General features: G+C 34.2%; 119 protein-coding genes, 5 tRNA genes, 2 pseudogenes and 1 other annotated feature (2 of these 127 only partly in view). Of the genes and pseudogenes, 99 read left to right on the top strand and 27 right to left on the bottom strand.

Annotated elements, in window-relative coordinates; all coding sequences use genetic code 11:
- The 29 genes from dnaJ to MHI02_RS12170 form a co-directional block, all read left to right on the top strand.
- Positions 1 to 366, top strand: the final stretch of a protein-coding gene (gene dnaJ, locus MHI02_RS12310; RefSeq protein ID WP_341165937.1) for a molecular chaperone DnaJ. Its footprint begins 753 nt before the window's first position; only the last 366 of its 1,119 coding nucleotides appear in the window; the start codon falls outside the window, past its left edge; the stop codon is at positions 364 to 366.
- A 56-nt stretch (positions 367 to 422) separates the two neighbouring features.
- Positions 423 to 1,364, top strand: a complete 942-nt coding sequence (prmA, locus tag MHI02_RS12305; RefSeq protein WP_341165936.1) for a 50S ribosomal protein L11 methyltransferase — start codon at positions 423 to 425, stop codon at positions 1,362 to 1,364.
- A gap of 191 nt (positions 1,365 to 1,555) precedes the next feature.
- Positions 1,556 to 2,305: a 16S rRNA (uracil(1498)-N(3))-methyltransferase gene (locus tag MHI02_RS12300; protein WP_341165935.1), complete on the top strand. Its 750-nt coding sequence runs from the start codon at positions 1,556 to 1,558 to the stop codon at positions 2,303 to 2,305.
- A 22-nt stretch (positions 2,306 to 2,327) separates the two neighbouring features.
- On the top strand, positions 2,328 to 2,999 hold the full coding sequence (gene deoC, locus MHI02_RS12295) for a deoxyribose-phosphate aldolase (RefSeq protein WP_060668334.1): 672 nt from the start codon (positions 2,328 to 2,330) through the stop codon (positions 2,997 to 2,999).
- Between the two features lie 154 nt (positions 3,000 to 3,153).
- On the top strand, positions 3,154 to 3,330 hold the full coding sequence (gene rpsU, locus MHI02_RS12290) for a 30S ribosomal protein S21 (RefSeq protein ID WP_047183793.1): 177 nt from the start codon (positions 3,154 to 3,156) through the stop codon (positions 3,328 to 3,330).
- Between the two features lie 15 nt (positions 3,331 to 3,345).
- A complete protein-coding gene (locus tag MHI02_RS12285; protein WP_047183794.1) occupies positions 3,346 to 3,792 on the top strand; it encodes a GatB/YqeY domain-containing protein in 447 nt (148 codons plus the stop codon).
- 301 nt (positions 3,793 to 4,093) lie between these two features.
- Positions 4,094 to 5,437 carry an NfeD family protein gene (locus tag MHI02_RS12280; protein ID WP_244986878.1) on the top strand — a complete coding sequence of 448 codons (1,344 nt, stop codon included), beginning with the start codon at positions 4,094 to 4,096 and terminating at the stop codon, positions 5,435 to 5,437.
- An 11-nt stretch (positions 5,438 to 5,448) separates the two neighbouring features.
- A complete protein-coding gene (gene floA, locus MHI02_RS12275; protein ID WP_047183795.1) occupies positions 5,449 to 6,444 on the top strand; it encodes a flotillin-like protein FloA in 996 nt (331 codons plus the stop codon).
- Positions 6,445 to 6,471: 27 nt separating this feature from the next.
- The gene (locus MHI02_RS12270; RefSeq protein WP_047183796.1) at positions 6,472 to 6,978 is read left to right on the top strand and encodes a hypothetical protein; all 507 of its coding nucleotides are present in this window, start codon (positions 6,472 to 6,474) and stop codon (positions 6,976 to 6,978) included.
- Between the two features lie 132 nt (positions 6,979 to 7,110).
- Positions 7,111 to 7,392, top strand: a complete 282-nt coding sequence (yqfC, locus tag MHI02_RS12265; protein WP_047183797.1) for a sporulation protein YqfC — start codon at positions 7,111 to 7,113, stop codon at positions 7,390 to 7,392.
- A gap of 26 nt (positions 7,393 to 7,418) precedes the next feature.
- On the top strand, positions 7,419 to 8,630 hold the full coding sequence (gene yqfD / locus MHI02_RS12260; protein ID WP_060668335.1) for a sporulation protein YqfD: 1,212 nt from the start codon (positions 7,419 to 7,421) through the stop codon (positions 8,628 to 8,630).
- 128 nt (positions 8,631 to 8,758) lie between these two features.
- Positions 8,759 to 9,730, top strand: a complete 972-nt coding sequence (locus MHI02_RS12255; RefSeq protein WP_047183799.1) for a PhoH family protein — start codon at positions 8,759 to 8,761, stop codon at positions 9,728 to 9,730.
- A gap of 44 nt (positions 9,731 to 9,774) precedes the next feature.
- Positions 9,775 to 11,910: an HD family phosphohydrolase gene (locus MHI02_RS12250; RefSeq protein ID WP_084823998.1), complete on the top strand. Its 2,136-nt coding sequence runs from the start codon at positions 9,775 to 9,777 to the stop codon at positions 11,908 to 11,910.
- Complete coding sequence (gene ybeY / locus MHI02_RS12245; protein ID WP_047183800.1) at positions 11,910 to 12,380, top strand: rRNA maturation RNase YbeY; 471 nt, start codon at positions 11,910 to 11,912, stop codon at positions 12,378 to 12,380. The genes MHI02_RS12250 and ybeY overlap by 1 nt, the downstream gene beginning before the upstream one ends.
- Entirely contained in the window at positions 12,370 to 12,732 is a 363-nt protein-coding gene (locus MHI02_RS12240; RefSeq protein WP_257455848.1) for a diacylglycerol kinase family protein, read from the top strand. The genes ybeY and MHI02_RS12240 overlap by 11 nt, the downstream gene beginning before the upstream one ends.
- Positions 12,733 to 13,058: 326 nt before the next feature.
- Complete coding sequence (gene era / locus MHI02_RS12235; protein WP_047183802.1) at positions 13,059 to 13,964, top strand: GTPase Era; 906 nt, start codon at positions 13,059 to 13,061, stop codon at positions 13,962 to 13,964.
- A gap of 248 nt (positions 13,965 to 14,212) precedes the next feature.
- A complete protein-coding gene (locus MHI02_RS12230; RefSeq protein WP_083452541.1) occupies positions 14,213 to 14,362 on the top strand; it encodes a YqzL family protein in 150 nt (49 codons plus the stop codon).
- A gap of 57 nt (positions 14,363 to 14,419) precedes the next feature.
- Positions 14,420 to 15,163: a DNA repair protein RecO gene (gene recO, locus MHI02_RS12225; RefSeq protein ID WP_047183803.1), complete on the top strand. Its 744-nt coding sequence runs from the start codon at positions 14,420 to 14,422 to the stop codon at positions 15,161 to 15,163.
- Between the two features lie 65 nt (positions 15,164 to 15,228).
- Positions 15,229 to 15,397: a binding site (T-box leader), on the top strand.
- Positions 15,398 to 15,459: 62 nt separating this feature from the next.
- A complete protein-coding gene (glyQ, locus tag MHI02_RS12220) occupies positions 15,460 to 16,338 on the top strand; it encodes a glycine--tRNA ligase subunit alpha (protein WP_060668337.1) in 879 nt (292 codons plus the stop codon).
- Positions 16,339 to 18,423: a glycine--tRNA ligase subunit beta gene (gene glyS, locus MHI02_RS12215; RefSeq protein ID WP_257455842.1), complete on the top strand. Its 2,085-nt coding sequence runs from the start codon at positions 16,339 to 16,341 to the stop codon at positions 18,421 to 18,423.
- 176 nt (positions 18,424 to 18,599) lie between these two features.
- Positions 18,600 to 19,229, top strand: a complete 630-nt coding sequence (locus MHI02_RS12210) for a helix-turn-helix transcriptional regulator (RefSeq protein WP_047183806.1) — start codon at positions 18,600 to 18,602, stop codon at positions 19,227 to 19,229.
- A gap of 23 nt (positions 19,230 to 19,252) precedes the next feature.
- The gene (locus MHI02_RS12205) at positions 19,253 to 20,056 is read left to right on the top strand and encodes a pyruvate, water dikinase regulatory protein (protein ID WP_047183807.1); all 804 of its coding nucleotides are present in this window, start codon (positions 19,253 to 19,255) and stop codon (positions 20,054 to 20,056) included.
- A 382-nt stretch (positions 20,057 to 20,438) separates the two neighbouring features.
- A complete protein-coding gene (dnaG, locus tag MHI02_RS12200; RefSeq protein WP_047183808.1) occupies positions 20,439 to 22,262 on the top strand; it encodes a DNA primase in 1,824 nt (607 codons plus the stop codon).
- A 32-nt stretch (positions 22,263 to 22,294) separates the two neighbouring features.
- Positions 22,295 to 23,413: an RNA polymerase sigma factor RpoD gene (gene rpoD / locus MHI02_RS12195; protein ID WP_047183809.1), complete on the top strand. Its 1,119-nt coding sequence runs from the start codon at positions 22,295 to 22,297 to the stop codon at positions 23,411 to 23,413.
- Between the two features lie 804 nt (positions 23,414 to 24,217).
- Positions 24,218 to 24,595, top strand: coding sequence for a cytochrome c550 (gene cccA / locus MHI02_RS12190; protein WP_047183810.1), 378 nt, complete (start codon positions 24,218 to 24,220; stop codon positions 24,593 to 24,595).
- 110 nt (positions 24,596 to 24,705) lie between these two features.
- Positions 24,706 to 25,407: a tRNA (adenine(22)-N(1))-methyltransferase gene (locus MHI02_RS12185; RefSeq protein ID WP_052771611.1), complete on the top strand. Its 702-nt coding sequence runs from the start codon at positions 24,706 to 24,708 to the stop codon at positions 25,405 to 25,407.
- A 1-nt stretch (position 25,408) separates the two neighbouring features.
- Complete coding sequence (locus MHI02_RS12180) at positions 25,409 to 26,530, top strand: Nif3-like dinuclear metal center hexameric protein (RefSeq protein ID WP_047183811.1); 1,122 nt, start codon at positions 25,409 to 25,411, stop codon at positions 26,528 to 26,530.
- An 84-nt stretch (positions 26,531 to 26,614) separates the two neighbouring features.
- The gene (locus tag MHI02_RS12175) at positions 26,615 to 27,928 is read left to right on the top strand and encodes a DEAD/DEAH box helicase (protein WP_341165934.1); all 1,314 of its coding nucleotides are present in this window, start codon (positions 26,615 to 26,617) and stop codon (positions 27,926 to 27,928) included.
- Between the two features lie 41 nt (positions 27,929 to 27,969).
- Positions 27,970 to 28,863 (top strand): deoxyribonuclease IV, encoded by an 894-nt coding sequence (locus MHI02_RS12170; protein ID WP_047183813.1) that lies wholly within the window; start codon positions 27,970 to 27,972, stop codon positions 28,861 to 28,863.
- Positions 28,864 to 29,228: 365 nt separating this feature from the next.
- Here the strand turns inward: MHI02_RS12170 and MHI02_RS12165 are convergent, their stop codons facing one another.
- Entirely contained in the window at positions 29,229 to 29,513 is a 285-nt protein-coding gene (locus tag MHI02_RS12165) for a DUF2624 domain-containing protein (RefSeq protein WP_047183814.1), read from the bottom strand.
- 178 nt (positions 29,514 to 29,691) lie between these two features.
- On the opposite strand from MHI02_RS12165, the gene MHI02_RS12160 reads away from it, so the two are divergent.
- Positions 29,692 to 30,048, top strand: coding sequence for a hypothetical protein (locus MHI02_RS12160; protein ID WP_047183815.1), 357 nt, complete (start codon positions 29,692 to 29,694; stop codon positions 30,046 to 30,048).
- Positions 30,049 to 30,081: 33 nt separating this feature from the next.
- Here the strand turns inward: MHI02_RS12160 and MHI02_RS12155 are convergent, their stop codons facing one another.
- Together MHI02_RS12155 and MHI02_RS12150 are read right to left on the bottom strand one after the other, a co-directional pair.
- The gene (locus MHI02_RS12155; protein ID WP_047183816.1) at positions 30,082 to 30,405 is read right to left on the bottom strand and encodes a hypothetical protein; all 324 of its coding nucleotides are present in this window, start codon (positions 30,403 to 30,405) and stop codon (positions 30,082 to 30,084) included.
- A gap of 29 nt (positions 30,406 to 30,434) precedes the next feature.
- Positions 30,435 to 31,796, bottom strand: a complete 1,362-nt coding sequence (locus MHI02_RS12150) for an IS4 family transposase (protein WP_341165933.1) — start codon at positions 31,794 to 31,796, stop codon at positions 30,435 to 30,437.
- 274 nt (positions 31,797 to 32,070) lie between these two features.
- Between MHI02_RS12150 and MHI02_RS12145 the strand changes: the two genes are divergently transcribed.
- From MHI02_RS12145 to MHI02_RS12100, 10 genes are all read left to right on the top strand, one after another.
- Positions 32,071 to 32,706, top strand: coding sequence for an NfeD family protein (locus MHI02_RS12145; protein WP_047183817.1), 636 nt, complete (start codon positions 32,071 to 32,073; stop codon positions 32,704 to 32,706).
- A 230-nt stretch (positions 32,707 to 32,936) separates the two neighbouring features.
- Positions 32,937 to 34,568 carry a Na/Pi cotransporter family protein gene (locus tag MHI02_RS12140; protein WP_341165932.1) on the top strand — a complete coding sequence of 544 codons (1,632 nt, stop codon included), beginning with the start codon at positions 32,937 to 32,939 and terminating at the stop codon, positions 34,566 to 34,568.
- Between the two features lie 167 nt (positions 34,569 to 34,735).
- Positions 34,736 to 34,810, top strand: a tRNA-Asn gene (locus MHI02_RS12135).
- 4 nt (positions 34,811 to 34,814) lie between these two features.
- A tRNA-Met gene (locus MHI02_RS12130) sits at positions 34,815 to 34,891 on the top strand.
- A 20-nt stretch (positions 34,892 to 34,911) separates the two neighbouring features.
- Positions 34,912 to 34,984, top strand: a tRNA-His gene (locus MHI02_RS12125).
- Positions 34,985 to 34,996: 12 nt separating this feature from the next.
- Positions 34,997 to 35,073 (top strand) — tRNA-Ile (locus tag MHI02_RS12120).
- Between the two features lie 16 nt (positions 35,074 to 35,089).
- Positions 35,090 to 35,179: transfer RNA gene (locus MHI02_RS12115), tRNA-Ser, on the top strand.
- 299 nt (positions 35,180 to 35,478) lie between these two features.
- Positions 35,479 to 36,084, top strand: coding sequence for a superoxide dismutase (locus tag MHI02_RS12110; RefSeq protein WP_047183819.1), 606 nt, complete (start codon positions 35,479 to 35,481; stop codon positions 36,082 to 36,084).
- 98 nt (positions 36,085 to 36,182) lie between these two features.
- On the top strand, positions 36,183 to 37,454 hold the full coding sequence (locus MHI02_RS12105; RefSeq protein ID WP_060668998.1) for an MFS transporter: 1,272 nt from the start codon (positions 36,183 to 36,185) through the stop codon (positions 37,452 to 37,454).
- 52 nt (positions 37,455 to 37,506) lie between these two features.
- On the top strand, positions 37,507 to 39,642 hold the full coding sequence (locus MHI02_RS12100; RefSeq protein WP_341165931.1) for a peptidoglycan D,D-transpeptidase FtsI family protein: 2,136 nt from the start codon (positions 37,507 to 37,509) through the stop codon (positions 39,640 to 39,642).
- A 165-nt stretch (positions 39,643 to 39,807) separates the two neighbouring features.
- On the opposite strand, the gene MHI02_RS12095 is transcribed toward MHI02_RS12100, so the two are convergent.
- Both MHI02_RS12095 and MHI02_RS12090 read right to left on the bottom strand, forming a co-directional pair.
- The gene (locus MHI02_RS12095) at positions 39,808 to 40,368 is read right to left on the bottom strand and encodes a hypothetical protein (RefSeq protein ID WP_047183822.1); all 561 of its coding nucleotides are present in this window, start codon (positions 40,366 to 40,368) and stop codon (positions 39,808 to 39,810) included.
- Positions 40,369 to 40,394: 26 nt separating this feature from the next.
- Positions 40,395 to 40,595, bottom strand: a complete 201-nt coding sequence (locus MHI02_RS12090; protein ID WP_047183823.1) for a hypothetical protein — start codon at positions 40,593 to 40,595, stop codon at positions 40,395 to 40,397.
- A gap of 263 nt (positions 40,596 to 40,858) precedes the next feature.
- Here MHI02_RS12090 and MHI02_RS12085 point away from each other — a divergent pair, with 263 nt between their 5' ends.
- The 7 genes from MHI02_RS12085 (at position 40,859) to MHI02_RS12055 (ending at position 48,217) form a co-directional block, all read left to right on the top strand.
- Positions 40,859 to 42,268 (top strand): ISLre2 family transposase, encoded by a 1,410-nt coding sequence (locus MHI02_RS12085; protein WP_047184960.1) that lies wholly within the window; start codon positions 40,859 to 40,861, stop codon positions 42,266 to 42,268.
- Between the two features lie 261 nt (positions 42,269 to 42,529).
- The gene (gene rpmG, locus MHI02_RS12080) at positions 42,530 to 42,679 is read left to right on the top strand and encodes a 50S ribosomal protein L33 (protein WP_026681152.1); all 150 of its coding nucleotides are present in this window, start codon (positions 42,530 to 42,532) and stop codon (positions 42,677 to 42,679) included.
- Positions 42,680 to 42,820: 141 nt separating this feature from the next.
- Positions 42,821 to 43,009: a hypothetical protein gene (locus MHI02_RS12075; protein WP_047183824.1), complete on the top strand. Its 189-nt coding sequence runs from the start codon at positions 42,821 to 42,823 to the stop codon at positions 43,007 to 43,009.
- Positions 43,010 to 43,132: 123 nt separating this feature from the next.
- Entirely contained in the window at positions 43,133 to 44,671 is a 1,539-nt protein-coding gene (locus MHI02_RS12070; RefSeq protein ID WP_047183825.1) for a rhomboid family protein, read from the top strand.
- Positions 44,672 to 44,900: 229 nt separating this feature from the next.
- Entirely contained in the window at positions 44,901 to 45,092 is a 192-nt protein-coding gene (locus MHI02_RS12065; RefSeq protein WP_047183826.1) for a YqgQ family protein, read from the top strand.
- A 15-nt stretch (positions 45,093 to 45,107) separates the two neighbouring features.
- Positions 45,108 to 46,073 carry an ROK family glucokinase gene (locus tag MHI02_RS12060; RefSeq protein ID WP_047183827.1) on the top strand — a complete coding sequence of 322 codons (966 nt, stop codon included), beginning with the start codon at positions 45,108 to 45,110 and terminating at the stop codon, positions 46,071 to 46,073.
- A gap of 254 nt (positions 46,074 to 46,327) precedes the next feature.
- Positions 46,328 to 48,217, top strand: coding sequence for an LTA synthase family protein (locus tag MHI02_RS12055; RefSeq protein WP_047183828.1), 1,890 nt, complete (start codon positions 46,328 to 46,330; stop codon positions 48,215 to 48,217).
- A 295-nt stretch (positions 48,218 to 48,512) separates the two neighbouring features.
- On the opposite strand, the gene MHI02_RS12050 is transcribed toward MHI02_RS12055, so the two are convergent.
- Positions 48,513 to 48,686, bottom strand: a complete 174-nt coding sequence (locus MHI02_RS12050) for a DUF2759 family protein (protein ID WP_083452615.1) — start codon at positions 48,684 to 48,686, stop codon at positions 48,513 to 48,515.
- Positions 48,687 to 48,861: 175 nt separating this feature from the next.
- On the opposite strand from MHI02_RS12050, the gene MHI02_RS12045 reads away from it, so the two are divergent.
- Complete coding sequence (locus tag MHI02_RS12045) at positions 48,862 to 49,491, top strand: MBL fold metallo-hydrolase (RefSeq protein ID WP_060669004.1); 630 nt, start codon at positions 48,862 to 48,864, stop codon at positions 49,489 to 49,491.
- Positions 49,492 to 49,831: 340 nt separating this feature from the next.
- Here the strand turns inward: MHI02_RS12045 and MHI02_RS12040 are convergent, their stop codons facing one another.
- From MHI02_RS12040 to comGA, 9 genes are all read right to left on the bottom strand, one after another.
- Complete coding sequence (locus MHI02_RS12040) at positions 49,832 to 50,074, bottom strand: DUF2626 domain-containing protein (RefSeq protein WP_047183830.1); 243 nt, start codon at positions 50,072 to 50,074, stop codon at positions 49,832 to 49,834.
- A gap of 75 nt (positions 50,075 to 50,149) precedes the next feature.
- Entirely contained in the window at positions 50,150 to 50,842 is a 693-nt protein-coding gene (locus MHI02_RS12035) for a helix-turn-helix transcriptional regulator (protein ID WP_047183831.1), read from the bottom strand.
- Between the two features lie 112 nt (positions 50,843 to 50,954).
- The gene (locus MHI02_RS12030) at positions 50,955 to 51,257 is read right to left on the bottom strand and encodes a hypothetical protein (RefSeq protein WP_128715724.1); all 303 of its coding nucleotides are present in this window, start codon (positions 51,255 to 51,257) and stop codon (positions 50,955 to 50,957) included.
- Positions 51,244 to 51,762, bottom strand: a complete 519-nt coding sequence (comGF, locus tag MHI02_RS12025; protein WP_052771612.1) for a competence type IV pilus minor pilin ComGF — start codon at positions 51,760 to 51,762, stop codon at positions 51,244 to 51,246. The genes MHI02_RS12030 and comGF overlap by 14 nt, the downstream gene beginning before the upstream one ends.
- Positions 51,710 to 52,051: a type II secretion system protein gene (locus MHI02_RS12020; RefSeq protein ID WP_047183832.1), complete on the bottom strand. Its 342-nt coding sequence runs from the start codon at positions 52,049 to 52,051 to the stop codon at positions 51,710 to 51,712. Before MHI02_RS12020 ends, comGF begins: the two co-directional genes overlap by 53 nt.
- Positions 52,038 to 52,484 carry a competence type IV pilus minor pilin ComGD gene (gene comGD, locus MHI02_RS12015; protein ID WP_047183833.1) on the bottom strand — a complete coding sequence of 149 codons (447 nt, stop codon included), beginning with the start codon at positions 52,482 to 52,484 and terminating at the stop codon, positions 52,038 to 52,040. The genes MHI02_RS12020 and comGD overlap by 14 nt, the downstream gene beginning before the upstream one ends.
- On the bottom strand, positions 52,465 to 52,773 hold the full coding sequence (gene comGC / locus MHI02_RS12010; protein ID WP_047183834.1) for a competence type IV pilus major pilin ComGC: 309 nt from the start codon (positions 52,771 to 52,773) through the stop codon (positions 52,465 to 52,467). The genes comGD and comGC overlap by 20 nt, the downstream gene beginning before the upstream one ends.
- Before the next feature lie 13 nt (positions 52,774 to 52,786).
- Complete coding sequence (gene comGB / locus MHI02_RS12005) at positions 52,787 to 53,839, bottom strand: competence type IV pilus assembly protein ComGB (RefSeq protein ID WP_047183835.1); 1,053 nt, start codon at positions 53,837 to 53,839, stop codon at positions 52,787 to 52,789.
- Complete coding sequence (gene comGA, locus MHI02_RS12000) at positions 53,787 to 54,812, bottom strand: competence type IV pilus ATPase ComGA (protein ID WP_047183836.1); 1,026 nt, start codon at positions 54,810 to 54,812, stop codon at positions 53,787 to 53,789. Before comGA ends, comGB begins: the two co-directional genes overlap by 53 nt.
- 146 nt (positions 54,813 to 54,958) lie before the next feature.
- On the opposite strand from comGA, the gene MHI02_RS11995 reads away from it, so the two are divergent.
- A complete protein-coding gene (locus MHI02_RS11995; RefSeq protein WP_047183837.1) occupies positions 54,959 to 55,138 on the top strand; it encodes a YqzE family protein in 180 nt (59 codons plus the stop codon).
- Between the two features lie 63 nt (positions 55,139 to 55,201).
- On the opposite strand, the gene MHI02_RS11990 is transcribed toward MHI02_RS11995, so the two are convergent.
- Positions 55,202 to 55,975, bottom strand: coding sequence for a YqhG family protein (locus MHI02_RS11990; protein ID WP_047183838.1), 774 nt, complete (start codon positions 55,973 to 55,975; stop codon positions 55,202 to 55,204).
- A complete protein-coding gene (locus MHI02_RS11985) occupies positions 55,962 to 57,614 on the bottom strand; it encodes a DEAD/DEAH box helicase (protein ID WP_047183839.1) in 1,653 nt (550 codons plus the stop codon). The genes MHI02_RS11990 and MHI02_RS11985 overlap by 14 nt, the downstream gene beginning before the upstream one ends.
- A gap of 245 nt (positions 57,615 to 57,859) precedes the next feature.
- Here MHI02_RS11985 and gcvT point away from each other — a divergent pair, with 245 nt between their 5' ends.
- The 3 genes from gcvT (at position 57,860) to gcvPB (ending at position 61,937) form a co-directional block, all read left to right on the top strand.
- The gene (gene gcvT / locus MHI02_RS11980) at positions 57,860 to 58,969 is read left to right on the top strand and encodes a glycine cleavage system aminomethyltransferase GcvT (RefSeq protein WP_047183840.1); all 1,110 of its coding nucleotides are present in this window, start codon (positions 57,860 to 57,862) and stop codon (positions 58,967 to 58,969) included.
- A 165-nt stretch (positions 58,970 to 59,134) separates the two neighbouring features.
- A complete protein-coding gene (gene gcvPA, locus MHI02_RS11975) occupies positions 59,135 to 60,484 on the top strand; it encodes an aminomethyl-transferring glycine dehydrogenase subunit GcvPA (protein WP_204798574.1) in 1,350 nt (449 codons plus the stop codon).
- Complete coding sequence (gene gcvPB, locus MHI02_RS11970; RefSeq protein ID WP_257456625.1) at positions 60,477 to 61,937, top strand: aminomethyl-transferring glycine dehydrogenase subunit GcvPB; 1,461 nt, start codon at positions 60,477 to 60,479, stop codon at positions 61,935 to 61,937. Before gcvPA ends, gcvPB begins: the two co-directional genes overlap by 8 nt.
- Before the next feature lie 54 nt (positions 61,938 to 61,991).
- On the opposite strand, the gene MHI02_RS11965 is transcribed toward gcvPB, so the two are convergent.
- Complete coding sequence (locus tag MHI02_RS11965) at positions 61,992 to 62,363, bottom strand: rhodanese-like domain-containing protein (protein ID WP_047183843.1); 372 nt, start codon at positions 62,361 to 62,363, stop codon at positions 61,992 to 61,994.
- 388 nt (positions 62,364 to 62,751) lie between these two features.
- Between MHI02_RS11965 and MHI02_RS11960 the strand changes: the two are divergent.
- From MHI02_RS11960 to MHI02_RS11945, 4 genes and pseudogenes are all read left to right on the top strand, one after another.
- Positions 62,752 to 64,197, top strand: a pseudogene (locus MHI02_RS11960) (vitamin B12-dependent ribonucleotide reductase); the annotation flags it as partial.
- A 300-nt stretch (positions 64,198 to 64,497) separates the two neighbouring features.
- Positions 64,498 to 65,616, top strand: a pseudogene (locus MHI02_RS11955) (vitamin B12-dependent ribonucleotide reductase); the annotation flags it as partial.
- 166 nt (positions 65,617 to 65,782) lie between these two features.
- A complete protein-coding gene (mntR, locus tag MHI02_RS11950; RefSeq protein ID WP_047183844.1) occupies positions 65,783 to 66,199 on the top strand; it encodes a transcriptional regulator MntR in 417 nt (138 codons plus the stop codon).
- A 118-nt stretch (positions 66,200 to 66,317) separates the two neighbouring features.
- Positions 66,318 to 67,211 (top strand): patatin-like phospholipase family protein, encoded by an 894-nt coding sequence (locus MHI02_RS11945; protein ID WP_047183845.1) that lies wholly within the window; start codon positions 66,318 to 66,320, stop codon positions 67,209 to 67,211.
- 16 nt (positions 67,212 to 67,227) lie between these two features.
- On the opposite strand, the gene MHI02_RS11940 is transcribed toward MHI02_RS11945, so the two are convergent.
- A complete protein-coding gene (locus MHI02_RS11940; protein WP_060668136.1) occupies positions 67,228 to 67,614 on the bottom strand; it encodes an SA1362 family protein in 387 nt (128 codons plus the stop codon).
- 444 nt (positions 67,615 to 68,058) lie between these two features.
- Here MHI02_RS11940 and MHI02_RS11935 point away from each other — a divergent pair, with 444 nt between their 5' ends.
- From MHI02_RS11935 to spo0A, 25 genes are all read left to right on the top strand, one after another.
- The gene (locus MHI02_RS11935) at positions 68,059 to 68,553 is read left to right on the top strand and encodes a YqhR family membrane protein (protein ID WP_047183847.1); all 495 of its coding nucleotides are present in this window, start codon (positions 68,059 to 68,061) and stop codon (positions 68,551 to 68,553) included.
- A 129-nt stretch (positions 68,554 to 68,682) separates the two neighbouring features.
- Positions 68,683 to 69,744, top strand: a complete 1,062-nt coding sequence (locus MHI02_RS11930) for a M24 family metallopeptidase (RefSeq protein ID WP_047183848.1) — start codon at positions 68,683 to 68,685, stop codon at positions 69,742 to 69,744.
- Between the two features lie 23 nt (positions 69,745 to 69,767).
- Entirely contained in the window at positions 69,768 to 70,331 is a 564-nt protein-coding gene (gene efp / locus MHI02_RS11925; RefSeq protein WP_047183849.1) for an elongation factor P, read from the top strand.
- A 329-nt stretch (positions 70,332 to 70,660) separates the two neighbouring features.
- The gene (gene spoIIIAA, locus MHI02_RS11920; RefSeq protein WP_047183850.1) at positions 70,661 to 71,587 is read left to right on the top strand and encodes a stage III sporulation protein AA; all 927 of its coding nucleotides are present in this window, start codon (positions 70,661 to 70,663) and stop codon (positions 71,585 to 71,587) included.
- Complete coding sequence (gene spoIIIAB, locus MHI02_RS11915) at positions 71,584 to 72,096, top strand: stage III sporulation protein SpoIIIAB (protein ID WP_047183851.1); 513 nt, start codon at positions 71,584 to 71,586, stop codon at positions 72,094 to 72,096. Before spoIIIAA ends, spoIIIAB begins: the two co-directional genes overlap by 4 nt.
- 17 nt (positions 72,097 to 72,113) lie before the next feature.
- Positions 72,114 to 72,314, top strand: coding sequence for a stage III sporulation protein AC (gene spoIIIAC, locus MHI02_RS11910; protein WP_047183852.1), 201 nt, complete (start codon positions 72,114 to 72,116; stop codon positions 72,312 to 72,314).
- A 12-nt stretch (positions 72,315 to 72,326) separates the two neighbouring features.
- Complete coding sequence (gene spoIIIAD, locus MHI02_RS11905) at positions 72,327 to 72,719, top strand: stage III sporulation protein AD (protein WP_047183853.1); 393 nt, start codon at positions 72,327 to 72,329, stop codon at positions 72,717 to 72,719.
- Positions 72,720 to 72,842: 123 nt separating this feature from the next.
- Complete coding sequence (gene spoIIIAE, locus MHI02_RS11900) at positions 72,843 to 74,024, top strand: stage III sporulation protein AE (protein ID WP_052771613.1); 1,182 nt, start codon at positions 72,843 to 72,845, stop codon at positions 74,022 to 74,024.
- Positions 74,025 to 74,035: 11 nt separating this feature from the next.
- Entirely contained in the window at positions 74,036 to 74,659 is a 624-nt protein-coding gene (gene spoIIIAF, locus MHI02_RS11895; RefSeq protein WP_047183854.1) for a stage III sporulation protein AF, read from the top strand.
- The gene (gene spoIIIAG, locus MHI02_RS11890) at positions 74,656 to 75,294 is read left to right on the top strand and encodes a stage III sporulation protein AG (RefSeq protein WP_047183855.1); all 639 of its coding nucleotides are present in this window, start codon (positions 74,656 to 74,658) and stop codon (positions 75,292 to 75,294) included. The genes spoIIIAF and spoIIIAG overlap by 4 nt, the downstream gene beginning before the upstream one ends.
- 14 nt (positions 75,295 to 75,308) lie before the next feature.
- Complete coding sequence (locus MHI02_RS11885) at positions 75,309 to 75,977, top strand: SpoIIIAH-like family protein (RefSeq protein WP_341165930.1); 669 nt, start codon at positions 75,309 to 75,311, stop codon at positions 75,975 to 75,977.
- Positions 75,978 to 76,279: 302 nt separating this feature from the next.
- Positions 76,280 to 76,792, top strand: a complete 513-nt coding sequence (gene accB / locus MHI02_RS11880) for an acetyl-CoA carboxylase biotin carboxyl carrier protein (RefSeq protein WP_047183856.1) — start codon at positions 76,280 to 76,282, stop codon at positions 76,790 to 76,792.
- A 13-nt stretch (positions 76,793 to 76,805) separates the two neighbouring features.
- Positions 76,806 to 78,164, top strand: coding sequence for an acetyl-CoA carboxylase biotin carboxylase subunit (gene accC, locus MHI02_RS11875; protein ID WP_216883522.1), 1,359 nt, complete (start codon positions 76,806 to 76,808; stop codon positions 78,162 to 78,164).
- Positions 78,165 to 78,197: 33 nt separating this feature from the next.
- On the top strand, positions 78,198 to 78,590 hold the full coding sequence (locus MHI02_RS11870) for an Asp23/Gls24 family envelope stress response protein (RefSeq protein ID WP_216883521.1): 393 nt from the start codon (positions 78,198 to 78,200) through the stop codon (positions 78,588 to 78,590).
- A 118-nt stretch (positions 78,591 to 78,708) separates the two neighbouring features.
- Complete coding sequence (gene nusB / locus MHI02_RS11865; RefSeq protein ID WP_216883520.1) at positions 78,709 to 79,089, top strand: transcription antitermination factor NusB; 381 nt, start codon at positions 78,709 to 78,711, stop codon at positions 79,087 to 79,089.
- Between the two features lie 18 nt (positions 79,090 to 79,107).
- A complete protein-coding gene (gene folD / locus MHI02_RS11860; RefSeq protein WP_216883519.1) occupies positions 79,108 to 79,962 on the top strand; it encodes a bifunctional methylenetetrahydrofolate dehydrogenase/methenyltetrahydrofolate cyclohydrolase FolD in 855 nt (284 codons plus the stop codon).
- Entirely contained in the window at positions 79,959 to 81,308 is a 1,350-nt protein-coding gene (xseA, locus tag MHI02_RS11855) for an exodeoxyribonuclease VII large subunit (protein ID WP_204798787.1), read from the top strand. The genes folD and xseA overlap by 4 nt, the downstream gene beginning before the upstream one ends.
- A complete protein-coding gene (locus MHI02_RS11850; protein ID WP_047183862.1) occupies positions 81,301 to 81,531 on the top strand; it encodes an exodeoxyribonuclease VII small subunit in 231 nt (76 codons plus the stop codon). The genes xseA and MHI02_RS11850 overlap by 8 nt, the downstream gene beginning before the upstream one ends.
- 2 nt (positions 81,532 to 81,533) lie before the next feature.
- Positions 81,534 to 82,418, top strand: coding sequence for a polyprenyl synthetase family protein (locus MHI02_RS11845; protein ID WP_047183863.1), 885 nt, complete (start codon positions 81,534 to 81,536; stop codon positions 82,416 to 82,418).
- Between the two features lie 683 nt (positions 82,419 to 83,101).
- Complete coding sequence (locus tag MHI02_RS11840) at positions 83,102 to 83,683, top strand: hypothetical protein (RefSeq protein WP_145523218.1); 582 nt, start codon at positions 83,102 to 83,104, stop codon at positions 83,681 to 83,683.
- 12 nt (positions 83,684 to 83,695) lie between these two features.
- Positions 83,696 to 84,508 carry a TlyA family RNA methyltransferase gene (locus MHI02_RS11835; RefSeq protein ID WP_216883518.1) on the top strand — a complete coding sequence of 271 codons (813 nt, stop codon included), beginning with the start codon at positions 83,696 to 83,698 and terminating at the stop codon, positions 84,506 to 84,508.
- 32 nt (positions 84,509 to 84,540) lie between these two features.
- Positions 84,541 to 84,990, top strand: a complete 450-nt coding sequence (gene ahrC / locus MHI02_RS11830) for a transcriptional regulator AhrC/ArgR (RefSeq protein WP_216883517.1) — start codon at positions 84,541 to 84,543, stop codon at positions 84,988 to 84,990.
- A gap of 21 nt (positions 84,991 to 85,011) precedes the next feature.
- Positions 85,012 to 86,721 carry a DNA repair protein RecN gene (gene recN / locus MHI02_RS11825; RefSeq protein WP_341165929.1) on the top strand — a complete coding sequence of 570 codons (1,710 nt, stop codon included), beginning with the start codon at positions 85,012 to 85,014 and terminating at the stop codon, positions 86,719 to 86,721.
- A 443-nt stretch (positions 86,722 to 87,164) separates the two neighbouring features.
- Complete coding sequence (gene spoIVB / locus MHI02_RS11820; protein ID WP_060668129.1) at positions 87,165 to 88,451, top strand: SpoIVB peptidase; 1,287 nt, start codon at positions 87,165 to 87,167, stop codon at positions 88,449 to 88,451.
- A 212-nt stretch (positions 88,452 to 88,663) separates the two neighbouring features.
- Positions 88,664 to 89,434, top strand: coding sequence for a sporulation transcription factor Spo0A (spo0A, locus tag MHI02_RS11815; protein WP_047183869.1), 771 nt, complete (start codon positions 88,664 to 88,666; stop codon positions 89,432 to 89,434).
- Between the two features lie 107 nt (positions 89,435 to 89,541).
- Here spo0A and MHI02_RS11810 read toward each other — a convergent pair whose 3' ends face one another.
- Both MHI02_RS11810 and MHI02_RS11805 read right to left on the bottom strand, forming a co-directional pair.
- Complete coding sequence (locus tag MHI02_RS11810) at positions 89,542 to 90,888, bottom strand: aspartate kinase (RefSeq protein ID WP_204798784.1); 1,347 nt, start codon at positions 90,886 to 90,888, stop codon at positions 89,542 to 89,544.
- 88 nt (positions 90,889 to 90,976) lie between these two features.
- Complete coding sequence (locus tag MHI02_RS11805) at positions 90,977 to 91,216, bottom strand: DUF2627 family protein (RefSeq protein ID WP_047183871.1); 240 nt, start codon at positions 91,214 to 91,216, stop codon at positions 90,977 to 90,979.
- 381 nt (positions 91,217 to 91,597) lie between these two features.
- On the opposite strand from MHI02_RS11805, the gene MHI02_RS11800 reads away from it, so the two are divergent.
- The 6 genes from MHI02_RS11800 to MHI02_RS11775 all read left to right on the top strand — a co-directional run bounded on the left by MHI02_RS11800 (position 91,598) and on the right by MHI02_RS11775 (position 98,056).
- Positions 91,598 to 92,695, top strand: a complete 1,098-nt coding sequence (locus tag MHI02_RS11800) for a Glu/Leu/Phe/Val family dehydrogenase (RefSeq protein ID WP_047183872.1) — start codon at positions 91,598 to 91,600, stop codon at positions 92,693 to 92,695.
- Positions 92,696 to 92,797: 102 nt separating this feature from the next.
- The gene (gene lpdA, locus MHI02_RS11795) at positions 92,798 to 94,222 is read left to right on the top strand and encodes a dihydrolipoyl dehydrogenase (RefSeq protein WP_047183873.1); all 1,425 of its coding nucleotides are present in this window, start codon (positions 92,798 to 92,800) and stop codon (positions 94,220 to 94,222) included.
- A gap of 53 nt (positions 94,223 to 94,275) precedes the next feature.
- The gene (locus tag MHI02_RS11790; RefSeq protein ID WP_047183874.1) at positions 94,276 to 95,262 is read left to right on the top strand and encodes a thiamine pyrophosphate-dependent dehydrogenase E1 component subunit alpha; all 987 of its coding nucleotides are present in this window, start codon (positions 94,276 to 94,278) and stop codon (positions 95,260 to 95,262) included.
- A 12-nt stretch (positions 95,263 to 95,274) separates the two neighbouring features.
- Positions 95,275 to 96,258: an alpha-ketoacid dehydrogenase subunit beta gene (locus MHI02_RS11785; RefSeq protein WP_047183875.1), complete on the top strand. Its 984-nt coding sequence runs from the start codon at positions 95,275 to 95,277 to the stop codon at positions 96,256 to 96,258.
- Positions 96,259 to 96,274: 16 nt separating this feature from the next.
- Entirely contained in the window at positions 96,275 to 97,516 is a 1,242-nt protein-coding gene (locus tag MHI02_RS11780) for a dihydrolipoamide acetyltransferase family protein (RefSeq protein WP_341165928.1), read from the top strand.
- Between the two features lie 108 nt (positions 97,517 to 97,624).
- Entirely contained in the window at positions 97,625 to 98,056 is a 432-nt protein-coding gene (locus tag MHI02_RS11775; RefSeq protein ID WP_047183877.1) for a BrxA/BrxB family bacilliredoxin, read from the top strand.
- Positions 98,057 to 98,132: 76 nt separating this feature from the next.
- On the opposite strand, the gene prli42 is transcribed toward MHI02_RS11775, so the two are convergent.
- A complete protein-coding gene (gene prli42, locus MHI02_RS11770) occupies positions 98,133 to 98,273 on the bottom strand; it encodes a stressosome-associated protein Prli42 (RefSeq protein WP_225344083.1) in 141 nt (46 codons plus the stop codon).
- A 158-nt stretch (positions 98,274 to 98,431) separates the two neighbouring features.
- Here prli42 and MHI02_RS11765 point away from each other — a divergent pair, with 158 nt between their 5' ends.
- The 5 genes from MHI02_RS11765 to MHI02_RS11745 all read left to right on the top strand — a co-directional run bounded on the left by MHI02_RS11765 (position 98,432) and on the right by MHI02_RS11745 (position 105,408).
- Positions 98,432 to 100,084, top strand: a complete 1,653-nt coding sequence (locus MHI02_RS11765; RefSeq protein ID WP_047183878.1) for an acyl-CoA mutase large subunit family protein — start codon at positions 98,432 to 98,434, stop codon at positions 100,082 to 100,084.
- A gap of 16 nt (positions 100,085 to 100,100) precedes the next feature.
- On the top strand, positions 100,101 to 100,928 hold the full coding sequence (gene mce, locus MHI02_RS11760; protein ID WP_047183879.1) for a methylmalonyl-CoA epimerase: 828 nt from the start codon (positions 100,101 to 100,103) through the stop codon (positions 100,926 to 100,928).
- Positions 100,928 to 102,478: an acyl-CoA carboxylase subunit beta gene (locus MHI02_RS11755; RefSeq protein ID WP_047183880.1), complete on the top strand. Its 1,551-nt coding sequence runs from the start codon at positions 100,928 to 100,930 to the stop codon at positions 102,476 to 102,478. The genes mce and MHI02_RS11755 overlap by 1 nt, the downstream gene beginning before the upstream one ends.
- 278 nt (positions 102,479 to 102,756) lie before the next feature.
- On the top strand, positions 102,757 to 103,878 hold the full coding sequence (locus MHI02_RS11750; protein WP_047183916.1) for a M20/M25/M40 family metallo-hydrolase: 1,122 nt from the start codon (positions 102,757 to 102,759) through the stop codon (positions 103,876 to 103,878).
- 273 nt (positions 103,879 to 104,151) lie between these two features.
- Entirely contained in the window at positions 104,152 to 105,408 is a 1,257-nt protein-coding gene (locus MHI02_RS11745; protein ID WP_047183881.1) for a DNA polymerase IV, read from the top strand.
- 179 nt (positions 105,409 to 105,587) lie between these two features.
- On the opposite strand, the gene MHI02_RS11740 is transcribed toward MHI02_RS11745, so the two are convergent.
- The 4 genes from MHI02_RS11740 to MHI02_RS11725 form a co-directional block, all read right to left on the bottom strand.
- A complete protein-coding gene (locus MHI02_RS11740; protein WP_204798093.1) occupies positions 105,588 to 106,949 on the bottom strand; it encodes an aldehyde dehydrogenase in 1,362 nt (453 codons plus the stop codon).
- A 15-nt stretch (positions 106,950 to 106,964) separates the two neighbouring features.
- A complete protein-coding gene (rnz, locus tag MHI02_RS11735) occupies positions 106,965 to 107,885 on the bottom strand; it encodes a ribonuclease Z (RefSeq protein ID WP_047183883.1) in 921 nt (306 codons plus the stop codon).
- Between the two features lie 227 nt (positions 107,886 to 108,112).
- Complete coding sequence (gene namA, locus MHI02_RS11730; RefSeq protein ID WP_047183884.1) at positions 108,113 to 109,132, bottom strand: NADPH dehydrogenase NamA; 1,020 nt, start codon at positions 109,130 to 109,132, stop codon at positions 108,113 to 108,115.
- A gap of 3 nt (positions 109,133 to 109,135) precedes the next feature.
- A complete protein-coding gene (locus MHI02_RS11725) occupies positions 109,136 to 109,870 on the bottom strand; it encodes a glycerophosphodiester phosphodiesterase (protein WP_047183885.1) in 735 nt (244 codons plus the stop codon).
- Positions 109,871 to 110,136: 266 nt separating this feature from the next.
- On the opposite strand from MHI02_RS11725, the gene MHI02_RS11720 reads away from it, so the two are divergent.
- Positions 110,137 to 110,472, top strand: coding sequence for an iron-sulfur cluster biosynthesis family protein (locus MHI02_RS11720; RefSeq protein WP_047183886.1), 336 nt, complete (start codon positions 110,137 to 110,139; stop codon positions 110,470 to 110,472).
- 115 nt (positions 110,473 to 110,587) lie between these two features.
- Here MHI02_RS11720 and MHI02_RS11715 read toward each other — a convergent pair whose 3' ends face one another.
- A complete protein-coding gene (locus MHI02_RS11715; RefSeq protein WP_047183887.1) occupies positions 110,588 to 111,508 on the bottom strand; it encodes an aldo/keto reductase in 921 nt (306 codons plus the stop codon).
- Between the two features lie 149 nt (positions 111,509 to 111,657).
- Here MHI02_RS11715 and MHI02_RS11710 point away from each other — a divergent pair, with 149 nt between their 5' ends.
- The 6 genes from MHI02_RS11710 to xerD all read left to right on the top strand — a co-directional run.
- Positions 111,658 to 112,203 (top strand): NUDIX hydrolase, encoded by a 546-nt coding sequence (locus tag MHI02_RS11710; RefSeq protein ID WP_047183888.1) that lies wholly within the window; start codon positions 111,658 to 111,660, stop codon positions 112,201 to 112,203.
- A 1-nt stretch (position 112,204) separates the two neighbouring features.
- Positions 112,205 to 113,374, top strand: coding sequence for an endonuclease Q family protein (locus tag MHI02_RS11705; RefSeq protein ID WP_047183889.1), 1,170 nt, complete (start codon positions 112,205 to 112,207; stop codon positions 113,372 to 113,374).
- A gap of 98 nt (positions 113,375 to 113,472) precedes the next feature.
- Positions 113,473 to 114,111, top strand: coding sequence for a stage II sporulation protein M (gene spoIIM / locus MHI02_RS11700; protein ID WP_047183890.1), 639 nt, complete (start codon positions 113,473 to 113,475; stop codon positions 114,109 to 114,111).
- Between the two features lie 105 nt (positions 114,112 to 114,216).
- Positions 114,217 to 114,675, top strand: coding sequence for a ferric iron uptake transcriptional regulator (gene fur / locus MHI02_RS11695; RefSeq protein WP_047183891.1), 459 nt, complete (start codon positions 114,217 to 114,219; stop codon positions 114,673 to 114,675).
- Between the two features lie 211 nt (positions 114,676 to 114,886).
- Positions 114,887 to 115,093: a YqzK family protein gene (locus tag MHI02_RS11690; RefSeq protein WP_047183892.1), complete on the top strand. Its 207-nt coding sequence runs from the start codon at positions 114,887 to 114,889 to the stop codon at positions 115,091 to 115,093.
- Positions 115,094 to 115,097: 4 nt separating this feature from the next.
- On the top strand, positions 115,098 to 115,343 hold the 5' end (the start) of the coding sequence (gene xerD, locus MHI02_RS11685) for a site-specific tyrosine recombinase XerD (protein WP_047183893.1). The gene runs 645 nt beyond the window's last position; the window shows 246 of its 891 coding nt (coding positions 1-246); it begins with the start codon at positions 115,098 to 115,100; the stop codon falls past the right edge of the window.

Below are 115,343 nucleotides of genomic sequence, written 5' to 3'. Positions count from 1 at the left end.
GTTAGGGATCATGACTTCTTTGTACGTGAAGGGGATGACATCCATTGTGAACTACCAATAAATTTTGCTCAAGCAGCGTTAGGCGATGAGTTAGAGGTACCAACTGTACATGGAAAAGTGAAATTAAAAGTACCTGCTGGAACCCAGACAGGAAAGATGTTTCGCCTAAAAGGAAAAGGGGCGCCAAATGTACGTGGACGCGGCCAAGGAGATCAAATTATCAAAGTTCGGGTAGTAACTCCAATGAATTTAACGGAAAAGCAAAAAGACTTAATCAGAGAATTTAATGAATTAGGTGGGAACGATTCAACAGAAGAACAGGATAATTCCATTTTTAAACGTTTTAGAAATGCTTTTAAAAACTAGTTCAATCTATAATGGATTGAATAAGTTTCACTTTATAGAATGGGTGCGTGATCCGTATGAAATGGTCTGAAATAAGTATTCATACAACCAATGAAGCAATAGAACCAATCTCTAATATATTACACGAAACTGGTGCAAGTGGATTAGTCATTGAAGATTCTCAGGATTTTGATGCAATTAGAAATGCGCCATTTGGTGAAGTGTATGAGTTAAATCCAGATGACTATCCAGATGAAGGTGTACGGATTAAAGCTTATTTACCACTAAATAGTTTTTTAATAGAAACAGTTGAGGAAATCAAACAGGCCATTAATAACTTATTAGTTTATGATATTGATATTGGTCCCAATAAAGTAACTATTAGTGAAGTTAAAGAAGAGGACTGGGCTCACGCCTGGAAAAAATATTATCATCCAGTCAAAATCTCTCAAAAAGTCACCATTAAACCAACTTGGGAAGAATATACACCAGTTTCTAGTGATGAGGTCATAATTGAATTGGATCCTGGTATGGCTTTCGGTACAGGAACCCATCCAACAACGGTATTAAGCATTCAGTCTTTGGAGCAGTATGTTAATAAAGGTGATACTGTAATTGATGTAGGTAGTGGTTCCGGTGTATTAAGCATAGCCTCTGCTTTATTGGGTGCGAAAGAAGTTTTCGCGTATGATTTAGATGATGTTGCAGTTAAAAGTACAGAAGAAAACGTAAAGTTAAATGGGTTGGAAAATAAAATTACAGCCAAACAAAATAATTTATTAGATAATGTTGATATGAAAGTTGATGTTGTTGTATCTAATATTTTGGCTGAAATTATAGTTCGATTTGTAGAAGAAGCATGGAATAATTTAAAAGAAGGCGGATTTTTTATTACCTCAGGTATTATTCAAAATAAGAAAGAACTGGTTAAAGACAAATTAAAGGAAAAAGGTTTTGAAATTATTGCAATGAATGAAATGGAAGGCTGGATTTCTATTGTTGCTAAAAAGAATAGTTAGCGTTTCTAGGCGGGAAAAGAAAGCTTAAACTTTCTTTCCTGTATAAAGAAGACTTCCATCAATGAGGGAGGGGGTCCCACACCCCCCGCTGATGGTTAGTCGCATTGCTCATTTAGGTGGGATAAATGAATGAAAGTATTTTTCCGGGCCAATAGGCAGATGCCGAGTTTTCTAATAAAGTAGGTGTATAAATGCAACGGTATTTTATTCCGAAAAAAGCATGGTATGACGATAGAATTAGGATTACTGGTGACGATGTACACCATATAACAAGAGTAATGCGTTTTACAGTTGGCAAAAAAATCATTTGTAATGATGAAAATGGCGTAGCTGCCCAATGTGAAATTTTGGAAATCGATAAAGACTTTGTCGTTGTTGCTATACTTCATTGGTTAGAAGAAAATAATGAATTACCAATTGAAGTGACAATTGTTCACGGTATACCAAAAGCTGATAAATTTGAGATTGTGTTACAAAAAGGTACTGAACTTGGCGCGCATAAGTATATACCTTTTCAATCGGAAAGATCTATTGTCATATGGGATAAGAAAAAATGGGCTAAAAAGTTACAACGTTTTAATAAAATAGTGAAAGAGGCTAGTGAACAAAGTCACCGTTCCTATGTGCCAACCATAAGTAACCCAATGTCAATAACAGAATTAATTGAGGAAAGTTCGCAATATGATTTAAAAATATTTGCCTATGAGGAAGAAGCTAAAGTAAATAACTATCATACGTTTGGTTCCATTTTGAAACAAATAAATTCGAATCAAAAATTATTGGTTTGTATTGGTCCAGAGGGTGGCTTTTCAGAGGAAGAAGCTAATATATTAAAAGTGAACGATTTTCATCCAATACGATTAGGGCCAAGGATATTACGTACGGAGACGGCACCATTGTATGCGTTATCCGCCATTTCCTACCATTTTGAAGAACAATAAAAAGTCGAAAAGGACGGTAAATATGAATACAAATCTTGCAAAATATATTGATCATACCCTATTAAAACCAGAATCAACAAAAAAACAAATTGATAAAATTATCGAAGAAGCAATACAATATGAGTTTGCTTCTGTATGTATTAATCCTACATGGGTTGCTCATTGTTATGAACGATTAAAAAATACTTCGGTAAAGGTTTGTACAGTTATAGGTTTTCCTCTAGGTGCAACATCTACAGAAACGAAAGTATTTGAAACAATGCAAGCAATTAAAGATGGTGCTACAGAAGTGGATATGGTCATAAACATTGGTGAATTAAAATCGGGAAATTTAGAAAAGGTAAAAAATGATATAGTAGCTGTAGTTCAAGCGACTAAAGGGGATGCTTTGACGAAAGTGATTATCGAAACATCGCTTTTAACGGATGAGGAAAAAATAACGGCATGTAAACTTGCAAAAGAAGCCGGTGCTAACTACGTTAAAACTTCAACGGGTTTTTCGAATGGTGGGGCAACGATTGAGGATATTAGGTTAATGCGTGAAACAGTTGGCCCAGATATGGGGGTAAAAGCATCTGGCGGCGTTCGAGATTTACAAACGATGAAAGCGATGATAGAAGCTGGTGCAACCCGCATTGGTGCTAGCGCCGGTGTGGAGATTTTAAAGGGGAATGAAGGAATGGATGGATATTAATAAGATTGCCCATCTTACTTAATATTACATTCATACACATGTGAATAATCAGTTGACCTATTAATATTATTATATTATACTTTATAGTGGCATATATGAAATAATACATGTCATTAAATTTTTGGTTCTTTGCTTCGGAGGGAGGGAAATTAGCATGTCAAATACAACTCGCGTTCGTAAAAACGAGTCTCTTGAAGATGCTCTTCGTCGCTTTAAACGTAGTGTGTCAAAAAGTGGTACACTATCAGAATATCGTAAGCGTGAATACTATGAAAAACCTAGCGTTCGCCGTAAGAAAAAATCTGAAGCTGCTAGAAAGCGTAAATATTAAAGAGGGTGCAGACTCATGTCATTACTCGAAAAATTAAACGAAGATATGAAGCAAGCGATGAAGAATAGAGATAAAGAAACGCTAGGCGTCATTCGCATGATAAAAGCTTCAATACAGAATGAATCGATTAAACTTGGAAAAGATACACTAACAGAAGATGAAGATTTAACCATCTTGTCTAGAGAGGTAAAACAAAGAAAAGATTCCCTCCAAGAATTTAAATCTGCTGGACGCGATGATCTTGTTAAAAAAATGGAAACAGAGATTTCTATCGTTCAAAGATATATGCCTGAACAACTTTCTGAGGGAGAGCTCTCAGAAATAATTCAGCAAACGATTCAGGAAGTAAATGCAACAACTAAGAAAGATATGGGGAAAGTAATGAGCGCAGTAATGCCGAAAGTGAAAGGTAAAGCTGACGGTTCCCAGATAAAAGATATTGTTTTAAAATATTTAAATTAAGAAAAAGGTTCTTATCTTTAGATAGGAACCTTTTTTGCCAGTTAAGAAAGAATCAAAATCTTTCTCGTCTACAAAAGTGCAACTATAGTATTCATCTAACCTAATAGCTGATGCCACGATTTCCAATTATATGGATAAACCCTATATATTCCACCTAAATGGGCAACAAGACTCTCTTCTTAAGCTTCTAGGAAAGAAGGTAAGGTGGTGGATGAAGGAAAACCCCTACTGATGAAAATTTACTTTATATGAAACTTTTTGAAATAGTTTCCGTATTACTTATTAAAGGAGGTGATAATATTTGCGGAATAACTTCATAAAATTATACATAGTTCTGATAGGGATTGTTTTTTCTTTTTCTTTCTTCAACGTACAAGAAGTAGTTCATGCGAATAAAGATGATGGAAGTGGTAAAACAGTTTATGTCATTCCAATCGAACGAGAGGTAGAACGTGGTTTAGAAGCTTTTCTAAAAAGAACAACCAATGAGGCAATGGAATCGGGTGCAGATCATATTATTTTTGAAATTGATACACCTGGTGGAAGAGTTGATTCAGCTGGTCAAATTGGTACAATACTACAGGATTTAAAGGTTCCTACCACTTCGTTTATTATTAATGAAGCATTATCCGCGGGGTCTTACATTGCATTAAATACAGATAAAATTTATTTTGTACCACATGCGACAATGGGAGCGAGTGGGGTAATAAATGGAGATGGTACTGCTGCTGATGAAAAGGCACAGTCAGCTTGGAAAAAAAGAATGGCAGCAGCAGCGGAATCAAAAGGTAGGGATCCAATCTATGCAGAAGCTATGGCCGATTCTAGTATAGATTTGCCAGAGTACGGTGCTCCTGAAGGTTCATTTTTAACGTTGGGGCCAACGGATGCATTGGAAGTAGGTTATGCGGAAGGAATAGTAAACGATAGGGTGGAACTACTCCATCATTTAGGTTTGGATAACGCTACAATTATTGAAACAAATCCTACATTAGCGGAAGAAGTAGCAAGGTTTTTAACGAATCCTATTGTATACTCCATATTACTATCAATAGCAAGTCTTGGTCTTATTGTTGAATTATATTCACCGGGTTTTGGTATTCCTGGTATTATGGGCTTAACAGCATTACTTCTCTTTTTCTATGGTCATATCGTTGCTGGGTTAGCAGGAATGGAAGCAATTATATTATTGTTATTAGGTATTGCTCTTATTGTTGCAGAGCTTTTCGTTCCCGGTGGTATACTTGGAATACTTGGTATAGGAGCTATTCTTGTTTCCTTATTCATGTCTGGTTATGATATTGGTCAAATGTCTATAAGTGTTGGAATTGCGTTCTTGGTAGCCGTTATTGCAAGTATCATTTTACTTAGAAGAATAGGTATGGATAAGGGGGTTTTTAGACATATCATTCTTAAGGATAGTACATCCACTGAATTAGGGTATGTTTCCTATTCCAACCGATTGGAGCTTGTAGATAAAGAAGGTATAGCCGTAACTTCCTTAAGACCCTCAGGAATAGCTGATATTGAAGATGAGCGTGTTGATGTTGTTTCAGATGGTAGCTTTATTGACAAAGGAAGTCAAATAAAAGTAGTGAAGGTAGAAGGTGTAAGAGTTGTTGTAAGAGAAAAAAACAATTATTAGGAGGAAATTAGATGTTGATTTACGATTTAATGCCGCTTATAATCATTGCAATTATTATCATTGCGGTAGTTATATTATTTACATTTATTCCAGTAGCACTTTGGATTAGCGCATTAGCAGCTGGGGTAAAAGTTAGTATTTTCACGTTAGTTGGTATGCGTTTACGTCGAGTAGTGCCGAACAGGGTTATTAACCCATTAATTAAAGCTCATAAGGCAGGATTAAATGTGAAAATTAACCAACTAGAGAGTCATTATTTAGCAGGTGGGAATGTTGACCGTGTTGTTAATGCGTTAATTGCTGCACACCGAGCGAATATTGAGCTTAGCTTTGAAAGGGCAGCAGCAATTGATTTAGCAGGTCGTGATGTTCTTGAAGCGGTACAAATGAGTGTTAACCCAGAAGTGATTGAAACTCCTTTTATTTCTGGTATTGCTATTGATGGTATAGAAGTGAAGGCAAAAGCAAGAATAACTGTTCGTGCCAATATTGATCGTTTAGTCGGTGGTGCCGGCGAAGAAACCATCATTGCTCGTGTAGGTGAAGGGGTTGTTAGTACAATCGGTGGTTCTGAAACACATGCAAAAGTACTAGAAAATCCTGACTCTATTTCTCATACTGTATTAGAAAAGGGACTTGATGCTGGAACAGCGTTTGAAATCCTATCCATTGATATTGCAGATGTGGACATCGGTAAAAACATTGGAGCTATTTTACAAACTGACCAGGCTGAGGCAGATAAAAATATTGCACAGGCTAAAGCAGAGGAACGTCGTGCAATGGCAGTAGCTCAAGAACAAGAAATGGTGGCCCGTGTTCAAGAAATGCGTGCTAGAGTAGTAGAAGCGGAAGCAGATGTACCGCTAGCATTAGCAGAAGCACTTCGCTCTGGAAAAATGGGTGTCATGGACTATCTAAATTACCAAAATATCAATGCAGATACTGATATGCGCGATTCTATTGGTAAATTGTCTAAAGAAAATGATGACGATCATGAAAATAATTAATCACTTCCATGTGAAAGGAAGGGTAACATGGATGCAATATTAGATGCGATTTTTAGTAACTTCTTTTTAATTCTAGTTATCCTCTCAGGAATATTTAGTTTTTTTAAAAAGAATGCTGAAGAACAAAAGAAAAATAAAAAGCCTAATAAGCCAAAAACTATACCGAAAACAGTCCAAACTTCTTCAAGGAAGACACAAACAACGAATAAAAGACCTGTTTACACTTCCAAAATGGAAGATACAATGGAAGAATCCGTACAACAGCCTTCTATTGGGGAACAACAAAAAGCCCAAATGGAACGTTTAGCCAAAAAAATTAATACAAATAAAGAAATTGGTCGAACAATAGAACAAGGTCCGAGCTTCTCAAATTCTGAAATATTGAAAACCAAGAAGATCAAGAAACGTTCAGATTTTAATATGCAATTAAAAAGCAATGACCTAGTTCAGGGTATTATTTTGTCCGAAGTATTAGGTTCACCGCGTTCAAAGAAACCTTACCGTTCTGTTATAAAGGAAAGAAAAGTAAAATAAAATAATGAAGAATGCCACCAGCGAAGAAATTATTTATAGCTGGTGGCTTTTTTAATTTCTTGATTAATGGATTAGTTAAGTTCTTAACTATTTATTTGATACATAAGATGGAAATGAGAGGGGGATGCATACGTGAAAAAATTCAGGCAACGTGTCCAATCATTATTAATTAATTCTTTTGCACTTCCTTCTGATGTGATCCTTGAGTTACCTCGGATTACAGTAATTGGACAGATTCACGTGTATATAGAAAATCACCAAGGGTTGGTAACGTATTCTGACACGGAATTAAAATTAAAAGTGAATAAAGGATATGTTCAGATTAAAGGGAATTCATTTGTTTTAAAAATGATGCTACCCGAAGAAATCTTATTAGAAGGCACCATAACGGATATTAAATTTTTATCCAATTAATTTTGTTGTAGCAATAGGAGGAGGAAATGAGACAGGTACAGGGGACTTTTTTTAGCGGGTATGTCACGATTCTAGTTAAAGGAAATTATCCTGAATTATTTTTCCAAGAATGTACAAAAAAAGGGATAACCGTTTGGAATATAAGAAAAGTTGAACAAGATGCTTGTGAAGGTAATGTTAGATTGAAAGATATTAGTCATTTAAGATTAATTATTAGGGGCACACATTATAAATTAACTTTTATTAATAAGAAAGGTTACCCTTTTATCTTCAATAGATTTATTAAGAAAAGACCCCTCTTATTAGCAATCTTTTTAAGTGTCTTATTAGCTTTTTTCTTATCTAATATTCTTTGGAAAGTGGAGATTACCGGTGTACCTAAAGATATTGAAGAAAAAATAATTAAACAATTAGATGAATATGGAATTCATCGAGGTGCTTGGATGTTCTCCATAGACCAACCTAATTTAATTCAGCAAAAATTAGTTGAAGATGTTCCTGAACTCTTATGGGTTGGTGTAAATCAAAGAGGGACAACCTATTCCCTTGAAGGAGTAGAAAAACTAATTGTTAAGGAAGAGGAAAAACAAGGGCCTCGAAATCTTATAGCTACAAAAAAGGGTGTAATAAAAAAAATGTATGTAGCTAAAGGACTTCCGATGGTTCAAGTAAATGATTATGTTGAACCGGGAGATTTACTAGTATCGGGCAAAATTAGTTCGAATGATCAAGAGGAAGAAAGTGAGAAAGAGAAGGAGAAAAAAGTTAATTATGTTGCCGCAGAAGGAGAAATTACTGCTGAGACTTGGTATGAAGTAAAAGTTGCATCCCCCATAGAATATAGTTATGAAGAACTGACAGGCAATAAAGAAACCAAATATTATATTCAAATTGCGGATTTTAAATTTCCGGTTTGGGGTTTCGGAGATCCAGAATATGAACAAATTCATTATGATACGAAAGTAAGTTCGATTAATTTTTTGAAGTGGGAATTGCCGATAAAAATTGTAGATACCGTTCTAAGTGAGAAGGTATACTATAAAGGAGAAAGAACAAAAGAAGAAGCAATCCAAACAGGAATGGAACAAGCTAGGTCAGAATTATTGTTAAAGTTAGGAAAAGATGCCAAAATAATGTCAGAAAAAGTTTTGCATGAACGTATGGAGAATGGTAAAGTTAAAATGAATATAATATTTACAGTTGAGGAAAATATTGCACGTGTACAACCTATAAAGTGAAACACACTCAGGTGGGGATCTTATCCTGACTGAATGTTAGTTGAACTTATCAGGGCTCTACTGGCTGCCTGTCCCGATAAATGGGGTATTGCGGACAGTTAAGACGTGATAAATCAAGGAGATTAGCTATGGCTGAACATTTAACAGAAATTAATTTGCATGTTGCAGATCCTAATGAAGCATTGGCTTTATTTGGTACTAATGACAAACACTTGAAATTAATAGAAAAGAAACTACAGGTCTCTATTGTATCAAGAGGTGAACTTGTTAGGGTTTCAGGTGATGATTACGCAATTAAGCTTGTGCAAGAAATTTTAACAAGCCTATTAACCATTGTCAGGAAAGGAATTACTATTTCTGAACGTGACATCGTTTATGCTGTTGATTTAGCTAAGGTAGGGAAAATTAATCAATTAGAAACGCTTTTTGAAGATGAAATCACAAAAAATGCAAACGGTAAATCGATTAGAGTTAAAACCCTTGGTCAGAAGAATTACATTTCAGCAATTAAATCTAAAGATTTGGTATTTGGAATTGGTCCAGCTGGAACTGGTAAAACTTATTTAGCTGTTGTTATGGCTGTACATGCATTAAAAAAAGGAGAAGTAAAACGAATTATCCTTACTCGTCCAGCAGTTGAAGCTGGCGAAAGCCTTGGTTTTTTACCAGGGGATTTGAAAGAAAAAGTTGATCCTTATTTACGTCCTTTATATGATGCATTACATGATGTTTTAGGGGCAGAACATACTTTGCGCCTAGTCGAAAGGGAAACGATTGAAATTGCTCCATTAGCGTATATGCGAGGAAGAACATTGGATGATGCATTTGTAATATTAGATGAAGCACAAAATACAACAACGGCACAAATGAAAATGTTCTTAACGAGGTTAGGGTTTGGTTCCAAAATGGTTATTACAGGAGATATCACACAAATTGATTTACCTAAAGGGGCCACATCTGGATTAAAAGTTGCTAAAGACTTATTAACAGATGTCAAAGATATTTCGTTTGTATATTTACAACAATCAGATGTAGTTAGACATCCTTTGGTACAGAAAATAATTGAAGCCTATGAAAAAGCGATTCATGATATACAATAAGATGTAAGACCCTCGCATCCATGGGTCTTATTTCTGTATCATGAATGAATTTAGGGGTGATACAATTGAAAAAGAAATGGTTTCGTTCACTATTTAAAAAGCACACCTCTGGACTTTTCATTATTCCATCGGTAGTCTTGTTAGGTATTTTCTTCTTTTTTATTACATTAGATAATGTAAACACTAAGACATACGATATTACTCGCTTTAGTACAGCAAAAGAAACGATTCGTTCCCCAATTACGATAGAGGATGAAAAAGAAACAGAACGAAAAACAAGGGAGACGGTTCAATCTGTTTCCGATCGATATCTTGTATCTGATGAAGTAACGAAAGAAAGAATTAGTTTTGCAGAAGAAATAAGAGAAGCGATACATACGCTTCATGAAGAAGGCAAAGAAGTTACAGATAATAAACCAATGACAGGACAAGAAAAGGTTCAAAAATTAAATCAATTGTTATCAGAAGATATTTCTATGTCGGTAAAGGACCAAACTTTTTTACAATTAATTGAGGCTTCTAAAGAAGACCGGGAAAAAGGTTTTACATTATTAATCCAAGCTCTCCGTGAAACGTTGAATGATGGAGTGAGAACTGAGAATTTACAAACCGCCATTGCTAATGTTCAGGATAAAATTAAATATTCTACCCTAAACGATAATATTAAAAAACCACTGACGGAACTAACTAAATTTCTTGTAGTGGAAAATTCATTCTTTGACGTGGAACAAACGATGGAAGCAAGGAAGGAAGCTGCAGGAAGTGTTGATCCAGTTATGATTAGGGCTGGAGAAGTTATTGTACGTGAGGGACAAACTATTACTAATCAAATCTATGAGAATCTTGAATTAGTTGGTGTTCTTGACAGTCAGAGGAATATTTTCCCTCTATTAGGTATGTTGTTATTAATTGTTCTTATTTCACTAGTAATCGGTTTTGAAATGTATCGAATGAACAAAGATAATAATTTGGATAATAATAAAATAATTACGATTGTTATCGTTACCGTTATTGGGATTGCCCTAATGAAAATAGTTAGTCTATATACGGAGGAGTATAATGAAATTTTTTATATCGTACCGATTGCGACTAGTGCTTTATTATTAAAACTTTTAATAAATGAACGAATGGCATTTGTAATGGCTATTATTTATGCGATTTTAGCTGGCTTTATTTTCAATGGGAAAATCACGGGATATTTAAATGCGGAAGCGGGTCTTTACATATTAATTTCACAGGTCGCGGGTTTATACTTTCTGATGAATGTGAAAGATAGAACTGCAATTCTAAAGTCTGGGCTAGGGATTATGGTTGTAAATACGATGACCGTACTTCTATTTATATTTTTGTCTTTTGAAAAATATTCCATACAAGATCTTTTTATTCAATTAGGGTTTGCTATGTTTGCTGCATTCTTATCGGCTGTGCTTACGATTGGATTACTTCCATTCTTTGAAGCGGGATTAAATATGCTATCTGATGTGAAATTACTACAACTGTCTAATCCTAATCAACCATTATTAAAAAAGTTATTGACTGAGGCACCAGGTACGTACCATCATTCAGTTATGGTTGCTAATTTAAGTGAAACAGCTTGTGAAGCTATAGGGGCGAATGGTTTATTGGCAAGAGTCGGTGCATACTATCACGATATTGGCAAAACCGTGAAACCTCATTATTTTGTAGAAAATCAATTATCCATTCAAAATCCACATGATTTTATTAGTCCAAAGCAGAGTGCAGAAATCATAATTCGTCATCCGTATGACGGTGCAAACTATTTAAAAAAATATAAAATGCCTAAAGAGATCATAGACATTGCACTACAGCATCATGGAACATCTTTATTAAAATACTTTTATTTTAAAGAAAAGGAAAAAAATAATCATGTGAAAGAACTGGACTTTAGGTACCCTGGTCCAAAACCACAAACGAAAGAAGCAGCGATAATCAATATATGTGATTCAGTGGAGGCAGCAGTCCGTTCATTAAAAGAACCAACGGAAGAAAAAATAGAGGATATTATCACGTCTATTATTCATGATCGTATGTCTGATGGGCAACTAGATGAAAGTCCTCTTACACTAAAGGAACTAAAAATTATTCAACAAACGTTATTCGATACATTAAAAGGAATATTTCATTCCAGAATTCAATATCCAAAAGAGGAGGAAAAATAATGAATATAGATTTTCAAGATAATACGCAGAATATGGACAAAGAGATTATTGATTTACTAGAACGTTTACTTCAATTTGCAGCAGAAAAGGAAAATATAAACGAAGAGGCCGAGATTTCGATTAATTTTGTTACTAATAAAGAAATTCAAGAAATTAATAGAGATTATCGAGGTAAGGATACTCCAACTGATGTTATTTCATTTGCAATGCAGGAGTCCGTTGAAGGCGAATTAGAGATTATCGATGAAGATATGGATATCCCAGAAACGCTTGGTGATATCATTATCTCTATTGAGAAAGCGAAAGAGCAAGCAGAAGAATATAATCATTCTTATGAAAGAGAATTAGGTTTTCTCGCAGTACATGGACTTCTTCATTTACTCGGTTATGATCACATGAATGAACAAGATGAAAAGAAAATGTTTGCAAGGCAAGAAGAAATCCTAGGTGAATTTGGTCTTGAAAGATAAGAAAAAAAAGATTGGTTTTTCGCATGCGTGGAATGGGATTAAGGAAACCGTAAAAAATGAATACAATTTTCGTATTCATTTGGCGGCTACCCTTGTTGTTGTCGTTTGCGGATTTATATTTGAAATTTCATTGTTAGAATGGATGTTTGTGTTTTTCGCGATTGGTTTGGTATTAGTTACGGAAATGATTAACAGCGTAACGGAAGCTATAGTTGATTACATAAAACCAGAATATCACCCGCAAGCCAAATATATAAAAGATGCTGCAGCGGGTGCAGTTCTTATTTCTGCAATTATTGCGGTCATCATTGGTACAATTATTTTTATTCCAAGTTTATATAAGTTATTATAATAATAAGCCCTTTTCTATAGGGCTTATTTTTTAGCGATTAAAAACTAGAAAATTATCCCACCTCAAGCTAAGAAGGTTGGTTGGAGACCAACTGCCCGTAAAGGTCCGAAAAGTACGACTAACCATCAGAGAGGATGAAGAACCCCCACTGATGGAAGTTTTCTTTAGCAGGTAGGAAAGTATAAAAATCTTTCCCGTCTACATAAGTGCAACTAAGGCATTCGCCCAACCTAATAGCGAATGCCAAGTTTTCTAATATAAAGTATGAAAGATTGCACAAGTTATAGTATGATATGTATAAATCTGACGTTCGTGGAGGTTGCAACATGGAAAATAATAATTACAAATCGGGGTTTATTGCTATAATAGGTCGACCAAATGTTGGAAAATCAACATTTTTAAATAAAGTCATTGGACAAAAAATTGCTATTATGAGTGATAAACCGCAAACAACACGAAATAAAATTCAAGGTGTTTTAACTACGAATGATGCACAAATGGTTTTTATTGATACACCGGGAATTCACAAACCAAAACATCGTTTAGGCGACTTTATGGTTCAAGTAGCTGAGAACACACTAAATGAAGTAGATGCAGTTATCTTTATGATTAACGCGAAAGAAGGGTACGGAAGAGGAGATCAATTTATTATGGATTTGCTACAAAAGGCAAAAACTCCCGTGTTTCTAGTTATTAATAAAATTGATTTAATTCATCCAGATGATTTATTCCCTTTAATCGATGAATATAAGGATAAAGTCGACTTTGATGAAATTATTCCCATCTCGGCTTTACAAGGAAATAATGTTACACATCTACTAGATGTATTAAAAGGCCATTTACCTGAGGGACCACAATATTATCCTGAAGAGCAAATTACTGACCATCCAGAAAGGTTTATTATAACGGAATTAATAAGAGAAAAAGTGTTGGAATTAACAAGAGAAGAAATACCTCATTCTATCGCAGTTGTATTGGAAAACCTGGAACAAAGGGAATCAAACGCTGTTTTTATACAAGCAACTATTGTTACGGAAAGGAAAACACAAAAAGGAATCCTTATCGGTAAACAAGGAAGTATGCTAAAAGAAATTGGGAAGAAAGCTCGGAAAGATATCGAAGCCCTACTAGGATCAAAAGTATATCTTGAATTATGGGTGAAAGTTAAGAAGGATTGGCGAAATAAACAAAGTCAATTATATGAATTTGGATTCCGTAAAGATGAGTACTAATTGAATTGGTAAACGCGCGTTCAAAAAGGGCCGAGATCGGCAAAATGCGCAACATGCTATTGCAACGCTAGCCCTACACATAGCGATGAGTCTTGCCAATGAGTATCGTTAGTACCGAAGTGTCATTTTCACCGGTCTTTTTGAACGACCTTATACATGGTAAATTTTAATACTTATGATTGTTTGAGTCTGGGTCAACCTAAGTATACGTTACATTATCACAAACTTACTGAAAGGTGGTTTTTTTCGTGATTGACCTTACATGGAAACTCTTTAAAGAAACTGGGAGTATTGAATCGTATTTATTGTTTAAGGAGCTAGAAAACGACCAGCATGATTCTAATGAATTCGGTCAAATGGAAAACGATAAAGAATCATCGTTAGAATCGAATTTATAATGTAACCTTAGTTTTAGATCCGTTCTCGGCATATCTATTTGGAGATGGTGAATTGATATGCTTGAAAAAATTAATGGAATTATAATGAAATCCAAAGATTATGGCGAAACACATAGAATAGTAACCATTTTTAGTAAGAAGTTTGGAAAAATTACTGCATTGGCCAGAGGTGCAAAAAAGCCAAAAAGTAGAATGGCTGCGGTGACCCAGCCATTCATATTTGCCCAATTTTTTATTTACGTTAACAAAGGTTTAAGTACCATTCAACAGGGCGAAATTATTAATTCTAATCGTTCCATTCGTGAAGATATTATAAAGACGGCCTATACTGCTTATGTTATGGAGTTAACAGATAAAATATTGGAAGATCGACAAGGTGAGCCCTATATTTTTGAGCAATTACAACATACAATGGATTATATTGCAGAAAATGAGGCTTGTGAGATACCTGTTATTATGTATGAAATGAAATTATATAAAAAAGGTGGATTTGCACCAAAGGTAGACAGTTGTGTCAATTGCGGCAGAAAAGAGGAACTTGTTGCTTTTTCTATAAACGAAGGAGGTCTATTATGTTCTCGTTGCAGACATATAGATCCAGAATCAACTTTTCTACCCAAACCATTGCCTAAACTACTATACATTTTTTCCGAAATCGGGTTGGAAAGAGTGAATAATATCTCAGTTAAGGATGAAAATAAAAATATAATGAGACAAATTCTAGATAATTACTATGATCGTTATGGTGGATACTATATCAAGGCAAGAAAATTTTTAAACCAATTGGATTTGTTGAAATAATTCGGTGAAAGTTGACAAGTTTATCATGATACAGTATGATTTGTACATAATTCGATAAAAAAGTGAATCGTGCAGAGATGGAGAGGAGTATCTGTTATCGCCTATTTTAAGCGAGTCCAGGTTGGTGTAAGCTGGATAATAGGGGTACAGAGAAAGGCGCTCCGGAGCATTTTTATAAAGTGGCTCAAACGTTTGAGCAAATAGGGTGGAACCGCGGTGAAAGCCGTCCCTATGTCTTATGAATAAGGCATAGGGACGGCTTTTAATTTTACTAATTTTAGGAGGAATGAATCGATATGAATATCCAGAATATGATATTAACGCTTCAAAAATATTGGTCGAATCAGAATTGTATTTTAATGCAGGCTTATGATGTAGAAAAAGGTGCAGGAACCATGTCTCCAATGACTTTACTTAGAAGTTTAGGGCCAGAGCCTTGGAACGTAGCTTATGTGGAACCATCCAGGAGACCCGATGATGGTCGCTATGGTGAAAATCCAAATAGATTGTACCAACACCATCAATTCCAAGTCATTATGAAACCATCTCCCGATAATATCCAAGAGTTATATTTAGACTCTTTAAAAGCATTAGGTATTAATCCATTAGAACATGATATTCGTTTCGTTGAAGATAATTGGGAAAATCCTACATTAGGTGCTGCTGGTTTAGGATGGGAAGTATGGCTTGATGGAATGGAGATTACCCAGTTCACTTATTTTCAGCAAATTGGCGGTTTAGAAGCAAATCCAGTTGCTGTAGAGTTAACCTATGGGATAGAAAGATTAGCTTCTTACATTCAAAATAAAGAAAACGTATTTGAACTCGAATGGAATAATGGTGTTACGGTTCACGATATTTTTTATCAGCCTGAGTTCGAACATTCTAAATATACGTTTGAAGAATCCAATACAGAAATGTTATTCGATTTGTTTACGATGTATGAGAAAGAAGCAAAAGCAACAATGGAAAAAGGACTTGTCTTTCCAGCTTACGACTATGTACTAAAATGTTCCCATACGTTTAATTTATTAGATGCAAAAGGGGTCATTTCTGTAACGGAACGTACAGGTTATATTTCACGAATTCGTAATTTGGCACGAAAAATTGCGAAAGCATATGTTGCTGAACGTGAACGTCTTGGATTTCCTATGCTAAAGAAGGAGGAGAAATAAATGGCGAAAAATGTATTATTTGAAATTGGTTTAGAGGAATTACCCGCTCGCTTTATTGATGATGCTGAAAAGCAATTATATGAAAAAACAGCAAAATGGTTAACGGATTTACGCATCTCCTCAGACAATATTAAAACATATTCTACCCCAAGAAGATTAGCTGTTTTAGTTCAAAACATGGAAGAATTTCAAGAAAGTGTTGAAGAAGAAGTGAAAGGTCCATCCGAAAGTATCGCAAAAGATTCTGAAGGCAATTGGACGAAAGCAGCTATTGGCTTTACAAAAGGTCAAGGAAAAACGGTAGATGATATTTATTTTAAAGAAGTTAAGGGTATCTCTTATATCTACGTGAAAAAACATATTGAAGGTCAAAAAACCTTCGAATTACTTCCAGAATTTAAAAATATAATCACGTCCATTCAGTTTGGAAAGAATATGCGATGGTCTACGCAAACAATGAGATATGCTCGTCCTATTCGTTGGCTTGTTGCACTTTACGGTGAGGAAGTGGTTCCGTTTGAGGTGGCGACAGTTAAAACAGGTAATAAAACATTTGGTCACAGGTTCCTAGGAAATGAAATAACTATCCAAGAACCACAACAATATAAATCTTTATTACGTGAAGAATATGTGATTGTGGATTCAAATGAACGTGAACAAATGATATTAGATCAAATAAAGAACATGGAAGAAAAAGAGAATGTTATGATTCCTGTTGATAAAGACCTTTTAAATGAGGTACGTAATTTAGTAGAGTATCCTACCGTGTTTGTAGGATCATTTGAGGAAGAATACTTAAAATTGCCGTCTGAAGTATTAATTACTTCCATGAAAGAACATCAAAGATATTTTCCTGTCATGTCTAATGAGAATGAATTATTAGCAAAATTCATAGGTGTTCGAAACGGGGATAATCAATCCATTTCCACAGTAGTTAAAGGAAATGAAAAGGTACTGCGTGCTAGATTATCAGATGCTGAATTTTTCTATGAAGAAGACCAAAAACAATCTATTGATTTCTATTTAGAGAAATTACAACGTGTTGTTTTCCAAGAAAAATTAGGAACCTATTCGGATAAAGTTAATCGTGTTGTTTCCCTTACAAAAGAGATTTGTAATGAATTGCATCTGGATGAAATAACGATGAATAAAGCAATCAGGGTAGCTGAGATTAGCAAGTTTGATTTAATGACGAATATGGTAGATGAATTTACAGAACTTCAAGGAATTATTGGAGAAAAATATGCCACTATTTTTGGTGAAGATGAAGAAATAGCTAAGGCGATAAGAGAACATTATTTACCAAAACAGGCTAACGGAAATTTACCAGAAACTCAAATAGGATCCATTGTTAGTATAGCTGATAAATTAGATACCATTGTAGGTTGTATTTTAATTGGTTTAGTACCAACTGGTTCTCAAGATCCTTATGGTTTACGTCGACAAGCTACAGGAATATTACGGATTTTAAGCGATAAAAAATGGAACATTTCTTTAGAATCTCTTCTAGAAATAGCTAAATCTACCTATAAAAATACTGAAATTGAAATTCATGATAAAGCAGAAGTTACACACACATTAAAAGAGTTTTTCCAACATCGTGCTTCTTATCTATTAAAAGAAAACAATGTTGAGTCTGATGTCATTCAAGCTGTAACGGATAATGGAATTGGTGTTTATGTATTTACAGAGAAAAAAGCAAGAGTACTATCCGAAAAACGAAATGATCCAAACTTCAAATCGATTGAAGAAGCATTAGTGCGAGTACTAAACTTAGCTGGCAAAACGGAAAATATGAATATTGATACAAAGTTGTTTGAAACAGAGTCTGAAAAAGTTTTATTTGAAACGTACCAAAATATTGTTACAGATTACAATCACGCTTTAAACAACTTTGATGCGGATGGGGCGTTATTACAATTAAGTCATTTATCCAATCCAATACATGATTTCTTCGATAACAATATGGTAATGGCTGATGATGACAATGTCCGAAATAATCGTTTGGCATTAGTGAATCATATTGCAAATATGATTAAAAATTACGCTGAATTAACATTAATTGAGTGGAAACAACATCAATAAATAAAGGCGGCAGTGCTCTTACAGGCTAAGAACGCAACGCCTGCCTGTCTTTCTTAAGAAAATATTTAATTTAGACTTTCTTAGTGAATTAATGATAACCTAAATTCCCTTTCTATTTTAAATAGTATATAATTATTCTTATTAGTGTGTTTTTTTATTAGTAAGGTGGTGAAAGGGTGGAATTATCGAAAAGGCAAGAGGAGATTATTGAGATAGTTAAAGAAAATGGCCCAATAACCGGAGAAAATATTGCGGAAAAGTTAAGCTTAACTCGCGCAACATTACGTCCAGACTTAGCCATTTTAACAATGTCCGGATTTCTCGATGCAAGACCGAGAGTAGGTTATTTTTACACAGGCAAAACTGGATTTGAATTATTATCAGAGAAAATAAAGAAATATAAAGTAGCTGAATTTCTACAAATTCCTATTGTCGTAAAAGAAGATGTTTCTGTTTATGATGCAATTTCTACGATGTTTCTAGAAGATGTCGGAACCCTATTTGTACTAAATGAAAAAGGTTGCTTATCTGGTGTTTTGTCTCGAAAGGATTTATTACGCGCAAGCATTGGACAACAAGATCTTAACAGTGTAGCTGTCCACATAATTATGACGAGGATGCCTAACATTACGGTTTGTCGAAAAGATGATTCTTTAATCGATGTTGCGCAGAAACTAATCAATAAACAAATTGATGGAATGCCAGTAGTAAAAGACGATGAAAAAGGCTTAACAGTTGTTGGAAGAGTAACAAAAACAACGATTACAAGAGTTTTTGTTGAGCTCGCTTCAGCAAAAATTGTTTAATTTGTATGAATGGAGAGGTAGTTATGAGTTCCGAACGACTTGTTTATGTTATATCGGATTCTGTTGGGGAAACTGCTGAATTAGTAGTGAAAGCAGGTTTAAGTCAATTTAATAGTCAAGATTATAAAATTTCACGGATTCCGTACGTAGAAGATCAACAAACCATTGACGAAACGTTACAATTAGCCATAGAAAATAATGGCTTAATCGGTTTTACTTTGGTTAATCCAACATTAAGAAATTATTTAAATGATCAAGCAAGAAAGCTAAAAATAGAAGCAATTGATATTATGGGACCCATGATTAGCGCGATGGAACGTGTTTTTAAAAAAGAGCCTAGACTAGAAGCTGGATTAGTTCATAAACTTGATGAAGATTATTTTAAACGAGTAGAGGCAATAGAGTTCGCTGTGAAATATGATGATGGTAGAGATCCACGAGGGATTGCAAGAGCTGACATTATACTCATCGGGGTTTCACGTACTTCCAAAACTCCACTGTCACAATATTTGGCTCATAAAAGATTAAAGGTTGCCAATGTACCAATTGTACCTGAGGTAGATCCGCCAGAAGAATTGTTCGAGGTGGATCCAGCCAAATGCATCGGTTTAAGAATCCGACCAGAAAAACTTAATGAAATTAGAAAAGAACGTTTAAAAGCATTAGGTTTGGGAAATCAAGCAACATATGCAAATATTGATAGAATTTCTCAAGAACTTGACTATTTTAATAAAATAGTGGAAAGAATAGGTTGTAACGTAATAGACGTCTCTAATAAAGCAGTTGAAGAAACTGCAAATGTGATTTTACAAAAGATCCACAAGTAATGATAATAAATAATTGATGAAAAACATTCTACTCACATGGCGGTTGTAGAATGTTTTTCTTCTGATTTAAAAAAAGTTAAAGATTTTTATAGAAATTCTATTGAAATTGTATTATAATAATAATTTGTGTAAAGATATATAGTAATGTTAGTTTACTTAGACATATTCTGAAAAATAAAACATCTATGATAAAGAAGGAATCTTACAATATTATGTAGAAATATATTATAAGTCAATTAAAGGGATTCCTTATAGATTATTTACTATCCTTTCATTATTCACTCAACTAGGGTAGAAATTTTTTTCTAGTTTTAAGAAAAAAATGTCGAAATATGAAGGGATATTATAATTTTTGTCGAATACTTAAAGTATGGTGGTTCAAATGGCCTATCAAATCCCAGAGGAAATGATTGAGGAAGTTCGTAAGTCTAATGATATTGTGGATGTTATAGGAGAGTATGTACAGTTAAAAAAACAAGGTAAAAACTTTGTTGGTCTCTGTCCATTCCATGGTGAGAAGACACCTTCTTTTTCCGTGACACAAGATAAACAAATTTTCCATTGTTTTGGTTGTGGAAAAGGTGGAAACGTCGTTACGTTTATGATGGAAATGGAGAAGTTTTCCTTTATTGAAGCAATCACCCATTTGGCCGAGCGTTGTGGGATAAATCTTCCTATTACAAGCAGTCAAAACGAGTTTACTATATCCCAAGAAAGTCAAAATATATTAACCGCTTATGATTGGTTAACGAAACTATATCATCATTTATTGAGATATACAAGGGATGGTAAAGAAGGGTATCAATATTTAATTGAAAGAGGAATAAATGATCACGCAATTGATGAATTTCAGTTAGGTTTTGCTACGACTGCAAAAAGTTTTACCGCAGAGTTTTTGAAGAAAAAGGGATTCAATCAAGCTTTACTGGTAAAAGAAGGTTTACTTTCTTTACAAAATGACAATAGTGTAACTGACCGATTTAGAGGAAGAATTATATTTCCTATTCGCAATCACCTAGGCAAAACCGTAGCATTCGGAGGAAGATTACTAGCAGACGGTGGACCAAAATATTTGAACAGTCCGGAAAGTGAGTTATTCCAAAAAGGAAAAATTTTATATAATTTTGATTTAGCAAAGAAACATATTCGTAAGGAAAATGAAGTAATATTATTTGAAGGGTATATGGATGTTATTGCTGCTTATCAGGCAGGAATTAAAAATGTAGTTGCTACATTAGGTACCGCATTAACGGAAACACAGGCTAAATTATTAAAACGATATGTTGATACGGTAGTTGTTTGTTATGACGGGGATAAAGCTGGACTTGAAGCGACATATAAAGCAGTTCGATTACTTCAAAGTGTAGGATGCCAAGTCAAAATAGCTAATTTAAAAGAAGGCTTAGACCCAGATAGTTATATAAAACTTAATGGGGGAGAGGCTTTCCAAAACAAAGTATTGGATACGAGTGAAACCTACTTAAGTTTTTACATGCGATATCTGAAGAAAGATTATAATCTTCATGTGGAAGGAGATCGCATTGATTATATAGAAAAAGTAATAAGGGAAATTTCAACCGTTAATAGTTTGGTCGAAAGAGAATATTATTTAAAGGACCTTCATAATGAATTTAATATCTCTATGGAATCACTTACAGAAGAAGTGGAAATCCAGAGAAGGAGATATAAAGACCAATCTCGAAATAAGGATAATTCATCTGGATACAGTCATAATAATAGAGCAAATATTCAACATAACAACAAGAAACTATTACCGGCATATCAAAATGCCGAAAGAAAGTTATTGGCCTACATGCTCCAAGACGAATTAATTGCTGAAAAAGTTCAGGAAGATTTAGGGGCAAGATTTAATTTAGATATGCATAAAATCATTGCCACTCATTTATATGCTTTTTATGAAGAGGGTCATAAGGCAGATGTTAGTTTATTTATAGAAAGATTGAAAGAACCTGAATTACAAAAGTTAGCATCAGAGATAGCCATGTATCCTACATTGGAGAACATAAGTGATCAAGAAATTAGTGATTATATACGAATTATTAAGGTTCAAAATGATGATTATGTTCATATTCAAACATTAAAAGAGGAACAAAGATTAGCTGAACAACAAAGTGATCCATTAAAAGCTGCCCAAATTGCAATGCAAATTATTGAAATTAAAAAGCAATTGAAACGCACAAATTAATTTTTTCTATGGAATTGGAAGGAGGGGGACTCATGGCTGATAAAGAACAATCACAACAAATTAAAGAAACTGAACAAACTCTTGAGCAAATTAAAGAGGGTTTAATGGAATTAGGAAAAAAACGGGGAACTTTAGCATATGAAGAGGTTGCGGACCGTTTATCTAATTTTGAGATTGAATCAGATCAAATGGATGAGTTCTATGAACAATTGGAAGAACAAGGTGTCGAAGTAATAGGTGAATCTGAAGATGATCCTAATATGAAGGAAATTGCTAAAGAAGAAGAATTCAATGTAGAGGATTTAAGTGTACCTCTTGGAATAAAAATAAATGATCCCGTAAGAATGTATTTGAAAGAAATTGGCCGTGTTAATTTACTTTCCGCAGCAGAAGAGATTGAACTTGCAAACCGCATAGAAGAGGGCGATGAGGAAGCAAAAAGAAGACTAGCTGAAGCTAACTTAAGACTGGTTGTAAGTATCGCTAAGAGATATGTTGGACGTGGAATGTTATTTCTCGATTTAATTCAAGAAGGTAACATGGGTCTGATGAAAGCTGTTGAAAAGTTTGATTATCGAAAAGGTTTTAAATTTAGTACGTATGCTACTTGGTGGATACGTCAGGCCATTACTAGAGCAATTGCGGATCAAGCTAGAACCATTCGTATTCCAGTTCACATGGTTGAAACGATTAATAAATTAATTCGAGTGCAACGTTCGCTTTTACAAGATCTTGGTAGGGAACCAACTCCAGAAGAAATCGGCGAAGAAATGGAACTAGCACCTGATAAAGTCCGAGAGATTCTAAAGATTGCTCAGGAACCTGTTTCATTAGAAACTCCTATTGGAGAAGAAGATGATTCCCATTTAGGTGATTTTATTGAAGATCAGGAAGCTATTTCGCCATCAGATCATGCTGCATATGAACTTCTTAAAGAACAATTAGAAGATGTTCTTGATACGCTTACGGATAGAGAAGAGAATGTTTTACGACTTCGTTTTGGTCTTGATGATGGACGTACTCGAACACTTGAAGAAGTAGGCAAAGTTTTTGGTGTTACTCGAGAACGTATCCGTCAAATTGAGGCTAAGGCTTTACGTAAACTTAGACACCCTAGCCGCAGTAAGCGACTAAAAGACTTTATGGACTAAATAGTTGTAGTCATTGGAAACGACTTTAGTTTTCAATGGCTCTTCTCTTTGTTAATTTTGTTTTTTCAGGGAAGGACTTTATATGCCTGACAACAATCGTATCAATATCATTGTTAATGAAATAAATTATTGGAAGCGTAATAAATTGCTGCCCGATACATACTGCGATTACCTTTTAGCATTGTATACGAAGGGAGAGAGCGATGATTTTTCTAAATCAAGCTCGTTCCAAACGGTGATTCCAATTTTGCAACTCGTACTATGTACGTTACTGTTACCGTTTTCTTTTCTTGTGATATATTTTACGAGATTTGAAGATGTTTTGCAACTCACGATTTTATTTCTTTTTCTTATTTACGCAATATGGTGTTTTAAATCCTTAAAGAAACATACAAACAATTTGTCTCATGTAGCTCTCGTAAACGCTTTATTTATTATGCTTTTGTTTAGTATTCATTTAGGAAAAACTTTGGCAAGTGGTAATTTTTTTGTCTATATTACAATTTTATTAAATTTTATTTGTTGGTTCTTTTTGGGTTATATAAAACAGTTAAAGTATTTAAAATATGCAAGTATTATTGGCCTGATTTTTGCCATTTTATATTATTTTATAAAATTTATTATCTAAATTCTTTAAACTTAGATGATTTTCGAGTAAACTATATATAGCCTTAATAAAAACCATTAAAAACTTGGCATTCGCCAAGTATTTGGTGAATGTCATAGTTGCACTTATGTAGATAGGAGTTTTTTTAACTTTCTGTTTACTAAAGAAAAAAGGGGATTACATAAGGAGGAAACGTAATGAAAAAGAACCCAGTCATACCATACGCAATTATTGCTGTAGTAGGGGTACTAGCTATCATTATTATTTCATTTATTGGGGTGAATCAACGAGAAGCGATTCAACAGGCAGAAGAAGGCGGAGAACAAGCTGTTGAAGAAGGAGAAGCATCAACTGATCCTGAAGAAATCTTTTCTGCTAACTGTTCTTCATGCCACGGTGCAGATTTATCCGGTGGAGCAGGTCCGGAGTTAACGACAATTGGGTCTAAATACAGTGCTGATGAAATTTCAGAAATTATCCAAAATGGTACAGATGGAGGAATGCCTCCATTTGGTGGATCACTTGCCCCAGAGGAAATAGAATTACTATCTGATTGGCTTAGTGAAAAACAATAATAATAAAGTTAAGCTTTCTGTTATAATCAGAAAGCTTTTCTTTTTGCTTGTTTGGAAAGTATAATAATGATTAAATTTAAAAGTCTGGACTAGCTTGGAAGGAGAGAACCATGACAATTACGATAAATTTATCCAGTCGATTAACTGAAGTAGCAAACTTTATTAATAAAGGTGCAAAATTTGCAGATATTGGTTCAGATCATGCTTATTTACCTTGTTATATATGCCTAAAAGACAAAACAGCTCGTGCCATTGCTGGAGAAATAAATGAAGGACCTTTTAATAGTGCGAAGAATATGGTAAGTGCTACTAAACTCAATGATGTTATTGAAGTGCGATTAGGGAATGGTTTGGAGATCATAACACAAGATGATAACATTGATCATGTTGTTATTGCTGGAATGGGTGGATCCTTAATTAAAACGATTTTAGAAGAAGGTAAGAAAAAACTTACTGATGTTAAACGTATCATTGCCCAGCCCAATATCGATGCTAGAAATGTACGGCGATGGTTTGTAAGTAATAATTTTAAAATTATAAATGAATCCATTATAGAAGAAAACGGCCATATTTATGAAATAATTGTTGCTGAACAAACAAAATCTTTACAAATGGACATACTTAATGAAAAAGAACTATTATTTGGTCCAATATTATTAAGAAACAAAAAAAGTGAATTTTATAAGAAGTGGCAGCATGAATATGAAAAAATGCAACAAGTTGTAGCACAAATGAAAAGTGCAAAGGTACGTAACACTGAAAAAATAGTACAGTTTGAAAAAGAATTAGTATGGATGGAGGAGGAACTATAAGATGAAAAAGCATCCAATTAATAATTCTAATGTATTTCAATTAATGGAGAAATGGGCACCCAAACATTTAGCATATGATTGGGACAATGTTGGATTACAGGTAGGTTCGTATCATCAAAATGTGAATAAAATAATGGTTACATTAGATGTATTAGAAACAGTTGTTGATGAGGCGATCCAGAAAGGGGTAAATTTAATTATTGCCCATCATCCCTTACTATTTAAACCTATCAAGCAAATTAACTTTGACTCCCCACAAGGAAGATTGATCAGAAAATTGATTGATCATCAAATTACGGTATACGCGGCTCACACTAATCTAGATGCTGCTATTGGTGGTGTAAATGATATGCTTTGCCAATCCATTGGAATACAATCCACAAGTAATTTGATAGATACATTCACACAGCGTTTACTTAAGATAGTTGTATATGTTCCAAAGACCCATGAAGAGGAAATTAGAAATGCCCTATCTGATAGTGGTGCTGGACATATTGGAAATTATAGTCATTGTACTTTCCAAACAAAAGGTGAAGGAACATTTAAACCATTGGAGGGGACAAATCCTTATATTGGCACAACTAATCAATTAGAGTTAGTAGATGAAGTTCGAATCGAAACTATTCTACCCGAAGAGAAACTTAATAAAGTCATTTCGTCCATATTAAAGGCTCATCCATATGAGGAGCCAGCATACGATATATATCCTCTAAAAAACAGTGGAAAACGTTTTGGGATTGGTCGCGTTGGTCTGTTACCTCAAAAAATAACCCTTGAAAAGTTATGTTCTCAAATTAAAAAATCTCTTAATATCTCAGGATTAAGGGTTACTGGTGATTTACAGAAAGAAGTTAAGAAGGTTGCAGTGTTAGGTGGAAGTGGAGAGAAATATATCCATACAGCTAAACAAAAAGGTGCGGATGTTTATATTACTGGAGATATGTCTTTTCATACAGCACAGGATGCTTGGCAAATGGGGTTATCTGTCATTGATGCTGGCCATTATATAGAAAATATTATGAAAAAACATACTGTGGAATATTTAAAAAATGAATTAAAACATCATCCTTCTGTAGAAATTCTTATGTCTGAAATAAACACCGATCCCTTTCAGTTTGTTTAGGAAGATAAAAACTTTCTTATCCGGTAATAGTACAACTAAGGCATTTGCTAATAGCAAAGTATTTAAAAAAGGAGCATTTATTATATGACAGAAAATCAATTTGAACAATTAGATTTAAAACCTAATATACTTGAAGTCATTCATCATTTAAAATTTAAGAAGCCTACTGAAATTCAGGAGAAAATTATTCCAAACATTATAAAAGGAAATAGTGTTATAGGTCAATCGAGAACAGGATCTGGTAAGACCCATGCCTATTTACTACCCCTATTTAATCAATTAGATAGTACAAAAAGGGAAGTACAATTTGTCATTACTGCCCCTACTAGAGAATTGGCAATGCAAATCTATGATGAAGTGAAGAAAATCATCCAACTTTCTAATAAAGAAGGAGAATGGGTAGCTAAGTTATTAGTAGGTGGAACAGACAAACAAAAAATGATGGAAAAATTAAAGCAGCCTCCACATATTATCGTAGGAACGCCTGGGAGAATTTTAGATTTAGTTAAAGAAGAGGCGCTTTCGATATATTCCGCAAAATCCTTCGTTATAGATGAGGCGGATTTAATGCTAGATCTAGGGTTTATTAACGATGTAGACCAACTTTTGGTACGAGCAAAAAGGGATATTCAATTATTGGTATTTTCAGCTACAATCCCTGTACGATTACAGAATTTTTTTAAAAAGTATTTAGAAAATCCGATTTATGTCAAAGTAAATGATCATTTTTCACCGGAAACAATGGAGCATTTATTAATTGCGGTTAAGCATAAAGAAAAAGCGGATATTATTTTGGAAATTTCAAAAGCAATCAATCCTTATATTAGCATTATTTTTACGAATGGTAAGAAACAAGCAGATGAACTTGCATCTGAACTGCAAGAAAAAGGTATAGACGTAGGGATTATTCATGGTGGTTTAACACCTAGAGAAAGAAAACGAGTACTTAAAGATATCCAAAATCTTCGGTACCAATACATTGTTGCCACTGATCTGGCTGCAAGAGGAATTGATATTAAGGGTGTTAGTCATGTTATTAACGCAGACCTACCGAAAGAAGAAGAATTTTATATTCATAGGGTTGGAAGAACCGCAAGAGCAGGTATGGAAGGTACGGCTATAAGTTTATACCAAGAAGCCGACTTAAAACTAATCCAAAAACTTGAAGATAAAGGTCTTTCATTCCAATATGTGGATGTTAAAAATGGCGAATGGACGAAAGCTAAATCATGGAATGACCGTCAATTAAGAAAGAATACAACCACTGATCTTGAAAAAGAAGCTTGGAAAAGGGTTCCGAAAGTTAAAAAAGTAAAACCCGGCTATAAGAAAAAACTAAAAAAGCAGCAAGTCTCTATAAAAAAACAATTGCAAAAAAATACGAAGCATAAAAAATAGAAATAAACAGAGATGAAATGAAGAGGGAGAGTGTATCAATATTGTTAAAAATTGGATCACATGTATCAATGAATGGTAAAAAAATGTTATTAGGTTCAAGTGAAGAAGCTACATCCTATGGAGCAAATACCTTTATGATTTATACAGGTGCACCCCAAAATACGCGAAGGAAACCAATAGAAGAGTTGAATATTGAGGCTGGTCGAGAACATATGGAAAAGAATGGTCTCACGGATATCATCGTACATGCGCCTTATATTATAAATATTGGAAATACGACAAAACCAGCAACTTTTGAACTTGGTGTTAACTTCTTAAGAAGTGAAATCGAACGTACAGAGGCTATTGGAGCGAAACAAATTGTTCTACACCCCGGTGCACATGTTGGAGCAGGGGTTGATAATGGAGTTAAAAAGATCATTGAAGGGTTAAATGAAGTTCTTGAAAAAAATAATGATGTACAGATTGCTTTAGAAACTATGGCCGGTAAAGGAACTGAAATTGGACGTACATTCGATGAAATTGCTCAAATTATCGATGGGGTTACCTTGAATGAAAAATTATCCGTTTGTATGGATACTTGTCATATTCACGACGCCGGATATGATATTGTAAATGATTTTGATGGGGTTTTAAATGAATTTGATAAAATCATTGGTGTGGAAAAAATAAAAGTTGTACATGTAAATGATAGTAAAAATGAGAAAGGAGCTCATAAAGACCGCCATGAAAATATTGGTTTCGGCCATATTGGATTTAAAGCGTTACATTATATTATCCACCACCCTCAGTTTCAAGAGTTGCCTAAAATATTAGAAACTCCGTATGTTGGTGAAGACAAGAAAAATAAAAAGGCTCCATATCGATTTGAAATTGAAATGATTAAAAATGGCCAATTTGAAGAAAACTTAAAGGAAAAAATACAAAATAGTTAATAACAAAGGCGCAAGCGCGCTTACAGGCTAAAACGCGACGTCCTGTGCTTCGTAGCGACGTACAAACTGGAGCACTCCGCAATGAGATAAAGGAAACACGGTGAGGTACGAACCGATGTTGACTTTCATCACAAGGGTATAAGTGCGACTAAGCCTCTGGTTTCACCAATCGGCAAGTCTTCTTTATCGTAGTGGAGGAGTGTGAAGTTTGGGACTGCGCTAACGCTCGTCCCACCAAAAAAATCTGCTAGTCGCTGGGCGCTGTAGCCGGACGTGGTCTTTCTTAAGACAAGATTTAATAAACTGCATTATTATGCTTTCTTATTTAAATTAAAAATAGGGGTAACCTAAGGTTAGCCCTATTTTTATTCAAATAAATATTCTAATCCATAAGACTTAATAAGTTCATTAAGTAATTTTCTTGCTGCCCTTGCTGTTTCTAAATCAGTAATATTTGCTAATTCCCTAAACATCGCTTCTCGATCATCGTGTTTAAATGGATCACCATTATAATGTTTTAAATAGTGGGATATCTGCTTAGCCTGTTCCTTTGAAATAGAGAAACCGTACTGATGAGAGTGATCTAATAAATCGTTATAACTTATTTGTTTAAGCTTCCTCCGTACTAATTCTTTGATGATAATGGACATTTTCGTACCTCCTTTAAAAAGAACCTGTTGTACTATATATGCATTCATTAAGATAAAATAAACTTGTATTATGAAATAAAACTACCTTTTAACTATGTTTCCACAAACTAACATTATAAACTTGAGGGGATTCCATACACTATAAATGCACCTCGACTAAAAAAGGAGGTCATTACCCATGGCGGATTATAAAGATATAGAAAATGCTCCAAGACGCGGTGAAGAGGCTAAAAATCAGGATTTTGTTGAAATAGAACCTGATAGCTCTAGAAATGAGGAATTTGCTGCAGAGTTTACAGCCGATGATTATGCTGTAAATGATAATGACGATGCTGATGTAAATAGTATGTATGGATGGATTGGTCTAGCTTTATCGATTATTTCCTTCTTTGTTTGGCCAATCGTTCTAGGTGCAGCAGGTATCATTTTAGGGTTTGTCTCTAGAGCCCGTGGTGCTGATACTTTAGGAAATATTGCAATTGCTGCAGGAGCAATTTCTATATTAGTAACCTTATTTATATTGCCTTTCGTTTAGATTAAAAATGGAGACTAAATACAGTCTCCATTTTTATTTATATAGCGGAAAATAATAGTAATTCTCTGGCTCCATGGAATTTGGATCTATATTGGGATTCAATTCTTGAAAATCATTTATAATTTTTTCAAAAGGTACTTTTATTTTTCCTTCATTTAAATCTTTAATAATAGATAATACAGTGTCCCCCCATTCAACTTTTACTTTTATTATCGTGTATTGACTATCCTTTGTTATAAAAGTTTCTATATCTTGGTACGGATTAATCATATCATCTCCTAATGATAAATCTTTATATATACTTGCTACTAGCAGTATAATGAACATATATAGAATTAATCGTTTGGAAAAGGACATATTTAATTTCTCCTTTTTTAATACCTAACTCAACTTTCGCAGCCCAAACTAGGCAGGTATACCTTGATATAGTTAGGTAATCCCGCAAACCAATACTGTAGTTGACTTTTGATTAACTTTTTGAATTTCTTGTTCGTTTTATTCAAAGCATCTTCAAGAAGCTCGATTAGTTGTTGTAATGCAACTGCCCAATCCAGTTCATTTACTTCGTCACAAAGTTCATAAAACATCCCGCCAAGTGTGCGGTCATCTGTACTACAGCGGTTTTGCCAAGACAAAAGGATATATCTTGAAAAGACAATCGTCGTGTGGCTGATTAGTGAATCATAGGATCTACCTTGAAATTCCTTTTGTAATTTCAACAGAGATTTTGTCGCCTTGAAAAAGACTTCAATGTCCCAGCGCATTCCGTAAATTCGAATAATCTCTGTTTCTGTTAACGTACAATCCGTACTTAAGATAGCTAACCATTCACTTCTTTTATTGCGATTTCGAACGAATACAACTTTTACTGGTACTCCGTTTGCCATCGTTGTATGAATAGAGTGCAAGATACTTTTGTTTCCCGATGCTGGTTTCGCTAGACGATAAAGTTCTTTTAAATTAACCCGTTTTTCATCAACTAAATAACGTTGATTGGTAGCTTTCACCATACCAATCACGTCTATACCTTGTTCCACAATCGATTGAATCAGTGGCTGCTGGGTAAACCAACTATCCATTAACACATAAGATGCGTCTATTCCTGCAGAAAGTGCCCGTGAAATCATAGATGGTAGTTGTTCTGGAGCTGTTTGTAGGGCTTCTTCCCGTCTTTTATAACCAGAAGTGCGTTTGTCTACTTTATTCGAAATATCATTGATTTTTGACTTCTTTGAGCTTAATAAGGAGAAGTCGACTGGCATGAAAGTGGCACCATCCGACCAACCAAGCGTAAGCATACGAAAACCTTTGTAAAAACGCATTTTTTGAGATGCGTGATCAAAACAGCGAGCCAGTAATTCTACTTTCTTACTCCGGTTCCGTTCATAGGCAGAGTCATCAACGATTAACACTTTTGGACGATCATTTTTGGTCAACCGACTTACTTTAGAAATGGTTGAAGCACTTAGTGAAAGTAAAAAACGGTGCCAATTATACTTGGAATAGTTTAAAAAGCGATAGATGGTGTCTTTCCCTGGCAGACTTTCTGATTTTTTGCTTTCAAGCAATCGAAACCAATTTTTCTGTTCGAAAATCAAACAAAATAGGAGCTGAAATAAATAAGCACAAGAAAACCCAAATCCTTTGGTGATACCGGCTTTCCGCAAATGTTTAAGCATCTCTAATTCATTAAAACCAGATTTTAATTCGGTTGGCATTTGATTATTTTGGTCATTATTCGCTATCATAGTAGGAGGCACCTCTTCTATTTGGGAGTTTTTTTCTAGACAATTAAACTATACCAAAAGTGGAGGTGTTTTTCTTTTTTATAGTAGGCAGATGTCAAGGTCCATAATGAATTTCCAAAAGTACTTTACCAGATAAAGGTTAGATGTCATTTTTACTCTGCGAAAGTTGAGTACCTAAGAAAACTGTTTTTCGTTGTCTGCCTGAGAGCTTGGATTTTTAAAATGAAACTTAATCTCAATTTTTTCGTATAATACATATAAAGGAGGGGTGTAATTGGAAATTTTTGAATTAGTATGGATTGGCTTTGTTTTAACAGGTTTAGGGTCATTGTTTTTAATCGGTGAAGTGTTAGTAAATGCTAGAGGAATTTTTGGTTTATTGGGAATTGGTTTTATTACCATTTATTTTGGTGCGTATGTTGTAGAAGCAAGTTTCTTTATAATTATGCTTATTTTATACTTTTTAGGACTAATACTAATCATTATTGATGGAAAAATTCTAAATGATGGTACATTAGCGACTATTGGTGTAGCCATTATGCTAGTTTCCGTTGCTTTAGTAGCACCTTCATTTACCTCGGGGTTGTACGCTGTACTTGGAGTAATTTTAGGTACTGCAGGCTCTTTTTTATTCTTAAAAGTCTTTAAGAAGCGGGAAATGTGGACAAAAATAGCTTTAAAGGATCAATTAACAAGTGAGGCAGGATATAACTCCTTGAACAAGGAATATGAAAAACTTTTAGGTCAAAGTGGAATCACCAAAACAGATTTACGCCCTGTTGGAACAATCGAAGTAAATAAAAAGGATTATAGCGCGGTATCTAACGGACAATGGATCGAGAAAAATACCCATATACAAGTAATTCAGGTTGATGGGACAAAAATATTAGTTGAAAAAATCAAATCGTAACAACGTAAAAGACTGTAAGTTAAGAGTCCTAAAGAGAAGTGTATTTGGGATCTTGACATAACAGTCTTTTTTATTGTTATTTTTGAAGGTAGAGTAATAATTAGTTTTTGTTGATGATTGTAAATTTAATGTAAAATTATGACGAAATATCTTTACAAGGAATTAACCTAACCTTAAGATAGAGTAGGGTTTTTTAATTAATGATAATCGGATGAAAGGATGTAATATCATTGGGTGTAGATATTCAGACACTACTCTTTGAATTTTTTGGTGGACTTGGGATCTTCCTTTTAGGTATTAAATTTATGGGAGATGGTTTACAAAAGTCTGCAGGTGACCGATTAAGAGATATACTTGATCGATTTACAAGTAATCCTTTCCTTGGCGTGCTTGCCGGAATGGTTGTAACGATGTTAATTCAAAGTAGTTCAGGTACGACCGTATTAACAGTAGGGCTTGTTAATGCAGGTTTTATGACATTAAGACAAGCAATTGGTGTTATTATGGGAGCGAATATTGGAACAACTATTACCGCTTTTATTATTGGTATTGATATTGGTGAATATGCTTTACCAATTCTTGCAGTAGGTGCATTTTTAATCTTTTTCTTTAAGAAACCAATTATTACTGCACTAGGACAAGCTCTTTTTGGTTTTGGTGCTTTGTTTTATGGCTTAGAGTTAATGAGTAGTGGTATGAAACCCTTACGTTCACTTGAGGCTTTTCATGAATTAACAGTAAGTATGAGTGATAATCCAATTCTTGGTGTTATCATCGGAACAGTCTTTACATTAATCGTACAAAGCTCAAGTGCAACGGTTGGTATTTTACAAGGACTATTTTCTGAAGGAGCTATAGCTTTAGACGCAGCTATTCCTGTTTTATTTGGTGATAATATTGGAACAACAATTACTGCGGTGTTAGCAGCAATCGGCGCTTCTGTTGCGGCAAGACGAGCAGCGTTGACTCACGTAATTTTTAATGTGATGGGTTCTATTATTTTTCTTATATTATTAATTCCATTTGTAGCTTTTGTATCATTCTTACAGACAAAATTAAATTTGAATCCAGAAATGACGATTGCATTTGCACACGGAAGCTTTAATGTTATGAACACGATTATACAATTTCCGTTTATAGCTGGATTGGCATGGATTGTTACGAAAATAATCCCAGGTAAAGATACGACTATTGAATATAAACCAAAATTCTTGGATCCGATTTTCATTGAGAGATCTTCTGCTTTAGCTTTAGATCAAGCGAAAAAGGAAATAGCCCGAATGGGAGAATATGCTTGTAAAGGTCTAGAAGAATCCAATCGATATTTAACTACAAGTTCTCAAAAACATTCAGATATGGCTATGCAAATTGAGGGAGCCATAAATAACCTAGATCGTAATATTACAGAATATTTAGTGACGGTATCAGGAAGATCTCTATCTGAACAGGAAAGTGAAAAACATACAGCATTAATGAACTCCGTCCGTGATATTGAACGAATAGGGGATCACTTTGAAAATTTAATTGAGTTGGTGGATTACAAAATTTCTAATAAAGTCCAAATTTCAGATAAGGCGATGGGTGAGTTAAACACTATGTTTGACTTAACTAATATGACTGTTAAACAAGCTGTAGATGCTTTAAGTGAGTCTGATAGAGAGAAAGCCTTAGAAGTTGTTCAACGAGAAGAAGAAATTGATAAGATGGAAAGAGATTATCGTAAGCGACATATTATTCGTATGAATAAAGGGCTTTGCAGTGGTTCAGCAGGTATAGTATTTGTTGATATCATAAGTAATTTAGAGCGTATTGGTGACCACGCAGTGAACATTGCTGAGTATGTTTTAGGTCATCATGATTAAAATAAAAGAGAAGGGATAAAACCTTCTCTTTTTTAATTGCAAATAAGAATAAAAGGTGATATTATAATAGACGTTGTTTATGTTTGTCGAGATTAATAAATAGTGTTGACAAACGAAAAAATACATGGTAAATTTTATATCGTTGTTAAATATTAACATTTCACTATTCCACAGTAGCTCAGTGGTAGAGCAATCGGCTGTTAACCGATCGGTCGTAGGTTCGAATCCTACCTGTGGAGCCAAAGTGGCGGCGTAGCTCAGATGGCGAGAGCGTACGGTTCATACCCGTGAGGTCGTGGGTTCGATCCCCTCCGCCGCTACCATTTTATTATTTAGTCACATGGCGGTCGTGGCGAAGTGGTTAACGCACCGGATTGTGGCTCCGGCATTCGTGGGTTCGATTCCCACCGATCGCCCGTTTATAAACTGGACCCTTAGCTCAGTTGGTTAGAGCTATCGGCTCATAACCGATCGGTCGCAGGTTCGAGTCCTGCAGGGTCCACCATATAATATCATATCACGGAGGTATACCCAAGTCTGGCTGAAGGGATCGGTCTTGAAAACCGACAGGCGGGTCAAACCGCGCGGGGGTTCGAATCCCTCTACCTCCTTTTTGCGAGAAAACAAGTATATAATATACTTGTTTTTTATTTGCGTAAATTTTTATCCCTCTTAATCGGGCAGTAAAACTAGTTGGGAGATCAACTGCCCGTAAAGGTCCGATAAGTATGACTAACCATAAGTGGGAGATGAAAGAAAACCCCGCTTATGGAAGTCTTCTTGATTTAACTATTTTTCATCTTTGTAAGGCAAAATATTTGCAACTATGTGATAGCAATGATAATCTTCTAGTTAAAGGGTGATAAACCTGAATTATCCATTTTAAATTTATTAAGGGAGGAAGATTTTTATGGCTAAATTTGAATTACCAGAATTACCATATGCATATGATGCATTAGAACCAACAATTGACAAGGAAACAATGAATATTCATCATACGAAACACCATAACACTTATGTAACAAATCTAAATGCAGCTGTTGAAGGAATTTCCGAATTAGAAGGAAAATCAGTTGAAGAATTAATCAGTAATTTAGATGCTGTTCCAGAAGCAAAACGTACAGCGGTACGCAATAATGGTGGTGGACATGCTAACCATAGTTTATTCTGGAAAGTTTTATCACCAAATGGTGGTGGTGAACCAACTGGTGAACTAGCTGAAAAGATTAATGCTAAATTTGGTAGCTTCGACAAATTCAAAGAAGAGTTTGAAAATGCTGCTAAAACACGTTTTGGTTCTGGTTGGGCTTGGCTAGTATCCAATAACGGTGAATTAGAAGTTATGAGCACTCCAAACCAAGATTCTCCACTTATGGAAGGTAAAACTCCTTTATTAGGTGTAGACGTTTGGGAACATGCATACTACCTAAAATATCAAAACAGACGCCCTGAATACTTAGCAGCATTTTGGAATGTTGTTAACTGGGATGAAGTAGCTAAAAACTACAAAGGTTAATAGCAAGTAATTTAAAAACACGTGGTATTTTACCACGTGTTTTTTTGCATATCTGACAATTATTCGCCAAGACTAACTTATTAAAGGAGTAGTTAGATATGGCGAAATTCATTCAAGCATTTGAAAACAAAATGGACGTTAATCGTGATTTATTATTACTATTACTAATAGGTGGCCTTTATTCCTTAGGTATTTTTCTTTCCAATACGTTTGTCAATATCTATTTATGGAGACAATCCGGAGATTATATTACGATTGCAGTTTATAATCTAGGAATTAATCTATTTCAAGCTCTAACCTTTATATTAGCAGGAAGGTTAGCTAAAAAAGTTGATCGGATTATAGTCCTAAGATTAGGTGTTATATTTTTGTCTGTGTTTTTCCTAAGTGTATTAATTATTGGAGAGAAAGCTTCTTATTTTAATTTTTTATTAGGTTGTTTATTAGGGATAGGTTATGGTTTTTATTGGTTAGCTTTTAATGTATTAACTTTTGAAATTACGGAACCGGATACAAGAGACTTTTTTAATGGGTTTTTAGGAGTTCTTCAATCTTTAGGTGGGATGATTGGTCCACTATTTGCAGGATTAATTATCGCGAAGTTAGACGGTAATGTAGGTTATACAACTATTTTTACTATTTCGTTTATATTATTTATTTTTGCAGTTATATCCAGTTTCTTTTTGAAACGAAGAAGTGCAAAAGGGGACTTTTACTTTAGAAGAATTCTATATGAGAGGAAAAATAATAAAAACTGGAGCAGAATATTATACGCTCATTTTTTTCAAGGTATACGAGAAGGAGTATTTGTTTTTGTTATATCTATTTGGGTGTTTATTGTAACAAAAAGTGAGTTTGCTTTGGGTACCTTCAACTTAGTTCTATCCGGGTTATCGGCCGTATTATATTTTATTGTGACTAAATATATAAAACCGGCGAGGAGAAAAAAAGCTATCCTAATCGGTGCTCTTCTTTTGTATATCTCGATTTTTATTATTTTATTTAATGTAAATTATTTATTACTTATTTTATATGCCATAGTCATAGGTATTGCTTATCCGATTATAAATGTACCCTATGTTTCTCTGACATATGATGTTATTGGAAAGGCCTGGAAAGCTGGAGAACTAAGAATAGAATATATCGTTGTTCGTGAGTTATTTTTAAATGTGGGAAGGATTGTTTCTGTACTGATTTTCTTACTGGGTGTTTCTCTTTTTGATGCAGAAAAAATCATTCCTATTCTTTTGGTAGTTTTTGGGGCCGGTCATTTAATTATTTATCTATATGTAAGGAATATATCAATGGGTAGTTCTTCTCGAAAGGAAATATTAATGAAAGAGCAATTAACTGACGAAAAAGATCGGTAAATATGATAAAATGTCTATGATTGATTGCATTTTAAATTTTGGGGGAGAACATATGTCAAAAATACGGAAGAAAAAGAAAAAGGCACAATTACCCTTCCGAATAAATATATTGTTCTTTGTTATCTTCTTGTTGTTCTCTGTTTTGATTTTGCAACTTGGTGTAGTTCAAATTTTAAATGGAGAAGCTTTTCAAAAAGAAATAGAAAGAACAATTCAAGATACAACGAAAATTCCTGTACCAAGAGGGAAAATCTATGACCGTAACCATAACCTTATCGTGGATAATGAGCCAGTCTACTCTATTACGTATACACCAGAAAAAGGAGTTCAAGCTGAAGATCGACTCAAAGTAGCAAAGCGATTAGCCGATTTTATTACGCTTGTACCTAAGGATGAAAATCCAGAAAAATATTTGGACAAAAAATTAACAGAAAGAGATTTAAAAGAATACTGGTATTTGTTAAATAAAAAAGAGGCAGATAGCAGACTTTCTGAAAAAGATATAGAAGAGTTGAGTAATGCAGAGGCTTATAATAAAACGTTAGATTTAATTACGGAAGAAGAAATAAGTAATTTTTCTCTTCATGATAAAGAGATTATCGCTATTAAAAAAGAGATAGACAAAGCTTATTCCTTAAGTCCACAAATTGTTAAAAATGAAGGAGTAACAGCAGAAGAATATGCTTTAGTTTCTGAACACTTATCTGAACTTCCAGGAATTAATGCTACAACGGATTGGAATCGTAATTATCCTTATGGTGAAACATTACAGAGTTTGTTAGGTGCTGTCACGACACAGGAAGAAGGTATCCCTGCTGAGAAAAAAGACTATTTCTTAACGCGAGGTTACAGTAGGAATGATCGTGTTGGAAAAAGTGGATTGGAACAATATTATGAAGATGTATTAAGGGGAAGAAAAGAGCAAATTGAATATACAACAACAAAAAATGGTGTTATTGTTGGTTCTGATACAGTTGTAGAGGGACAGCGCGGTAAAGATTTAGTATTAACGATTGACATGGATTTTCAGAAAGAAGTAGATAAAATTGTACAAGAGGAATTATTGGCCGCAATAAGAAAACATCCTGGTGCAAATAGACATTTAGACCAAGCTCTTGCGGTTGTGATGAATCCGAAGACTGGTGAATTACTAGCTGTATCTGGTCAACGTTATGATCGTTCTGAAGGGAAATTTCATAATGAATCATTCAGGACTTTATATGATTCACACCGTCCTGGATCAACTGTAAAGGGAGCAACGGTATTATCTGGTTATGAATCAGGTGTTATTAAACCCGGACAGACTTTTTACGATAGTCCAATTAAAATAGCGGGTACACAAAAGAAATCATCTTGGAAAAATTTAGGTACGGTAAGTGACTTAGATGCGTTAAAGTTTTCTTCAAACGTATATATGTTCTATATTGCTTTAAGAATGGGTGGGGATTATCGTTACCCATTTCCAAATAACAAAACTGCTTCAATAGATACCAATGCATTTCAGCAATTTCGCCATTATTTTGCGCAATTTGGTCTAGGATCTAGTACAGGAATTGATTATCCGTATGAAGCTACAGGATATGTTGGAACTGAGCTCATAGGAGGAAAACTGTTAGACTTTGCGATTGGTCAGTTTGATACGTATACTACTATGCAATTAGCTCAATATGTTTCCACTATTGCTAATGACGGGTATCGTGTTAAACCACATTTCTTAAAAGAAATACGAGAGTCAAATGGTACAGATGAAACATTAGGTTCCGTCTATCGTGTTGAAAATTCAACAGTACTTAATCGAATAGAAATGGATCATATTGACCGAGTGCAGGAAGGGTTTAGAAGAGTTTTTCAAGTGCCTGGAGGAACAGCATACTCTTACTTTGCGGGTAAAAGCTATAACCCGGCTGGTAAGACTGGAACAGCTCAAAGTGATTATTATGATCCTAAAACAGAAACATTATATACAACGGAGAATCGTTCCTTAGTTGGATATGCTCCATTTGATAATCCTGAAATTGCCTTCGCAATCATTGTACCTAACTTAGGGCCGAATGTTAGTGGACAATATCCTGTTAATAATGTAATTGGTGAACGGATTTTGGACACTTATTTTGAAATGAAACAAAAAGAAGACAAATTAGGCGATAAGATTAAAGACGAAAATCATGAGGAAGAAAATAATCAATAAAAAACCATAAACCTCTTTGAGGTTTATGGTTTTTTAGCAAGAAGAAAATTTATCCACGGACAGTAAGACTCCTGCCTGGGGAACAAGGTAGGTAGGTGGGAAATTAACTGCCGGTAAAGGTCTAATAAAGAAAAGGAAGCGTGGATTTTCCATGCTTCCTTTTCTTTAATAATTCATTAATGCTTGTGCTAATTCATAGTAGCTCATGTCACTAGTTACTTTTGTTTCTTTAGCTTTTACTTTTAAGCTATAATCATGTTTTTCAAGGTATTTTGTGAAATCGGAAGCCTTATCGATAATTCCATTTTCCTCAAGAAGGTTGCTAATAGAAGAAGTTGGCATTCCAGATTCGACATTTAAAACATAAGATTTATTTTCATCTTCTTTTTTATCTTCTTTTTCATCTTTTTTTGCTTGTTCATCGTCAGTTTCTTTTACTTCTTTCTCTTTATCCTTGCTTTCATCTTTCTTTTCGGATTTCTCTTTGTCAGAATTCTTATCCGCCTCATCAGAATTTTGCTCTGGTTTATTCTCATTTGGATTAACAGTCATAGCAATATATTCATCATTTGAAACCACATGATAGCCTTCCTCTTCTATAATAGGAATTAATTCTTCAGCTGATAGGTTGTTTTCCTTATTATTATCGGAAATGAGAACTACACCTAACATAATAATTCCTGCTGTTAACAATCCAAGTGAGAAAAATCTCACAAGTTGCTTCATTTAAATCACCTTTAATTCCTTATTATTTATATCTTTTCTATACCATCAGACAGTAATTCTTCTTCCAATATCTTAACTTTTTTCTTCATTTGATATGTATCCTGCATTGTTGTAATGGAAAGTTGTTCCACCTGACTTTCTAGTTCTTCTATTCTATCATTCATGAAAAATGATAATACAAAAAGAACAACCGCCACAGCTAAAATAGAAACTACTGCATAAATCATCTGTATTCCTCCTTTACCATTATTAGTTATAACATAGAATGATACTGGATACCAATGGTAATTATAGGTTTAGCTAAAATTCATTCTTAAACTCAAATAAAATATTCGAAATATAGTTCGCTTTTTTGGTGGTTTGTTAAATATTTTAAATCTATGTGTAAAATAGTTCTCGGGGATTTGAAACAAAATTCTAGAAAAAAAAGAAAAGGCGCTCTATCATAAATGTATGCTTCCCGGCAAATACATTAGAAAGAGGCCTTTTCATGAATACAATTATATCAAAAATTAGCGAATTATTAAAGGATACAAATGACTTAATTGAGTTTGAAGAACAAATTCAAATTAGTATATATGATCTACTTACTACACTAATGGGGAGCGTATTTACACAACTTAATCAAACGATTAAAAGAAGAATGCAAAGTAAAGGTTGGACGGTTGAACGAGAAGATGAAAAAACGATTCAGTTTATTTTTGGGGCGGTTCGCTTTACTCATACCTTGATGCGCGATGTGAATGGAAAGGCGCATTATCCTTTTGATGAATGGATTGGATTTAGAAAATATCAACGACATAGTCCTTTAGTTGAAGTAAAAGTGGCAGAGTTGGCTAGTGAGAGTACGTACCGAGAAACGGCACGCATATTAGGTGAATGGACCGCAGTAACTCTTAGTCATACAACTGTGGGAAGTATTGTGAAACGTGTTGGGAAGGCACAAGCGCGAGCTGATGAAGAAATGTTAGCGGAATTAGAGGAAGCTGCTTATTTACCAAAGGGAGATGAGTTGGATTTTTTATTTGCCGAGGCAGATGGTGTATTTGTGCGTGGAACAAAGAAAAAGACAAGTCATGAAGTCCATCATGCGATCATTCATGAAGGTTGGAGTAAAAATGGGAAGCGTATTTCCCTAAAGAATCCACAGGTCATCATGACAACCAAACCAACGAATGATTTTTGGAAAGAAGTCCAGGCGTATACAGCTAATCATTATTCCTTAGAAAACACTCAAGTTGTCACCAATAGTGATGGTGGTCCCGGTTATACGGCAGAACGTTTTCAAGAGGCTTTCTCACAGTCTAGTTATCCTGTTTTAAATCAATTGGATTCCTTTCACATTTCTAAAGCACTGAATCGAACTTTTGGAGTTAAAAAGAGCGAGTTTAAAGAAGGTGTACAAAAGGCAATCAAAGAACACGAACTGGATGATTTCATACGTTGGATGGATACATTGGAGAGCACTTTAGAAACGGATAAGCAGTTAGAAAAGGCCGAGGATTTTCGTAGATATATTGGCGGTAATTGGGATCGAATTTTTGATTGGAGAGAAAAAGTTGAGAATCCACCAAAAGAGGCAAGGGGCATGGGTGCAATGGAATCCAACCAACGACATATTTCATTCCGAATGAAAAAGCGTGGAATGCATTGGAGTTTAGAAGGTAGTGAGGCAATGGTGAAGATCAAACAAGGGATTCTAAATAAAACATTACGATCCGTCTATTTGAGAGACCAAAGGCGAAGTGTAAGAAAACAACGAGACGTGAAAAAAGTGGTTCGTATGACTGAATTTCTACGCCAGGAAACCCAGCCGTCAATTGGAGCAAAACAAGGTAAAATAAGCCTAAATACAGCTCATTCATCAGCTATTGGACAGTTAATAAAAAGTTTTAGATAACACCCTGATTTTTAGGTAAGGTTCTTGGTTTTTAGAACGTTACCTAAAAATTGGGGACAGCAAGCGACAAGGGTCGCGCGGTAGCCGAAAAAGTGTACAAAAATAGAGTGCCGGAAATATTGGTGTGAAAGACACACCGAGAAAAACTTGACACATACATTTTAAATTTCATTCTTGATTGTAAGCAGAAACTCTGATATTATTATTAAAGTCTAAACGAAATGTTCATTTTTCTAGTTTTTATAGTTTGGAGGGAAAAACATGCGCGTAAACATTACTTTAGCTTGTACTGAAACAGGTGATCGTAATTATATTACAACAAAAAACAAACGTACAAATCCTGAGCGTATTGAGCTTATGAAATATTGTCCACGTCTTAAAAAACACACTTTACATCGTGAAACAAAATAATGGATAAAAATCCCTTGTCTATACGGACAGGGGATTTTTAATTTATTCCACCGAAACGGGCAAGTCCTCTTTATATGATAATGTATAAATACCTTCTCATTTCAAAAACTAATCAAAATATGAGTAAAAGAAGGTGTGAATATGAAAGGAATAACCTCGCTAGTTTCTTTATTTATCGCGATCTATTATGTTTATAAAAATCGATATCGAATTTTTAATTTTATTATGAAAGTGAACTTCTTACGTAAATATGCAGTACGAATCTCCATGAGTATTCCAAATTTACGTTATAAACTTTTGCCAAGTATATTTGATATGGAAAGCGAATAATAAAAAAAACGTTTGGGAAAAGAAGTTGCTTTTTGTTGCAACTTCTTTTTTTGCAGAAAAAAAGGCAAAGTTTTCTAATCGTAAATACAACTGTTATGATATAAGGGAAAGGAAGGTGAATAAATGGACACGAATGATTCGTACATAATGCATACTATCGCATCCAAGTTAGTTAATCGAGAAGGTTATGAAGTAATACATATTAACCCAAAGGAAATTTGGTTAGAACAATATAAAAATAAACATTCCAATATCGTTAGACTAACTTTAAATGGATACGATTGGAAAAATCATTTAAAAAAGGATATTTTTATTGTCTTACAAAAAGTTAGTAAAATGAAACGTCCCTTTAAAAGTAGGAAAATGACATTATTTAATGTATATATTTCTTCTCAGTATCCAATAGATAGTTGGGAATATCTAAAAAAGCCAATTCAGCTAAAAGATAAAAACTTCATACAACATAAGATGTTTTACATACATAAAGAAGATAAGGAACAAGAAATATTAAGACTCCAACATTCTATTGATACGGATTCTTTTGAAATAAATGATAAACTACCGGATTCAGAGAAAGAAAAGCAAATTCATATTAATCGAGAACAACTAATAAATAAACGGAAAAGTAAACAAGAAACGGTTGAAAAAGTTTTTTCTTATGGAAAGCCATTTTTCACATATGTTTTCATTATCATTAATTTATTGATGTTCTTTCTCCTTGAAGTAAAAGGAGGGAGCACTAATACGGATACTTTATTACAATACGGTGCTAAATATAATCCGGGTATGATAGAAGATAATCAATGGTGGCGTATACTTAGTTCGATGTTCATTCACATTGGCTTCTTCCATTTATTAATGAATGTAATGGCCATTTATTATTTAGGAATATTAGTAGAGAAAATGTATGGACGTTGGCGATTTTTATTTATATACTTACTATCGGGAATTGGAGGGGGACTTGCAAGCTTTGCATTTTCTGTCAACATTTCTGCAGGAGCCTCAGGAGCGATATTTGGATTATTTGGGGCGCTATTATTTTTCGGTTTCATTTATAGGGAAATATTTTTTCAAACATTAGGATCGAATGTGCTGCTAATTCTAGCCATTAATCTTATACTTGGCTTTGTTGTCCAACAAATTGACATGGCCGCTCACATAGGTGGGCTAGTTGCTGGATTCATTGCATCTGCTATTATATTTCTTCCAAAAAAGAAAAAAATAGTTATTCAATTATTTGCTGCCCTTGTTTTTGCAGTAAGTTTATTATACTTGGTTAATTTCGGGATTCACAATAACCTTAATAAACAAGAGTATCATTTAATGATGCTGGAAGAATCCCTTTCGGATAAAGAATATGAAAAGGTTGTAAAAATTGCTAATGATGCATTACATGCAAAAGGAAATTCAGAAGCGATTATTTATTTTCAAAGATCTTACGCCTTTATTAAACTTAACCAAACAAATGAGGCAATTGCAGATCTTGAAAAAAGTATTCGTTATGAACCCTTATCTGAAGCCTATTATAATTTAGCATACCTATATTATGAAATAGGTGATGAAGAGAGAGCAAAGGAGAATGTTATTGAAGCCTACACAAGAAATCCGGAAAATAAGGATTTTATAAAATTATATGAAGAAATAACGGGGGAATCTTTGTAAACACACTATTCATTTAAGTATAGAAAATGATAATAAGTTTAAACTAAATCTATCATTATTCATATGCTAGGTGTGATCCTATAACGAAAATGTAAATTATACTAATAAAAGATTAGCAGTAGGTGAGTGTGACTAACCATCAGTGGGGGATGAAGAAAAACCCCCACAGATGGAAGTCTTCTTTATATTACTTATTAAATTTGATATAATTAAAAATGGTGATTAATAAGTGAAAACAGTATTTGATGTCCAACAATTATTGAAGAGATTCCACACTTTCATTTATACTGGCGACCGTATAGGTGATTTAGAACTAATGGAAATGGAAGTTGTAGATCTCCATAAATTGGAATTTATTTCTAACGAAGATTATATACAAGCAAGGCTTATTTTGAAAAAAGAGAAGTCAAGACTTACTTAGATAAAGGAGAAACAAATGGGGAAAATTTTGGTCGGGGTAGATATCGGTGGTACTACTATTAAGTTAGGTTTTATAAATTTAAAAGGTACGATTATAGAAAAATGGGAAATACCAACAAATACCGCTAACAATGGTAGTGCGATTGTAGATGATATTTGGAAATCCATTCATGATAAGGTTGAAAATAATGGTAATGGAATATATGGAATTGGAGTAGGTGCTCCAGGTTTTATTGATGTGAAGTCAGGATATGTTTCGGAAGCGGTTAATATTGGTTGGAAAGGAATGGATTTAAAACAGCAATTAGAAAAGAGATCTAATTTACCTGTATTTGTTCAAAATGATGCAAATATTGCAGCTTTAGGGGAATATTGGATTGGGGCAGGGCAAGGTTCTTTAAATATGATTGCAGTTACACTTGGCACTGGAGTCGGCGGCGGAATTATTGTAAATGGTTCAATTTTAAATGGAGAAAATGGAATGGCTGGAGAAATTGGTCATATAAAAGTTGAACCAGAAGGTGTTCATTGTAATTGCGGTGGTAACGGATGTTTGGAAACTATTTGTTCTGCTACAGGAATAAAAAGACAAGGGATGGATTCCATTTTAACCAATCCCAATTCTAATGTGGCTCAGTATTACAGAGACAAGGGAGTAATCACTGCAAAAGATGTTATCGATTTTGCCAAGTCGGGCGATGAAACATGTGTTGAAATAATTGATTACACCTGTGACGTTTTAGGTAAAGCTTTAGCAAACATCGGAACAGTAATTAATCCTTCTAAGATAATTTTTGGTGGTGGTGTTTCAAAAGCAGGGGAGTTCTTATTGGGAAAAATAGACAAGGCTTTTCGAAAATATGCAATTCCGAAGTTACATCAAATTTGTGAATTAAAAATAGCCCATCTTGGAAATGATGCCGGTATTCTCGGTGGAGCATTTTTAGTTAAACAAAGTTTAGAAGAGGAAAAATTCAACTAGTAGTGCCTTAAACCTCTAAAATAATTGTTTACATACAACCTTCCATATCGTTACATATAAATATTAAGAAATTGTAAAATTACTGAAACCTTTTTTAATTTTTATCGTCATATAATATAACGATAATTAGAAAATTAGGCATACCATTAGGTCGGGTTATACCTAAATTGGACTCAACCTGAAAAAGAGTTTTATCCTTTTCTAATTGTTTAAAATGACGAATTTAATGTGGAATGGTCTAGGGGGTAATATCTTTGAATGAAAAAAGACCGAGAATACCGTTATATATAACTGCTAGTTTATTATTTGGTATAAAAACATATATTGTTTACCGATTTATGTTTAATATTGAACTCGATAATTCAATGCAGGAATTTATATTATTTATCAATCCGTTTGTTTCTGCATTTGTAATGTTTGCCATTTCTGTTTGGTTTAATAAACCATCTAGACAAATGAAATATATTCGGTATACAGGATTTATAGCGTCTTTTATTGTTTTCGCAAATCTTGTATTCTATCGACAATTCACAGATTTTATAACAATTCCGCAATTATTTATGGGAAGTAATATGGCCGATTTAGGTTCTAGTATTTTAACATTAATAAAACCGTACGATTTCTTATTATTTATTGACACAGTTCTAATTTGGGTGTGGAGTAAACGAAAAGAAGAGTTCGTTAAAGTCTCTTATCAAAAAAGATGGAAAGTATTTGTGCTATCTTTGTCCTTGCTGTTATTAGCGGGAAACTTCCTACTTGCAGAAATGGAAAGACCACAATTATTTACTCGAGGCTTTGACCGTGAATATTTGGTTAAAAACATTGGATTGTTTAACTACCATATTTATGATATTGTGCAGCATTCCAAAGCAGAATCCCAAAGGGTTTTCGCTGATGGTAATGAGTTAAATGATATCAAGTCTTTTATAGATGATAATGTGCGAATAAACGAGAAATCGAATATGTTTGGAGCGGCAGAAGGGAAAAATGTCATTTGGATTAATGCTGAATCTCTTCAATCTTTTGTAATTAAAAATGAACTGAACGGAGAAGAAGTTACGCCGTTTCTAAATAGTTTAATAGAAGATGAAGATACGTATTATTTCGAAAACTTTTACGAGCAAACAGGACAAGGAAAAACCTCGGATTCTGAATTCTTAGTAGAAAATTCTATGTACCCTCTATCTAGAGGGGCTGTATTCTTTACACACAGTACTAACGAATATCATGCTACTCCTGAAATTATTAAAGATGAAGGTTATAATTCAGCTGTATTACATGCCAATAGTGGAAGCTTCTGGAATAGATTTCAAATGTACGACAGTATAGGTTTTGATCATTTTTATGATGAAAACTCTTATGAAATTAATCCGGATAACTCAGTTGGATGGGGACTAAAAGATAAACCATTCTTTGAGCAATCCATTAAACATTTACAATCCATGGATAAACCATTTTATGCTAAATTAATTACATTAACAAACCATTTTCCTTTTGAATTAGGTGAAGAGGATCGTTCGATTGAACCATATCATTCTAATTCAAATACACTTAATAACTATTTTCCGGCCGTTAGGTATATGGATGAAGCAATTGAGGAATTTTTTACACTGCTTGAGTCTACCGATCTCTACGAAAATTCAATAATAGTCATTATGGGGGATCACATAGGAATAAGTGCAAACCATAATAAAGCAATGAGTATGTATTTAGACAAGGAAGAAATAACCCCGTATGATCAAGTTCAATTACAAAGAGTTCCACTACTTATCCATATTCCGGGGGATGGAAACGGAAAAACGATATCAACCGTGTCTGGACAAATTGATATTAAACCAACGATTTTAAGTCTTCTTGGAATAGATACAAAAAATGATATTTATTTCGGAAATGACTTATTTGCTAAAAATAGGAAGAGTTACATTGCTTTACGCAACGGTGATTTTATAAGCAATGAATTTATTTTTACTGCAGGTACTTGTTACAATCGTGAAACGGGTGAGATAATAGAAGAAGATACGAATAAAGGTATAGAAAAAGTAAGTAGTTGTAACGAAATTAGAAATAATGTTGAAACAGAGTTACAGCATTCAGATGATTTGATTTATGGAGATCTACTTCGATTTTATGATTTTGACTGATTTTATCCCACCTAAGCAGGCAGTAGGACTCCCATTTCAGGCTTCAGAAACAAAGAAGGTGGGAGGGAGATCAACTACCCGTAAAGGTCTGATATGAACGACTAACCATCAGTGGGGATGAAGGAAAACCTCTACTGATGGAGGTCTTCTTTATGAAAATACGTGTAGAAAAAAGCTGCTTTATAAAAAGCAGCTTTTTTCAATGAATAAGAAGGTTATTAAATTTCAGCCTATTATACTTTTCTTTGGAAAGGACACGTCCGCGAAGCGCTAGAGGGCGCTTACACCTCTGTTCTTACCCGGCTAATTCGGAGATAATCGTTGCGATAGAAAAGAAACCAAATACTAACGCAGCAAGAGCGGAAAAGATTAGCGCGAACGCATTTTTATATTTCAGTTGGCGTACAACTGAGACTACCGCTAATAAGGCAACTAGAAGACATATTATTCCAAATACAATGTGTGACATTTTTTAAATACCCCCTTTTGCTAATTCTCCCTAATAGATAACCTTTGATTTGGGAATTACATTTATATTATTATGTAATTAAATATACATATTCATTTTATAGTAATATATGGATTTTGTCGAGGTATATACATGTTTTTACATATATATAAATTTATTTATTTGGAGGTATATCATGGAGGTTTTAACTTTATCTCTTGGACCTTTAGGAACAAATTGTTACATTATCATCTCTGCGGGAGAAGCACTTATTATTGATCCGGGTGGAGAAGCAAGTAAAGTAATAGAGATGTTAACAAGTAAAAATGCAACACCTAAAGCAATCCTATTAACTCATGCACATTTTGATCACATTGGTGCAGTGGAAGATTTAAGAAACCATTATAACATTGAAGTGTACTTACATGAAAATGAAAGGGATTGGTTACTAGATCCTCAATTAAATGGTTCATTTAAATTTGTTGGAAATGAGATTAAAACAGAAAAACCAGAACATTATTTATCTGAAGGGAATTTAACTATTTCGTCATTTATTTTTGAAGTAAGACATACACCAGGACATTCACCGGGAAGTGTAAGTTTTGTATTTGAAAAGGAACAATGGGTTTTCGGTGGAGACGTGTTATTCTACGGTGGTGTTGGACGAACTGATCTTTTAGGAGGGGACATGTCACAACTTATTCAATCGATTCAAAATAAATTTTATAGCCTTCCTGATGACTTTACTGTTTATCCAGGTCATGGACCTAAAACTTCTATTTTATTCGAGAAGAGTAATAATCCTTTTGTTCCATACCGCGTGTAAAGAGGATGTTTAAAAGGTCCGGTAAAAGTGATATTTCAAATATTTTCGTTCGTGCTAGCGGAACTTCCTAAAGCCGCCTGCGTCCTGTGGGTAACGTAGAAGTCAGCACATCCTGTACAGGTCCGTTCCTCATGTATTAACTGCATATGTTTCAGTACCGGAAGCATCGTCGCTTCGAGCTACCATGCGAAGGAAACGAATTAAAGGAAGGTCGACTAAAAATAGACTTTACGATCTTAGCCGACCTCAGTTCTTTTTATTCGGCTTTTTGAACACGCACATAAATGGAAAAATAAAAATCCTACACGAATAAAGTGTAGGATTTTTTCTGGCGCTCATTCTAGTGTCCGAACCCTGGTACTAGTATAAATTCGGAATACCACGTAAAGCCAATCATAAATACGGTACAATACGCTCCGAATAGGTACATATACATTCTTTCAGACAATCTTAAATAACCCAATGTAAGGAAAAACACCGTTTGAACGAGGAATAATAGCGCCGTTCCAACCATATCACCAACATAGAACATGACTGTGAATATACCTGTCCAAAAGGCAAGAACACGGAACATACGATCCATGCGATTTCCCCCCTTTTAAGATAACGTTATCAAACAATATTATAAACAAGATTTTCCATCTTGTAAATGAATCTGTTAATAATTTGCTAGTAAATTTGCAGAATAGGAACAACTATCACAACGATGGGCGAACATGTTTTCTTCCTCTATCAACTCAACTTCCGTAAATAATACTTCTAACATTCCTTTTATGAAGGCATAATGCATATCACAAATTAAAGGTTGATTTTTTGCTGCTAATTCTCCAAAAGGGCAGTTATTTACTTGAAATTTTATCGTATGCTTTTCTTCGTTGCAAAAGAAATTGGAATAGAGTCCCATCATAGTGGAGGCTTCTTCAAGAATGTTCAACTTTTGTTCCGTAGATAAATTTTTTGCATGAACACCATCCATAATATTCTTTCCATATTTTTCACCGATCGTATATAAGGTTTTTCTACCGATATCTCCCATTTCTGCTAAAGAATCGATAAGAATGGAGGAGAGGAGTTTATAGTCACGGTATGGAAAATTTAATTCAATAACTTTATTTGATAAGAAATAAACTTTATTTGGTCTACCACCTTTTCCAGTTTTTTTGGAATAGGATGTTACTAATTGAATGTCTTCTAATTTCGAAAGGTGTAGTCTGGCCACATTTGGATGAATATCGAATTCACCTGCAATTTCCGCAACGTTGACTTCCTTATGTTTTTTAAGCATATATTGATAAATATTGTAACGAGTCGGATCACTAAGTATACTTGTTACCTTTAGTGTTTGGTTCATGTTAAACACCTCACAATTTTTATATACTATTATTATAGTTGAAATATTATTATAGATGGGTAAACTAAATAAAATGTAATAAAATATACATAAGTAAAGAAAAAAAGGTCCTTTACGATTGAGTATCTACTATATTGGCAGTATAAGAAAAGGTGTATTTAAATTCTAATTCTTTAGTTGTGATGATGTATACAAAATCATATAGGTTTTCGGATTCTTCTGTTATGTGAATAATCACCTTTCCATCAGGGAAATCATATTGAACAGTTGAGGGAATAGTCGAATTTGTTGACAATATTTCTTGATTGAATTTCATTTGACTCATTTGAAATAATGTTTCGATACGAATATGTTCTAGATAATGGTCAGTGAGATATAGATCATTGCGATAAAGCAGAATACTAGATGTAATCATTATAAAAACTAGACTTACCACAAATAGTACGTAAGGTAACATGAACCCGTTTTGGTTTCTGGTAAAAGACAATAACCTTTTCATAAGTCTCTCCTAATGTATTTCTTATCCTTAATCGAATTCCATAGGGATTTGAATCCATTGATAATTTCTCAATATTTTGTAACAATATTTCATGCCCTTTTCTGTCAACTTGCCTGCGGATGAGGCTACCGTATTGTTCAATAAGAATTTCGGAATCATGTTGAATTAGTTTTAATTTATTTCCTTCTATCTTGATATCATTAGAAGAGATTACTTCATCTCTTATGAACTGAAAAAACTGTTGTGTTGATAGTTCGTTATGATTGGATGATAAGTGACTTGTTGATTGAAGTAAATAAGCGAACATCGGTAAGGTCATACTTACTATAGCTAGTGCAAAAAACATCGAAATATATGAGAATCCTTTTTCACTTTTTAGCCAGTCCTTCCAAACAAAACGTTTCATTTGTTTTTCTTGCATTTTCCCATTGTGCACATCCTTTAATGAACTTATTTTCTTCTGTGAAAGTGTATTGGACTATTCTTCCATTATAATTTCGTTTTGAAAAAGTGTTTGGTAACGATTTATTGTTCCAAATAAAGGGCTGTAATTCATCATGTAATTCGTATGCAATCGACCGTCGATCACTTAGAACTGTTTCTTCTTTTTTAATTTGTGTAATGATTGGCACAAATACCATTACTAAAATCATAAAAATTCCTGTTGCGATTAAAATTTCAATTAATGTAAATCCGTTAATTTTCGACAATATTCATTCTCCCTTTTCCTAGTGGAAAGACTAAATGATAAGTTGATTGATTTGTTCTTATTACTATTATTTTTCTGTTCACAATCGTTCCTGATGTTTTAAAAATAATATTATTATTTTCCCTAGTATCGATAGTAACCCCTTCAGGATAATATCGATTCAATATAACTTCTTCACCTTTTCTTAAGTTATAATGATCTTTAAAAAAGGTAATACGAACAAAATCTTCCGTAGTGGTTGAAAGATTTTGTAAATATAAAACATCTGATTCAAGAACCGTTAAAAATTGTTGATCTTGAATATTTTTTAAGCTAGGTACCTTGATGATTGGGCTAATTAGAACCATTATGGAAACTATTGCTAACACAAAAAGAAGCTCGATTAAAGTAAAACCATTCTTTTTAGTCTTTTGATCAATTACCGATTTTAACATTATTATTTCCATCTAATACTAGACTTTTTCCGTTTGGACATTTGGTTTGATCATTCGTTATATACCCTTTACTTTTTAAATCATTAATACTAGTCGGATAATCATTATTCTCTAGATAGTACGCATCTACTTGTCCTTGTACTAATGATTTTAAAGCGTCACATCCTTTTTCGTTTACTTCTGCACTTCTTCCACCTAAATTGGGAACGATAAGAATGATCAACACAGAAATTATCAACAAAACAATTAGCATTTCTACTAGTGTAAATCCACGATTATTATTAAACATTTGAAACCACTCCTTAAACCGTTTTAATTAATTGAAACATTGGCCACATTAATGAGATATAAATAAAGATAATAAGCCCTCCAATAATGATTAAAAAGATAGGTTGTACCCATGTTAAAATTTTTAATGTCTTTGCTTCTATATCTTCCATTAATAGCTCGGCATACACAGAAAGATCCATTTCTAATGCTTCCATATCTGTATCTTGTTGAAAGATAGAAATCAAGTGTTTGTCTAATAAGTGCAATTGAGACAAAACAAAACTTAAATGAATTCCTTGACTTAATTCATTGGTTAATAATGTGGAATAGTAAGAAATGATAGGGAGTTTTGGTTGGTTCGCCATATGTTGTAGAATTTCTTTAAAAGACATGCCGGTTTTAAGAAGGGAAGAGAAATGAGAAGCAAAAAAATAGGAGGTTTGCATCTTTAAGTAGTATCTATACAATGGGATTTTTAAATAAATTTTTAGTTGTTTTTGTATACTTAGTTTTTGTTGAATAAAATACCATAAAATAAAACAGAAACTGAACACTAAAATAGAAATGATGATGAAGGTTGTGACAAAATCGATTAACGTGACTGTATAATGGATAGATGAATTGGAATGGTAGTTACTATCAAAAATTTCAACAAAGGTTGGTAATACAGATTCTTTAATAAAGAATAGCAATGTAGAAAAGATAAAGATTAAAATTAATGGATACCGAATAATTTGTTTAAACTTTTTTGTATGCGTTATACGTTGCTGAAACATTTGTATTGCTTTTTCTAAGTTACCTTCTAGATCATTATTTGCTCTTACAAAAAATAAATATGATGTTATGGTCGGATGGAAATGGACATTTTCGAAAGCTTGATCAATGGTTTCCCCGTTTTTAAGGGAATCAATGATTTTAGTTGCATAAGTAGAGAGATGACTGTCCCATTTTATCTTTTCTAATGCAGTTAAGATTGGATAACCATTTTTTAATAAGCGTGACAATCGTTTTAGAAATCTAAGTTGTAGTTCATTATTCGGTCTCAACCTGTAATTCAAATAAAGTTTCTTTAGAGATAAATCCATATGCGTACGCCTTCTTTCTTAAGTGTTGAAATGAATGATAGTTTTTAATCTTTTTTACATCACCTCCTTTTAGCACATAATCGAGTATTTCTCCATCTAAAATTTCTAGAATTGCAGCACGTCTCATGACTTTTTTATTTATTTGTATTGGAACTAATTGGATAGAAGCCACTGCAATAAGAGTGTGTTGTAAGTCAATCTCCTTAATGTCTAAATCCCTTAAACGATGAATAGTACCGATTGAATTCTTCGCATGTAATGTGCTCATTACGAGATGACCAGTTAAAGCAGCTTCAAAAGCAAATTTTGCCGTATATTCGTCACGGATTTCACCAACCATGAGAATATCTGGGTCATGCCTAAGTGCAGCTTTTAGCCCTGTTTGATAAGTAATACCCGCTTTTTCATTGATTTGGACTTGGATAATATCTTGCATTTCTTTTTCGATGGGATCTTCTAATGATATGGTTTGATAGGAATCTTCCTGAAGAAGGGAATGAACTAAAGAATATAAGGTTGTGGTCTTCCCACTTCCAGTCGGCCCGGTAATCAGGATTATGCCTGATCGACGCTTTACCCATTTTTTTATTTGTTTGTACTGACTAGGAAATAAGAAAAGTTCGTTAAGGCTATGTGTTTGTTTTTGTGGGAGTACTCGAACAGCTAAGCTTTCTAATTGGTTGGTAGGGAGTGTTGAAAATCGAAGGGAGTATATCATGGAAGTATCGTGATGTTGGATTGTTCCGTTTTGTGGTTTTCGTGTTTCACCAATATCCATTCCGGAGCTAAATTTATAATAGGTAAGAAGTAGTTGATAATGATTCGTGGAAATCTTTTTATAGAAGACTCTTTTACCATTAATCCGGAAAAAAATATCGGTTTCCGTATTAAACGGGTAAAAATGAATATCAGATGCATGTTGTTCAATTGCCGCTGTTAATATGTTTCTTGAAAGTGTTATAGCAGAACTCAAATTTATTTCATCTCCTTTTATTTAATTGCTAATAGTCCTATTCGACATTATTTTTCAAATTCCTTCTTTTTTTTAATAAATATTTCAAAAACTTTTTGAATAGGTTTTCACCGATTAGTTAAATCTAAGGATATGGAGGTGAAGTTTTGAAAGGAAATGATTATATTAAATTTGTGACAGAGCAAGTTGTTTCTTATTTGGATTTACCAGCCGAAGAAAGACAAAAGCGTAAATTAGACCGTAAAAATACTAATTCCAACTTTTCCAATCATTGGTTTGGTGTGTTGCCATTTGCAATTAAATCGTTAAGAAAAAAGGCAGAATAGCATGACATATAGCTGTTCTGCCTTTTCCCGATAGCTCACTGTATAAGGGAATTTTTCTAATACCTATTCCGTTAAATAAAATATTCCGCCGTTAATAACTTCTTGGGAAATTACTGGATGATATCTCTCTTTAATTTCTTCTATCTCCTTTTCCATTTGTTCTAATTCCTCTGTCCTACCTTCATAAAAGTGTTGTACCGTTTTGATTTCTTCTTCTAATTCTTGTAATGACTCTAGAGCCCATTCATGTGTTTGATTTTCGATATAGGAGGATATTACCGATTCAATTCGTTTAAATCCACTTTGTAATTTAATTATTGGTGATATGGTATAACAATAATCAGAAATAGCCATTTGTAAAGGTAATTTCTGTAGATGGTCCATCATCTCTAATCGCATATTTCCGTTTACGAGTTGTAAACCAATAGAAATCATTTCATCTTTTTTCTGCTTTCCCTTATAACTCATTTTTAAATTTACTACTAACCAAGGGAATAGGGGGGTGTTTTGGTTTGACACTACTTTTTGAAAAAGCTTTGTATATTTTTCCTTTTCTTTAAGGTGATTAATAATTTGTTGTAATCTGGGACTTCCAAAGTGAATCCATTCCCCTTTTTCGTTCTTCTTATTCGGGTTTGTGATTAAGGTAAGGTCCATAGGCTGCCCTTGCTGTCCGATTTTTTTTATATAATGCCAATAAAAAGGGCGATTCATTAACGCTTGATCCATTTCTTCTGTTAATTGGATTTTTAGAATCCCATCTTTGTTTTCTAGTATTTGGCATCGATGTGACACAAAATAATCTTCTAAAAATTGATTTAAATTAGTGATAGCCATAATTTTGCCCCTCTTGTGATTGTTCCATTGAGCTTTTAATGATACTTGTTAGGTTATCCAATTTAATTTTTACTTCACCAATAGTTGACGATTCATTATAGATAGACTCTATTTCTGATTCCATATTTGAAATATTTAGTTCCTCTAAAATGGCATCAAGATTTCCGATTACTTGTTCAAATAAATTAATTTTCTCATATAGTAAAGTCATAATATGTTCTTCAATCGTACCTTTCGTAGCAAAATTATAAATTTGCACATCTTTTTCTTGCCCATAACGATGGATACGGCCGATTCGTTGTTCCAGGCGCATCGGATTCCAAGGTAAATCATAATTAATTAAGTGATTACAAAATTGCAAATTAATTCCTTCTCCGCCAGCTTCCGTTGCAATTAGAACTTGTGCATGATCTTGGAATAATTGTTTCATCCAATCTTTTTTTCCGCGTTTAAATCCACCTCGGAAAGGAACTGATGTAATTCCATGCTGCTTCAAAATCCATTGAAGATATATTTGGCTAGCACGATATTCTGTAAAAACAATAACCTTTTCATCACCGAACTGTTTGATTAGTTCCACTAATTTTTCTGCTTTTGAATGATGTGGAAGTTTTTCAATTTTCGAATTAACTTGTTCGATGAAGGGGTTTGGATTTGTTTCATTCAATTTTTTCAAGGAAAGATAACAAGCTTCTCGAGATGAGCAAATTTCTCGTAGAAAAGTAATCTTCGAGAAACTTGAAAACCCAGCAAAGGCTGATTCCAGTTCGCTATATACTTCCTTTTCTTCTTGCTTAAAATCAATCCAAACGGTTTGAATATTTCTTTTCGTGCTACTTAGCGTTGTATTTTGTCTTGTATTACGAATCATTACTTTTTGTATGAGTTGTTTCAAATAAGCATCCTGTTTGATTTTATTCCGATCTTTACCATAGTTTTCCAAAAAGGATTCATAATTGCCTAAATGACCAGGTTTTAAAATCGAAATTAAGTTAAAAATTTCTATTAATTGATTTTGAACTGGGGTTGCTGTCAATAGTAGACAATATTTCTTTTTTAACGATCGAACAAATTCATAGTTTTTTGTTTTATGGTTTTTAAGTTTATGCGCCTCATCGATTAGAATAAAATCATAATCAATATCTAAAATCTTTTCCCTATGGGGAGAACGTTTTGCTGTATCAAGTGAGGATATGATAATATTTTGGTCCCAACTATAATTCTTTCGATGTGCTACAGCTGGAATATAAAATTTTTCATTGAGCTCTTTGACCCATTGACTTACCAAAGAAGCAGGAACTAAAATAAGTGCATTTTTTACTAATCCACGAATCATGTATTCTTTTAAAATAAGTCCAGCTTCAATCGTTTTTCCGAGACCTACTTCATCTGCTAATATCGCTCTTCCATTCATTGTTTCAATTACTTGTTCTGCTGCTTCAACTTGATGATCTAAAAACTTGACATGAGGTAGATATTCAAAAGCTCTTAACCCTTTAAATTCGGGAGTAATAGTAGTTAACTCAGCATGGTACGCCATAGAAAAAAGTTCCCAACTAGAATATGGTCCGTCATTTTCCAAAATTGATTCTAATTCGGTTATAAATGTTGTATCTTTATTAACTTGAATAGAATCCATAAAATACTCCTTTTATTTAATGAATTTATAATTTTAGTTTTCAAAGTAATTGTAAGAAGTAATATAAAAATCGTTTTTACATATATTTTAGTATAACCAATAATATTTTTAATATGAGGACATGATAGCGAAGAATGAAGGTATTCTGGTAACAAGAAGTGTTGTAAAAAGGACAGATATTCTTTTTTAAGGAATTTCTGTCTTTTTTGGTATAGTGAACATTTTTAATGAGGGAGTGAGATTAAATCGAGAAGCTAAAACAAACGGTCATATACCCAGAATATAAACAGAATGGAGCTAGGACAATTGATTTTGAAGGATGGGAATTACCTGTTCGTTTTTCGACTATAAACGATGAACATGAAGCAACTAGATTACGAGCGGGACTATTTGATGTTTCTCATATGGGAAAAATAAAAATATCAGGTCCCAAGAGTTTAGAATTTTTACAACAGATGACAACGAATGATCTATCTAAGTTAACACAATCAAAGGCTCAGTATACGGTTATGTGTTATGAGAATGGTGGAACGGTTGACGACCTTATTATCTACATGGTAGCAGATTTTGAATATGTATTAGTCGTTAATGCGGCTAACACAATAAAAGATTATAAATGGCTGAATCAAAATAATAAATATGATTTTCAGCAGGTTCAAATTGAAATTGTTACACATCATTATGTTCAATTAGCTTTACAGGGGCCAAACGCTGAACGGATTTTACAAAAATTAACCAAAACGAACCTTCAGGAATTACGTTTCTTTGAATGTAAGCATGGAATTGACTTTTTAGGAATGGGAACACCAGCAATGATTTCCAGAACGGGTTATACAGGGGAAGACGGATTTGAAATTTATATTCACCCACAAGAGGGAAGAAACCTTTGGAAAAAGCTTTTACAACTTGGTATGGAAGAAGGGATACAACCAATAGGTCTAGGAGCAAGAGATACGCTTCGATTAGAGGCAGGATTACCTCTTTATGGTCAGGAGCTATCAAAAGAAATAACCCCTATGGAAGCAAATTTGAATTTTGTAGTGAAGCTAGATAAAGGTGTCGATTTTATTGGAAGGAAAACTTTAACAGAACAAAAGATGCAAGGACCCCAAAGGAAGATAGTTGGAATTGAAATGATAGAGAAGGGCATTCCACGGCACGGGTGTAACGTGTTGATAGACAATTCAATAATTGGTTATGTAACTTCTGGAACACATTCTCCTACTCTTAAAAAAAGTATCGGCATGGCTTTACTTGATTCCCAATATTCTTCTACTGGGATGGAAGTTAAAGTTCAAATACGGAATCGAGTATGTAATGCAATCGTTGTCCCTTTACCTTTTTATCCCATCTAAACGGGCAGTAAGACTCCCACCTCAAGCTTCCGGGGAAGTGAAGAAGGTGAGAGGGAGATCAACTGCCCATAAAAGCCCGATAAGTGCGACTAACCATCAGTGGGTGGATGAAGGAAATCCCCGCTGATGGAAGTCTTCTTTATTCACGGAGAAGGAGGCATTCCAATGAATTTTCGGTATTTACCTATGACGGAATCAGATAAAAATGAAATGTTAAAAGCAATAGGGATTCAGTCAGCGGAAGAATTATTTTCGGATATACCCCAATCCATCCGATTAAACAGGACTTTAAATTTAAAAGAACCAACAAGTGAATATCAATTGATCAAGGAGTTAAATGATATTTCTAGAAAAAATGCAAATTTAAAGGATTATGTATCATTTCTTGGTGCGGGCGTGTATGATCACTTTATCCCATCTGTCGTTGATCATGTCATATCTAGATCGGAATTCTATACTGCCTATACTCCCTATCAAGCCGAAATTTCTCAGGGGGAGTTACAAGCTATTTTTGAATTTCAAACGATGGTTTCAGAAATTACAGGTATGCCGATTGCTAACTCATCAATGTATGATGGTGGTACAGCTCTTGCAGAAGCAGTTAATTTAAGTGCAGCACATACGAAGAAAAAGAAAATCCTTGTTTCCCAATTAGTTCATCCAGAGTCAAGGGAGATTATCAAAGCCTATGCAAAAGGTCATAACTTAGAAATTATCGAGATTGAGGAGAAACAGGGGAGGACAAATCTTCAAGAGTTAGAAAAGATGGTTGATCATGAAACGGCAAGTGTTGTCATTCAATATCCAAACTTTTTTGGACAAATAGAACCTTTAGCGGAAATCAATAAGGTAATCAAGAAAGAAAAAGACATTATGTTCATTGTTTCAAGTAATCCCCTTGCATTAGGTTACTTCACTCCTCCTAGTGAATTTGGGGCAGATATGGTAGTCGGAGACATGCAAGTATTAGGTATAAAATCACAATATGGTGGACCGCATTGCGGATATTTTGCTACAACTAAGAAACTAATGAGAAAAATTCCCGGTCGTCTTGTAGGACAAACGAAAGATGAGAACGGGGTAAGAGGTTTTGTTTTAACTTTACAAGCAAGGGAGCAACACATTCGCAGAGAAAAAGCAACTTCCAACATTTGTTCTAATCAGGCGTTAAATGCTTTAGCTAGTTCTGTTGCACTAAGCTCCTTGGGGAAACACGGTTTATATAAAATGGCAAAGCTAAATATTCAAAAAGGAAGATATATGCTGCAGCAACTCGAAAATAACAATATAGAAGTAGTTTTTAAAACACCTTTCTTCAATGAAATAGTAATACAACTTAAAAAATCTGTTAAATGTGTAAACCGGATTCTTTTACAAAAAGGAATAATTGGTGGATACGATTTGTCGGATGAATATCCAGATTATCCAAATCATATGTTGATTGCCATTACAGAGACTCGCACAAAAGAAGAAATTGATCAATTTACAAAAGAATTGGGGGATATCAATGGTTAATAAAGATTACCCATTAATTTTTGAAAGGAGTCAGGAGGGAAGAACTGGTTGTAGTCTCCCAGAATTAGATGTACCAGAAACGGAAATAGAAGGCGATATCAATCCTGTTTATATTCGAAAAGAATTAGCTGAACTTCCAGAGGTCAATGAATTAGAATTAATTCGACACTATACTGGTTTATCTACACGTAATTATGGAGTGGATTCGGGATTTTATCCCCTTGGATCATGTACGATGAAATATAATCCGAAAATAAATGAAGAAATTGTAAAGCTGGATGGTTTTTCATATCTCCATCCCTATCAATTATTGGAAACTGTTCAAGGGGCATTGGAAATCATGTACGATTTACAATATGCTTTAAAAGAAATCACGGGGATGTATGAGTTCACTTTACAATCGGCAGCTGGAGCTCATGGAGAGTGGACCGCTTTAATGATGATAAAAGCATACCATGAACAAAACGGGGATTACGGTCGGACAAAAGTTATTATTCCTGATTCAGCCCATGGAACAAATCCGGCATCGGTAACAGTGGCAGGTCTTGAAGTAATAACCGTTCAATCTAATGAAGAAGGGTTAGTTGACTTAGAGCACTTAAAACAAGTAGTTGGAGATGATACAGCTGCTTTAATGTTGACAAATCCTAACACATTAGGATTATTTGAAACTGAAATTATAGAAATAGCCGAAATTATTCACGATGCCGGTGGAAAACTATATTATGACGGTGCCAATTTGAATGCCATTATGGGTTATACTAGACCGGGAGATATGGGATTTGATGCGGTTCACTTAAATCTTCATAAAACGTTTACAGGACCTCACGGTGGGGGTGGACCTGGATCAGGGCCAGTGGGTGTTTCAAAAGAGTTAGAGCCGTTTTTACCAAAACCTGTATTAAGAAAAGAAGGAAATGATTTTGTTTTTGACTATAATCGACCGAAATCAATTGGAAAGGTTAAGTCATATTATGGTAATTTTGGAATTAATCTTCGGGCATACACGTACATTAGAACAATGGGAGCGGAAGGATTAAAGAAAGTTAGTGAATATGCAGTGATAAATGCTAATTATATGATGAGGAAATTAAAAAAGGCTTTTGAACTACCATTTGACAGACATTGCAAGCATGAATTTGTCTTATCAGGTATAAAACAAAAGAAATTAGGGGTACGGACTTTAGATATAGCGAAGCGGCTCTTAGATTTTGGTTACCATCCACCTACAATATATTTTCCATTAATAATAGAAGAGGCAATGATGATTGAGCCTACCGAAACAGAATCGAAAGAAACATTGGATCAATTTATTGATACAATGTTGTCAATTGCCAAAGAAGTAGAAGAAACACCTAATATAGTACTGGAAGCACCTCATCATACAGTAGTAAAACGAGTGGATGAAACTACTGCTGCACGAAAACCAATATTAAGATATGATTGGGATTAACATAAACAAGAGGACAAAGGTTTGGAATCTTTGTCCTCTTTTTCATGGTATTTACTATTTGGTTTTTATTTTTCCAGTCCATTTTTTAAATCCGCCTTTAAGCTGGGAAATATCCTCATAGCCTTTTTTGTGGAGGATTTGTGCTGCTCTGGCGGATCTTGAACCACTTTGGCAATAAAGATAGACTGGTTTATCTTTTCTTAATTCAATTAATCGTTGTTTCAATTGTGTAACTGGAATATTTCTTGCTCCTAGAATATGACCACGATCAAATTCTTGAGGTTCACGTACATCTATTAGTTGAGCCTTACGATACCCTTTAATAAATTCTTCCTCTGTTAAGGTTTTTAGATAAGATCGTTGTCTGTAAAAGCGAAAAATTCCAAACGCAAGAATAACTAATAAAGCAATAATTAATAATTTCATTTTTTTCCCCCGTTTATTCTCGAATGTATAGTATTTATTATATGTTTAATTTGCTATTTTTTAAAGTTTTTTATATGATGTCTATTTGTAATGCCTATTAAAAATAGGTGGGTGAGTGTTTTAAATAGAATATATAAAAGCAAATAGGAAAAAAGTTTATTCCTTTGACTTTTCCTTCCAATTATATTGTTTTTCTCTATTTTTTAACAAATTTCATAGTTTTTCTAAGTTGACAAAAAGTACATATTTACTACAAAATACAATATATTGTGTTAGTTTTTAGATTAAGTACGATATATTGTATTAATATCATTTCAATGGTATTGTAAAATAGTATCATAAAAAACTACCTTCTTGGTAGTATAATTTTTTTAAGGGAGAAGATTCAATGACTACTTTTGTCGAGGGAAAGAATCGAATAAACATAGAATCGCTTAACAAAGACATAGAACAGTTTAGTGCTGTACATCCAATAACAAAAGATATGAAACTTACTCACAAAGGTGTTTCCCGTTTAGTAATGTTAGACCGTTATTCATATAAAGATACAACGAAGAAAACACTAAAAGTTGGGGACTTTGTTGTGCTAACGGTCAAAGCGGACCCTAAATTCCCGGCTAGAGGTTTAGGTTTTATCGAGTCCATTGATTGGAAAAGCAAAACAGCTGAGGTGAAGGTTGAACCGGAATATGTTTCTGTTTTAGATGATGAAAAAGAGATGAAAACAGGTGTTGTTAAACGTTCACTAGATACGATAGATAAGCCTTTAGAAGTTTATTATGAACAAATTGCTATGAGAAATGCGACAGGTTTATCTTCTGTCGAAATATCTGAGGATAAAAGGAAAGAATGGTTCCAAAAGTATTATGAGGAACTATCTAGCTTGAATTTTATTCCAGCTGGCAGGGTGTTATATGGTGCTGGATCCGAAACGGAAGTAACTTACTTCAACTGTTATGTTATGCCTTATGTAAGAGATTCACGTGAAGGCATTTCTGATCACCGCAAAAAAGTAATGGAAATCATGAGTAGAGGTGGAGGAGTAGGAACAAACGGTTCTACTTTAAGACCGAGAAACACACTGGCAAGGGGAGTAAATGGGAAATCTTCTGGCTCCGTTTCATGGTTAGATGATATTGCCAAGCTTACACATTTGGTAGAACAGGGTGGATCGCGCAGAGGGGCACAAATGATAATGTTGGTAGATTCTCATCCTGATATTATTGAATTTATTATTTCTAAAATGCAAAACCCTAGAATTCTTAGGTATTTAATTGAAAATACAGAAGATGAACAAATAAAAAAAATAGCAGAAGAAAAATTGAAATTTATTCCACTTACAGAGACAGAAGAAGATCTTTATCAAGGAATTCTTAACTACAAAAACATTCCTGGTCAGGGTGGTTTTTCAGATGCTGTATTTCGTGAAGCAGAAGAAAAATTAAGAACAGGCGGTACGTACTCTGTTCACAATCCAGAATTTTTAACAGGAGCTAATATTTCTGTTTGTATTACAAAAGAATTTATGGATGCCGTTGAAAATGATGATTATTATGAGCTTCGTTTCCCAGACGTTGAGAATTACACGGAAGAAGAAATGAAGGCTTATAACGAAAAATGGCATGAAGTTGGCGATGTTCGTCAATGGGAAGAAATGGGTTATGGAATTCGTATATACCGTCACATTAAAGCAAAAGAATTGTGGAAGTTAATTAATATTTGTGCAACCTATTCAGCAGAACCAGGTATTTTCTTTATTGACAATGCAAACGAAATGACAAATGCGAAAAGTTATGGACAACAAGTAGTTGCAACAAATCCGTGTGGTGAAAAAATAGCATAGTTTGCCTCACGTAAAAAATTGCGGGATAAAGCGGGAAGGCTGAGAATGCTAATCCGAACCGAAGGCTAGAAGTAAAGCTCTAGTCAGGGGCAACGCATAGATGGTGAACCTCATCTGAGAATATAATCCATCCACGAGACCGCAACATTACACACACCTTATCAAGATAATTTTAAGGGAAGAAGATATCATGAACCGAGGATATTCCTGTGTAATGAAAATGTATGCTGAACTTGCAGGAACTCAACTGTAAGAACTATTGGATAAAAAACCGATAGGATAACAAAATTGGAACAACCTCTTGCACCATATTCTGTTTGTAATTTAGCTGCTGTAAACCTTGCAGAGATGGCAAATAAAGATACGAAAACAGTAAACTTTGAAAAACTAGCACAAACGGTTAAAACGGGTGTGCGTATGCAAGATAATGTTATTGACGCTACTCCATACTTCTTAAAAGAAAATGAAAAACAAGCATTAGGGGAACGTCGAATTGGTTTAGGTGTTATGGGGCTTCACGATTTATTAATTTACTGTGAATCTGCATATGGTTCTGAGGAAGGTAATAAATTAGTTGATAAAGTCTTTGAAACAATTGCTGTAACAGCATATAGAACTTCTGTTGAATTAGCTAAAGAAAAAGGAAGCTTCCCATTCTTAGTAGGTAAAACAGAAGAGGAAACCAAACAATTACGTCAAGCGTTTATCAATACAGGTTATATGAAGAGAATGCCTAAGGATATTCGTGATGACATCTTAAAATATGGAATTCGTAACTCTCACTTACTTACCGTTGCGCCAACTGGAAGTACTGGAACAATGGTTGGTGTGTCAACTGGACTTGAGCCTTACTACTCATTTTCTTACTTTAGAAGTGGACGACTTGGTAAGTTTATTGAGGTAAAAGCAGATATTGTCCAAGAATATTTAGATCAGCATCCTGAAGTAGATTCAAATGAACTACCAGAATGGTTTGTAACTGCTATGGATTTATCACCTGAAGAACATGCTGATACACAATGTGTAATTCAGCGTTGGGTAGATAGTTCCATCTCTAAAACAGTAAATGCTCCAAGAGGATATACTGTTGAACAAGTAGAAAGTGTATACGAAAGATTGTATAGAGGCGGTGCAAAAGGCGGTACGGTATATGTAGATGGAAGCCGTGACAGCCAAGTATTAACCTTAAAAGCAGAAGAAAATTCATTTGAACAAACAGAACTATTTGAAGAAGATAAGAAACCGAAAGTTGTACTTGTTGACACCGTTCAAGAATTGGAAAAAACAAGCGTAACGATTGGATCTGAAGTAGGAAATACTTGTCCAGTATGTCGTGAAGGAACTGTTGAAGATATAGGCGGTTGTAACACATGTACAAGTTGTGGTGCACAATTAAAATGTGGGCTTTAAGAATTATAAGGGATTAGCTAATTAGCTAATCCCTTTTCTGTGGTATGATATTGTAGTAAATAAAACTTATTCACAAATAGTAAAAGCTTGTTTAACATATTTATTTCATGTATTCTTATTTACAGTAAACAATTTTGCCTGAACTTAAAAAAAGCGAGGGAATAGCATGCCAACTCCTAGTATGGAAGATTACATAGAAATTATTTATAATCTAATGGAAAAGAAAGGTTTTGTTCGTGTTTCTGATATTGCAGAGAAATTATCTGTTCACCCTTCATCTGTTACAAAAATGGTACAGAAATTAGACAAAGATAACTATTTAGATTACGAAAAGTATCGTGGGTTTGTACTTACCCCAAAAGGAAAAAAAATTGGTGAGCGTCTAGTATATCGACATGAACTACTAGAAGATTTTCTTGAAATAATTGGAGTAGACAAAGAAAATATTTATAACGATGTTGAAGGTATTGAACATCATTTAAGTTGGAATTCCATTGATCGTATTGGTGACTTAGTCCGTTATTTTAAGTCAAACGATGTAAGAGTGAACGAACTTAGAAAAGTGCAAAATGAAACGGAATAAAATAAAGAAAATTGTAGATATGGTTCTAAAAGTTTTTGCTCTTGATTAAGAATAAAAGTAGCATAAAGTTTTATGCGTCCTTTCTATGTATTAGAAAACAAGCATAAGGAGCGAACGGATGAAAATTGATGCTGTTTTTTCTGGTGGTGGAGTTAAAGCTTTTGCATTTGCTGGCGTATTAAAAAGCTTAGAGGAAAGTGAATTTGATTTAGAACGTGTTGCTGGAACATCTGCAGGAGCAATTGTGGCATCCCTTATCGCCTCAGATTACAAAATAGATGAAATCATTCAATTAACCCAAGAGCTTGATTTAAAAAAATTTTTAGATCCCCCCGCTCTAACCAAATATATCCCAATGAGTAAATGGTTGTTTTTATATTTCCAATTAGGTCTTAATAAAGGAAAAAAATTAGAAGATTGGTTATACCAAACATTAGCCCAAAAAAATATCTATACGTTTAATGATATTAAGGAAGGATATTTAAAAGTTGTCGTAAGTGACTTGTCCCTAGGAAAACTAGTTATTATACCAGATGATTTAGAACGTATTTACGGAATACATCCTAAGCATTTTCCGGTTTCAACAGCAGTAAGGATGAGCGCTGGGTTTCCTTATTTTTTTATGCCGAAGAAAATGCCAGGAAAAACAGATAAGAAAAGTATTATTGTGGATGGAGGCTTATTAAGTAATTTTCCAATGTGGTTATTTAATGACGGTGAACAAAGGGACACGAGACCAGTACTAGGAATTAAGTTTACAGGTTCCGTTGAAAAGGAAAATACTCCAAGGCAAATTAGTAATGCTTTTGATATGTTTACAGCTCTATTCGCTACGATGAAACAGGCGCATGATGCAAGATATATTTCAAAATCAGAGAAAAATAATATTATTTTTATACCAGTAGAGGGTGTAGATACAGTGAATTTTCATATTGATATAAAAGTAAAACAAGAATTATTCGATATCGGTAAAACCTATACCGATGAATTTTTAAAACATTGGCCTAAATAGACAAAAGACCGAACTTCTAAAAGGAAGCACGGTCTTTTCTTTTTGTTTTGTTTCCATCAATAACTTTTAGATGTCCCGCTGAACGTCTGCTTCGGTTTTTCTTAATAGGATTTGGTTGCTTTTTGGAAGTTAATTTCGCGGCATGAGTTGCTCTTACGTTGTCACTTTTGTATTTTGCTTTTGATTGGCGAACAGCTTTTTTATATTTCTTCATTTCATTAGAAGGAGCCTTCTTTCTAAGAAAAACGAAATAAATCACTGCAAATATAACTAAACCAAAGAAAATAGTTGTTAAAATACTCATTACAAACTTACCTGGCTGTGTGAAAAGTTGAGAAACTATGCCAATAACCCCTAACCCAATAATTACATAAAACAGTATTGACCATTTATTCCGAACCACAGAATCTCCTCCTTTTTTATTCGAACCTATTAGCAGGTAGGAAAGTATAAAAATCTTTCCTGTCTGGGGCTCCGATTACTCGGCCCACCGTGAAGATTTATATAAGTGCAACTAAGGCAATCACCTAAAGGCGACCCCAAGTTTTCTAATATATTTTGGAAAGCGAGTGTAGAACCATTCGAAAGAAAACAGTTGATATAATTCTAGGATATGTAAACTTTGATCAAATCATCCTTTATTACTAATTTTCCCCTGTTTTTTTAAAAATATTCATTATAAAATATCAAGTTGTTACAATAATAATTAATTTCTTATATTATATGCAGAAACTTGACTTTGTTTAATTTCATTTTACTAAATACTTAAGAACATAACTAGTTATTTATACCGGTCTATATGATTGGTTTTTATGTATTTGGTAATAATACTTGTGAGGTGATTCATATGAGTGAGAATAAGCAATTAGAACATAATAAACCTGAGAATACAATGTCTCTATTGAGTAGATCATTATTAACCGGTTTTATCGGGGGTATTCTATGGAGTACGATTGCTATATTTTTATATTATTTTAATTTTGTGGAAGTTTCACCTAAATCATTTGTTTTAAGATCCTGGTTGAAAACGGATTGGACTGACAGTTGGTTAGGTGATCTTGTTTCCATTATTATAATAGGACTTTTATCCATTGTCACGGCAATAATTTACTATGGTTTATTAAAAAAAGTGAAGACGATGTGGATCAGTGTTGTATATGGAATTATCCTATGGGGTATTGTATTTTATTTATTACAACCCATCTATACAAATATTCCAAAACTAGTTGAATTGAATACTAATTCTATTGTAACATCTTTATGTTTATTTATCTTGTATGGCACTTTTATTGGATATTCTATTTCTTATGATTATCACGATACCCAAGTAGAACAATTGTAGAAAAGTTTTTAAAGTTGTTTTTATAAGGAAAGCATTATTCAAATGAATATTTTTATGATAAACTAAAAAATAGTTAAATTTTAACAGTAATCTCATGAACGATGATTTTCATTAGGAAAGGGTGGGGGCATGGAAAGGTTATCCAAATTAAGAAAAGCTTTAAATCAAAATAAATTAGATGGAATACTTGTAACCAGTCCTTATAACAGACGATATATAACAGGCTTCACGGGTACGGCTGGGGTTGCAATTATTTCGGAAAGTGATTCTCGTTTTATTACGGATTTTAGATACACAGAACAAGCGAATGAACAAGCAAAAGAGTTTCAAATTATCGAGCATAAAACACAAATTGAACAAGAGTTAAAAACTCAATTAAAAGAAATGAATATAAGAAGGCTTGGATTCGAAAAAGATCATGTAACTTTTGGAGAATATGAATTATATAGTAAGATCTTAGAAGTGGAACTCGTACCGGTAAGTGGAATCATTGAGGAAATTCGTCTAATTAAAACACCAGAAGAACTAGAAATATTAAAGAAAGCAGCTAAAATTGCCGATGATGCTTTTGAACACATACAGGCTTACATTAAGCCTGGTGTGAAAGAAATAGATATATCGAATGAACTTGAATTTTTCATGAGAAAACAAGGTGCTACGGCTTCAAGTTTCGACACCATTGTAGCTTCTGGTTATCGTTCTGCCCTTCCGCATGGGGTAGCTTCAAATAAGGAAATCCAATCTGGAGAATTGGTAACATTAGATTATGGCGCCATCTATGAGGGTTACTGCTCAGACATTACAAGAACAGTAGCTGTTGGTGAAATCTCTGACCAATTGAATGATATCTATCATACAGTTTTAGAAGCAAACTTAGAAGGTGTAAAAGGAACAAAACCGGGTATGACTGGAAAAGAAGCAGACGACTTAACTAGAAATTATATCGAAGAAAAAGGATATGGAAAATATTTCGGTCATTCGACAGGGCACGGTATTGGCCTTGAAGTCCATGAAGGACCAACCTTATCCAAACGGTCTGACAAAGTTCTTGAGCCTGGAATGGTAGTAACGATAGAGCCAGGTATTTATCTCGCTAATATCGGTGGGTGTCGAATTGAAGATGATATCGTCATTACCGAAAACGGCAATGAACGTTTGACGTTTGCACCTAAGGAATTAATACAACTTTAGTATTTGAAACGGAGGAAAACATAATGATTTCAGTAAACGAATTTAAAACAGGCCTAACAATTAAAGTAGATGGAGATATATTACAAGTTATCGAATTCCAACATGTTAAACCGGGTAAAGGTGCAGCTTTTGTACGTTCAAAATTACGTAACTTAAGAAATGGAAACATCCAGGAAAAAACATTCCGTGGTGGGGAAAAGGTAGATACAGCACATATTGATAACAATAAAATGCAATATCTTTATGCAAGTGGAAATACCCATGCTTTTATGAATACGAATACTTATGAGCAAATAGAGATTCCTTCAGAACAAATAGAATCTCAATTAAAATTTATAAAAGAAAACATGGAAGTGAACGTCATCAGTTATGAAGGCGAAATCCTTGGTGTTGACTTACCTAATAACGTAGAGTTAGAAGTAATCGAAACAGAACCAGGTATTAAAGGTGATACAGCTAGTGGTGGTTCCAAACCTGCAACAGTAGAAACAGGTCTAGTGGTTCAAGTACCATTCTTTGTAAATAAAGGAGATATCCTAGTTATAAATACTTCTGACGGAAAATATGTTTCTAGAGCAAACCATTAATAAAGTTTTTAAGTGCGACTAACCATCAGTGGGATAGAAGGAAAATCCCCACTGATGGTTAGTCTTCTGTATACTACCTGTCAAAAAAAGTCTTAGCAGATGCTAAGGCTTTTTTTAATAGATTAATGAAAATATAAAATTTAGCTTATTAAATCTTATCATAGGGAAGGCCACGTCTAGCTCCAGCGCTAAAGCCGTAGCGAGACTTCCTTCACCTCCGTACGTCGCTAAACGGGCGCTTGCGCTTTTGCTAATAGAGAAAATTAGTCATAATTCAATGTTGTAAACATACATTTTATTATATACCTACAAAAAAGAGAGGGTCCAAAATGGAAGAAATTTTACGATTATTTCCAAATGAAATGAGACAAGTTATTGAGACGAAAATTGGGAATCGCTGGGACTTTCTTCAAGAAATTCGAATACGATTGTTTCAACCAATTGAATTTATTTTTGATAGGCAAATAGAATGGATTACTCATGTGAAACCAAGTAAGCACGATGGAGTGTATATAGTAAACCAGCTTAGTGAATTTTCATTATATCGTATGACCGATGAATTACGTGAAGGATATATCACTATTGAAGGAGGGCATCGCGTAGGAATTGCCGGAAGAGTCAATACGATTGGTGGTTCTGTAAAAGCGCTACAATACATCACCTTTTTTAATATTCGAATAGCAAAGCAAAAAATTGGGGTTGCTAATGCAATTATTCCTTACATTTTTAAAGAAAAATATTTAAACACATTACTTGTAGGTGCACCGCAAACCGGTAAAACAACACTTATTCGTGATACTACAAGGTTAATTTCATCAGGGTGGGGAAAAGTTCCAGCACAAAAAGTTGGTGTCATCGATGAAAGATCAGAAATTGCTGCTTCAATCAATGGTATTCCACAACTTGATCTTGGGACTAGAACAGATGTAATGGATGCATGTCCGAAAGCGGAAGGTATGATGATGATGATTCGTTCGATGTCACCTGATGTATTAGTGGTAGATGAAATTGGTAGTGCAGATGATATAAACGCGTTAATAGAAGCGATTAATACAGGGGTAACAGTTATTTGTACAATACATGGTCAAAGTTTAATCGAATTAAAAAAACGACCTTCTCTAGACATTCTATTTCAACATAAGGTTTTCGAAAGATTTCTCTTTTTAGAAAAAACGGGACAACCATCTGTTTTGAAAAAGGTTTATGACCAAAATGAAAAGGAAATTTTACAGAAAACGAGGTTTGTTATTACATGAATTGGATTGGTGCCCTTTTATTGATCAGTACAACGACATGGTTAGGATTTGATTGGAGTAACCGATTATCTAATCGGCCAAAACAAATAAGACAACTAAAAAATGCATTACAAATTTTAGAAGCAGAAATTGTTTATAGTCAATTACCACTCAAAGAGGCCTTTTTAAATATATCGAGACAAATTCCAGAACCTACAAGATTCTTTTTTGAAGAAATAGGTCTGAGTTTACAAGATAAAAATATAGATTTCTATATAATCTGGAAAGAAAAAGTGGATGCACTTATCAATAATTCAAGCCTAGCTATTAATGAAAAAGAAATCTTATACCAGTTTGGAAGAACTATAGGGCAGCATGATTTTTATCAACAACAAAAGCATATTCAATTAACACTATCCCATTTAGAACGAGAACTTGAAGATGCTAGAGAGGAGCAATATAAATACAGTAAAATGGCCAAAAGTTTAGGATTTTTAGCTGGTTTATTTATTGTATTATTGCTGATTTAACGGAAAGGAGTCAATCCATGTTTGCAGATGCACAAATCTTATTTCAAATCGCAGGAATTGGAATCATTGTTGCACTAATACATACAATTTTAAAACAAATGGGGAAAGAAGAAATTGCACAGTTTGCAACGTTAATAGGATTTATCATTGTTCTTGTTATTGTGATTAATGGACTTTCCGATTTATTTAACCAAATCAAATCGGTATTTCTTTTCTAGGAGCATGTAATCATGGATATATTACAAATTGTGCTTCTCGGGGTTGTTGCTAGTATTTTATATCTCATCTTAAAAGATACAAATAGTTCTTTCGCATTTTTTATTATTTTGATAACTGGAATTATCATCTTTTTTGCGATAATACAACAGATTTTAATTATATTTGAATTAATCCAAAATCTCGGAAGAAATGCGAATATCGATGGTTTGTATATGGAAACGATATTGAAAATTATCGGTATAGCGTACATTGCAGAACTCGGAGCTAATCTAACGAAAGAAGCGGGGTTAAGTGCCGTTGCCAAAAACATTGAATTGGCAGGGAAGGTTTTTATCATTTTACTTGCAGTTCCAATCATTACAGCAGTTGTAGAAGCCATTTTGAACTTTTTACCTTCTGTATAGAAACTGCTTTGCAGACCTGGGGCTCTGAAGAAATCGCCTCACCGTAAAGATATGAATTAGTAATACTAAGGTATTTGCTAAAGCTTAGTGAACGCCAAGTTTAGAAGGGGGAATGTATAGTGAATGAAATTTAAAATTTATATTGCAACCCTATTTGGCCTATTCACTATTATTTTTCTCTTCATTGGACAAGTACCTGTTCATGCAGAAACGCAACAAATGGATGTTAGCAATGCTTTATTAAATGAAATCTCTTTAGAGGGTGTTGAAAATTACTGGGATCAATTAGTTCAAGAATACGGTACATATGTGCCAGAACTCGAAAAAACAACCGTATATGAATTTATCAAGAATCAAGACTCGCTTTCGATTAAAGGAGTTTTATTAGGATTAATCAAATATTTGTTTTATGAAATTATTCTAAACGGTAAACTACTCGGTACGTTGCTATTGCTTACTTTATTTTCTATATTATTGCAGACCATGCACACAGCCTTCGAAAGTTCAGCTGTAAGTAAAATAGCATATTTTGTAGTATATATTGTTCTAATCTTTTTAGCATTAAATAGCTTCTATGTAGCTGTTTCTTACGTGGAAGATGCGATAGGTATGATGAGTAGTTTTATGATTGGGCTATTACCTCTCATATTGGGATTAATGGCCACATTTGGAAATATCATCTCAGTATCTTTCTTTCACCCTATTATTATTTTTCTCATCAATGTTAGCAGTATATTAGTGTCTTCTTTCATTTTACCTTTACTATTTTTATCGGCAATCCTCACCATTGTAAATAACATAAGTGATAATTATAAAGTAAGTCATTTAGCAAATTTATTTAAGACAGTCAGTATGGGAGTATTAGGTATATTTTTAACAATCTTTTTAGGAGTTATATCCGTACAAGGAACAGCGAGTGCCATACAAGATGGTGTTGCAATGAAGACTGCAAAATTTGTGACTGGTAATTTTATACCAGTAGTTGGTCGAACATTTACTGATGCAACAGACACAATCTTAAGTGCTTCTTTGTTATTAAAAAATGCAGTGGGGATCGTTGGATTAATTATCGTATTATTTATTGTGTTATTTCCTGCTTTAAAAGTTGCTGCCATTGCAATTATTTATAAAATAGCTGCAGCAGTTTTACAACCGATAGGGGATGGACCAGTCATAACTACTTTAAATACGATTAGCAATTATATCCTATTTGTCCTTGCTTGTCTGCTTTCAATATCTATTATGTTTTTTTTAGCAATCGTTATTATCGTTGTTGCTAGCAATCTTACTATGTTAATCCGATAGGGGTAGTAGAGATGGATATAGTAATAAACTGGGTTACGCAAATTATATTATTTATAGTTCTTGCTACCATTATTGATTTATTAATCCCAACCTCATCGATGAATAAGTATATCAAATTAGTAGTCGGTTTAATTCTTATTTTAATTTTATTAAAACCAATATTTTATGTTTTGAATATCGACATGGAAACCGCATTAAATAAGTCATTTCAACAAGTTAATGATGTTGGTGAAGATAGTGAATCTGTAAAAAATTTAATAGAATTTCAAAAAAAAGAGATACAATCCACACAAGATGCATATATTTTAGAACAAATGGCTGTCCAACTAATAGAAATTGCTGAGGATCCTATGAAAGAAAAGTATCAACAGGAAATAACGAACATTGAATTTAAATTTAATTCTAATGATAGTTATTCTTACGAGGATCTTGAAGAAGTCATTGTTTATGTAAAAGATTTAGTGGAAGAGGAGGGAGAACAGAACACAGTTGAAAATGTTGTAATTAATACAGATCATGTAGTAGAGAAAAAAGACATGGACAGGCATGATGAGGAAATTAAACAATTATTAAAAAAGGTTTGGGAACTTACTGACAAAGAGATAACAATCTACTGGGAGGGAGGCGCATCTTGAAAAAATTCTTCGAGAAATTTTTCCAGCCAAAGAGTGGAGATGGAAGTAAAAAAGTATCAAATAAATTAGGATATATTATTATTCTAGGTTTGATTGGTATACTTCTTATATTTTTAAACAATATTTTGACAACATCAAGTGAAGAAACAGAAATGGATAAATCGATAGGACAACAGCCTCAGCAAAAAAATGTAGAGGTATCCAATTCGGAAGGTAATGATCGAACTTCTGATGTTCAAGAATTAGAAAAAAGCTTTAAAGAGGATTTAGAAGAAATGCTTAATAAAATAAAAGGTGTTTCTGATGCAGAAGTTATGGTTAATCTAGCCTCTTCAAATGTCCAAGTTTTTGAAAAAAATATAATCAAAGGGCAACAAACTACGGATGAGACAGATAAAAATGGTGGGTTAAGGAAAGTTGAAGATCAGACAGAAGAAACCCAGATTGTATTCGTTCGTCAGGGAGATAGAGAAGTTCCTTTACTAGTTAAGACAGAAAAACCAGAAGTAAGTGGAGTATTTGTAGTGGCAAAGGGGGCTGATCATGCGACTGTAAAAAAATGGATTGTTGAAGCAGTTTCAAGAGTACTTGATGTGCCAACACATAAGGTTTCAGTAATGCCGAAAACGAATTAAGGGGAGGAAGAATAATGTTAAAAAAACAAACAGTTTGGTTATTAACGATGTTAAGTTTAATGATTGTTTTAAGTGTGTATTATTTAATTTCACCGAATAACGATGATTTGGCATATATTGATAATGGGAAAGAATCCGCTGAACAGGCTACAGAGGATGTAACAACCGCTCAAGGCGAAGGTACAGAAGTAGATGAAATGACGAACATAGATAGCAATGAACTTTTTACTAACATTCGCATGGAATTGCAAGACGAAAGAAGTATGTCTAAATCAAGACTTGAAGATGTTGTTGCATCAGGTTCTGCAAGTGTAGAGGAGAAAGATGAAGCATTAAGGGAAATCGATCAGTTAGAAAACACTTCGAAAAAAGAGAAAATTTTAGAAGAGACCATTTTAGCTTCTGAAGAGTATCAAGATGTTTTAGTACGTTCCGAAAATGATAAAGTACATGTTCATGTTCAAGCGGACGAAAAACTATCTGGAACAGAAGCAAATCATATTATGAGAATGGTTTATGATGAGTTCGGTGAAATTCCTGTAGATGTTATTACTCAACCATCAGATCAAGAATTATCAAAGGAGTCAACTGAAGAAACATCAAAAGAATCAACTAAGGAGTCAACGGAGAGTTCAACTAAAGAGACATCTAAGGAATCAACTGAACAATCAGATAAAGAATAAACATAGAAATCAGATGCTCTTTAGACAAGGCATCTGATTTTTTGGTAGGTGAGAAGGTATAATAATCTATCTTGACTGCATAAGTACAACCCTGGCATCCACCTAACGACTTGGTGGTTGCCACGTTTTCTAATTCGTTGGGTATAATTGTAGAGTTTATGAAAGAAGATTGATATAATAATTTAGAATATTATTTATTTTAAAGAAAGGTTTAATCCTTGATGTATTTTATAAAGTAATAGTAAAATGATAAGGAAGCTCTAAGACCTAATAGTAAATTTTTTTCCAAAGGGGTGCTATACATGTTAAAAATACAAGAAATTAGAGAATTAATAAAGCTTATTGATAAGTCTGACATAAGTGAATTTACGTATGAAAATGACGGTACAAGTGTAACAATGAAAAAATCCGGAAATGGGTTGGTTGGAGAACAACATATTGTTGCAGAGGCTCCTAAAGAAACAGTAACAGTGTTAAACGAAGAACCAAAAGTAACTACTGTTAAGGAAGAACCAGCAAAGGTTGAAGCTGTTCAAGATAAAGAAGAGCCACAAGTAGATTCATCTTCAGATGCTAATTATGAAATTGTATCACCAATGGTAGGTACATTCTATGCCTCTTCTTCCCCGGATAGTGATGCTTATGTCTCTAAAGGAAGTACTGTTCAGAAAGATACAATTGTATGTATTGTTGAGGCAATGAAGTTATTTAATGAGATTGAAGCAGAGGTCGATGGAGAAATAGTGGAAGTACTAGTAGAAAATGGTGAACTGGTAGAATATGGACAACCATTATTTAAAGTGAAGACAAAGTAAGGGGTTGGAATAATTGATAAAAAAACTGCTAATTGCGAATAGGGGAGAAATTGCAGTTCGGATAATCCGTGCATGTAAAGAATTAGGGATCAAAACAGTTGCTGTATATTCAGAAGCGGATAAAGAAGCATTACATGTACAGTTAGCTGATGAAGCATATTGCATAGGTCCGAAATTAAGTAAGGACAGCTACCTTAACTTTACAAATATTATGAGTGTTGCTACTCTTACAGAAGTGGATGCCGTTCATCCGGGATATGGATTTTTAGCAGAAAATGCGGACTTTGCCGAGATTTGTGCAGATTGCAACATTGAATTTATTGGTCCTTCAGCAGAAGCCATCCAAAAAATGGGTATAAAAGATATCGCCAGAGATACAATGAAGAAAGCAAATGTACCAATCGTACCTGGTTCTGACGGCATAATAGAAAGTGAAGAAGAAGCATTAGAAATTGCTAATAAAATTGGGTTTCCTGTAATTATAAAAGCAACAGCCGGTGGCGGTGGAAAAGGAATCCGTGTTGCAAGATCTGAAGAAGATTTAATAAAAGGTATTCGGGTAACCCAAAAAGAAGCAGAACGAGCTTTTGGTAACCCTGGAGTTTATTTAGAAAAGTTTATTGAAGATTTCAGGCATATAGAAATACAAGTATTGGCTGATAAACATGGTAATGTCGTGCATTTAGGGGAGAGGGACTGTTCTATCCAACGTAGGCTTCAAAAATTGGTGGAAGAAAGTCCATCACCAGCACTTACCCCCGAAATCAGACAAAAAATGGGTGAAGCATCAGTGAAAGCTGCCAAAGCAGTAAACTACGTTGGTGCTGGAACCATTGAATACATTTTTGATAGAAAATCGAATGAGTTCTACTTTATGGAAATGAATACAAGAATACAAGTAGAACATCCCGTAACTGAAATGGTAACCGGAGTAGATTTGATTAAAGAACAAATCAAAGTAGCAGATAACGAGAAACTTAGTATTTCACAAGAGGATATTAAGTTAAATGGACATGCTATTGAATGTAGAATAAATGCCGAGGATCCATTTAGAAACTTTATGCCATCAGCTGGTAACATCAATATGTATTTGGCACCAGGTGGTTTAGGTGTTCGAGTGGACTCAGCAGCATATACAGGATACCAAATTCCACCTTACTATGATTCAATGATTGCGAAATTAATTGCGTATGCCCCAACACGTGAAGAAGCAATTAAACGTATGAAGCGTGCATTAGATGAATTTGTTGTTGAAGGTATTCATACTACCATTCCGTTCCATAGTTTAATTATGGAAAATGAGGTCTTTGTTAAGGGAGATTTCAATACTAATTTCTTAGAAGAAAACCCGATTCTTCAAAAAGAAAAATAGGGTCGTATTTACATACGAATTAGGAGTGATATCATGAGTGAACAGCCATTATTACATGTTAATGAGGATTCAACATTAGGGAAGATTGAGATTGCTCCAGAAGTAATAGAAGTCATTGCAGGGATTGCTGCTACAGAAGTAGATGAATTGTTTGCAATGAGGGGAAACTTTGCTTCAGGTGTTGTTGAGCGTTTAGGTAAAAGAACCCATAGTAAAGGTGTAAAGGTCGAACTAACGGAGAATGGAATTTCTATTGACCTGTATGTTATTTTGAATTTTGGAGTTTCCATTCCAAAGGTAGCCCAAAAAATTCAAACAAATATACGTGAATCATTAAAATACATGACATCTTTAGAATTGGATGAAATAAATGTTCATGTTGTTGGTATAAACATGGATGGAAATGAAGATAATGAGCAAGATTAAAATGAAGGTCCATTGACCTTCATTTTTTGTTTTAATATTGTCGCTTTCTACAGAATTCTAGCTTTGGATAGATTATCGTGTTATTATTTGTAGAGATGAAAGTAAAGGAGTTAAGCTGATGAATCGACATACAGCAAGGATAAAAGCATTTCAAATCTTGTTCCAAATGGATTTAAATGAGATGGAAATAGAAGCAGCGATTGGGTCGGTCGTAGATAATAATGAAAAAGATTTATTCCTTGAATCACTTGTTCACGGAGTAACTGATCATCAACAAGAAATTGATTCCATTATTTCCGATCACTTAGAAAAATGGACGTTAAACCGTATTGCATCTGTTGAGCGAAGTATTTTGCGTATAGCGACTTTTGAAATTAAATTTCTTGATGATATCCCAAATAGTGTTTCTATAAATGAGGCAATCGAATTGGCAAATAAATTTGGTGATGAAAAGTCGGGGAAATTTGTGAATGCTGTATTATCCAAAATTATATCTTAAAAAGGGGAAGCATACACTATGGTAGCAGAAATTATTAACGGTAAAGATTTAGCGCAAGAACTTAGAATGAGTTTGAAAGATGAAGTTACAGAATTGAAACAAAAAGGAATTAATCCGCATTTAACGGTAGTATTAGTTGGAGATAATCCTGCATCTAGATCTTATGTGAAAGGAAAAGAAAAAGCAGCAGCGGAAGTTGGGATTTCTTCCTCAGTTATTGAATTACCAGCAACTACTTCAGAAGAAGAGTTATTGGATCAAATACATAAATTAAATGAAGACAGTGTGGTAAATGGAATTTTAGTACAATTGCCTCTACCTAAACATATTAGTGAACAAAAAGTGATTGATACGATAAATCCTAATAAAGATGTCGACGGATTCCATCCAATTAATGTTGGAAAGATGATGCTTGGTGAGGATACTTTTCTACCGTGTACTCCGTATGGAATTATTACGATGTTAAAATCAAGAAATATCAATATAGAAGGTAAACATGCAGTAATCATCGGAAGAAGTAATATTGTAGGTAAGCCTGTAGGACAATTACTGTTAAACGAAAATGCAACTGTTACATATTGTCACTCACGCACAGCAAATTTAAGGGAATTAACATCTAAAGCGGATATTTTAATCGTAGCAATTGGAAGACCAAACGCCATTACAGCTGATGATATCAAAGAAGGCGCAGTTGTTATTGATGTAGGAATTAACCGTTTAGAAACAGGTAAACTAACTGGCGATGTGGATTTTAACAGTGCTGTAGAAAAAGCCTCTTACATTACACCTGTTCCTAAGGGAGTAGGACCCATGACTATTGCGATGCTGTTAAAAAATACAGTTAAAGCGGCTAAAGGATTGGAAAATCGTTGATTGACAAATATTTAACAGTTACTGCTGTAACAAAGTATATTAAGCGAAAAATGGATACAGATCCTCATCTAAAGCAAATTTTAATAAAAGGTGAAATTTCTAATTTTAAACAACACTCCCGTGGGCATATGTATATGACGATAAAGGATAGCCAAACAAAAATACAGGCAGTAATGTTTGCCGGAAATAATCGTTTTTTAAAATTTAAACCAGAAAATGGAATGAATGTATTAATAAAAGGCGAAATAAGCGTATATGAAGCTTATGGACAATATCAGCTATATATAAATCAAATGGAGCCGGATGGAATTGGATCATTATATTTAGCGTTCGAACAATTAAAGGAGAAACTTCAAAAGAAGGGATATTTTGATCCTTCCATTAAGAAAAATATTCCTCTTTACCCAGAACACATCGGGGTGATTACCTCTCCAACTGGTGCTGCAATCAGGGATATTATTACAACGTTAAGAAGAAGATATCCCATAGTAAAAATAACGGTTATACCTGTATTAGTACAAGGTCCAAATTCTCCTTACTCTATCAAACTTGCTATTGAAAAAGCTAATGAAATTGGTGGCTTTGATACGTTAATAGTTGGTAGAGGTGGAGGTTCTATTGAGGAATTGTGGAGTTTTAATGAGGAGATAGTTGCAGAGGCTATCTATCGTTCTAAGATTCCAATTATCTCTGCTGTGGGACACGAGACCGATGTCACAATAAGTGATTTTGTTGCTGATTTAAGGGCTCCTACCCCCACTGGTGCTGCAGAAATTGCTGTACAATCAGTGGCAGATTTAAAAGAAAAGCTTTTGATGTTAAAGCAGGCTCTGAATAGAGAATTGTCTAAAGAAATCTTAAATCATAAAAATCATTTAAATCGATTAATTAAGTCATATGCCTTTCGTTATCCGGAACAATTAATCAAACAAAAAGATCAGGATTTAGATGCGTTAATGGAAAGACTACAAAGGGCAATGATTAGAAAACAGGAAAATAAAAAACAAGAACTTCATCATGTAATCAGACGACTGGAAGTTCAACATCCTAAAAAACAGATAGAGCAAACGAAGAAAAAATTATTAGAATATGTAAGGCTTCAAAATGATTATATGGTAAGGAATTTTGAAAATAAAACAAATAAATGGACCAATACAGTTGAAAAATTGACATTATTAAACCCTTTACAAATTATGAAAAGGGGTTTTGCCTTGCCTTATACAGAAAATGGAGCATTAATAAAGACGATTAAACAAGTACAAAAAGATAAAAAAATCCAAGTTCGATTAAGTGATGGAAGGATTAATTGTCAGGTACTCCAATTAGAGGAGGATATAAATGAGTAAAGAAGAACTTACTTTTGAAGAAGCGATGAGTAAATTAGAACAAATTGTACAAAAGCTAGAAGAGGGTGATGTTCCTTTAGAAAAAGCAATCACCTATTATCAGGAAGGAATGAACCTTTCTAAAATTTGTAATGATAAATTAAATAATGTCCAGGAGAAAATGACACAAATTATGAATGAACAAGGGGAATTCGAACTGTTTGAAGTACAGGAGGAAGAATAAGCGTGTCAGAAAAAATAAATGACTATATTAATCGATACAGAAAGATAGTAGATAAAAAATTGGTTCATCATATAGAAAACCTTTCAATCCCCGAACAGCTAAAACAATCTATGTTATATTCGGTGGAAGCAGGCGGAAAAAGATTAAGACCGATTTTATTAATAGCTAGTTTTGAATCTTTTGCTGATGATTTTAATTATGCGATAAGTTCATGTATTGCATTAGAAATGATACATACTTATTCACTCATACACGATGATTTACCAGCAATGGATGATGATGACTATCGTAGAGGAAAACCTACGAACCATAAGGTATTTGATGAGGCTACAGCAATTTTAGCTGGAGATGCCTTGTTAACCTATAGTTTTGAATTAATTGCCGGGGATTCTTTATTAAATGATAATCAGAAAGTAGAAATAATTAAAATGCTTTCAGCTACAAGTGGCCCAAAAGGAATGGTTGCGGGACAATTCTTAGATATGGAAGCGGAGACGCGTCAAGTAACTGTGGAAGAATTGGAAAATATTCATGCATTAAAAACTGGAAAGTTATTGGAGTTTGCGATGTATGCTGGCGCATTTCTTGGTGGTGCGTCACAAACTCAATTACAACATTTAAAACATTTTGCTTATTATTTGGGATTAATTTTTCAAGTTCAAGATGACATACTAGATGTAACCGGTGATCAAGAAAAACTTGGCAAGCCTGTGGGTAGTGATGAAGGTAATGATAAAAGTACTTATCCAAAATTACTTGGTTTGGATGGTGCAATGGATAAAAAGAATGAGTATGTTGAAAAAGCATACCAGGAACTAGAAAAAGCAGAAGCTAAAAGTTCAGTATTAAAAGAGTTAACTGATTACTTTAGCAATCGTGATCACTAAGATAATCAATATAGAAAAAAAGATACTTTCCTGTTATAATATAAAATATAATTGGGATGGTGCAGTATTCTAGTCAGTCCTCCTGTTCTGAAGGCGGGCCTAAAAATTCGCCAAAGGGCACATCGATGAAGTTCCTTGTGTCGGCTTGAGGCGCCCAGCCTTGGGTCGGTGCTGGGAGTTAAGGATTTTGGGCGATCCACAAAGGCATGTGGGCGTTGACCCGATTTCCGCGGAGGCCCATCTCTGTTGTGATAACTAAGCCTAGTTATGATGATGGAATGGGGTATGAACCTGCAATACACGGTTATAAATACCTAATGTGCAGCGTAGCCTGTCTTGAGTGGTACTGAGGGGATTAGGTTAATCCGTATTAAAGCTAGGTGGCCACTAGGTTTAATACGAATGTCTATGAAATCAGTACTGCAAAAGAGACTAGGGATAGGTCAAAGACTGTTAGAGGAAATCTCCTAGACTGTTCGAATGACTTTTAGAAGGGATTATAGTGCGGACTAAGTGGTAATCCAGTCTAGTTTTTGGTGACAAGGCTAAGGTGGATTTAAAGGGGAACCGCCTTTTCACGGTGACGTGAGGTATCTGCTTGGGAAAACCTACTGGACCTAAGCCGTAGTCTTAACCTTTTAAGAGACCATTCCAGCTACATATATTTTAATTAGGGGAAAGAAATGAAATCACAAATAAAACGTTCAATTAAATTTAGTTTGACTATTGCCGTTATCACTTTTGTGTTAGCGGCAATTTTTTCCGTTGTATCTTCGTCTATTCTCAGCGAAGTTGCATGGTTCACTGGTATATTTATCGTTTTGATCATTATTCTTATTGGTGTCATTTTTGATATGTTTGGTATAGCTGCAACAGCTGCTGATGAACGACCGTTTCATGCAATGGCTGCAGAGAAGGTGCCCGGTTCTAAAGAAGCTGTTTATTTAGTAAGAAATGCAGATCGATTTGCAAGCTTTTGTAATGATGTGATTGGTGATATTTCGGGAATTGTTAGTGGTACTGCGTCAGCAATAGTAGTGTTACAAATCGCTTCCTTGCTGAATCAAACAGACGGTTCACCTAGCCAATTAGCTTTGTCAACTTTATTAACTAGCTTAGTTGCTGCCGTAACCGTTGGAGGAAAAGCTCTAGGAAAAACAGTGGCAATAAACGGTTCAACACAAATTATATTTATAGTTGGAAAAATTATATTTTTTATTGAAAATAAATTAAAAATAAAAGTATTGCCAAAAAATAAAAGATAAAAGGGTGTACGAATGGGTAAAAAAAGACTCGACGAATTATTAGTGGAAAAGCAATTAGTGGAAAGCACGGATAAGGCTAAACGTATCATTATGGCTGGTTTAGTTTTTTCTGGTCCAAACCGTCTCGATAAACCCGGTATGCTGATAAAAGAAGATGTTCCCTTATTTATTAAAGAAAAACAAATTCCATATGTTAGTCGTGGTGGATTGAAATTAGAAAAGGCTTTAACTTATTTCCAAATTTCAGCTGAAGGAAAGATTTTAATTGATATCGGATCTTCAACTGGCGGTTTTACGGATTGTGCTTTACAAAATGGCGCATTATTAAGTTATGCAATAGATGTTGGATATAACCAATTAGACTGGAAAATTAGAAATGATAAACGTGTGGTTGTAATGGAGAGGACAAATTTTCGTTACGTTACGTCAGAAATGCTAGATAAAGGAAAGCCTAACTTAGCATCCATTGATGTGTCATTTATTTCACTTAGACAAATACTTCCAGTACTTAAAGGGTTATTAGAAGAAAACAGTAATGTCGTTGCCTTAATTAAACCTCAGTTTGAGGCCAAAAGAGAGCAGGTTGGTGCAAAAGGAATTGTTCGTGATAAATCCGTTCATTATGAGGTGATCAAGAACATTACGGAATTTGCCCAAAATGAAGGCTACGAATTAATGAATGTAACTTTTTCTCCAATTACAGGTGGAGAAGGGAATATCGAATTTCTCGCTCATCTAGGTTGGAAGAAAAATAATTCTCAGATATCCTCTCTTAATATTGAAGAAATTGTGGAAGAAGCCCATATAGCACTATATAAAAAGTAATGGTATTTTCATGAAATAAGGAGAAGTAGTTAATGAGTAAAATTCAACGGCATTTAAAAATTCGAGAATTAATAACAGAGAATGAAATTGAGACACAAGATGATTTAGTTGATCGGTTAAAAGCTCTAGATTTTAATGTGACTCAGGCTACAGTTTCTAGAGATATCAAGGAATTGCAACTCGTGAAAGTCCCAACAAGTAACGGGAGATACGCCTACAGCCTTCCTGCAGATCAAAGGTATAACCCACTTGAAAAATTAAAAAGAATGATTATTGATGTTTTCGTTAAAATTGATTCTGCAAGTCATTTTATTGTATTAAAAACATTGCCAGGAAACGCCCACTCCATTGGTGTTTTAGTTGATAATTTGGATTGGGACGAAATAATGGGTACCATTTGTGGAGACGATACATGTTTAATTATTTGTAGGACAGAAGCAGAGTCTGAGGAAATTAAAAATCGATTAATTAATATGCTTTAAAGCATTATGGGGTGATTTTGTTTGTTAACAGAGTTATCAATACGTGACTTTGCAATTATAGAAGAAATTTCTATTACCTTTACGGAAGGTTTAACCGTATTAACCGGAGAGACTGGAGCAGGAAAATCCATTATTATTGATGCAATCCAGTTATTAGCTGGTGGTCGAGGTTCTGTTGAGTTTGTTAGGCACGGTTCAAAAAAAAGTGAAATAGAAGGGTTATTTATTATTGATAATCATGCCCATCCAATTTATGACGTTGCGAAACAATTTGGTGTCGATATACAAGATGGGCAAATTGTTTTAGAAAGAACAATTACAGCTTCTGGTAAAAGTATTTGCCGTGTAAATAGTAAGTTAGTGACCCTTGCGATTTTAAAAGAATTTGGTCAAAAGTTAATTGATATACACAGTCAACACGAGACTCAGGTGTTAATGGACGCCGATAACCATTTGGATTTTCTTGATATGTATGAACCAAATTTGATTAAGAAAGCAAAGGAAGAATACACGATACTGTTTGAACGGCTAACAACTTTGAAAAATAGATACAAACAATTAAATGAAAATGAACAAGAAATGGCTCATCGTCTCGATCTTTTGGAATTTCAAAAAAATGAAATTGAACAAGCGAATTTAGTACCGAATGAGGATCATGAATTAGAAGAGGAACGCAATAGCCTAGTTAATTTTGAGAAAATTTATTCGTCATTAACGAATGCTTATAATGCTTTGTACGGTGAGGGAAGGGCGCTAGACTGGTTAAACAAAGCACTTGTTTCCATGGAAGAAAATCTTAAAGTCGATCCTTTTATTCAAGAAAATTCCGAGAAGCTTGCTAATCATTATTATACCTTGGAAGATTTTGCTTATGAATTAAGAAATAGATTAGATTCTTTACTATTCAATCCAGAAAGATTAAATGAAATTGAATCAAGGTTAAATGAAATAAACCGACTAAAAAAGAAATACGGTGGAAGTGTAAATGAAGTCATAGAATATCTTGCAAAGGTCGAGGAAGAGATTGAGGAATTAACAAATAAAGATACACATCTTACTTCTTTATTAACGCAAATTGAAGAACTGGAAAAGGATGCCTTATTGGAGGCGAAGCAATTACATGATATTCGTAAAAAATTAGCCGATCAATTAACAAAAGCGGTAGAAAGTGAATTTAAAGATTTATATTTAGAGAAGGCTTCTTTTTCCATTGCTTTTAGTTTAGATGAAGATCATAATCAAAATCCAAAGTTACATAAAAATGGCTTTGATAAAATACAGTTTTTAATCTCAACTAACCCTGGAGAACCTTTAAAGGTGTTGAACAAAGTGGCTTCTGGTGGCGAATTATCCCGAATTATGTTAGTCCTTAAAAAATTATTTGCAAAGCATCAAGGGGTGACTAGTGTTATTTTTGATGAAGTTGATACAGGAGTTAGTGGCAGAGTTGCACAAGCGATGGCTGAGAAAATTCATCAAATATCACATGACTCTCAAGTTCTTTGCATTACACATTTACCACAAGTTGCAGCAATGGCTGATACACATAAGTTCATTAAGAAAGAAGAAAAATACAATCGAACGGTTTCGACAGTGAAAGAACTAACCATGGATGAACAAATTAAAGAATTAAGCAGAATGATAACCGGAACAAAGCTTACGGATACAGCGAAAGAGCATGCAAAGGAATTATTGGACTTAGCATCCAATTTTAAACAAACAATGAATTGAATATTTATCCAATAAAAGTCAGAAACTAAATCATCTGGCTTTTTTATTTTATTAATTTTATCCCACCTAAACGGGCAGTAAGAATCCTACCACAAGCTTTTGGGGAACAAAGAAAGTAGGTGGAAGATCAACCGCCCGGAAAAGTCCGATAAGTGCGACTAACCATCAGTGGGGGAGAAAGAAAACCCCCATTGATGGAAGTTTTCTTTATTACCTCATCATAATTAAATCCTAAATATGAATAAATAACCAAGGAAATTTATACTAAAACCTTAAATGAAAGACTTATACTCCTTTTTATACATTTTTTTAAGGTAAAGATAGACATCTTTTCTTAAGTTTCTCCAGTTTAAAACCAGCGTCATAGGGTCAAATTAAATATACAGATATAAATTGAAAAGAAGTAATGGTCTGGGTGGTTAGAGTTAAGGAGAGTGAACCAAATGAAAATACCTAAATTAAATACAGTTAGGCAATTGATAGGTGTTATACTCCTTTTGGTTTTTGTTACATTTCCTTTCATAACCCCTATAAACAAATATTTTTCAATTCCTAGTGAAGTAGTAACTTTAAATAATGAAAATCCAATTGAATTACCGCAGGTTGGAGAAAACGTAACGGTATCCGCAAATAGTGATCATGTTGAAGCAATTGATAATTCCATGTTCTATGCTGGTGATTCCGGATCAAGTGAATTAGTTTATGAAGTGAATGGCTTCCCGATTAAAAAAGTGAACCTTTCGGTATTAGAGGATATACAAGTCATACCTGGAGGTCAATCGATAGGTGTACAATTACAAACACGTGGAGTTTTAGTAGTTGGACATCATCTCGTAAATACAAATGACAAAACAGTTTCACCAGGGGAAGAAGCAAAGATAAACGTTGGTGATGTTATTGTTAAAATTAATGATAATCCAATTAAAGAAATGAATGAAATTAAAGATTATGTAGTCGAAGCAGGGGAAAAGAATAAAGATTTAAATATTACAGTAAAAAGGGGTAAGGAATTTATTGAAACGAAACTAGAGCCAATTCTTGATGATAAAGAAAATGAATATAAGATTGGATTGTATATAAGGGATTCAGCCGCTGGTATTGGAACAATGACTTTTTTTGAGCCGCAATCTAAGAAATACGGTGCTTTAGGCCATATTATTTCAGATATGGATACAAAAAAACCGGTAGAAATTAATGATGGAACCATAGTTCGATCGTCAGTTACATCCATCGAAAAAGGAAATAACGGAATTCCCGGAGAAAAACAAGCAAAATTTTCATCTAACCAAAATGTCATTGGGAACATTACTAAAAATAGTCCTTTTGGTATTTTTGGTAAATTAAATGAAGATATAAAAAATGGTAAATACGATAAACCAATGCCAATAGCTTTATCACATGAAGTAAAAGAAGGACCAGCTAAGATTTTAACGGTAGTGGATGGAGAAAAGGTAGAAGAGTATGATATTGAAATTATTAGCAGTGTACCTCAAAAATACCCTGCTACAAAAGGCATGGTTATCCAAATAACAGATGAAAAACTGTTAGAAAAAACAGGCGGAATTGTTCAAGGGATGAGTGGTAGTCCAATTATTCAAGATGGAAAAGTTATCGGTGCAGTTACCCATGTTTTTGTAAATGATCCAACTAGTGGTTACGGTGTCCATATAGAATGGATGTTGCAAGATGCGGGTATAGATATATACGATAATAAAAAAGAGGCTAGTTAAAGAAAAGTGATTTGTTATGACGTCCATAACAAATCACTTTTTTGTTGAATATTTTTCGACATTTATTGTCGTAAAAAAGAGAAAAACAAAGAAATATTGAGGAAAAGTAATAAAACAGAAACTTTTTAAATAAATAAAAGGATATTTAGATCTTTTGTAGAATATCATAAAAAGGAAAAGTATTCGTACATATATAAAAGGAGGAACTTTTGTTGAAAAAAATAAAAGTGGGATTAGTAGATGATAATAGAGAATTGATACAAATGATGGAAGATTATTTTGATGAACAAGATGATATTGAAATAATTGGAACTGCACATAATGGAAAGGATTGTTTAAATCTTTTAGACGAAATTGAACCTGATGTATTAGTGTTAGATATTATTATGCCGCATATTGATGGCTTAGCGGTTTTAAATACAATAAGAGAAAGAGGATTGAAGTCTAACGTAATTATGTTAACAGCTTTTGGTCAAGAGGAAGTGATGAAAAAAGCGGTTGATTTAGGAGCATCTTATTTTATTTTAAAACCATTTGATCTCGATCACTTGGCTGATCAAATTAGACAGGTTGAGGGTAAACAAATTATACAATCAAATATTAAAACATCAATAAAGAAAGAGAAGAAACATGATTTAGAAGCAAGTATTACAAATATTATCCATGAAATAGGTGTACCTGCACACATTAAAGGATATATGTACCTTCGTGAGGCCATTACAATGGTTTATAATGATATTGAACTACTTGGTTCAATTACCAAAGTATTATATCCAGCTATTGCTAAGAAATTTAATACAACTTCTTCAAGAGTTGAAAGAGCGATTCGACATGCAATTGAGGTGGCATGGAGCAGAGGCAATATTGATTCCATTTCTAAACTATTCGGATATACCATCAATATCTCTAAAGCAAAACCGACTAATTCCGAGTTTATTGCGATGGTTGCGGATCGTTTACGTTTAGAGCATAAGGCCAGCTAATAAAATAAATAAAAAATTGGCATTCGCTTAAAAATTTGGCGAATGCCTTACAAAATAAAAAAATCACTGTGCTTGTTACCCAAAACTATTATAGGAACAACATTTTATTACTCAAAGAATGCTTGGTATAAAGAACGAATAGCTTTATCCATGTCAACTGCTTGAATACCAAACATCATGGAAACTTCTGATGAACCTTGGTTGATCATCTCAATATTAACATTTGCATTATAGAATGCAGAAGTTGCGCGATGAGCGACGCCGACTGTTTTAACTAACCCTTCACCGACAATCATTACTACTGCGATACCTCTTTGAAGACTAACTGTATCAGGATGAAGTTCATCATTAATACGCTTAATAACTAGCTCTTCTTTTTCAGGAGTTAATCGGTGTTCTCTTATGATAACGGACATATCATCAATTCCAGATGGCGCGTGCTCAAATGATATACCTTCGTCCTCTAGAATATGTAAAAGCTTACGACCAAAACCAATTTCTCTGTTCATTAGATACTTGCTTACGTAAAGGCTACAGAATCCAGTATCACTAGCAATACCCGATACACATTTATCATTTACTTCTCTTTCGGCAAGAATTAATGTGCCTTTTGCATCCGGATTATTTGTATTCTTAATACAAACAGGAATTTTAGCTTTAATAGCTGGAATCAATGCTTCATCATGGAAAACAGAAAATCCGGCATAAGACAATTCTCGCATTTCCTTATAAGTTAATTCTGTAATTTCTTTCGGGTTATCAACAATATTTGGATTGACTGTATAAACAGAATTCACATCTGTAAAGTTTTCGTATAGACTAGCCTGTACTCCAGCTGCTACAATCGATCCTGTAATATCGGATCCCCCTCTTGAGAAAGTAACGAGTTTTCCTTTATTGGTATAACCAAAAAACCCCGGTATAACGATGATACCTTCCTGTTCTCGCAATGAGTACATTTTCGGTAAGCTCTCAGGTAATATTTGTGCATTTCCAGGTTCATCACTTACGATAATACCGGCTTGTTTCGGGTTCATGTAATTTGCCGTTAATCCGATATCAGATAAATAAGCACTTATAATCTTTGCGTTATTATTTTCACCAATCGCTTTAACAGAATCCATTTTCACATCATTAGTAACATTTTCGAAGAGTGTTTGTTTAATGGATCTTTCAATTTCTTCAAGTAATGATGAGGAAAGATTTAATTCATCAATAATATCCTTAAATCGTTTTAAAACGATGGAATAGTACTCTTCATAATTTTCATTATTGATATAGGCAGTTCCCATATTGATAAGCATATCTGTCATTTTGAAATCATTACTATCGCGTTTACCTGGAGCAGAAACAACAATAAATTTTCTCTCAGGATCGCTTTTAATGATTTCGGCAACCTTTTTGATTTGAGTTGCGTTTGCTACGGAGCTACCTCCGAATTTTGCTACTTTCATACTTTATCCCCCTGATCTGGTTGATTATTCTATATAATAACACAATTTTTTTATTAATCTAATAGAAAATTAAAAAATAGATATATTTTTATTCACTTTTTTTCTCGTCGGGAATTGCACGATATTTGTTTTTTTTGTCTCGATAAATAATAAATCCTCCTATAAAAGCAAAACCTAATACAAAAAGTATAAGTCCAATAAAAAATTGAAACCCAGCGTTTAGCAAGAAAGGATAGTATTCTGCAAAAATGGAATCTCTCATTAATTTAATTCCAAAAACAGATACTAATCCGGGAGCTAAAAGCAATAATAGCGCTAAAATTCTCATATATTTTACCCCTCTATATTATTTCATATATAGTATAGCAGACATACTCAATAAAGTTGTAATCGACAGGTTAAAAAGGATTGATTGATCAAAAAGTTTAGTGAAAATGATACTTAGGTACTAAGGACCTTCCACTAAGTTCCGTTACGTCCTTGAAAACGACCTTGGCCCTTTTCATCCTCCTTTTTGAACATGTATAAAAGTCTATTATAACTAAATAATCTAATTTTTTTATCGTTTTATTAATAATAAATTAACTTTTAATGATATAATTAATAAATCTGCAGATATTTAAACAATTTAATACTAAAGGGCATAAATAGCCAATACTATTTACAGCCATTTGGCTAAAATTAACAATGTTAATAGGAGTGATTACATATGGCAATATTCGTTGAAATGGAAAAATATGATTATGAACAGGTTTTATTTTGTCAAGATAAAAATTCAGGATTAAAGGCAATTATTGCTTTACATGATACAACGCTTGGACCTGCATTAGGTGGTACACGTATGTGGACTTACGCCACAGAAGAGGCTGCAGTAGAGGATGCATTAAGACTTGCGAAAGGTATGACATACAAAAACGCTGCCGCGGGTTTAGATTTAGGCGGTGGTAAAACTGTTATAATTGGTGATCCTAGAAAAGATAAAAATCCAGAGCTATTCCGTGCATTTGGCCGTTACATTCAAAGTTTAAATGGACGTTACATCACAGCAGAGGATGTAGGTACAACTGTTGAAGATATGGATCTTATTCATTTAGAAACAGATTATGTGACAGGAATTTCACCTGAATTCGGTTCATCCGGTAACCCATCGCCAGTAACTGCCTATGGTGTATATATGGGGATGAAAGCTGCGGCAAAGGAAGCATTTGGAAGTGATTCATTAGAAGGTAAAACAGTGGCAGTTCAAGGCGTTGGTAATGTTGCTTACTCTTTATGTGAACATCTTTATAAAGAAGGGGCAAAAATAATTGTTACAGATATCAATGAACAAGCAGTAAAACGCGCTGCTGAAGCATTTAAAGCAACAGCGATAGATCCAGACGATATTTATGATGTCGATTGTGATATTTATGCTCCTTGTGCATTAGGTGCAACGATTAACGATGAAACGATTCATCGAATAAAAGCTAAAGTCATCGCAGGTTCTGCCAATAATCAATTAAAATTACCAAAGCATGGCGATATGTTACATGAAAAAGGGATCGTTTATGCTCCTGATTATATTATCAATGCTGGCGGTGTCATTAACGTAGCAGATGAATTAAATGGATATAATCGAAATCGAGTAATGAAAAAGGTTGAAATCATTTACCATAACATTAACCGTATTTTTGAAATATCCAAGAAATCAGACATCCCTACATATGTAGCAGCGGATCGTATGGCGGAGGAAAGAATTGCATCCGTTCGCGCTTCAAGAAATCAATTTTTAACTAATGGACACCACGCTTTAAGTAGGAGAAAGTAACATTTTGGCAGATAAGAAAATAAAAGCTTTCTTATCCCGTATAAGTGCAAAGGCGTACGCTAATCTAATAGCGAACGCCAAGTTTTCGAAAGGGTTGATATGATGTCTAACGAATATGATGTTGTTATTCTTGGTGGCGGCACAGGAGGATATGTTGCAGCAATCAGGGCGAGTCAACTTGGGATGAAAGTGGCCATTGTTGAAAAAGAAAAACTTGGTGGTACATGTTTACACCGTGGTTGTATTCCTACAAAAGCATTATTAAGAAGTGCAGAAGTTTATCAGCAGACTAAAAGAGCTAGTGAGTTTGGAATCGAAACGGAGAATACTACTTTTAGTTTTTGGAAGGTTCAAGAGAGAAAAAGCTCTATTATTGATAAGTTACACACTGGTGTAAAAAGTTTAATGAAAAAAAATAAAATAGATGTCTATCATGGTTTTGGTCGAATCTTAGGACCAAGTATTTTTTCACCCTTACCAGGAACTATTTCTATTGAATATAAAGATGGTTCGGAAAATACGATTCTTATACCAAAGTATGTCATTATTGCAACAGGATCGAAACCGAAGATGTTACCGGGACTAAATAATGATGGGGATCAGGTTCTTAATTCAGATGAAATATTATCAATGGATCAATTACCGAAGTCGATCATTATCGTCGGTGCAGGTGTCATAGGCGTGGAATGGGCTTCCATGTTAAGTGATTTTAATGTTCATGTTACATTGGTGGAATATTTAAATCGTATTTTACCAAATGAAGATGACGAAATTACTAAAGAGGTAGAAAAAAGGTTAAGTAATAAAGGTGTTACTATTTTAAAAGAAACGAAAATACTTCCAGAAACATTAGAAAAAAATAAAGACATCAAGATTATGGCAGAACAAAACGGGGAAAAAATTTCATTAGAAGCTGAAAAAATATTAGTTTCTGTAGGTAGAACAGCAAATATTAAAAATATTGGTTTAGAAAACACAGAAATAACTATTGAAAATAGTTATATTCAAACGAATAAATTTTATCAAACGGAAGAATCTCATATATATGCAATTGGCGATGTTATTGGTGGATTGCAATTAGCGCATGTAGCGTCTCATGAAGGAATCGTTGCTATAGATCATATTGCTAATAAACAACCTTTGCCAATTAACTATGAACACGTTCCTTCCTGTGTATATTCAAACCCAGAAGTGGCTAGTATTGGACTGACAGAAAGGGAAGCAAGAGATGAAAAAGGTTTTGATATTAAAGTTGGTAAGTTCCCATTTTCAGCGGTTGGCAAGGCACTTGTTTATGGCGAAACAGATGGATTTACCAAAATTATCTCAGACAACAAAACAAATGATATATTAGGTATTCATTTAGTGGGTCCGCATGTTACAGATTTAATTTCAGAAGCTAGCTTAGCTAAAATACTAGATGCAACCGCATGGGAAATCGGCCAAACGATACACCCGCATCCTACTTTGTCTGAAGTGATTGGAGAAGCAGCATTAGCTGTGGATGGTTTTCAAATCCATCGTTAGGGTAGTATGAATTTTGGCCATAAGTATTGTAATAGAAACGGGGGGACATTTTGATGACGAACCGACATACTAAGTTAGGGTTGTCAGATCAAGAAGTTCTTGATATCTATAAAACGATGTTACTTGCAAGGAAAGTTGATGAAAGAATGTGGTTATTAAATCGGTCAGGTAAGATTCCATTTGTCATATCCTGTCAAGGACAAGAAGCAGCTCAAGTTGGGGCTTCTTTTGCTTTGAATAAGGAAAAAGATTATGTTGCTCCATATTATCGGGATCTAGGGATTGTATTATCTTTCGGCATGACGGTAAGGGATATCATGTTATCCGCATTCGCAAAAGCAGAAGACCCGAATTCCGGTGGAAGACAGATGCCTGGTCATTTTGGACAAAAGAAAAATAGAATTATTACCGGATCTTCGCCAGTAACGACCCAAGTTCCTCATGCAGTAGGATTTGCTTTAGCGGCAAAAATGGAAAAGAAAGATTTTGTTTCATTTGTTACTTTAGGAGAAGGATCCTCAAACCAAGGTGATTTTCATGAGGGATTAAATTTCGCAGGTGTTCATAAACTCCCAGTTATTACAATGGTAGAGAATAATCAATACGCTATTTCGATTCCTCTCCATAAACAAATAGCAAGTAAAAATGTATCTGTAAGGTCTGTCAGTTATGGAATGGAAGGTATCACTGTAGATGGTAATGATCCACTTGCTGTATACGAAGCTGTTAGAGATGCTAGAGCAAGGGCAATAGCTGGAGAAGGCGGAACATTAATTGAGGCAGTATCGTATCGTTTTACAGCACATTCTAGTGATGATGATGATAATTACAGAGAGAAGGAAGAAATAGAGCAGGCGAAGAAACAAGATGCAATTGTACTATTTGCTAATTATCTTCGGGAAGAAAAGATTTTAACGGTAGAGTTAGAAAAAAAGATGACAGCAGAAATTAACTCGATCGTTAATGACGCTACTGATTATGCAGAAGAAGCGCCGTATTCGATGCCTGAAGATACTCTCAAATACGTTTATGAGGACTAGGAGGGGGAAAACATGCCAATAATGTCTTATATCCAAGCTATAACTTTAGCTTTAAGAGAAGAAATGTTACGTGATGACAAGGTCTTTATTCTAGGTGAGGATGTTGGGAAAAAAGGTGGTGTTTTCCGAGCAACTGATGGGCTCTATGATGAGTTTGGTGAGTATCGTGTGTTAGATACCCCTCTAGCAGAATCAGCAATAGCTGGGGTCGGTATTGGTGCGGCAATGTATGGGATGCGTCCGGTAGCTGAAATGCAGTTTGCGGATTTTATTTTACCAGCAGTAAATCAAATTATTTCAGAAGCTGCTAAAACGAGATATCGTTCCAATAATGATTGGAGTGTCCCAATAACAATACGAGCACCGTATGGTGGTGGAGTTCATGGGGCACTTTATCATTCCCAATCGGTGGAAGCTATATTTGCAAATCAACCAGGCTTGAAGATTGTAATGCCATCTGGTCCTTATGATGCAAAAGGATTATTAAAAGGGGCTATTCGTGATAATGACCCTGTCTTATTTTTTGAACATAAACGTGCATATCGTTTGTTAAAAGAAGAAGTACCGAATGATGATTATGTACTTCCAATTGGAAAAGCTGATATCAAACGTGAAGGTACGGATATTACAGTCATAACCTATGGATTATGTGTCCATTTTGCCCTGCAAGCTGCAGAAAAGCTTGCAGAAGAAGGAATAAGTACCCATATTCTTGATTTACGTACGGTCTATCCTTTAGATAAGGAGTCCATTATTAAAGCAGCTAGTAAAACAGGAAAAGTTCTCTTAATAACGGAAGATAATTTGGAAGGTAGCATTATAGGAGAAGTAGCTGCAATCATTGCCGAAAATTGTTTATTCGATCTTGATGCTCCAATAATGCGGCTAGCAGGACCAGATGTACCAGCAATGCCATATGCTCCAACTATGGAAAAATATTTTATGGTAAATCCAGATAAATGTGAAAAGGCTATGCGTGAGTTGGCCGAGTTTTGAGTGGAGGAGTGTAATAATGGCTTTAGAAAAAATAACGATGCCACAATTAGGTGAAAGTGTTACGGAAGGTACGGTTAGTAATTGGTTAGTTAAAGTTGGAGAAGAAGTAAATAAGTATGATCCAATTGCTGAAGTGCTTACGGATAAAGTAAATGCGGAGGTTCCTTCTTCTTTTACAGGTGAAATTAAAGAACTAGTTGTAAAAGAGGGAGAAACCATTGCTGTTGGCGAAGTAATGTGTACGATTGAAGTAGAAGAAATGAATAAAAAATCAACTCAACAGGCTATAGCTGAAGAGGAAATCCCTGAAATTAAGAATGAATCTAATCAAGAATCTATGAAAAAGAGATATTCCCCAGCAGTATTACGACTTGCCCAGGAAAATGATATTGATTTAGAACAGATTACTGGATCAGGAAAAGGTGGAAGAATTACTCGAAAAGATGTCGAGAAAGTTATTCAAAACGGGGGCCTTCCACAAATGGGTCATGTATCCCAGCCAAAATCCACTATTACTTCAGCACCATTAAATACTTCAACTAATTTAAAGATAAATGAAGGTGACATAGAGATTCCGGTAACAGGAATTAGAAAAACTATAGCGCAAAACATGGTACGTTCAAAACATGAAATACCACATGCGTGGATGACCATTGAAGTAGATGTAACGGAATTAGTTAGTTATCGAAATAAAATTAAAGGGGATTTTCAAGATAAAGAAGGATTTAAACTAACCTATTTTCCATTTTTTGTTAAGGCAGTATCAGAAGCTTTAAAAAAATTCCCACAAGTTAATAGTACATGGCAAAATGATAAAATCATCCAAAGGAAAGATATAAATCTTTCTATAGCAGTAGCCGTGGAGGATCAATTATTTGTTCCTGTAATAAAGAATGCAGATGAAAAGAGTATTAAAGGAATAGCTAAAGATATTCATGATTTGGCAACAAAAGCTAGAAATCATAGTTTGTCTGTAAAAGATTTGGAAGGTGGAACTTTTACTATTAACAATACAGGAATTTTCGGTTCTATTCATTCAATGGGGATTATCAATCATCCACAAGCTGCTATCCTGCAAGTAGAATCTATTGTGAAGCGTCCAGTGATTATAAATAATATGCTCGCAGCACGTGATATCGTTAATTTATGTTTATCGCTTGACCACCGTATTCTCGATGGACTTGTTTGTGGAAGATTTCTAGCTTTTATAAAGGAACGACTGGAAAATATGAACGAAGATAATATCAATATATATTAGGCGCTATTTAATATTCCCTCCTTTAAAGTCTTAATTCATTGAAATTACACTTCAAAGTTGGTAATCTAAATATATGAAACACTTTATTATAAAGGAGTAGGATACGATATGGATTTTAATCTATTTATGAATGACGTAGTTAATGCAGCGCGTGAAGATATAATTGAAGCAGGCTATCAAGAATTAAAAACTCCTGAAGAAGTGGACGCTTCACTAACGAAAGAAGGAACAACCCTAGTGATGATTAATTCTACTTGTGGTTGTGCTGGAGGGGTAGCTCGTCCTGCAGCAAGAAATGCAATTCATTATGATAAAAGACCGGATCACTTAGTAACCGTCTTTGCCGGTCAGGACCCTGAGGCAACAGAAAAGGCAAGAGAGTACTTTGAAGGCTATCCACCATCTTCTCCATCATTTGCTTTATTAAAAGACGGAAAGATTTTAAAAATGGTAGAACGTCATGATATTGAAGGACACAGTCCAATGGAGGTAACAAATAAACTCCAACAATTATTTGACGAATATTGTGAAGAAGTGTAATTTTCAACAAGAGGCTGTTCTTATATAAGGCGGCCTCTTTTATCATAAAAAACCGACTCAATTCTCTTTGGCCGGTTTAGAAATTTATAAAGTATGCTAATCCTGCAGTTATACTAGATAACACCATAGCAATAATCATAATATAAACAATAATTTTTTGCCGTCTTTGACGTTTCGATTTTCCCCGAGAAGTACTATTTTTTATGTTTGTTGCCAAGTCCAAATCCTCCTTTTCATTTAAACTGACTATAAATATTCTAACGTGAAATAAACAATTGGACAAGTGTAAAAGATTTTGGTAGACATATTCCAAAAAATATCTGAAAATAGACTATATGGTTATAATTTCATAAATTACAAATGGGGGTATTGCATATGGAGTTAGATTCCAAAGACTTAAATGCAAAAGAAAGATGGGAGAAAGCCGTATCAAAGGCTACTTCACGTTTTCCAGAAAGAAAAGAAACCTTTACAACTTCTTCAAATATAAAGGTAGATCGACTATATCAACCAAAGGGAGAAGAAGTAAATAAGGAATTAGGATATCCAGGAGAATTTCCGTACACAAGAGGAATTCAGCCAACGATGTACCGTAGTAGATTTTGGACGATGCGACAATATGCAGGATTCGGTTCAGCTGAAGAAACAAATAAACGTTTTCGTTACTTGCTTGAACAGGGGCAGACTGGTCTATCCGTTGCATTTGATTTACCAACACAAATAGGCTATGACTCTGATGATGTCATGTCTGAGGGAGAAGTTGGTAAAGTCGGGGTTGCTATTGATACATTAGAAGATATGGAAAAATTATTAGATGGAATTCCATTAGACAAGGTAAGTACATCCATGACAATTAATGCGCCTGCATCTATTTTATTGTGTATGTATCTTGCTGTAGGGGAAAAGCAAGGAGTACCATTTGAGAAAATTACTGGGACGATTCAAAATGATATCTTAAAAGAATATATCGCTAGAGGAACATACATTTTCCCTCCAAAGCCTTCTATGCGATTAATTACGAATATTTTTGAATTCTGTAACCAATATGTGCCGAAATTCAATACGATTAGTATCTCTGGATATCATATTAGAGAAGCTGGATCCAATGCAGTTCAAGAAGTAGCGTTCACCATTGCTAACGGTATGGCTTATGTAGATGCTGCAATTGAATCTGGATTAAAAGTAGATGACTTTGCACCACGATTAGCATTCTTCTTTAATGCACATAATAATTTTTTTGAAGAAGTAGCTAAGTTCCGTGCTGCTAGAAGAATTTGGGCAAAGATAATGAAAGAACATTATCAGGCAAAAGATCCAAAAAGTTGGAAATTAAGATTCCACACTCAAACAGGTGGTTCGACATTAACTGCACAGCAACCTGATAATAATATCGTAAGGGTAGCAATGCAAGCGCTGTCAGCGGTGTTGGGTGGAACGCAAAGCTTGCATACAAATTCTCGAGATGAGGCGCTATCATTACCGACAGAAGATTCTGCTAGAATTGCATTACGAACGCAGCAGATTATTGCTTATGAAAGCGGTGTAGCTGATACGATTGATCCATTAGCTGGATCCTATTATGTTGAAAATTTAACCGATGAAATAGAGAAAAAAGTTAATAACTATTTAGATAGAATAAAAGAAATAGGCGGGGCCGTACAGGCAGTAGAAGAAGGGTATATGCAAAGAGAAATTCACCATAATGCTTATGAGATTCAAAAAAATATCGAAAAAGAAGAAGAAATTATAGTTGGATTAAATAAATTTACATTAGATGAGGAAGTTGAACCAGACCTCATGAAAGTGGATGAGGCATTAGAAAAAGGCCAAATTAAATCATTGACAAGGATTAAAGAGAAAAGAGATAACGAAAAGGTTGCAAGTGCTCTAGCCGCACTAAGCGAAAACGCTAAAAATGAACGTGCAAATTTATTACCTTTTATTTTGGATGCAGTAAGAGTATATGCTTCTGTTGGAGAAATTTGTAACGTATTACGCGAAGAGTTCGGTGAATATCAGGGAGTTTAATAAGGGGGACAAACAAATGGGGAAAAAAATACGTGTACTAGTTGCAAAGCCGGGGCTTGATGGTCATGATCGTGGGGCATTAGTGATCTCTCAAGCTTTAAGGGATCATGGGATGGAAGTTATTTATACAGGACTTAGACAGTCACCTTTACAAATTGCTCAAGCAGCCATTCAAGAAGATGTCGATGTAGTGGGTTTATCTTCTCTTTCTGGGGCGCATAGAACTTTATTTCCAAAGGTGGTAGAAGAATTAGAGAAGAGAGGTGCTGGGGATATTCCTGTCGTAGGGGGAGGAGTAATACCTAGCGTTGACATTCCTTATCTTTTAGAAAAGGGTGTAAAACGTATTTTTACTAGTGGTTCATCTACAGATTTGCTAGCTAATTACATAAAAGAATTAGTAGATCCACAGACTACGCCAGTTACGGCACCTAAAAAGATCGCCCATATTGGAATAGCAGTTGAGAGCATTGAACAGGCGTCAACCTTCTATCTAGATTCCCTTGGGCTACAATTAGAAGGTGTAGAAGAAGTTCAAAGTGAAGGGGTTAAGGTAGCGTTTATTAAAATAGGTGAAACTCGTTTTGAGTTATTAGAACCCCTTAATGAAGAATCTCCTATACGTAAATTCCTTGATAAAAAGGGAGAAGGACTACATCATATCGCTTTAGAAGTAGATGACATACATGCTCGTCTAGAACAACTTAAGGCGAATGGAGTAGCTTTAATAAATGAAGAGGCAAAATTAGGTGCACATAACAGTCAAATTGCTTTCATTCATCCGAATGCGGCAAGTAAGGTACTTTATGAATTATGTCAATATCCGGAGGGGAGTGAGGCCTAATGGATATTTACGATAAAATTAATGAATTATATGACAAACGTAGGCAAGTAGAGCTTGGTGGTGGAGATGAACGAATTGAAAAACAACACGCCAAGGGAAAAATGACTGCTAGAGAAAGGATTACGTACTTACTTGATGATGGCACATTTGTTGAGCTATATCCATTCATTGAAACACGTGCTTCTGATTTTGGAATGAATAATAACTCTGCTAAAGGTGAAGGTGTAGTTACTGGATACGGTAAAGTAAATGGAAAACCTGTTTATTTATTTGCCCAAGATTTCACCGTTTATGGTGGAGCATTAGGAGAAATGCATGGTAAAAAAATAGCTGCAGCAATGGACTTAGCCGCCAAAAATGGTGTACCTTTTATTGGACTTAACGATTCTGGTGGAGCGCGTATTCAAGAAGGTGTTTCATCACTTGATGGATATGGTCAAATATTTTATAGAAATTCAATATATTCTGGTGTTATCCCACAAATTTCTGTGATCATGGGGCCAAGTGCTGGCGGTGCTGTATATTCCCCCGCTATAACCGACTTTGTCATTATGGTAGAAAAAACATCACAAATGTTTATCACAGGACCAAAGGTTATTGAAACAGTAACAGGAGAGAAAATTTCCTCAGAAGATTTAGGTGGTGCGTTCGTCCATAATGCGAAAAGTGGAAATGCACATTTTAAGGCATCATCAGAGGAAGAAGCATTGGACTTAGTTAGAAAATTGATTGACTATCTCCCAGCTAATTACAAGGAAAAACCTGAAAAGAAACAATATGAACAAATCGATGAAGAATTAAGACCGGATTTAACAGATATTGTTCCATATAGTGCGCTTAGGCCTTATGATGTAAAAAAAGTAATTGACCAAGTGGTAGATGGGGATAGCTTTTTAGAAGTACAACAGGATTTTGCTAAAAATATTGTGGTTGGTTTTGCACGAATCAAAGGTGAAATAGTTGGATTAGTATGTAATCAACCAAAATATTTAGCTGGTGGGCTTGATATAGATTCAAGTGATAAGGCGGCAAGATTTATTCGATTTTGTGACTCATTTAATATCCCATTGATCACGTTTGAAGATGTAACTGGTTTCTTCCCTGGCGTAAAACAAGAGCATGGTGGAATTATCCGTCATGGCGCAAAAATTCTTTATGCATATTCTGAAGCAACCGTTCCAAAAATCACGGTTATTACACGTAAAGCATATGGCGGTGCGTACGTAGCCTTAAATAGTAAGTCCATTGGTGCTGATCTTGTCTTTGCTTGGCCAAACGCTGAAGTTGCAGTTATGGGGCCAGAAGGAGCAGCAAATATTATTTTTGCTAAAGAAATTGCTGAGAGTGAAGAACCAGAAAAAGTCAGACAGGAAAAAATAGATACATATAGGGAAAAGTTTGCAAACCCTTATGTTGCTGCGGGTCTTGGAATGATTGACGACGTAATAGATCCTCGAGAAACAAGAATTAAATTAATTCAAGCATTAGAAATGCTGAAAAACAAACAGGAAGAAAGACCAAACAAAAAACACGGAAATATTCCGTTATAGTGCATGTTCAAAAAGGACCGAGTCGGCCTTCCTTAAATTCGTTTCCTGTGCGTCGGAAGTTCGAAGCGGCGATACTCCCAATACTAGAACGTATGCAATTAACACGTTAGTAACGCAAAAGCGAGCGTTCATGCGAAATTCGAAGTATCATTTTCACCGGACTTCTTGAACAACCTCTTATAACTTATTTGAAAAGATATCCATTTTTGGAGATATCTTTTCATTTCTTTTTATAATTGTAGTAACCTAATAATTAGGAGGTTATAGGTATGACAATAATGGTAAACGAAAAACGATTAGTTAATGAATTTTTTGAATTAGTACAGGTAGATTCCGAAACGAAAAATGAAGAAAAGATAGCCGAAGTACTTAAGAAAAAGCTAACTGAATTAGGTGTAGATGTATATGAGGATAATAGTAAAGAAATTACCGGGCATGGAGCTGGTAATTTAATTTGTACGTTAGAAGGAAATAAGCAAGGAGTAGATCCAATTTATTTCACTTCTCATATGGATACGGTTGTACCAGGTGCGAACATAAAGCCATCCATTAAAGATGGATATATTGTTTCAGATGGCACCACCATACTAGGTGCAGATGATAAAGCCGGATTAGCTGCAATCATAGAATCCATTAAGCTCCTAAAGGAAAATAATGTTTCACATGGGGATATCCAGTTTATTATTACAGTCGGCGAGGAATCAGGATTAGTAGGAGCGAAGGCTATCGACAAAAACTTAATTAAAGCTAAATTCGGTTATGCTTTAGATAGTAATGGAGATATTGGTGACATTATAGTAGCTGCTCCCACACAAGCAAAAATTTATACGATAATTAAAGGGAAAACCGCTCATGCAGGAGTAGAACCAGAAAAAGGCATTTCCGCTATAACTCTCGCTGCAAAAGCGATTTCCAAAATGCCACTAGGACGTATTGATGAGGAAACTACTGCTAATATTGGAAGATTTGAAGGTGGAAAACAAACGAATATTGTTGTGGATCATGTAGAAATCTTAGCAGAAGCTAGATCGTTAAAACCAGAAAAAATGGAGAAACAAGTTGCTAAGATGAAAGAAGTGTTTGAGAAAACGGCAGAACAATATGGCGGTTCAGCAGATGTAGAAATTCAAGTCATGTATCCTGGATTTAGCCAAGGAGCAGGCGATGAAGTAGTAGAAGTTGCAAGAAATGCTGCTAAAACAATTGGTCGTCATAGTCGATTACTCACAAGTGGTGGAGGTAGTGATGCGAATATCATTTCTGGTTTCGGAATCCCCACAGTAAACCTTGCTGTTGGATATGAAGAAATTCATACAACCAACGAACGTATTGCTGTAGAAAACTTGGTGAAAATCACGGAATTCGTAGTAGCTATTATAAAAGAAGTTTCGAAAGATTAATCTTTCGAAGCTTCTTTTTTAGTAAACATATATTTGGGTTAATCCACCATTGTTAACGAACCATTTAACATTTTGGGTTATGTTATAATAAAGAAGACTTCCATCAGTGGGCAGGATACCTTCATCCCCACTGATGGTTAGTCGCACTTATCGGACCTTTATGGGCAGCCAGACTCCCACCTACCTTCTTTGTTCTCACGAAGCTTTTAGATCTGAGTCGTACTGCCCGTTTAGGTGGATAAAAGGGAACAAGAAGATAAGGATGTTATAACTATGTCAATTCCGAAACAGAGTAAAAGAAGAATAATATTTCATATCGATATGAACTGCTTTTATGCATCTGTGGAAATGGCTTTTAACCCGAAATTAAAAGGGAAGCCACTTGCTATTGCGGGAAACCCAGAGGAAAGAAAAGGGATTATCGTAACGAGTAGCTATGAAGCAAGGGCAAAAGGAGTAAAAACGACGATGAATGTATGGCAGGCGAAAAAACTTTGTCCTGAACTAATTGTCATGAAACCAAATTTTGATAGATATCGAAATGCATCCAAAGAATTATTTAAAATACTTTCTGATATTACTCCATATGTGCAACCTGTTTCCATTGATGAAGGATATATGGATGTTACAAATACGACATGGAAAGGAACGCCATTAGAATTAGCACAAAATTTACAACAAAGAATTTTAAAAGAGCTTGACTTACCATCTAGTATTGGAATTGCACCAAATAAATTTCTTGCAAAAATGGCTTCCGATATGAAAAAACCTTTAGGGATTACAGTATTAAGGAAAAGAGAATTAGATAAAACATTATGGCCTTTACCTGTTCAAGAGATGTATGGTGTTGGTGAAAAAACTGCAGAAAAATTGCAATCGATAGGAATTAAAACGATTGGTGATTTAGCAAAAAAAGACACATATGAGTTAAAACAATTTTTCGGTATAAACGGGGAAAGGTTAAAAAATAGAGCAAATGGTATCGATCCAAGGCCAGTTGACCCGGATGCAATATATGATTTCAAAAGTATAGGTAATTCACAAACATTACCACATGACACTACGGATATAAAAGAAATAAACAAATTGATGAATGATCTGGCAGATAACGTAGAAAAGAGAATGAAGAGAAAGAATGCAGCTGGGAAAACCGTTCAACTCATGATTCGCTACCACGATCGCAAAACGATAACTAGGAGTAAGAAATTACAAAATTATATCGATTCAAAATTTGATATTTTATTCTTAGCTAATGAGTTATTGGAAGAACATTGGAATCAGGAGCCGATACGACTTATTGGAATTACCGTGCAAGATGTAGAAAATAAACGTAATATAGGTAAGCAATTAGACTTATTTACATATGAAAATGAAGCAAATAAAGAAAAGCTCATGTCTACCATTCATCAATTAACAGAAAAATACGGAGAAAATGTTTTTAAAAGTTTAAATGATAACTTCAAGGAGGTTGATCAGCAACAGCCACGAACAAGTTTTCAGAAAGACTTTCTAGACGACTATAAAAAATAATTGAAAAAGTTAACATTAGAGTGGGGTTGGGACAAATATGTTTTATAAAAAGAAAATCCGAAATTCTGTGGGATTGTTCGTCTTTTTGAGTTAAACATTTCGTTATGTCCCAACCTCTAAAATCAAGTGCAATTAAGTATTTGGCATATCCATTGCTATTACCTTAGTTTTTTATGCTTTTAATGTGTTAATTTTTTTACAACAGAATTAGATATCTTTCCTTTTGGATAACGGAATGGTAAATCAAATTTAGTTGTTTGTTTTAGTATACTTTTTTGGTGGGAGAACGTTTCAAAGCTGTATTTACCGTGATAAGTGCCCATTCCACTAGTTCCTACACCGCCAAATGGTAGATGCGGGTTCGCTAGATGATAGAGTGTATCATTAATCGAACCACCGCCAAACGGAACATATTCAATCACCTGTTGTTGTGTTTGATTGTCTTCACCGAAATAATATAATGCCAAAGGACTTTCTTTTGTTTTAATTTGGTATAAAGGATCATCTAAATTTGAAAAAGTTAATACAGGTAAAATAGGACCAAATATTTCCTCTTGCATGACAGGATCGTTCCATGTGATTTTATCTAAAATAGTTGGTTCTATCATGAGTGCATCTCTATCATAATTTCCACCATGAATGATATCTCCATTTGTTAAGAATGAAACTAAGCGATCAAAGTTTTTCTCGTTAATGATTTTAGTGTATTCATTACTTTTACTATAAAAAGCACGGATGTATCTTTTGGCAGCTTTTAAAAATTTAAATTTTACTTTCTCATGTACATAGACATAGTCAGGTGCAACACAAGTTTGACCAGCATTCGTAAATTTCCCCCAAACAATTCTTTTTGCTGCTAAAACTACATTTGCATCTTCATCTACAATTGCAGGACTTTTCCCACCTAATTCAAGTGTAATTGGCGTTAGATGTTCACTTGCTGCTTTCATTATGATTCTTCCAACTTTAGAACTTCCTGTGAAGAAGATATAATCCAATCGATGTTTTAATAATTCTTCAACTTCTTCTTTTCCCCCTTCGATAACAGTGAAAAATGAACTATCAAAGTACTCTTCTACCATAGTCGCAATTAAAGAGGAGGTCTCTGCAGCCAATTCTGAAGGTTTTATAATGACACAGTTTCCAGCTGCAATGGCGCCTATTGCTGGAGCCAAAGCCAATTGCAAAGGATAATTCCAAGGTGAAATAATTAATGCAACTCCATAAGGTTGATTCATGATATAGCTTGAAGAACCTTTATGGGTAATAGGGCTCGATACCTTTTTTGGCTCCATCCAGTTTCTAAGATTTTTTATAGCAAAATCAATTTCGGAATAGAGAAACCCTAACTCAGTAACTAAAGCTTCATGTTTTGATTTATTTAAATCCTTTTTTAATGCCAGAAAGATATTTTCTTCATTATTTTTGAGCATTTGTTTTAAGTTTCCTAATTGTTTTTTTCGAAACTCATATGTTACGGTATTTCCGTTTAGAAAGTAGGTTCTCGCATTGGATATGATTAATTTCTCGGTTGTTTCCATAAAAATACTCCTCTTTTAATAATCGATTGTTATCTTTTTAAAATCGATTGCTATCTTGGTATCTGGAAAAATTTCTTTTGCTTCATTCAAAAGATAGGTATCATCTTCTTTTTGATAGCGTGATGAAATATGGGTGAGAATTAGATTCTTTACTTTACCTTGTTTTGCCAGTGTTGCAGCCTGTTTAGTTGTTGAGTGGTAGTATTCATGGGCAAGGGCAGATTTTTCTTGATCGAAAGTTGCTTCATGGACCATTACGTTGGAATATTTCACAAATTCTATATGTTCTTCTCGATAACGGGTATCGCCTAGAATGCTTACAACTCTACCACTTTTAGCAGGACCAATGAAATCAGAACGATTTATCACTGTTCCATCTTCTAGTTTGACCTGAGGATTATTTTTTATCTGTTTATAAATCGGACCCGGCATTATTCCGATGTCCTTTAACTTATTAACGAGTAATTCCCCGGGTTTATCTTTTTCAACAATTCGATAACCATAACTATCGATTCCATGATCCAGTTTTTTTGCCAAAACTTTAAATTCATTATCTTCCATTACTACACCCTCGTTTACTTCTACAAAAGTAATAGGATAGGTAAGGTGGGATGAACTTACTTTAAGACTGGTTTCTACATATTCTTTAATTCCACTGGGGCCGAATATCGTTAATTCTGTATTACCTCCCTGAAAAGATCGACTACTTAATAGGCCGGGTAATCCAAAGATATGGTCCCCATGTAAATGTGTAATGAAAATTTTATTTATTTTCCTAGGTTTAATAGATGTATGTAAAATCTGATGCTGGGTTGCTTCTCCACAATCAAACAACCACACGCTATTAATCTCTTGTAGTAATGATAATACGATACTAGTTACATTTCGTTCTTTTGAAGGGACACCTGCACCTGTCCCAAGAAAAATTAATTCCATTTTCTAATCTTCCTCCAACTTTATCACGTCTTAACTTACTGGCCGACTAAAAACTCAGGCGTCTTATTACAATGTTGGTACTAGCATATCTTGTGCGTCGTAAGACCCCGCTTCAAGAAGTCGAGTTTAACCAAGGTATCTAAGAGGGGCGAGAAGCCAGTAGCGCCCTATAAGTTCAACTAACATTAAGTGGGGATGAAAGAAATCCCCACTTAATGAGTTTCATTTTATTTCCAACCACGTTCATATGGAACTGGAGCTTCCAAATTTGTTTTTAATTCATCCGCGCAAGCTTTTGCCCAATAAGGATTACGCAAGAGTGCTCGTCCAATAAAAATTAAATCAGATCTATTATTTTGCAGTATTTCCTCTGCTTGTAAACCCGATGTAATTAGACCGACAGCCCCGGTTGCAATGTCTATCTCATGTTTAATTATTTCTGCTCGTCTTACTTGATATCCTGGGAAAGTTGGTACACGATTAGGAACAACCCCGCCTGAACTACAATCGATTAGGTCTACACCTAATTCTTTTAACCTGCTTGTAAAATAAAGAATATCTTCCAAAGAATTTCCTTGATCGTCATATTCATCAGTGGAAACCCGGACGAATAACGGCCCATCCCATTCTGACTTTACAGCTTGAATGATTTCTTGTAAAAATAAAAATCGTCCTTCTTTATTTACACCATACTCATCTGTTCGTTTGTTTGTTAACGGAGATAAAAACTCATTAACTAAGTAACCATGAGCTCCATGTATTTCGATAATATCAAAATTTGCCTCTTTCGCGCGCTTAGCTGCTTGCTGGAAAGCCTGGATAGTATGCTTAATATCTTCTTTCGTCATTTCTAGAGGTTCTTTATAATTCTCACTAAACGAAATTGGCGAAGGAGCATAAATAGGTAAAGAATTCACCTCTGATTTTCTCCCTGCATGTGCTAATTGAATTCCAGCTTTTGCCCCATAGCTATGGATTTGTTCATTTAATTGTTTAAATCCTTCGATATGTTCATCAGACCATATCCCTAAATCCCGTTCGCTGATACGGCCCTCCGGAAGAACACCAGTAGCTTCAATCATAATTAATCCGACTTGCCCAACAGCTCTAGAAACATAGTGGGTATAGTGGAACGGGGTGAGCATTCCGTCTTTATTAACGGAAGAGTACATACACATTGGTGACATAACGATTCTGTTTTTTAGTGTTACATTCTTTATTTGAATTGGGGAAAATAATTTAGGCATTTTTCATCCTCCTAAAGTTTTTATTCGATAAGACAATGCTTTATCGGGTACATCTGTAAAGATACCGTTGCAACCTAAATGAAAACATTGTTTCATGGAAGGATACCTATTAATCGTGTATACACGAATCTTCATATCATTTCTTAAACATTCATTCATAAGTCTGTCATTTAACAATCTGTAGTTAACATGTATTGCATTCGCACCTAAATCTTTAGCATAAGTTACGAGTTTATTGTTTTGCTTAGAGGTCAAGTAGGCAACTTCTACCATTTGATTGATTTCTCTCATTCGCTTTATACTTTCTGAGTTGAAAGTGGAAATAGTAGTACGGTCTAGCAACTGATGTTCTTGAACCATTTCAAAAACGATGGATTCTATATACTCATAATCTATTTTATTATTTTTCAACTCGATATTTAAGTATAACGGCTTAAATTTTATCCAATTTAAAAATTCCTCTAAGGACATGATTGGCGTACCAGTATATTTTTTTGAAAACCATGAACCTGCATCAAGTTCTTGGATTTCTGCAAATGTAAAATCTTTCACAAAACCTATTCCATTTGTAGTTCTTTTTACGTTCTCATCATGAATTAGAATCGGAATTTCATCTTTTGTAAGTTGAACATCTGTTTCTATTCCATCCGCTTTCATTTCATATGCTAATTCAAAGGCTGGTAGTGTATTTTCTGGAGCATATTTGCTTGCCCCTCTATGTGCGTAGATATTTGTCATTATTTTCGAACCCCTCTTAATTCGTTTATTTATTCTACATTTTATGAAGCATGCATGAAAAGCGGACCAAATAATTACTTTAATTATAAAGAAGACTTCCATTTGTGGGGGGTTCCATCATCTCCCACTGATGGTTAGTCAAACCTTTACGGGCAGTTGATCTTCCATTTACCTTCTTTGTTCCCTAGAAGCTTAAGGCAGAAGTCTTACTGCATTGTTTAGGTAAGACAAAAAGTGATATAGTAATTAGGAAGGTGGGATAAATAATGAAACTAGAAATTACAAAACAATCGTTAAGCAAGTTACATGAATTAAATATCGATAACCGGAAATATTTACTACTTTTGTATGATCGTGATGATTGTGGATGTGGTGTAAATGGTGTTCCAACCATTCGCTTAACGAACGAAAAAAAAGATTATTACGATATAGTTACAAATGATGATATGTCGACATTTGTCCCAAAGCAACAAGCTGTGTTCTTTAATAAAAAGTTAAAATTGGATTATCGTAATGGATTTTTCCAATTACTTAGCCAAGGAGAGACATTAAATGCTTTTATTTCACCTCAAACTGTTTGTTTAGATGGGATAAATAAATAGGTTGGCTACGAATAAGTAGCAACCTATTTATCATTTTGAAGGAAAAATAAGTTTTTCTTTCTGCTTAAGTAAGGTATTCGTCCAGTTTAAATAGCGAACAGCAAGTTTTCTAAATTTAACGATGGTCTTTATACTTAATAGGTTTGGTGATAGTTTTCAATTCATTATAGACTTCGTTAGGTAATTCGCTCTCTAAATTAATATTAGTGTTTTCATTTATTTGATTAATGGAACTTGCACCAAATACCGTGGATGTTACTGCAGGGTGTTTTAAAACATATTTTAAAGCTAATTCATGAATACTGTATTGTTTACCAAATAATTTTGTTAGTTTTTCAGATATGTTCAGTAGTTCTTCATAAGAGTAATCCAGATATCCTTTATTTCCTTTTTTATTTATTTGCTCGGTTGATCGATTACTTAACATACCCTTAGCAAGCGGGCCCCTTGCCAGTACACTTATTTGATTTCTTTGTAATAATTCCAAAGTCTCTTCTTCTGGTCTACGATCGAGTAAGTTATATTGCATCATTACTGCATCAATTGAAGAATGTTTAACGAATTCGCGGATAACGTTAGGTCGAATAGAAGAGATACCATATGCTCGAATAATTCCATCTTGTTTTAATTGTTCAAATGCTTCAATCGTCTCGGAAATGGGATCTTCCAAGGTGCCGCCGTGTAACATATAAAAATCGATGTAATCTGTTTTTAATCTTTTTAAGCTTTCTTTTACTTCTCTTAAAATATAGTCTTTGGATGGATCCCAAAACCAATCCTTCGTTTCTTTATTAAAATGATTTCCTACTTTTGTTGTTAGAATAATGTTTTCCCTTTTATCATGAATAATTTCACCAATTATTTCTTCGTTTAATCCGAAGTCGTATAAATCAGCTGTATCGATGTGGTTAATTCCTTTATCAATAGCCAAATCAATGATTTGTTTTGCTTCGTTTATATCTGTTCCAAGTGACATACCACCTAGGGTTAATTCTGAAATAAATAAATCTGATTTACCTAATTGACTCTTCTTCATCTAATCCCTCCAAAGTAACCAACTAATCTTATCTTAATATATTTAGTTAAAGGAAGAAAGGAAATTGAAATTAGGTCAGATAATAAAATTTAGTATAAGGAGTGGGTATGCTAAAATAGAAGAAAAGATGAATTGATAGGAGAAAACGTATGAAAAAGTTTGAAGAGAAAACAATAAGGTCAGAAAAGATTTTTGATGGAAAGATAGTTCAATTACAAGTAGATGAAGTTCAATTACCAAATGGTAAAACATCTCAGCGTGAAATAGTTAAACATCCTGGAGCGGTTGCGGTAATTGCTATCACGAAAGAAAATAAGATAGTGTTTGTGGAACAATATCGCAAACCACTTGAAAGGTCCCTTATAGAAATTCCAGCAGGTAAATTGGAACCTGGTGAGAATCCAATGATTGCGGCAATCAGAGAATTAGAAGAAGAGACTGGTTACTCTACCAATAGTTTATCCTTTGTAACTTCCTTTTACTCCTCACCAGGATTTGCTGATGAATTACTTCACATCTATATTACAAATGATATTGAAAAAATTGAAAACCCAAGAGCAGCTGATGAAGATGAATTCGTAGAGTTAGTGGAATTAACTTTAGACGAAGCGAAACAATATGTGGAAGAAGAGAAAATTCACGATGCCAAAACAGCATATGCAGTTTTATATTTACATGCATTAGAAAGAAGGTAACATGTTGAATTCCTATTTTGCAGATTTGCATATTCATATTGGAAGGGATATGTACAATAAACCGGTAAAAATTACAGGGGCAAAAAGCTTAACCTTGAGTAATATTTTGGAAGAATCTAGTAGAAATAAAGGGATAGATCTTGTTGGGGTAATTGATTGTCATGCCCCTAATGTACAGCAGGAAATTAAAGGATTGATTAATGAAGGAAAAGCAAGAGAACTTGAAGACGGTGGAATCCGTTTTGAAGAAGTAACCTTATTAATGGGATCTGAGATTGAAATTTATGATGAAAACTGTAAGGGACCCATTCATGTATTATGTTTTTTCCCGAATTTAGAAAATATCTCTATTTTCTCTGAGTGGCTAACAACTAAGATGAAAAACATCACGTTAAGTTCTCAAAGATATTATGGAACGGCTAAAGAACTTCAATATAAAGTAAAAGAACTAGAAGGGATATTTATTCCAGCACATGTCTTTACCCCTTTTAAGAGTCTTTATGGGAAAGGGGTAAATCAATCTTTAACAGAGGTATTCGATCCGGATTTAATTGATGGAATTGAGTTAGGATTAAGTTCGGATACTTATATGGCGGATCATATAGAAGAGCTTCATTCCTATACGTTTGTAACAAACTCAGATGCTCATTCTCTTCCGAAAATAGCTAGAGAATACCAAGAAATCGTAATGGAAAATGCTACTTTTAAAGAGTTTTATTGGGCGTTGCATGAAGTGAATGGTCGGAAAATCCAACGAAATTTCGGGATGAATCCAAGACTTGGTAAATACCATATGACAGTTTGTAATAATTGTTTTACAGAGCTAACACCCAATAGTACCATATGCCCGAATTGTCAGTCAAAGAAAATTATTAAAGGGGTTTCTGACAGAATTCAAGAATTAACAAATGTTGAAAAATCTAATAGAGAACGACCACCATATTTATATCAAGTGCCTCTTGAATATCTTCCAAAGTTAGGTCCAAAAACGTTTAAAAAATTATTAGACCGGTTTGGCACAGAAATGAATGTTATTCATTACGCAAGCTTGGAAGACTTACTAGAGGTAGTGCCCAATCCTATAGCACAATCTATCATTTCCATGAGAGAAGGTAAACTTCATGTTAAAGCTGGTGGTGGCGGGAAATATGGAACTGTCTCGAATAATTAAAATATAGAATTTATGAATAAAAAAGAGATTTTGGTATTTTTAATCGGAATTCTTCATAGTTTTTAATATAAGAACCATCTTTGAAATGGAGGATTCCGATGAATAATAATAGAGCTGTTTTTATTCAACACATGAGAGAGTATGCGACAATATATTTGTTTATGGTGATTTTATTTTTAACTGGTATTATTTTTGGTGCTATTATAGTAAACAGCATGAACTTTGTTCAAAAGCAAGATTTGTTTTTTTACTTAGAACGATTTTTCCTTCAAATAGTAGAGGGTCAATCAATAGAAAAGACACTTATATTAAAAGAAAGCTTTTTTTATCATATTAAATATTTAGTTATTTTATTTTTACTAGGTTTATCTGTAATTGGACTTCCTATCGTGTGGGTTCTATTGTATGTTAAAGGTCTTGTTGTTGGTTTTTCTGTTGGTTTTTTAGTGAATCAAATTGGCGTTAAGGGATTAATCTTGGCTTCATTGTCCATTGCTCCACAAAATTTAATTGTCATTCCTGTATATATTATTGCTGGTACACTGTCGATGATCTTTTCGTTAAAATTATTAAATAAACTATTTTCAAAAAGGTCGACTGGACCAGTATTTCAGCCGTTTGGCAAGTATTTATTATCGTTTGGATTTTTATTGGTAGCCGCTATAATTGCTTCAGGAGTAGAGGCCTATGTGGCGAATGGATCTATGGAAGCATTTATTAAATCTTTTTATGAATAATAATTATTACATTATAATTATTTTAAATATAATGTAATAATATTTTTGACACGCCTTTTCAGAGTGCATATAATAAAATAGATGGTAAGAGGGGAGCGACGAGTTATGGAACATCGGATTGAACGAATAAAAAAACAGCTGCATTCTCAAAGTTATAAATTAACTCCACAAAGAGAAGCAACTGTCCGAGTTTTACTTGAGCGTGAAGAAGACCATCTAAGTGCAGAAGATGTTTATTTATTAGTTAAAGAAAAAGCACCTGAAATTGGCTTAGCAACTGTTTATCGTACGTTAGAGCTACTATCTGAATTGAAGATTGTTGATAAGATTAATTTTGGTGATGGGGTCTCCCGATACGATTTAAGAAAAGAAGGAGCTAAACATTTTCATCATCATCTCGTTTGCGTCGAATGTGGGTCAGTAGAAGAAATTGAAAATGACTTATTAGAAGACGTAGAGAAAATTGTACAAAGAGATTGGGGATTTCAAGTTCAAGACCATCGTTTAACATTTCATGGTATATGTAAACAATGTCAAAAATCAGCAGTTAAAGCAACACAATAAGAAGAATTAAGCCTTTTTTTCTATGGGAAAGAAGGCTTTTATTATGGATAAGAATGATAAAGGTTTGTGCTTTCTTTTTTTACATACGTAAAAAAAGAGAGTACATTAAAATTAAGTACTATTTAAAAATTTAACTATCTATATGTATATTATGATTTGAAATTGGCATATCTTTTAAGAAGGAAGTAACTTTAAAAAGGAGATATGCCATATGAAACAATTGATATGGGATACATTGAAAGTTTTCGTAATCTTTACTATATGTACTTGTCTATTCTATTTTGGATTAAAGATGATGCATGCTGAATATGAAAATTATCATAAATATGATCAACCTGAAGGACCTTCTGTAAAGGTTTTTAATTCAAATGAAGAGATTATGGATAGAATGAATCTATTTTTTAGATTAGGGGAATAAAAATATGCTAAATGATGCACTAGAGGATTATTTTCATTTTTTACAGATTGAAAGAGGGCTTTCTGAGAATACACTAAAGTCTTACAGACGTGATTTAAAAGATTATACTAATTTTTTAGTGAAGAAGTTAGAGGTGAAATCCTGGAATTCCGTTACTAGAATTGAAATTATTCATTTTCTATATGCTTTAAAAGATGGGGGTAAGTCGACTTCTACCATTTCCAGACATATATCATCGATTCGTTCTTTT

It is taken from the genome of Oceanobacillus sp. FSL K6-0118 (assembly GCF_038006665.1).
Lineage (GTDB): Bacteria > Bacillota > Bacilli > Bacillales > Amphibacillaceae > Oceanobacillus > Oceanobacillus caeni.
The sequence above is the reverse complement of the archived record's forward strand: the minus strand, read 5'-3'. Positions and strand labels throughout refer to the sequence as shown.

Excerpts from the sequence above, each read along its gene's own strand:
- prmA (WP_341165936.1), top strand. The coding sequence starts at position 423 with ATGAAATGGTCTGAAATAAGTATTCATACAACCAATGAAGCAATAGAA.
- MHI02_RS12300 (WP_341165935.1), top strand. The coding sequence starts at position 1,556 with ATGCAACGGTATTTTATTCCGAAAAAAGCATGGTATGACGATAGAATT.
- deoC (WP_060668334.1), top strand. The coding sequence starts at position 2,328 with ATGAATACAAATCTTGCAAAATATATTGATCATACCCTATTAAAACCA.
- rpsU (WP_047183793.1), top strand. The coding sequence starts at position 3,154 with ATGTCAAATACAACTCGCGTTCGTAAAAACGAGTCTCTTGAAGATGCT.
- MHI02_RS12285 (WP_047183794.1), top strand. The coding sequence starts at position 3,346 with ATGTCATTACTCGAAAAATTAAACGAAGATATGAAGCAAGCGATGAAG.
- floA (WP_047183795.1), top strand. The coding sequence starts at position 5,449 with ATGTTGATTTACGATTTAATGCCGCTTATAATCATTGCAATTATTATC.
- MHI02_RS12270 (WP_047183796.1), top strand. The coding sequence starts at position 6,472 with ATGGATGCAATATTAGATGCGATTTTTAGTAACTTCTTTTTAATTCTA.
- yqfD (WP_060668335.1), top strand. The coding sequence starts at position 7,419 with ATGAGACAGGTACAGGGGACTTTTTTTAGCGGGTATGTCACGATTCTA.
- MHI02_RS12255 (WP_047183799.1), top strand. The coding sequence starts at position 8,759 with ATGGCTGAACATTTAACAGAAATTAATTTGCATGTTGCAGATCCTAAT.
- MHI02_RS12250 (WP_084823998.1), top strand. The coding sequence starts at position 9,775 with ATGAATTTAGGGGTGATACAATTGAAAAAGAAATGGTTTCGTTCACTA.
- ybeY (WP_047183800.1), top strand. The coding sequence starts at position 11,910 with ATGAATATAGATTTTCAAGATAATACGCAGAATATGGACAAAGAGATT.
- era (WP_047183802.1), top strand. The coding sequence starts at position 13,059 with ATGGAAAATAATAATTACAAATCGGGGTTTATTGCTATAATAGGTCGA.
- recO (WP_047183803.1), top strand. The coding sequence starts at position 14,420 with ATGCTTGAAAAAATTAATGGAATTATAATGAAATCCAAAGATTATGGC.
- glyQ (WP_060668337.1), top strand. The coding sequence starts at position 15,460 with ATGAATATCCAGAATATGATATTAACGCTTCAAAAATATTGGTCGAAT.
- glyS (WP_257455842.1), top strand. The coding sequence starts at position 16,339 with ATGGCGAAAAATGTATTATTTGAAATTGGTTTAGAGGAATTACCCGCT.
- MHI02_RS12205 (WP_047183807.1), top strand. The coding sequence starts at position 19,253 with ATGAGTTCCGAACGACTTGTTTATGTTATATCGGATTCTGTTGGGGAA.
- dnaG (WP_047183808.1), top strand. The coding sequence starts at position 20,439 with ATGGCCTATCAAATCCCAGAGGAAATGATTGAGGAAGTTCGTAAGTCT.
- rpoD (WP_047183809.1), top strand. The coding sequence starts at position 22,295 with ATGGCTGATAAAGAACAATCACAACAAATTAAAGAAACTGAACAAACT.
- cccA (WP_047183810.1), top strand. The coding sequence starts at position 24,218 with ATGAAAAAGAACCCAGTCATACCATACGCAATTATTGCTGTAGTAGGG.
- MHI02_RS12185 (WP_052771611.1), top strand. The coding sequence starts at position 24,706 with ATGACAATTACGATAAATTTATCCAGTCGATTAACTGAAGTAGCAAAC.
- MHI02_RS12180 (WP_047183811.1), top strand. The coding sequence starts at position 25,409 with ATGAAAAAGCATCCAATTAATAATTCTAATGTATTTCAATTAATGGAG.
- MHI02_RS12175 (WP_341165934.1), top strand. The coding sequence starts at position 26,615 with ATGACAGAAAATCAATTTGAACAATTAGATTTAAAACCTAATATACTT.
- MHI02_RS12165 (WP_047183814.1), bottom strand. The coding sequence starts at position 29,513 with ATGTCCATTATCATCAAAGAATTAGTACGGAGGAAGCTTAAACAAATA.
- MHI02_RS12160 (WP_047183815.1), top strand. The coding sequence starts at position 29,692 with ATGGCGGATTATAAAGATATAGAAAATGCTCCAAGACGCGGTGAAGAG.
- MHI02_RS12155 (WP_047183816.1), bottom strand. The coding sequence starts at position 30,405 with ATGTCCTTTTCCAAACGATTAATTCTATATATGTTCATTATACTGCTA.
- MHI02_RS12150 (WP_341165933.1), bottom strand. The coding sequence starts at position 31,796 with ATGATAGCGAATAATGACCAAAATAATCAAATGCCAACCGAATTAAAA.
- MHI02_RS12110 (WP_047183819.1), top strand. The coding sequence starts at position 35,479 with ATGGCTAAATTTGAATTACCAGAATTACCATATGCATATGATGCATTA.
- MHI02_RS12105 (WP_060668998.1), top strand. The coding sequence starts at position 36,183 with ATGGCGAAATTCATTCAAGCATTTGAAAACAAAATGGACGTTAATCGT.
- MHI02_RS12100 (WP_341165931.1), top strand. The coding sequence starts at position 37,507 with ATGTCAAAAATACGGAAGAAAAAGAAAAAGGCACAATTACCCTTCCGA.
- MHI02_RS12095 (WP_047183822.1), bottom strand. The coding sequence starts at position 40,368 with ATGAAGCAACTTGTGAGATTTTTCTCACTTGGATTGTTAACAGCAGGA.
- MHI02_RS12090 (WP_047183823.1), bottom strand. The coding sequence starts at position 40,595 with ATGATTTATGCAGTAGTTTCTATTTTAGCTGTGGCGGTTGTTCTTTTT.
- MHI02_RS12085 (WP_047184960.1), top strand. The coding sequence starts at position 40,859 with ATGAATACAATTATATCAAAAATTAGCGAATTATTAAAGGATACAAAT.
- rpmG (WP_026681152.1), top strand. The coding sequence starts at position 42,530 with ATGCGCGTAAACATTACTTTAGCTTGTACTGAAACAGGTGATCGTAAT.
- MHI02_RS12075 (WP_047183824.1), top strand. The coding sequence starts at position 42,821 with ATGAAAGGAATAACCTCGCTAGTTTCTTTATTTATCGCGATCTATTAT.
- MHI02_RS12070 (WP_047183825.1), top strand. The coding sequence starts at position 43,133 with ATGGACACGAATGATTCGTACATAATGCATACTATCGCATCCAAGTTA.
- MHI02_RS12060 (WP_047183827.1), top strand. The coding sequence starts at position 45,108 with ATGGGGAAAATTTTGGTCGGGGTAGATATCGGTGGTACTACTATTAAG.
- MHI02_RS12050 (WP_083452615.1), bottom strand. The coding sequence starts at position 48,686 with ATGTCACACATTGTATTTGGAATAATATGTCTTCTAGTTGCCTTATTA.
- MHI02_RS12045 (WP_060669004.1), top strand. The coding sequence starts at position 48,862 with ATGGAGGTTTTAACTTTATCTCTTGGACCTTTAGGAACAAATTGTTAC.
- MHI02_RS12040 (WP_047183830.1), bottom strand. The coding sequence starts at position 50,074 with ATGGATCGTATGTTCCGTGTTCTTGCCTTTTGGACAGGTATATTCACA.
- MHI02_RS12035 (WP_047183831.1), bottom strand. The coding sequence starts at position 50,842 with ATGAACCAAACACTAAAGGTAACAAGTATACTTAGTGATCCGACTCGT.
- MHI02_RS12030 (WP_128715724.1), bottom strand. The coding sequence starts at position 51,257 with ATGATTACATCTAGTATTCTGCTTTATCGCAATGATCTATATCTCACT.
- comGF (WP_052771612.1), bottom strand. The coding sequence starts at position 51,762 with ATGCAAGAAAAACAAATGAAACGTTTTGTTTGGAAGGACTGGCTAAAA.
- comGD (WP_047183833.1), bottom strand. The coding sequence starts at position 52,484 with ATGTTAAAATCGGTAATTGATCAAAAGACTAAAAAGAATGGTTTTACT.
- comGC (WP_047183834.1), bottom strand. The coding sequence starts at position 52,773 with ATGTTTAATAATAATCGTGGATTTACACTAGTAGAAATGCTAATTGTT.
- comGB (WP_047183835.1), bottom strand. The coding sequence starts at position 53,839 with ATGGATTTATCTCTAAAGAAACTTTATTTGAATTACAGGTTGAGACCG.
- MHI02_RS11990 (WP_047183838.1), bottom strand. The coding sequence starts at position 55,975 with ATGGCTATCACTAATTTAAATCAATTTTTAGAAGATTATTTTGTGTCA.
- MHI02_RS11985 (WP_047183839.1), bottom strand. The coding sequence starts at position 57,614 with ATGGATTCTATTCAAGTTAATAAAGATACAACATTTATAACCGAATTA.
- gcvPA (WP_204798574.1), top strand. The coding sequence starts at position 59,135 with ATGAATTTTCGGTATTTACCTATGACGGAATCAGATAAAAATGAAATG.
- gcvPB (WP_257456625.1), top strand. The coding sequence starts at position 60,477 with ATGGTTAATAAAGATTACCCATTAATTTTTGAAAGGAGTCAGGAGGGA.
- MHI02_RS11965 (WP_047183843.1), bottom strand. The coding sequence starts at position 62,363 with ATGAAATTATTAATTATTGCTTTATTAGTTATTCTTGCGTTTGGAATT.
- mntR (WP_047183844.1), top strand. The coding sequence starts at position 65,783 with ATGCCAACTCCTAGTATGGAAGATTACATAGAAATTATTTATAATCTA.
- MHI02_RS11945 (WP_047183845.1), top strand. The coding sequence starts at position 66,318 with ATGAAAATTGATGCTGTTTTTTCTGGTGGTGGAGTTAAAGCTTTTGCA.
- MHI02_RS11935 (WP_047183847.1), top strand. The coding sequence starts at position 68,059 with ATGAGTGAGAATAAGCAATTAGAACATAATAAACCTGAGAATACAATG.
- MHI02_RS11930 (WP_047183848.1), top strand. The coding sequence starts at position 68,683 with ATGGAAAGGTTATCCAAATTAAGAAAAGCTTTAAATCAAAATAAATTA.
- efp (WP_047183849.1), top strand. The coding sequence starts at position 69,768 with ATGATTTCAGTAAACGAATTTAAAACAGGCCTAACAATTAAAGTAGAT.
- spoIIIAA (WP_047183850.1), top strand. The coding sequence starts at position 70,661 with ATGGAAGAAATTTTACGATTATTTCCAAATGAAATGAGACAAGTTATT.
- spoIIIAB (WP_047183851.1), top strand. The coding sequence starts at position 71,584 with ATGAATTGGATTGGTGCCCTTTTATTGATCAGTACAACGACATGGTTA.
- spoIIIAC (WP_047183852.1), top strand. The coding sequence starts at position 72,114 with ATGTTTGCAGATGCACAAATCTTATTTCAAATCGCAGGAATTGGAATC.
- spoIIIAD (WP_047183853.1), top strand. The coding sequence starts at position 72,327 with ATGGATATATTACAAATTGTGCTTCTCGGGGTTGTTGCTAGTATTTTA.
- spoIIIAE (WP_052771613.1), top strand. The coding sequence starts at position 72,843 with ATGAAATTTAAAATTTATATTGCAACCCTATTTGGCCTATTCACTATT.
- spoIIIAF (WP_047183854.1), top strand. The coding sequence starts at position 74,036 with ATGGATATAGTAATAAACTGGGTTACGCAAATTATATTATTTATAGTT.
- MHI02_RS11885 (WP_341165930.1), top strand. The coding sequence starts at position 75,309 with ATGTTAAAAAAACAAACAGTTTGGTTATTAACGATGTTAAGTTTAATG.
- accB (WP_047183856.1), top strand. The coding sequence starts at position 76,280 with ATGTTAAAAATACAAGAAATTAGAGAATTAATAAAGCTTATTGATAAG.
- MHI02_RS11870 (WP_216883521.1), top strand. The coding sequence starts at position 78,198 with ATGAGTGAACAGCCATTATTACATGTTAATGAGGATTCAACATTAGGG.
- nusB (WP_216883520.1), top strand. The coding sequence starts at position 78,709 with ATGAATCGACATACAGCAAGGATAAAAGCATTTCAAATCTTGTTCCAA.
- folD (WP_216883519.1), top strand. The coding sequence starts at position 79,108 with ATGGTAGCAGAAATTATTAACGGTAAAGATTTAGCGCAAGAACTTAGA.
- MHI02_RS11850 (WP_047183862.1), top strand. The coding sequence starts at position 81,301 with ATGAGTAAAGAAGAACTTACTTTTGAAGAAGCGATGAGTAAATTAGAA.
- MHI02_RS11840 (WP_145523218.1), top strand. The coding sequence starts at position 83,102 with ATGAAATCACAAATAAAACGTTCAATTAAATTTAGTTTGACTATTGCC.
- MHI02_RS11835 (WP_216883518.1), top strand. The coding sequence starts at position 83,696 with ATGGGTAAAAAAAGACTCGACGAATTATTAGTGGAAAAGCAATTAGTG.
- ahrC (WP_216883517.1), top strand. The coding sequence starts at position 84,541 with ATGAGTAAAATTCAACGGCATTTAAAAATTCGAGAATTAATAACAGAG.
- spoIVB (WP_060668129.1), top strand. The coding sequence starts at position 87,165 with ATGAAAATACCTAAATTAAATACAGTTAGGCAATTGATAGGTGTTATA.
- MHI02_RS11810 (WP_204798784.1), bottom strand. The coding sequence starts at position 90,888 with ATGAAAGTAGCAAAATTCGGAGGTAGCTCCGTAGCAAACGCAACTCAA.
- MHI02_RS11805 (WP_047183871.1), bottom strand. The coding sequence starts at position 91,216 with ATGAGAATTTTAGCGCTATTATTGCTTTTAGCTCCCGGATTAGTATCT.
- MHI02_RS11800 (WP_047183872.1), top strand. The coding sequence starts at position 91,598 with ATGGCAATATTCGTTGAAATGGAAAAATATGATTATGAACAGGTTTTA.
- lpdA (WP_047183873.1), top strand. The coding sequence starts at position 92,798 with ATGTCTAACGAATATGATGTTGTTATTCTTGGTGGCGGCACAGGAGGA.
- MHI02_RS11790 (WP_047183874.1), top strand. The coding sequence starts at position 94,276 with ATGACGAACCGACATACTAAGTTAGGGTTGTCAGATCAAGAAGTTCTT.
- MHI02_RS11785 (WP_047183875.1), top strand. The coding sequence starts at position 95,275 with ATGCCAATAATGTCTTATATCCAAGCTATAACTTTAGCTTTAAGAGAA.
- MHI02_RS11780 (WP_341165928.1), top strand. The coding sequence starts at position 96,275 with ATGGCTTTAGAAAAAATAACGATGCCACAATTAGGTGAAAGTGTTACG.
- MHI02_RS11775 (WP_047183877.1), top strand. The coding sequence starts at position 97,625 with ATGGATTTTAATCTATTTATGAATGACGTAGTTAATGCAGCGCGTGAA.
- MHI02_RS11765 (WP_047183878.1), top strand. The coding sequence starts at position 98,432 with ATGGAGTTAGATTCCAAAGACTTAAATGCAAAAGAAAGATGGGAGAAA.
- mce (WP_047183879.1), top strand. The coding sequence starts at position 100,101 with ATGGGGAAAAAAATACGTGTACTAGTTGCAAAGCCGGGGCTTGATGGT.
- MHI02_RS11755 (WP_047183880.1), top strand. The coding sequence starts at position 100,928 with ATGGATATTTACGATAAAATTAATGAATTATATGACAAACGTAGGCAA.
- MHI02_RS11750 (WP_047183916.1), top strand. The coding sequence starts at position 102,757 with ATGGTAAACGAAAAACGATTAGTTAATGAATTTTTTGAATTAGTACAG.
- MHI02_RS11745 (WP_047183881.1), top strand. The coding sequence starts at position 104,152 with ATGTCAATTCCGAAACAGAGTAAAAGAAGAATAATATTTCATATCGAT.
- MHI02_RS11740 (WP_204798093.1), bottom strand. The coding sequence starts at position 106,949 with ATGGAAACAACCGAGAAATTAATCATATCCAATGCGAGAACCTACTTT.
- rnz (WP_047183883.1), bottom strand. The coding sequence starts at position 107,885 with ATGGAATTAATTTTTCTTGGGACAGGTGCAGGTGTCCCTTCAAAAGAA.
- namA (WP_047183884.1), bottom strand. The coding sequence starts at position 109,132 with ATGCCTAAATTATTTTCCCCAATTCAAATAAAGAATGTAACACTAAAA.
- MHI02_RS11725 (WP_047183885.1), bottom strand. The coding sequence starts at position 109,870 with ATGACAAATATCTACGCACATAGAGGGGCAAGCAAATATGCTCCAGAA.
- MHI02_RS11720 (WP_047183886.1), top strand. The coding sequence starts at position 110,137 with ATGAAACTAGAAATTACAAAACAATCGTTAAGCAAGTTACATGAATTA.
- MHI02_RS11715 (WP_047183887.1), bottom strand. The coding sequence starts at position 111,508 with ATGAAGAAGAGTCAATTAGGTAAATCAGATTTATTTATTTCAGAATTA.
- MHI02_RS11710 (WP_047183888.1), top strand. The coding sequence starts at position 111,658 with ATGAAAAAGTTTGAAGAGAAAACAATAAGGTCAGAAAAGATTTTTGAT.
- MHI02_RS11705 (WP_047183889.1), top strand. The coding sequence starts at position 112,205 with ATGTTGAATTCCTATTTTGCAGATTTGCATATTCATATTGGAAGGGAT.
- spoIIM (WP_047183890.1), top strand. The coding sequence starts at position 113,473 with ATGAATAATAATAGAGCTGTTTTTATTCAACACATGAGAGAGTATGCG.
- fur (WP_047183891.1), top strand. The coding sequence starts at position 114,217 with ATGGAACATCGGATTGAACGAATAAAAAAACAGCTGCATTCTCAAAGT.
- MHI02_RS11690 (WP_047183892.1), top strand. The coding sequence starts at position 114,887 with ATGAAACAATTGATATGGGATACATTGAAAGTTTTCGTAATCTTTACT.